The following is an 88,094-nucleotide window of genomic DNA, read 5'->3' on the forward strand; positions in this document are numbered from 1 at the left end:
GGACGGGTGGCGAGGAACCGCAGCCCGTCGAGGACCGAGGCCCGCTTGCTCCCCGTCCGGTCCGGCAGCATCGGCGGGAGCCGCCACATCGCGTACAGGCTCGCGGAGAAGGCGAGGGCGTCGATCAGATACGCGGTCTGGTAGCCGGCGAGTCCGACGATCAGGCCGCCGAGGCCGGGTCCGACGAGCATGCCGAAGGTCGTGACCATCGAGTTGAGCGCGTTCGCGGCGCGCAGCTGCTCGGGCGGCAGGAGCCGGGGGATCATCGAGGAGCGGGCGGGCGCGTTGAGCGCGGCGCACACGGCCTGGAGGGCGACGATCGCGTAGAGGAACCAGACCCGGTGGAAGCCGGCGAACGCGGCGGCCGCGAGCGCGGCCGACAGCACGGCTGAGCCGCAGGCGCTGACGAGACCGAGCTTGCGACGGTCGACGGTGTCGGCGATGGCGCCGCCGTACAGGCCGAAGACGACGAGCGGCACCAGGGAGAACAGGCCGACGAGCCCGACGGAGAAGGGCGAGCGGGTGATGTCGTACACCTGGAGGGAGACGGCGAGCGTCGTCATGCCCTGGCCGACCCAGGACACGGTGCTCCCGAACCAGAGGCGGCGGTAGTGCGGGGAGGTCCGCAGCGGGGTCAGGTCGGCGAAGAGCCTGCGACGGCCCTGGGCCTCTTCGGTGGCGGTCACGCGATCTCGTACCGCAGCTCGGGGCGGTCCCAGTGGACGTGCCCGGTGGACGGCACGGTCCCGGTGCGGACGGCGCCGGTCCGCAGGTAGAACTCCTCGGCGGGCGGATGCGAGACGACACGCACGGTCCGCAGTCCGGCGGCCCCGGCCTGCCCGGTCATGTGCGTCATGAGCAGCCGCCCGATGCCGAGGCCCTGGGCGCTGTCGGCGACGAAGGCGAGGTCGAGTTCGGCCTCGTCGACGAGGAGCGCGTAGAACCCGAGCACGCGGTCGGTCGTGTCGACGGCGACGAAGACGGGGTGGTGCTCGATGTACGACCCGCCGATCCGGTACCCGTCGACCATGGCGGCGTAGTCCCCCCGATAGGCCCGGGAGGTCCGGACGAGCCGGGTGAGCCGCTTGGCGTCGTCGGCGGTGGCGCGCCGGATGGTGATGTCGTCGGGCATGGGGAGAGTATAGGGGCGGGGTGGGATATTGATCCTTACGGTTCGGGGACGGTGCGGGCTCCTCCCGCTCGGTGCGGCGGCGGCGCGCGGGGTTCGCTCTAGCCGCAGGGCGCCAGGTCGTCCGGGTCGACACCGTCGAGCCGGAGGGCCAGGGCGTCGAGCCGTCCTCTCAGATCGCGGATCTCCTCCAGGTCCAGGCCCGTGGCGGCGGCGATCCGGCGCGGTACGGCAAGAGCCTTCGCCTTCAGCGCGGCCCCCTCGGCGGTGGGCCTCACGGTGACGGACCGCTCGTCCTCGGGACTGCGGCGCCGCTCGACGTATCCGGCCGCCTCCAGGCGCTTGAGCAGCGGCGACAGGGTGCCGGAGTCGAGCCGGAGGCGCTCGCCGATGCCCTTCACGGGCAGCTCGCCGTGCTCCCAGAGGACGAGCATGACGAGGTACTGGGGGTAGGTGAGTCCCAGCTCCTTGAGCGCGTCGCGGTAGACGCCGTTGAACGCGCGGGTCGCTGCGTGCAGCGAGAAGCAGATCTGGTGGTCGAGCCGGAGGAACTCCTCGTCCGGGACCGTGTCGAGCGTCTCCATGCGTCCAGGATACGCGAGGACACCTCACGCGCGATTGAGTTGTGCACAACTGAATAGTGCGCTATCAATAGAGGGCAGCCAGCACGGCACCGGCCCCGCCGACAGCACCGGGGCACCCCGAGGACAGGAACGGAAGAACCATGGACGCGATCTACACCGCAGTCGCCACCGCCAACGGCCGCGAGGGCCGCGCCGTCAGCTCCGACGGCCACATCGACCTCCCCCTCGCCCACCCCCAGGCCCTCGGCGGCAACGGCCAGGGCACCAACCCCGAGCAGCTCTTCGCCGCCGGGTACGCGGCCTGCTTCGCCAGCGCGATGGGCGTGGTGGCCCGCCAGGAGAAGATCGACATCTCCGACGCCTCGATCACCGCCGAGGTCTCCATCGGCAAGGACCCGGCGGACGGCGGCTTCGGCCTCTCGGTCGTCATGCGCGCCGAGTTCCCGGACCACCTCCAGGGCGAGGCGGGCGCCGCCCTTCTGAAGAAGACCCACGCGTTCTGCCCGTACTCGAAGGCGACCCGGGGCAACATCGAGGTCGACCTCGTCGTCGAGTGACCGTCCGACGGAGCAGCCCGCACGGCCGATCAGCCGGAGAGCCGGACAGCCGGACAGCCGGACGAGCGAGACAGCTGAACAGCTGAAGAGCGGAAGAGCTGAAGAGCGGCGAGTTCTCCTCTCATGTGAAAGCCCCGATGCGCCCGCGCGCACCGGGGCTTTCACACAGCGGCACGGGGGGTTCGCCCGCCGTACCGCGGGCAGTCATGGGACGGCCGCCGGGCGGTGACCCGCGGGCGCTGTCCTTGGGGCGCTCGCCGGGAAGGCACCCGGCCACCCGCGCGCACCCCGACCCGTGCCCGTACTCACCGGAGGAGAACTCCCCCATGGCCGACCTCGACCGTCGCCGGTTCCTTCAACTCGCGGGCGGCACCGCCGCCTTCGCGATGCTCTCCGAGAGCATCGCGCGGGCCGCGGCCATCCCGGCACAAGGCTCCACGGGCACGATCCAGGACATCGAGCACATCGTCGTCCTCATGCAGGAGAATCGTTCCTTCGATCACTACTTCGGGGCGATGAAGGGCGTACGGGGCTTCGGCGACCCGCGTCCCGTCACCCTCCCCAGCGGGAAGTCGGTCTGGAACCAGGCGAACGCCGGAAAGGTCACCCTGCCCTTCCGGCCACCGAGCGACGACCTCGGCATGGAGTTCCTCCAGGGCCTGAACCACGACTGGGCGGGCGGGCAGAAGGCCTTCAACAAGGGCAGGTACGACCAGTGGATCGCCGCCAAGACCCCGGCCACGATGGCGTACCTCACCCGTGAGGACATCCCCTTCCACTACGCGCTCGCCGACGCCTTCACGGTCTGCGACGCGTACCACTGCTCGTTCATCGGCTCGACCGACCCCAACCGCTACTACCTCTGGAGCGGGCACACCGGCAACGACGGCACGGGCGGCGGCCCCGTCCTCAACAACGCCGAGGCGGGATACGGCTGGAAGACGTACCCGGAGCGCCTCGAAGCGGCCGGCGTCTCGTGGAAGGTCTACCAGGACACGGGCGACGGCCTGAACGCCGCCGGGCACTGGGGCTGGATCAACGACGCCTACCGGGGCAACTACGGCGACAACTCCCTGCTCTACTTCAACACCTACCGGAACGCCCAGCCCGGCAACCCGCTGTATGACAAGGCCCGCACGGGCACGGACGTGTCGAAGGGCGACAACTACCTCGACGACCTCCGCGCCGACGTCCAGGCCGGGCGACTGCCGAAGATCTCCTGGATCGCGGCGCCCGAGGCTTTCTCCGAGCACTCCAACTGGCCGTCGAACTACGGCGCCTGGTACATCGCCCAGGTCCTGGACGCGCTCACCTCGAACCCGGACGTGTGGGCCCGTACCGCCCTGTTCATCACCTACGACGAGAACGACGGCTTCTTCGACCACGTCGTCCCGCCGTACGCCCCCGCCTCCGCCGCCCAGGGCCTCTCCACGACGCCCACCGCCCTCGACCACTTCCCGGGGAAGACCGGTTACGTCGCGGGCCCGTACGGCCTCGGCCCCCGCGTCCCGATGATCGTGGTCTCGCCCTGGTCCAAGGGCGGCTACAGCTGCTCCGAGACCTTCGACCACACCTCGGTCATCCGCTTCATGGAGCGGCGCTTCGGCATCCACGAGCCGCAGATCTCCCCGTGGCGCCGGGCCGTCTGCGGTGACCTGACCTCCGCCTTCGACTTCACGCGCACGGACACCCAGGCCGCCCCGCTGCCCCCGACCGACGGCTACTACCCGCCGGACCGGGCCCGCCACCCCGACTTCCTCGCCACCGCCCCTGCCGTCGGCACGATGCCCCGCCAGGAGCCGGGCGGCAAGCGCACCCGCCCGCTGAAGTACGCCCCCTACGTGGACGGGGCGGCGGACACCACGGCGGGCGTCTTCCGCCTCACCTTCAGCGGCGGCCCGTCGGCCGGCGCCCAGTTCTACGTGACGTCGGCGAACCGCACGGACGCGCCGTGGACGTACACGACCGAAGCGAACAAGTCCCTCTCGGACACCTGGAACACGACGTACTCGAAGGGCCTCACCGACCTCACGGTCCACGGCCCCAACGGCTTCCTGCGCCGCTTCCGCGCCCCTGGCAAGACGGTGACCCCGGAGGTCACGGCCCGCCACAACGCCACCACGGGCAACCTGGACCTCGCCTTCACCAACGCCACCCCGGCCGCCGTCACCCTGACGGTGAGGAACGCCTACGCCGGCACCCCCCAGACGGTGTCCGTCCCGAAGGGCGCGACGGTCACCCACACCGTCCCCCTGAGCGCCTCGGGCCGCTGGTACGACGTGACGATCACGACCCCGTCGAACGCGGACTACCTCCGCCGCCTGGCGGGCCACGTGGAGACGGGCACGCCGGGAGTGTCGGACCCGGGCATCCTGACGTACTGACCGCTCACGCCCCTGTCCGCCGCCGATGCCGGATCGGCCGCGGACAGGGGCGGTCGCACGGGCCGGGCGGTCCGGCCTCCAGGACGGCGTGGCGCCGGTGTCCGCCGGGCGGGTGATCCTGCGGCCGGTTCCCGGCCCGGAATGCGGAAGACCCGGCCGCGCCGCACGCTGGAGTCAGTTCGTCCCTCCGGGCCACGGCTTGCGTTCAGGTGGCCACGGCCCGTCACGACCGGCAGGAGATCGGCCATGAACGACTCGACGGTGCACCTGGCGGTGGACTACCCGCTGCTGAACATGTTCTGGACCATGCTCCTGATCTTCTGCTGGGTCCTCTGGTTCATGCTGCTCTTCCGCGTCATCGGTGACATCTTCCGCGACGACGCGCTGAGCGGCTGGGGCAAGGCGGGGTGGAGCGTCTTCGTGATCCTGCTGCCCTTCCTGGGCGTGTTCGTCTACCTGATCGCCCGCGGGCGCGGAATGGGCGAACGGGAGATGAGCAGGGTCCGCCGGAACGAGGAGGAGTTCCGCTCCTACGTGCGCGAGACCGCCGGGAGCGGCGGCGGCCACGCGGAGGAGCTGTCCCGGCTCGCCGACCTCAGGAGCAGCGGCGCGATCACGGAGGCCGAGTTCGCTCAGGCCAAGGCCAAGGTCCTCGCGAGCTGACCGGGTCCGGCGGGTGCGTCTCCGGCGCCCGGGCCCTCAGACCCGCACCCGCACGGGTGCCATCCACTGTTCCTACCGGATCGGAAACGGCACATGAAGGATCTCAAGTTCGAACAGAAGCGTTCGATGTCACGCCTTGAGGCGGCCGATCAGCTCGCGGCGCTCGCGGAAGCGCTGCGGAAGGGCGGCGAGGTCGACATGGAGTTCGGCCTCGGGACACTGAGCCTGCAGATTCCCGACGACCTTCGCGGCGAGGTGGAGGTCGAGATCGGCGACGGGGAGGTCGAGCTGGAGATCGAGTTCACCTGGCCGACCGCGGGCCGGAGAGCCCCGTCGCAGGGGGCGACGGCCCCGGAGAAGAAGACCGCGCGGAGGCGGAAGAGCACGCCCGCCAAGCCCGGGCGGAGCACCGCCGGCACCGCCCGGAGCGGTACCGGCACCAAGGCAAAGGCGGGGCGGCGCGCCGAGCCGTCCGCCCCCAAGAAGGCCTGAGCGAAGCCGGACGATGGCCGCGGGCCGTTCGGGCCGGCCGGGCCGAACGGACGTCCCGAGAGCCCTGCGCCGGATGTCCGAACGGCCCGGCGCCGAATGTCCCGAACGGTCGCCAGAGCCAGGCAGGAGACGTTGCGATGCCCCAGAACGCGACCCCGGCGATGCGCGCGGCACGCCACGCCACACCCGCGGAACGCGCCGCGCTCGGCAAGGAGGCCCGGCGCCGCTCACCGCGGTCCGGCCACGCCGTGTACCAGCCGTCCGCCGACAGGACCGACCCGCTGACGATCCTGGAGGCGCAGTCCGCGACACGGCTCCCCGAGCTCGTACCGATCCGCTACGGCCGTATGACCGAGTCCCCGTTCCGCTTCTACCGCGGCGCCGCCGCGATCATGGCCTCCGACCTGGCCGGCACCCCGCGCTCCGGTCTCACGGCCCAGCTGTGCGGAGACGCCCACCTGCTCAACTTCCGACTGCTCGCCTCGCCCGAGAGGCAGTTGATGTTCGACATCAACGACTTCGACGAGACGCATCCGGGGCCCTGGGAGTGGGACGTCAAGCGGCTGTCGGCCAGCTTCGTCATCGCGGGCCGGGCGAACGGCTTCGACGACGGCGAGCGTGCTCGCATCGTCCGCTCGACGGTCCGCTCGTACCGCGAGGCGATGATCCGCTTCGGGAGCATGCGTTCCATCGACGTCTGGTACGCGAAGATCGACGCGGCCGGCCTCGAAAGGCTGGGCGCGGACCGGCTCCACAAGAGCGGACGGAAGAGACTGGCCCGCGCCATGGAGAAGGCCCGCTCGCGCGACAGCCTGCAGGCCTTCGCGAAGGTCACCCACTCGGTCGACGGCAAGCCCATGATCGCGGCGGACCCTCCGTTGCTCGTCCCGATCGGCGACCTGCTGCCGGACGTCGAGCGCGGCGCGCTGGAGCGCCAGTTCCGCGGCCTGATCGAGCGGTACGGCCGCACCCTGTCCTCCGACCGGCGCACGCTCCTGGCGGACTACCGCCTGGTGGACGTCGCCCGCAAGGTGGTCGGCGTCGGCAGCGTCGGCACCCGCTGCTGGATCTTCCTGCTGCTCGGCAGGGACGACCGGGACCCGCTCTTCCTCCAGGCCAAGGAGGCCGACACCTCCGTACTCGCCCCGTACGTCGGCGCGAGCCGCTACCACAACCAGGGCGAGCGGGTCGTCTCGGGCCAGCGGCTGATGCAGGCCACGAGCGACATCCTCCTCGGCTGGGAACGGGTGGACGGGATCGACGGCAGGCAACGGGACTTCTACGTGCGACAGCTGCGCGACTGGAAGGGCATCGCCATGCCGGAGACGATGGACCCGAGGCGCATGGAGGCGTTCGGCGAACTGTGCGGCGCCACGCTTGCCCGTGCGCACGCGCGGTCCGGCGACCGGATCGCCATCGCCGCCTATCTGGGCGGCGGCGAATCGTTCGACCGCGCCCTCGCCGCCTTCGCGGAGGCGTACGCCGACCAGAACGAGCGTGACCACCGAGCCCTGGTGGACGCGGTACGCGCGGGCCGGCTCCCCGCGGAGGAACTGCCGGCAGCGTGACCCGGACGTGCCGGGCCGCCTCGGTCCGGGCCGCCGGGCCGCCGGACTCCGCCGACGGGGAGACGACCGCGTGCCGCCGCGCACGGCGGGTCGCGCGGAGCGACCCCGACGCGCGGCAACAATACGGTCATGGCATCACAAAAAGGCACGGCCGAAGACTCTGCGAAGGCCCGGCTCGTCCTGCTGACGCTGGCCGCGGGTCAGTTCCTGATGGCGCTCGACAGCTCCGTCATGAACGTCTCCATCGCGACGGTGGCCGAGGACGTCGGCACGACGGTGGCGGGGATCCAGGGGGCCATCACGGCCTACACCCTCGTGATGGCGATGTTCATGATCCCCGGCGGCAAGGTCGGGGCCCTGATCGGTCGCAAGCGCGCGTTCATGATCGGGTGCGTCGTCTACGGGTGCGGTTCCCTGACCACCGCCCTCGCCCCCAACCTTCCCGTCCTGCTCGTCGGCTGGGCGTTCCTGGAGGGCATCGGAGCCGCGTTGATCCTTCCGGCGATCGTGGCGCTCGTGGCGGGCAACTTCACCACGGAGCGCCGTCCCGCCGCCTACGGGCTGGTCGCCGCGGCCGGCGCGATCGCCATCGCGGTCGGCCCGCTCGTCGGCGGTGTCGCGACGACGTACTTCTCCTGGCGCTGGGTGTTCGCCGGCGAGGTCCTCGTGGTCCTGGGCATCCTCTTCCTCGCCCGCCCGATCGCCGACGCGGTGAGCGACGAACGGCCCCACATCGACCTCGTCGGCACGGTGCTCTCCGCCCTCGGGCTCGGAAGCTTCGTCTACGGGGTGCTCCGGTCGGGCGAGTGGGGCTGGTTCCAGCCCCAACCCGACGCGCCCGCACTGCTCGGGGTCTCCCTGACGGTGTGGCTGATGCTGCTGGGGACCGGGGTCACGTGGCTGTTCCTCCGCTGGGAGGCCCGTCTCGTCCACCGGCGCAAGGAACCGCTCCTCGACCCGGCCGTGCTGCAGAACAAGCAGCTGAACGGAGGGCTGACGATGTTCTTCTTCCAGTACCTCGTCCAGATGGGCGTGTTCTTCGTCGTCCCGCTCTACCTCTCCGTCGCCCTGGGCCTGTCCGCGCTCGCCACGGGTGTCCGGCTGCTGCCGCTCTCGGTGACCCTGCTCGCCGCCGCGGTCCTCATCCCGCGCTTCCTCCCGGACGTCTCACCCCGGCGGGTGGTGCGGAGCGGGGTCACCGCGCTGCTCCTCGGCGCGGTGACCCTGATGGCCGCACTCGACGCGGACGCCGGCGCGGAGGTGGTCACGGTCCCCATGCTCCTGATCGGGTTGGGGATGGGCGCACTCGCCTCCCAGCTGGGATCCGTCACCGTCTCCGCGTTGCCGGAGGAACAGAGCGCGGAGGTCGGAGGCGTCCAGAACGCCGTGACCAACCTCGGTGCCTCGATCGGCACCGCACTCGCCGGATCGATCCTGATCGCCTCGCTCACCTCGTCCTTCCTGGCGAGCGTGGAACAGAATCCGGCGGTTCCGGCCAGTGTGAAGAGCAGGACGGCCGTCGAGCTCCAGAGCGGTGTGCCGTTCCTCTCCGACGCCCAGCTGAAGAGCGCACTCGACGAGGCAGGCACCAGCGAGAGCCTGACGCGGGAGGCGCTGGACGCGAACGCCGCGGCGCGGCTCGACGGGCTGCGCGCCGCACTCGCCGTTCTCGCCTTCGCCGCACTCGTCGCCCTGTTCTTCACCCACCGCATCCCCACGACCCAGCCCCGCTCGACCGGGCGGTGAGCGCCGGGGCCAGGGTTCGGGGGCGGCGGAGCGGTGACGGGGTTCAGTCGGTGCCGCGGAAGATGTGCTGGTCGGGGGCGTCCAGGTCCTCACCGGCCAGGAGAGCGGGCCGCGGTGGGCGCTCCGGATTCCGGGGCGTGGGCGTCCGCGCCGGGCCCGTGGGCGCGGGCGGTGGCGGGACCGCGAGGACGGGCGGGCGCTGCAGCAGAGGGGTGCAGCGCAGGGGCAGGTCGTGGTCGAGGGTGAGGTACTGCATGGTGCCTCCCGTGTTCATACGGCGGCCCCCGCGGGACGGCGCCTCGGGAGAGCCGCGTCGCGTGCGAGGAGACACTCCTCAAGGAATCCGCAGACCCGCAGGTGGTACGTGCGGGCCGCCCAGCCGAGGCTGATGTTGTGGCCCGCGTCGGGCTGGTGGTCGACCCGCACCGGGGCCGACACGAACGGCCGGATCAGGTCGGCCACCGCCTCCTCGTCGTACCGCCACCACTGCTCCTGCTCGGCGAACGTGAACCGGACGGGCACCCGTACCCGTGCGGCCAGCTCCGGATACACCTCCGGCCACGCCGGACCCTGCGCCGCCTCGATCTCCGGGACGGGGGAGATGAGCGCCTGACCCAGCCGGAAGGCGTCCGGCGGGTAGAGGCGCAGGGCGCCCCAGTGCTTGCGCCACTCGCCGTGCCCGCCGGGGCCCGGCAGCTGGTGCGGGGCGACGGCGAGGCGGCTGCCGAGCCCGGAGATGTCCAGGCCGATCAGCGCGTCGCCGAGCGCGTCGGCGGCCGCCAGGGCGGACTTGCCCCCGTAGCTGTGGGCGACGAGGAAGAACCCGGCCCCGGTGTCGTACCGCGCCGAGAAGTCCGCCAGGGCGGCCCGCAGGACCGGTGCCGAGTCCTCCAGAGCCAGGCCCCGGGGCAGCCGCGCGGCCGAGAGGCCGTAACCGGGCCGGTCGACGGCGAGCACGGTGTAGCCGAGCCGGGCTCCCAGCGCGAGCAGCGACAGGCCGGGGAGGGCGCGGCTGTCGAAGTACCCGGCGCGCATGCCTCCCCCGTGCAGGGCGACCAGGACCGCACGCGGCGCCACGTCCACCGGCTCGGCGAGCAGGGCGGACAGGGGGAGACCGTCGGCGTGCAGGGTGATCGCGCGGATCCGGGGGGAGGCGGCGACGGTGGCCGTCGCGGTGGCGGCGGTGGCGGTCGCGGTGGCGACCGGTGACAGCTGGGGCATCGGAGCGGAACTCCTTTCGCACGAAGGGGTGGTACGGAGGTACGCCGGGGGTGGCCGACCTGCGGGCCGGGCGCCGGGCGGGGTGCGGGCGCGGCGTAAAGGCGCGGGCGCGCCGGGTGCCGGGGGCGGGCCGCGGCCTAGGTGCGCGCCGGGTGCCGGGCAGGGTGCGGGCGGGGCGTAAAGGTGCCGGCGCCGGACGCCAGGGGGCGGGCCCGAGACCCGGGTGCGGCGCCGGGGCCCCGGATGCGGGCTTGGACCCGGTGCGGGCTTGGACCCCGGTGCGGGCCGGACCCCGGGGCGCCGGCTCCCGGGTGGGGAGCCGGGCGTCCGGGTGTCGGGGTGCTGGCGTCAGCCCGTGCCGCTGCCGGAGGTGCGCCAGCCGCGGGGGTCCCGGTGCGGGGCCGCTCGTTCCGGGCGGCGCCAGCCGGCCGTGCGCGGGGGTCCGGCGGCGTCGGCGCCGTGCGGTTCCGCTGCCGCGAAGCGGCTCAGCAGGATCGCGGTCAGGGCCGCGAGGTCGGCCGCGGTGGGCTGACCCCGCACGATGCGGAAGGTGGTGGCGGTCCCCTCCTCGCCGGGCGTGCTCACTGCGGCGGGTTGCCGTGCTTGCGCGACGGCAGGTCGGCGTGTTTGTTCCGCAGCATCGCCAGCGACCGGATGATGATCCGCCGGGTCTCGCGCGGGTCGATCACGTCGTCCACGAGCCCGCGTTCGGCCGCGTAGTACGGGTGCATCAGCTCCACCTGGTACTCCTTGATCTTCTGCTGCCGTACCGCGTCCGGGTCGTCGGCGGCGTTGATCTCGCGGCGGAAGATGACGTTGGCCGCTCCCTCCGCGCCCATGACGGCGATCTCGTTCGAGGGCCAGGCGAGCGCGAGGTCGGTGCCGATGGAGCGGGAGTCCATCACGATGTACGCGCCGCCGTACGCCTTGCGCAGGACCAGGGAGATCCGGGGCACGGTGGCGTTGCAGTACGCGTAGAGCAGCTTCGCGCCCCGCCGGATGATGCCGTTGTGTTCCTGGTCCACGCCCGGCAGGAAGCCCGGTACGTCGATCAGGGTGACCAGGGGGATGTTGAACGCGTCGCAGAACTGGACGAACCGCGCCGCCTTCTCCGAGGCGTCGATGTCGAGCACGCCCGCGGTGCAGGCGGGCTGGTTGGCGACGATGCCCACGACCTCGCCGCCCATCCGGGACAGGGCGCAGACGATGTTGGCGGCCCAGGCCGGATGCACCTCGAAGTAGTCGCCGTCGTCGACGATCTCCTCGATCACGGTCCGGATGTCGTAGACCCGCTGCGGATCGCCGGGCACCAGCTCCAGCAGCCGGTCGGTCGTCCGGTCCACCGGATCGGAGGCCGGGGCGCCGGGCGGCAGGTCCCGGTTGTTGGCGGGCAGCAGCGACAGCAGATGGCGTACGTCCTCCATGCAGGCGCGCACGTCGTCGTACGCGAAGTGCGCCACGCCGGAGGTCGACGAGTGGACGTCGGCGCCGCCCAGACCGTCCTGGGTGATCTCCTCGCCCGTCACGGACCGCACGACGTCCGGGCCGGTGATGAACATCTGCGAGATCCCGCGGACCATGAAGACGAAGTCGGTCAGTGCCGGGGAGTAGGCGGCGCCGCCCGCGCACGGGCCGAGCATGACGGAGATCTGCGGGATCACCCCGGACGCCTTGGTGTTGCGGAGGAAGATGCCGCCGTACCCGGCGAGGGCGGAGACCCCCTCCTGGATACGGGCGCCCGCACCGTCGTTGAGCGAGACCAGCGGGGCGCCGGCCGCCAGGGCCATGTCCATGATCTTGTGGATCTTGGCCGCATGCGCCTCGCCGAGGGCCCCTCCGAAGATCCGGAAGTCGTGGGCGTACAGGAAGACGGTCCGCCCGTGGACCGTGCCCCAGCCGGTGACGACCCCGTCCGTGTAGGGACGCTTGTCCTCCAGGCCGAAGCCGGTGGCGCGGTGCCTGCGCAGCGGCTCGACCTCGGTGAACGTGCCCTCGTCGAGGAGCAGGTCGATCCGTTCGCGGCAGGTCAGCTTGCCCTTGGCGTGCTGGCGTTCGGTGGCCAGCGGATCGGGTCCCTTGCGGACCTCCTCCTTGATCAGGCCGAGTTCCTCCAGGCGCTCCATGGCCGTCCAGTGCCCGCGGGCGGTCGGACGGGTGACGGCCCGTGAGGTGACCGGCGCCGTGGCCTGGGGGGCGATGGGGGCGGGAGGGGTGTGTGTGGCGGTGGTGGTATTCTCGTCGGTCGACATGGGTGCACGCTCCTCAACGTGAGCTTCGGGTGATCGTGCTGCCGGGGTCCGTGGCCTGACCGGCGTCGCCGTACGGGGGTTCGGCGGTCAGCCGGCGGACGGTGACGTGCTCCGGCCGGTCGCCGGGCACCGCGATCGCCGCCGCGTGCCCCGGACCTGCGGGAAGGTCGAGGACCGCCCAGCGGGCGGGCCTGCGCCGGAGGTCGGAGCCCAGGTAGTCGATGCGCGGGTGGCGGGAGAGGCCCGTGCCCAGGGCCTTGAGGTACGCCTCCTTGCGGGTCCACAGCCGGGCGAAGTGCGCCCGGCGCCCGCCCGGCGGCGCGGCCTCCAGTTCCGCCCGCTCCCCGGGGTGCAGCGCCCGGGCGCACGCCTCGACGGTCTCCGCCGACGGCAGCCGTTCCACGTCCACGCCGATGACCCGCGGGGCGACCGCGACGGCGAGCAGACTCCGGGTGTGCGTCAGGGAGAAGTGCAGCGGCGGCGGCCCGTCGGCCTGGACCACGGCGGGCCGGCCGTGCGGTCCCCCGCAGCCGGGGCAGGGCTCCCGTACGAACGCGAGGGCGGCGGGCGGCCGGCCGAGGTAGCCGCCGAGCAGGTGCCGCAGTGCCGTGTGCGCGGTCGTGTAGGCGACCCGGTCGGCCGGGTGCGCGAAGGAGGCCGCGCGCCGGAGCTCGGCGGCGCTGAGCCCGGAGGGTCGTGGGGCGGGGCCCCCTGCACGCGGACCGGCGAGGGGCGGGCGTACGAGCCAGACGTGCACGTGTCCGGGGGCGGGGCGGGTGCGACGCGGGGTCGGCGGACAGGCGTGATCGGGGGCGGGGGCGTGCGTCGGGGCGGGGGTGGAGGCGTACTCGGGGGCGGGGGCGGTGTCCATGGGTGTCCCTCCGTGCGAGAGCCGGAGCGCGTACGTGGGACGGGTTCGCGCTCCACCCGTGCGGGCCCCCAGGCGGTCCGCTCGCCGGAGGCGTGAACCGGCCCCGGCCCGCCTGTACGTGCCCCTCCGGACCCGTCAGGACGGGCCCGTACGCCGGGGGCGTAGGCCGGTGAGTGCGGTGAGCAGGCCGAGGGCGCCGACCACGGCGACCAGGGTCAGTGCCGGGCGGCAGGCCGCCGCGATCTCCGCCGGCGTCGTCCCGGCGTCCGGGGCGGCTTCGGGGAGCAGCGCGGCCACCAGGGCCACCGAGAGTGCGGCGCCCACCTGGACGGCGGTCTGGTAGAGGCCGCTGCCCGCCCCCCGTTCGGCGGGCGGAAGGTGGGACGTCGCCTGCATGTTCAGCGCGGCGAAGGAGAGCACGAAACCGGCCCCGACGAGCAGCATCGTGGGCAGGATTCCGGTGGCGTACGCCGGTGGCCACGGCGCTCGCAGGAGGAGCAGGTACCCGGCGAGCGGCAGGACCGCCCCGGCGGCGATCAGGCGCGGTGCGCCGAAGCGGGCGACGATCCGCCCGGAGTACAGCGCGGTCACCATCAGGGGGACGGCGGCCGGCAGGAAAGCGGCGGCTGCCTGCGGCGGGGACCAGCCCGCCAGACTCTGGAGCTGGTGGGTGAGGACGAACAGCATCCCCAGATAGGAGCCGTTGAGGCAGGCCGCGCCGAGCGCCGAGCGGATCATCGCCCCGCTGCGGAGGGCCTCGAAGCGTAGGAGCGGCTGGGCCGAGGCGCGTTCGAGGGCGACGAACAGGAAGAGCGTGGCTCCGGCCAGGGCCAGCGGCCCGGTGGAGCGGAGGTCGGCCCACCCGTGGGCGGGTACGGACGTGATGCCCTGGATCAGGGCGAGCAGCCCGGCGAGGAACGCGCCCGCGCTCGCGAAGCCGTAGCGCCGACGGGCCGTGCCGGGTAGGTGCCGTGCGGTGTCGCCGTCCGGTCGTCCCGGGTGGCCGTCCGCCGTGCCCGGTGGCTGTCCCGCCCTGTCCACCGGCGTGCCGTCCGCCGTCGCCCCCGGGATCAGCCGCAGTCCCAGGGCGAACAGCACCAGGACCGCCGGGGCGGGGAAGGCGAAGGTGAGGCGCCAGCTGATGTCGGTCAGCCAGCCGGAGAGCAGGAGGCCCGCCGTGAATCCTCCGGCGCCGAAGAGGGTGTAGACGGAGAGGGCCCGGTTGCGGGGCGGGCCCTCGGGGAAGGCGGTCGCGATGATCGCGAGCCCGGTGGGCGCGGTCAGTGCCGCGCAGAAACCCTTCACCACCCGGGTGGCGGTGAGGAGCGAGGGGTCCTCGGCGAGGGCGCCGACCACCGAGGCGGCGGCGAAGCCGAGGAGAGCGGCGAGATAGACCCGGCGGCGCCCCAGCAGCGCCACGACCCGGGCGCCGAAGAGCATCAGGCCGCCGAAACCGGCGGCGAATCCGGTGATCGTCCACTGCGTGGTGGTCAGGGGCGCGCCGAGGTCCGTGCCGATCGCGGGCAGCGCCACGAGCGCCACGGACACTTCGAGCGCGTCGATGAGCATGTTGCCGGCGAGCACGACCAGCAGCCCCCACATCCGGGGGCTCCACGGGGTGTGCGCCGGGGCGGGTGCGGTGTGCGGGGGGACGAAGGAGCTGGTCATGGTCCGGTGCTCCAGCGGGTCGGAGGGGGCGGGTACGTGTGGTCAGCCGAGCAGGGTGCCGCCGCTCGCGTCGACGAACGAACCGGTGACCCAGCGGGCGTCGTCCGAGACGAGGAAGGCGATGACGTCGGCGACGTCCTCCGGTTCGCCCACCCGGTTGAAGGTCGACAGTCCGGCCATGGCCGTGACGGCTTCCGGGATGTCGAAGACCGGGTTGCTGTTGCGGGTGATGCCGGGCGCGACGGAGTTGATGGTGATGTTGCGGGGTCCGAGCAGCTTGGCGAAGTGCAGGGCGAGCATCTCGACGGCGCCCTTGCTCATCGCGTAGGCGATCTCGTCCGGGTTGGCGAACCGGGTCAGACCGGACGATATGTTGACGATCCGTCCGCCGTCCGGAATGTTGGTGAGGGCCCGCTGGATGATGAAGAACGGGGCCTTCGCGTTCACCGCGAAGATGCGGTCGAACTGCTCGGGGGTCGTGTCCTCGGCCGCGACCCCGCCCATCACCCCGGCGTTGTTGACCAGGATGTCGAGCTGCGTGGAGCCGGTGCGCTCCTTGAGGCCCTCTTCGAGCCCGAGGAAGAGTTCGTGGACGCCGCCGGGCACCCCCAGTTCCGCGCGGACGGCGAAGGCACGTCCGCCGTCCTTCTCGATGCGCTCCACGACCTCCGCCGCCGCGTCCGCGCCGGTCGCGTAGTGGACGGCGACGAGCGCCCCTTCCCGTGCGAGCCGTTCGGCCGTGGCCCGGCCCATGCCCCGGCTCGCGCCGGTGACCAGCGCCGTCTTTCCGGTGAGCTTTCCCATGTTCTCTCTCCTGACGATGTGTGAACCGATGTGCGGGCCGGGGTAGGGGCCCGTGGGTGAGGCGTGTCGTTCCGGGGGCCCGGTCTTCGACGTGGCCGTAGGGACCGGGGGGCTGTCCGTGAGTCGGGCGTCCCGTGCGAACCAGGTGGCGAGCGCGGCTTCGAGGGCCGCGGCGGAGGTGCCGGCCCAGGCGACGTAGCCGTCCGGCCGGACCAGTACGGCGTCCACCCCGTCCAGCGGCCCGCCTTCCGGATCGACCGGTCGGAACGCCGTCACGACGTCCACGCTCCGGCCGAACGGCCTCGCGGTCCCCGTGAGGAGGTCCCGCCGCTCCGACTCGGCCGCCGTCACCAGCAGGACCCCGCGGGCACCCCGCAGCAGCACCGCCGTGCTCACCGCCGTGCCCACCGGCGCACCGTCCCGCCGGGCGTCCTCCGCCCCGACCTCGTCCGCCGAAGTGCCCTCCGCCCGGAGCCTCAGCGACATCGGCGGCAGCCTCCGCCCCGCCTGCTCGTGCGGACCGCCGCCCGGCCGTCCCGCGTCCGTGAGCGCGCCGCCGTACCGGATGTCCAGGCCGCTGATCATCCCGGCCAGCCGGGCCCGCACGCCCTCGTACGGGAGCAGTTCGCCCATCACCGCGCGCAGGCCCGTCACCTCGGGCCCGCCGAGCAGCAGCCGGGCCTGGGCGCGGATGTTGGAGAGGACCTGGCGGCCCACCTCGTGCCGTTCCTCGTGGTAGGAGTCGAGGAGGTGGGCCGGCGCCCGGCCGCGGGCCGTCCGGGCCAGTTTCCAGCCCAGGTTGACCGCGTCCTGGAGGCCCAGGTTGAGGGCCTGGCCGCCGATCGGCATCTGGGCGTGGGCGGCGTCCCCGGCGAGGAGTACGCGGCCGTGCCGGTAGCGGTCGGCCTGCCGGGAGACGTCACCGAACGCGTTGACCCACAGGGGGGTTCCGGCCGACAGGTCCTCGCCGGTGACATGGCGCCAGGCGTCGACGATGTCGGCGAAGGACGCCTCGGCGGCGCGGGGCGCGCGGCCGAACTGGTGGACCATCACGCGGGTGACGCCGTCGGGCCTGCGGGCCGCGATGGCCAGCCCGTGCGGCAGGCGTTCGAAACGCCTGCCGCGGATGTCGATGCCGTCGATGTCGGCGCGGATCAGCTCCCGTCGGGCGTCGGTCCCGGGGAAGCCGACGCCGGTGAGCCGGCGCACGGTGGAGTCCTCGCCGTCGCACCCGACGACGTACGGGGCGGTGATCCGTACCGTGGCACCGCCCGGCCCGACCGCCTCGACCGTGACCCGGTCCGGGTGGCACTGGAGACCGGTGACCCGGTGGCCGCGCCGCACCTCGGCGCCGAGCCGTACGGCCCAGGCGCCGAGGACCGCTTCCATGCGGGTCTGCGGGACCTTCCACTGCCCGGGGTAGGGGCCGGGCAGCCGCAGGTCGAGCGGGAGGCCGCCGAAGTGGCCCATGGGCTCGTCCGGCGGGGTCCCGATGTCGTCGAGCAGCCCGCGCTGGTCGAGTATCTCCATGGTGCGGGCGTGCAGGGTGGACGCGCGGGACTCGGTCGTCGGGGCGTCGAGCCGGTCCAGCACGATCACCTCGGCGCCGCCGAGCCGCAGCTCCCCGGCGAGCATCAGCCCGACGGGCCCCGCGCCCACGACGACGACGTCCGCGTCCGTGACCGCTTCCACGACGACCTCCGTGTCCGTGGTGACGGGTGCCCGCACGGCGTCAGCGCCGCGCTTCGGCGTAGTCCTTGGCGTGGCCGAGGGTGGCGCGGCTGTTGGTGCTGAGCGCCGCCCTCACGTACTCCCGCGCCTGTGCGACGTCCGCCTCGGGGCCGAGGATCTTCTCGATGTTCTCGGCGCGGATGACCACGGTGTGCTGGGAGGTGGCGGCGACTCCCGTGTCCGTCTCCCGGAAGGTCCAGACACCGGTGTGCAGGTTCATCAGGGCGGGCAGGGTGGTCTGCTTGTAGGCGATCTTCTCGCCGTCGAGGCAGACCCGGTAGGACTTCGTGGTGTGCACGGAGCCGTCCTTGGCCCGGGTGTCCATCTCCAGGGTCTGGAGACCGGGGCTGTCCTCGGTGAGGCGGACGACGGCCACGTGCGGGAGCCGCTCCGCCCAGAGTCCGGCCTCGTTGATGAAGTCGTAGGCGTCCTTGGCGGAGCCGGCGATCTCGACGGTGTCCTCGAACGAGAACGTCAAGTCCTCCGAGGACGCGGCAAGTTCCACGTTGGTCTTCAACGCGGCCAGCTCGGAGCGCGAGTTGCGGTCGACGGCCTCCTCGATCCAGGCGAGCCCGGCCGGGTCGTCGTCGACGGCGGTGTAGTCGTGCTGGAGCCGGATCCGCGACTCGGTGGCGGAGAGCGGCTCGATGATCCAGGTGCCGCCCATCGTGGCGACGGGCGGGGTCGAGACCTGCTGGCGGAAGGTGATGCGCATCGCCGCGCGGTCCAGGACGCGGCGCGACGTCCAGTTCTTCGCCTCACCGTTGGCCGTCGCCCAGATGCGGATGAGCTCCTCGTCGTCGGAGCGCTCGATGTGGTCGACGTAGATGGTCGGGGGGAAGATCCGCGGCCAGTTCTCCACGTCGGCGATCAGCCGGTACACCTCCTCGGCCGGGGCCGAGACCGTGATCTCGTGCTCCACCTCGCGTGGCTGGGAGTCGGTCATGTCCTTCATCTCCTCGGGTCGTCGAACTCGGGAAGCGGGTACGGCTCAGAAGTTGCCGAGTCCGCCGCAGACGTTGAGGGCCTGCGCGGTGATGGAGGCCGCCGTGTCGGAGGCGAGGTAACCCACGAGGCCGGCGACCTCCTCCGGGGTGGAGTAGCGGCCGAGGGGGATCTTGGCGGTGAACTTCTGCATGATCGCGTCCTCGGACGTGTCGTACGCGGCCGCGTAGCCGGCCCGCACGCGCTGGGCCATCGGCGTCTCGACGTAGCCGGGGCAGACCGCGTTCACGGTGATGCCGGTGGGGGCGAGTTCGTTGCCGAGCGCCTTGGTGAAGCCGACGACGCCGTGCTTGGAGGCCGAGTAGGGCGCACCGAGCACCACGCCCTGCTTTCCGGCGGTGGAGGCGATGTTGATGATCCGGCCGCGGTCCTTGTGGCGCATGCCGCCGGTGTTGAGGACGGCTCGGGTGAGGCGGAAGACGCTGGTGAGGTTGGTCTCCATGACGTCGTTCCACAACTCGTCGTCGAGGTCGGCGGTGACGCCGCCGCCGCTGCGCCCGGCGTTGTTGACGAGGACGTCGACCGTGCCGAAACGTTCCACCGCCGTCTGGACGAAGGTCTCGACGGATTCAGGGGAGCGCACGTCGAGCGTCGTGCCGTCGGCCTCAAGGCCCTCCTCGCGCAGGGCCTTGACGGTCGCGGCGACGTTCTCGGCGTCACGGGCGCCGATGAAGACGCGGTGCCCCTGGGTGGCCAGCAGCCGGGCAACCGCCAGGCCGATGCCGCTGGTGGCGCCGGAGATGAGGGCGACGGGTCGGTCGTTTCCGGGCATGACTGCTCCTTCGGAGGTACGGCGGGAGATACGGGGGGGGGTGAAAGGCCGAACGGGTGCGGGTGCCGGGAGGGGTGCGGCGGTCAGGCGGAGGCCGGCTGACCCAGGTGCTCGTTCACGACCTCGACCATGCGGCGCGGCGTCCGCACGTCGCTGACCACCGAGTCGTCGAGCGTGATGCCGTACTCCCGCTCGATCCGGCCGCACGTCTCCAGGATCGCCAGGGACTCGTAGCCGAGGTCCTCGAAGTCCGCGTCGAGGATGTCGCCGTCGAAGTCGACGTTCTCGTCGGCACCGGCTCCCTCGCGCAGGATGCGCTTGAGGTTCTCCAGGGTGAAGGTCTGGGTGTCCATGTCTTCTTCCGTCCTTCTCTGTCGGCTGGGGGAGGATTCTGCGAAGCGCAGGGGTTACGCGCGGCCGGCCACGACCGCCGAGTTGAAGCCGCCGTGGCCCCGGGCGAGCACCAGGGCGTGGCGGACCTGGAGCGTCCGGGGCTGCCCGACGACCAGGTCGAGGCCGTAGGCGGGGTCCGGGTCGACGTTGACGGTGGCCGGGACGATCCCGTCGCGCATGGCGAGGAAGGCCGTCGCGACGTCCAGGGGCGCGGCGCCCGAGTAGAGGCGCCCGGTCATCGTCTTCGGGGCGGTGACGGGCACCCCGCGCGCTCCGAAGACGGCGTTCAGCGCGTCCGCCTCGGTCCGGTCCAGTTCGGGGACCGCCGCCGCGTCGGCGAACACCACGTCGATGTCGCCGGCCTCCAGGCCGGCGTCCGCCAGGGCGAGCTCGACGGCCTTGCGCAGCCCGGGCGGCCGGCCGCTGCCGGGGGCCGGGTCGAAGGTGGAGCCGTACCCGGCGATGTGTCCGTAGACCTCGGCGCCACGCTCCCGAGCCGACTCCTCGTCCTCCATGACGAGGATGGCACCGCCCTCACCGGGGACGTGCCCGGCGGCGGCCGCGTCGAAGGGGACGTACGCGGAGCCCGGGTCGTCCCCGGTGGCCAGTCGGCCGCCGGCGAGCTGGGCGACCCAGCCCCAGGGGCAGATCGAGGCGTCGACCGAGCCGGAGACGACCAGGCTGGTCCCCTTGCGGATCTGGCGCCGGGCCTGCGCCAGCGCGTCCAGGCCGCCCGCCTGGTCCGAGACGACGACGCCGCTGGGGCCCTTCATGCCGTTGCGGATCGAGATCTGGCCGCTGTTGACGGCGTAGAACCAGGCGAAGGACTGGTAGGCGGAGACGTACTGGCTGCCCTCGGCCCACAGCTTCTGCAGCTCGCCCTGGCCGAACTCGAAGCCCCCGGACGAGCTGGCGGTGACCACGCCCATGGAGTACGCGGGCAGTTCGGCGGGGACGACCCCGGCGTCCGCGAGCGCCCAGTCGGTGGCGACGAGGGCCAGGCGGGTCATGTGGTCGGTCTGGGCCATCAGCCGGCTCGGCAGGTGCTCGGACGCGGTGAACCCGGGCACCTCCCCGGCCAGCCGTGCCGGGTACTGCGCGGGGTCGAAGCGGGTGACCCGGCCGATGCCGCTCTTGCCGACCCGGGTGGCCGCCCAGTAGGCCTCGGTGCCCAGGCCGTTGGGGGCGGTGATGCCGAGCCCCGTCACCACCGCTCGCGGGGTGCCCGAACTCATGGCATTCTCCTCTCCGGCCGGGCGAGCACCATGGCGCTCTGGAAGCCGCCGAAGCCGCTTCCGACGGTCAGGACCGTGTCGGTGCGGTGCTCGCGCGCCGTCAGCGGCACGTAGTCGAGGTCGCACTCCGGGTCCGGGGTGTGCAGGTTGGCCGTGGGGGGCACCACGTGGTGCTCCATGGCCAGGACGGACGCGGCGATCTCGATCGAGCCGATCGCGCCCAGCGAGTGCCCGACCATCGACTTGATGGAGGAGACCGGGGTGCGGTACGCGTGGTCGCCGAGGCTCTTCTTCATGGCGGCCGTCTCGTGGCGGTCGTTCTGCTTGGTGCCGGAGCCGTGCGCGTTGATGTAGTCGATGGACTCGGCGTTCAGCCGGGCCTCGCGGAGGGCGACGGTGATCGCCTCGGCCATCTCCGCCCCGTCCGCGCGCAGCCCCGTCATGTGGAAGGCGTTGCAGCGCGAGGCGTACCCGGCGATCTCCGCGTAGATGTGCGCCCCGCGTGCCCGCGCGCTCTCCAGCTCCTCCAGGACGAAGACCGCCGACCCCTCCCCCAGGACGAACCCGTTGCGGGTCCCGTCGAACGGCCGGGAGGCGTGCTCGGCGTCGTCGTTGCGGGGGGTCGTCGCCTTGATGGCGTCGAAGCAGGCCAGGGTGATCGGGGAGATCGGGGCGTCCGTCGCCCCGGCCACCATCACGTCGGCGGAGCCCTCACGGATCAGTTCCACCGCGTGTCCCACGGCGTCGATGCCCGAGGTGCAGCCCGTCGAGACGACGGAGGCGGCGCCCTCCGCCCCGACCGCCCAGGCGACCTCGGCGGCGAACGAGCTGGGGACCAGGTAGTCGTAGAGGTGCGGGACCGCGTAGGTGTGGTCCACGTGGGTGAGCCGGCCGCCGTCGCTGACCACCCGGTACTCCTCGTCCAGGCCCATCGTCGCGCCGACCGCGCTGCCGATGGTGACGCCCGTGCGGTACGGGTCCAGCGCGGTCAGGTCCAGGCCGCTGTCGGCGACCGCCTCACGCGTCGAGACGACCGCCAGTTGCGCCGCCCGGTCCATCCGGCGGATCTCCTGCGGGCTGAGCCCGTGCGCCTCCGGGTCGAAGTCGATCTCGGCCGCGACCCGGGAGCGGAACGCGGAGGGGTCGAAGGAGGTGATGCCGCGGGTCGCGGTGCGCCCGTCGCTCAGCAGGCTCCAGAAGCTCTTGGCCCCGATGCCGCCGGGGGCGGTGACGCCGACCCCCGTGATGACCACACGTCTGGTGCTCACCCGCGTCCCTCCCAGTCGTAGAAGCGGGTGGCGAGGGCGTCGGCCGGGGACCTCCAGGTCGCCGGGTCGTACGCCTCGATGAACGGCTTGAGGTCGTCGCTGATCCGCTGGAAGCGCGGGTCGGACTTGGCCGCCTCGATCAGCTCGCCGCCGTTGTCGGTGTCGAAGTCCTGGAGGTGGAAGTAGAGGTTGCGGTAGGAGAAGAGCTGTCGGCGGCGGGTGCCCATCAGGTGCGGCATGTCGCTGCCGTCGAACGCGCGGAAGAGCCGGGCGACGTCCTCGCTGGAGCCGGGGTTCATCCGGGCCACGATCAACGTGCTGTGCATGGGGTCTCCGTAGGGTGTCGGGCGGCCCCGGAGGGCCGTGGACGGTTCAGCGCGCCGGGCCGAACCAGCGGTCCAGCGCCATCGGCAGATCGGCGAAGCTGCCCGGCGCGGCCCACGCCACATGGCCGTCGGGGCGCAGCAGCAGGGCGCTGGTGTCCCCGAGGCAGCCGGCGGTGGGGCCGGGCACGGTGGCGGTGACGAGGTCGACCCGGTCCAGCCAGGGGGTGGCCCGGCGGCGCAGTTCGGCGTTGTCGGCCAGGTCGAGGAGCACTCCCCGGCCCCGGCGCAGGGCTTCGGTGCTCGACGCCGGCTGCCCGGCCCCTTCGAGCGGGACGTGCGGCAGCCGCAGGCCGAGCAGGGGGTGGGAGCCGCCGTCGAGTGCGTAGTGGATGTCGAGTCCGCCGACCATGGCGGCGAAGTGCTTGCTGACCTCGGGGTAGCGGATCAGTTCGTGCAGGACGTCGCGCAGGGGCTGCACCTCCGCGCCGCTCAGGAACAGCAGCCCCTGGGCCTGGGTGTTCATGAGCAGCCGCTTGCCGACCGGGTGCCGTTCGGCGTGGTAGGTGTCGAGCAGCGACTCCGGGGCGCGGCCCCGGACCACCGCCGCCAGTTTCCAGCCGAGGTTCACCGAGTCCTGGATGCTGGTGTTCATGCCCTGGCCGCCGGCGGGGAGGTGGATGTGGGCGGAGTCCCCGGAGAGGAAGATCCGGCCGCGCCGGTACTCGGTGGCGTGCCGCGTGGCATCTCCGAACGAGGAGACCCACACCGGTTCGGCGTGCGAGATGTCGTCGCCGGTGAGCCGTTGCCAGGCGTCCGCGACCTCACGCCAGGTCGGCGGGGTCTCCCGGCGCCGCGGCGGGGTGCCGCGCTCGCAGACGATCAGCCGGGTCGTGCCGCCGGGCAGCGGGCCGACCATCACCATGCCGCCGGCCAGGGTCTCGCCGATCATGCGCGGGGCGAGGGTGATGCCCTTGACGTCGGCGAGGAACATCTCCATGGTCGCGGCGGTACCGGGGAAGTCGAACCCGGCGGCCTTGCGAACGGTGGAGCGGCCGCCGTCGCAGCCGACCAGGTAGTCGGCCCGCAGGGTGTGGACGCCTCCGGGTCCCCGCACCTCGACCTCGACGCAGTCCTCCTTGTCCGTGACGGAGAGGAGTTCGTGGCTGCGCCGGATGTCGGCGCCGAGTTGCGTCGCCCACTCCTCCAGTACGGTCTCGGTGGCGGACTGCGGGATGGTCTTGGCCGCCTGGTGCGCGCCCTTCAGGACCCCGAAGTCGACGGGGAGTCCGCCGAAGTGGCCCACGTTGCTGATCTCGATGTCCCCGAAGCGGGAGAGCAGGCCGCGCTGGTCGAAGATCTCCATGGTCCGGGCGGTGAAGCCCAGGCCGCGGGACTCCCCGGTGCGTGCCGCCAGCTTCTCCAGCACGATGACGTCGGCGCCCGCGAGGCGTAGCTCACCGGCGAGCATCATGCCGGCCGGCCCCGCTCCCGCGACGATCACTTGTGCGTCCATCGGTCCTCCTCGTGAAATCCCGCCGAGGGGCGGGGAACGGCTCCTGAGGTGCGCGTGAAGGGGTGCCCCGGTCAGCCGCGGAAGCGGGCGAGACCCTGGTTCGCCGCATGGGCGGCCGCCGCGTGGCGGGGGTCGGGGGCGAGTGCCTCGTGACGTACGGCGACCTCGGCGAGCTTGATGGCGTGCTCGTCGCCGATGGCGGCGGCGGTGGCGAAGACCTCGGCGAGGTCGGGGACGCCCGCGGTGCCGGTGCCGGGCCCCGGAGTCTTCGGAGCGGGTACGGAGAACCAGCCGAGCATCGAGGCGCTGACGTCCCGCGCGACCAGGTACGAGGCGTGGCGCTGGTCGGCCGGCAGGTGCTCGACGACCAGGCGGACCGCCGCCGGGCCGGTGACGGAGTGGATGAGCGGCACCGGGTGGCGCTGGGGTACGGAGGCGTAGACGCCGGAGTACTCGGCCACCAGGTCGTCGAGCGCGCCGGCCGCCCCTTCGGCGTCGCCGGTGCGCGGGTCCTCCTCGCCCGGCCGGACGCCGTGGGTGTGGCTCGCGTAGCGCGCGGCCCAGTACCCGAGCCCCTGGGCCAGTTCCTGCCGCTGCAGGAGGTTCTCGTCCCCCGCCCGGGACAGGGCCCGTACCGCGTGGGCGGTCCGGATGACCCCGTGGGTGAGGACGCCCGACATCCCGGGGAGCAGCCGCGGCCACCACCGGGCGAGCACGTCCGGCCAGGGGGCGAGGGCGAGTTCGCGGGCGAAGAGGGCGGTCCAGTCGGCCACCCGGCTGAACTGCCCGAGCGCGGACCGCCAGTCGTCCGCGTCCGCCGGGTCGATCGCCCACCGGGGCTCGGGGACGTCGTGGTAGGTGTGGGTACGGAGGTTCTGCTCGACCCAGCGGGGTACGTCGTCGGTGTACCCCATGTGCGCCAGCGCCTCGGCGGCCATCGGCGCGTGGTTGACGAAGCGGGGCCCGTGCTCGTACCCGACTCCGCGCAGCCGCTCCAGGGCCCCGCTCACGGCGTCGGTGTAGGTCGTGGGGGCCACGGGGTCATCCGTCCTTGATGTCGCAGATGGTGGCGCCCGTGCTCACGGTGGCTCCCGGGGCGAGCAGGCCCGTGACGACGCCGGAGCGGTGGGCGTTGAGGGGCTGCTCCATCTTCATGGCCTCCAGGACGACGATGAGGTCGCCGCCCTCGACCTGCTGGCCCTCCTCCACGGCCACCTTGACGACGGTGCCCTGCATGGGGGAGGTGAGGGTGTCGCCGGAGACCACCGCCGTACGTGTTCCTCCGCCGCGCGGGCGGGACCTGGCGGGTCCGGCCGGTGCGGGGGCGTTCCGAGCGGCGCCGTTCCCGGCCGGGGCGAGGAAGGACGGCAGGACCACGTCGAGCCGCTGCCCGCCGACCTCGACGACGACCCGTTCGCGGAGGGACTCCGATCCGGCCGCCTCGGGGGGCGGGACGAACGCCTCGATGGTGTTGGCGAACTCGGTCTCGATCCACCGGGTGTGGACGGTGAACGGGTCGGCGGTGAAGGCGGGGTCGGCGACCACGGCGCGGTGGAAGGGGAGGGCGGTCGCCATTCCCTCGACGGTGAACTCCGCGAGTGCTCGGGCGGCCCGCTGGAGGGCCTGTTCGCGGGTGGCGCCGGTGACGATGAGCTTCGCGAGCAGCGAGTCCCACGCCGGGCCGATCACGGAGCCGGACTCGACGCCAGCGTCGAGGCGGACGCCCGGCCCGGTCGGCGGGGCGAACAGCGTCACGGTGCCGGGGGCGGGGAGGAAGCCCCGGCCGGGGTCCTCGCCGTTGATCCGGAACTCGAAGGAGTGCCCGCGCGCGACGGGGTCGTCGTAGCCGAGCTCCTCGCCGTCGGCGATGCGGAACATCTCGCGGACCAGGTCGAGGCCGGTGACCTCCTCGGAGACCGGGTGCTCGACCTGGAGGCGGGTGTTGACCTCCAGGAAGGAGATCGTGCCGTCGGCCCCGACGAGGAACTCGACCGTACCGGCGCCGACGTAGCCGGCCTCCCTCAGGATCGCCTTGGACGCCGCGTACAGCTCGGCGTTCTGGGCGTCGGTGAGGAACGGCGCGGGGGCCTCCTCCACCAGCTTCTGGTGGCGGCGCTGGAGGGAGCAGTCACGGGTGGAGACGACGACGACGTTGCCGTGGGTGTCGGCCAGGCACTGCGTCTCCACGTGGCGGGGCTTGTCGAGGTAGCGCTCGACGAAGCACTCGCCCCGGCCGAAGGCCGAGACGGCCTCGCGGACGGCGGAGTCGTACAGCTCCGGGATCTCCCCCAGGGTCCTGGCGACCTTGAGCCCGCGGCCGCCGCCGCCGAAGGCGGCCTTGATCGCGATCGGGAGCCCGTTGCGCTCGGCGAAGGCCACTACCTCGTCGGCGTCGCCCACCGGGTCCGGCGTACCGGCCACGAGCGGGGCGCCGGCGCGCTGGGCTATGTGGCGGGCGGCGACCTTGTCACCCAGGTCGCGGATGGCCTGCGGGGGCGGGCCGATCCAGGTCAGGCCGGCGTCGAGGACCGCCTGGGCGAACTCGGCGTTCTCCGACAGGAAGCCGTATCCGGGGTGGATCGCGTCCGCCCCGGAGTCCGCTGCGGCCCGGAGGACCTTGCCCATGTCCAGATAGCTGGTGGCCGGGGTGTCGCCGCCGAGGGCGAACGCCTGGTCGGCGGCGCGGACGTGCGGCGCGTCCCGGTCCGGATCGGCGTAGACGGCCACGCTCGCGATCCCCGCGTCCCGGCAGGCGCGGGCGACGCGGACGGCGATCTCGCCACGGTTGGCGATGAGCACCTTGCGCATGTCAGCCGGCCCGGGCCGGGCTCACCGCGGGGCCCTTCGGTCCGGCCTGGGCGAAGCGTCCGTCCGCGGACTCCAGCGGCCCCAGGGTCCCGTCGAAGAAGATCAGCGGTTCCTGGGCGCCGCCCGGCGCGGCCAGCTCCAGGACCTCGCCGACCACGATGTCGTGGTCCCCGCCGGCGTGCACGGCCACCGTGGAGCAGGTCAGATAGGCCAGGGCCTCGGTGAGGACCGGAGGGCCGTCGGGGGCGAAGTGGTGCGGGACGCCGTGGAAGCCCTCCGGGCGGCGGGAGGCGAAGGCGCGGGCCAGTTCCTGCTGGCCGCCCGCGAGGAAGTTGACGGCGAAGGTGCCGTGCCGGCTGATCACGGCGTGCATCCGCGATTCCTTGTGCAGGCAGAAAAGGACGAGCGACGGGTCGAGCGAGACCGAGGTGAAGGAATTCACCGTCGTCCCTTCCGCCTCGCCTTCGGTGCCGGCGGTGATGACCGTCACCCCGGTCGCGAAAAGTCCGCAGACACGGCGGAATTCCTTCGGCGCTATCGGCTGTCTCATCTGGCTGTGGGTGAGTGAGCGCGCTGCGGGCATGTGCAATCCCTTTCCTGATCGAATGCCGGTGTCGGAGCGTGCGCGCACCTAGAGGAGTTTACGGACCTTGGACCCGGCCTTGACGATGCCGAGCAGGAATTCCCGGCCGACGCTGTTCATCTCCGGGGGCGCCTCGACCGAGGCCCAGTAGAGGAAACGGGCCATGGTGGCGACCGACGGATAGATGAACCGCTTGTTCTCGTCCTTCCATCCGAAGACGGGATTGACGATGGGCGACTCGTCGAGAAGCTTGAAGATGATGTCGGCCGCCTCGTCCCCGGACAGGGCGCCCGCCTCGTACTTCTCGCAGGCCTCCGCCGTCGTCTCGAGGAGGATCTTGAACTTGTCGCTCTGCGGCCACCACAGTCCGGGGTGGTCGTTCTGCTCCAGCTCCCGGAAGTGACGCTGGTCCTTGTCCTTGAAGTGCTTCAGGCGGGCCCGGGTCAGGCGCATCGTGCCGGGGGTGATGAACGAACCCCAGACCCGGAAGACGGCGTTCCAGAGGCGGAAGTGCGAGAAGGCGATGAAGGAGCTGTTGACGATCTCGTCGTTGTACTGGAGCAGCCCCTGCTCCAGGCGCTCCACGTACGCGAAGCGCTCGGCCGAGAAGTCGCCGTCCTTGAGGGCCTCGAGGAGTCGCGAGGTGAGGGCGTCGACCACTTCGAGGGTGTTGGACAGGCCCCGGGAGAACAGCGGGTCCAGGAAGCCGGCGGCGTGCGACATCAGGCACCAGCGGTCGCCGATGGTCTGCTTGGAGGAGTACTGGAGCCGGTCCGTCGAGACCCACTCGCGGACCTTGCTCGCCCCGTCGAACTGCCGCTTGACCGCCGGGTACTTGTCGAGGAAGAGCTCGAACTCCTGCTCGGGGCTGATGTCCTTGGGCTTGGGGTAGGTGCGCTCGTCCATGGTCAGGCCGACGCTGCACAGCGGGTTGCGGGAGTCCTTGTGGTTGTCGAACGGGATGATCCAGAACCAGCCGCGTTCGATCAGGTGGTGCATCGTGCCGGTGTGCCAGTCGGCCGGCGGCCGCAGCTCCTTGGGGTGGCCGCTGACGTCGTCGAACCGCTTCACGCCCACGTAGTGCGTGAACATGGAGCGGGAGTGGTGCTTGAAGCGGGCCGGCTTGTCGCGCAGGTCGAACTTCTCGGCGAGCGGCGAGCGGAACCCGGAGGCGTCCACCACGTACTTCGCGCGGAACGACTCGGGCTCCGCGCCCGGCGCGCCGCTGCGGCCCGTGACCGTGACGCCGTCGTCGTCGAAGTCGACGTCACTGGCACGCCAGCTCTGCTTCGCCACACAGCCGTACTTCACGGCGACGTGGAACATGAAGGAGTCGCTGTCCTGCCGGAACATGTGGCTGTTCTGGTGGAAGATCTTGGGCAGCGCCAGCTGGGTCGCCTCGCGCGGGTCGGGCTCCTTGCCGACCTCGTGCTTCATGAACCCGAAGTGGGCCTTGGTGCCGAAGGTGGGAGCGATGTCCCTGGTGCTCTGCCGCACACTGGCCAGGCTCTTGAGTTCGGGGAGCTCGTGGCGCTCGGCGAGAATGTGGATCCATTCGACGAGCTGCGGGGTCATCGACTCACCGACCGCGAATCGCGGATGGGTTGTTGCGTCGACGAGAAGAACCCTCGCTCCGTGTTTCGCGAGAATGGCTCCGGTCACCGATCCGGCGATACCGGAACCCAGGATGATGACGTCGTACGTCGCTTCCCTGGGTATGTCGTCCGTTCCTTTGGGCCTTTCGTTCGCCTGCGTGACCACGGGCCGTCTCCTTCGTCAGGTGGGGTGCGATCAGGTGCGAAAAGAGGGCATGAAAAACGGGCCCCTCCGGTGGCTTGGAATAGCCTTGGGGAGGAACCCGAAAAACGGCACGACTGAACCGCTGAGGAAAGCGTGACAGGAATTGCCCGGGCGGTCAACCCCTGCCGGGAAAAGGCGGGTCGACCAGAGCCGGCCTGGGCTCAGCCACGCCGCCCGGCCGCTTCGGCGACGCCGGGGTGGGCGGGTTCGAGGAGCTGGACGAGCAGGGAGCGCAGCTCGTCCTCGCCACCGGGCCCGAGCAGCGAGGCGATGTCCGCGGCGAGCTGGTCGACGGCATGGGCGACCGCCTTCAGCTGGGTGTGCCCGAACTCGGTGAGCTCCAGGGCGTGCCGGCGCCGGTCGTGCGGGTCGCGCCCGCGGTGGACCATGCCGCCGTCGACGAGCTCGTCGACCAGCTGCGAGGTCGCGGGCCCCGTGATGGCCAGTTCCTGGGCCAGCCGCTGCTGCGGACAGGGCCCGGAGATGGCGAGGATGGACAGCGGTCCGTAGTGGCGGACCCGGAGGCCCGTCCCGGTCAGCTTCTCGTCGCCGAGCCGGCGCAACCGGTGGTGGGCCTGCTCGACGAGGTGCTCGGTGCCCTGCACGAGGTCCTGGGTGCCCTGCGGGAGCAGCCGCGCCAACAGGGTGTTGAGGCGGGTGACCTGCTCGGGGCTGAGGGCGGCGGTGAGCCGCGCGTCCCGCTCGGCGACCGCGCGGCGTCCCGCCTCCACGGCGGATCGGCCCACGTCGGTCAGGGAGAGGATGTACTGGCGGCGGTTGTCCGGATTGCGTGTGCGGAGGACCTGGCCCCGGTCTTCCAGGCGGTCGATGACGCCGACCATGATGGTCCGGTTGATGCCGAGGCGCTCGGCCAGGTCGAGCTGGGAGACCCAGTCACCGCCGGTCAGCGCGTCCAGGACGAGGAAGTCCCGGGAGCCGTCCTCGGGGCCGTCCGCGAGGGACGTGAAGTGGGCGAAGACGCGGCGCAGGAGGTAGCCGATGAATCCGGTGAGCGCCTCCGGCAGGACGCCGGGGACCTCGGCCGTGGCCTCGGTCGCCGAGATGGGGTTTCGCGTTGCGTCGGGCTCGCCTCGCACGATCGTCATCTCCCCTTCGGAACCGGGTAACCGAGTATACGGCGGACGGCCGCGGCCGAACGGGGCCCGGACCACCGGCTTTCCCCTGCCGAGGGAACCGCGCCCTCCCGAGGCGCCGTCCCCTGCCGGGGGATCCCTCCCCTCCCGTACGTGCCGCCCCCGCCGTACGCGCCCGCCTCCTCCGGACACGCCTGACCCCGCCCGGAGGGAGAGAGGGTGGCCCGGGCGGGGTCAGGGTGGAGCGGGCGGAACGTGGCGGGCACGGCTCAGTGAGGCTGCGCCTGCGGTGCCGTGGCCTTGATGGTGCCGAGGGTCACGAGCAGGGCGAGCAGGTAGATGCCGCCGCCGATGAGGAGCCCGTAGGAGTAGCCGGTGGTGAGCGCTTCGGAGCGGTCGCCGGACAGCCTGCCCTCGGTGATGACCGAGGCGGTCGCGGCGAGGATGGCGAGACCGACCGCGCCGCCGATCTGCTGGCTGGTGTTGATCAGGCCCGCCGCGATCCCGGTGTCCTCGGGGGAGACCCCGCGGACGCTGATGACGGTGACGGTGACGAAGACCAGGCCGAGGCCGAACCCGCAGACCAGCTGGGCGGGCAGGAGAGCGACGAAGGCGTTCTGGCCGGGTGCCAGGAAGCTGAGCCAGACCATGCCGGCGATGCCGACGACGAGCCCGACGGCGATGACCGAGCGCTCGGGGACCTTGGCCAGCAGCTGCGGTCCGACGCCGCCGGCCGCGATGCCGATCCCGATGGCGAACGGGAGGTAGGCGAGGCCGGTGATCATCGGCTCGTACCCCTTGACGATCTGCATGTAGAGCGTCAGGAAGTAGAAGGTGGCGAACATGCCCGCGCCGACCAGGAACATGATCGCGTTGGCGCCGGCGCGGCTCTTGTCGGCCACGACGGCACCCGGCACCATCGGCGCCCGGCTGGAGCGCTGGATGGCGATGAAGGCGACGATCAGCACGACGGCGACGGCCAGGGCGATCAGGGTGGTGCTGTCGCCGAGGCCCTTCTCGCCCGCCCGGTTGATGCCGTAGACGAGGGACCCGAACCCGAAGGTGGCGGTGAGCGCACCGGGGATGTCGACCTTGCCGCGGTCGCGCTCGCTCTCCTTGAGAACGCTGGTGCCGATCAGCACCGCGACGGCGATCGGGATGTTGATGTACATGACCCAGCGCCAGCTGAGGAACTCGGTCAGCGCGCCGCCGAGGAGCAGGCCGACGACCGAGCCGAGCCCGCCCATGGCCCCGTACACGCCGAGCGCCTTGTTGCGCGCGGGGCCCGCCGGGAAGGTGGAGGCCAGCAGGGAGAGCGCCGTGGGCGCCGCGATGGCGGCGCCGACGCCCTGGAGGACTCGGGCGATGAGCAGGACGTCGCCGCTGCCCGCGAGACCGCCGAGCAGCGAGGCGAGGGTGAAGATGACGAGCCCGGTACGGAAGACCCGCCGGCGGCCGAAGAGGTCACCGGCCCGTCCGCCGGCCAGCAGCAGCCCGCCGAAGGCCAGGGCGTAGGCGGTGATGACCCAGCCGAGGTTGGCGTCGGAGAGGCCCAGGGCGCTCTGCATGCTCGGCAGGGCGACGGCCACGATCGTGTTGTCGAGGACCAGCATCAGCTGGGCGGCCGCGATGACCGCGAGCGCGAGGCCGAGCTTGTCCCCGGTCGGGGCCGGTGCGGCGGAGCCCGGAGGGGCCCCGGCGCCCGGTGGGACGGTTTCGGTTCTGTCCTGCATAGACATGAACGTCTCCAGAGGTGGTTCGGGGAGGTGGATCCGGCCCCTTCCCGACCCCCAGGAGCGGGACGGGCCGGCCCGGAGAGAGCGGGGTTCAGCGTCCTGCGGCGTCCTTGACGGCCCAGATGTCCAGGTCCTCGTAGGCGGCCCGCCATTCGGTCTCGTAGGCGGCGCGCAGGGGAGGCGGGAGCTTGTCGAGGATGGTGGCGACCCGGGCGGCGTCGATGTCGTCCAGGAGCCAGGGGAGGTAGCGGTTGGCGTCGCCGCCGATCCGGTTCTTCTGCTCGACGCTGAAGGCCGTCCACTCCTCCGCGCTCAAGGTCAGGTCCATGAGCGCGAGCGCCTCCCGCTCCTCGTGGTCGAGGTGGGCACGGAGGTCGGTGTACAGCGTGTCGACGAGGCCACCGAGGCGTTCGGTGCCCGCGTCGCGGTCGGCGAGGGCCGCGTCGATGTCCGTCAGCAGCGGGTCGATGACGGCGTGCTCGGCCTCCATCGCGTCGAGGAGGGCGATCTCGGCACGGGCGTCGCGCCCGTCCAGCGCCTTGTGCATCGCGGGCCAGACGGTGAGGTCCTCGGAGGTGTGGTGGGCGGTGAGGAACTTCTTGAACAGCTCCCAGCCGACCGCGGTGCTCAGTACGTGGCGCGGGTCCTCGTCCACCCGGGAGGTGATGCGCGCGATGCGCTCCAGTTCTCGGCGGAGCGCGTCGTGGATGGCGAACATCATCGTCATGTCGAGGTTCTTGAAGTCGCCCATCGTCTCTTCCCTCTCCCTGCATGCGTCCGGTCCCTGCATGCGTCCGGCTTGGGACGAGGCTATCGTCAACTCCCTTAACTATCAACTGGGGAACCATCACAGATCCAAGCACTCTGCGAAGCCGGGTCCCCTCCCCCGGCCCGGGTGCCCCCGGAGTCGGGGCTTCCGGCCGGTTACCGGGTGGTGTCCACCGACTGCCGGGAAGTGTCCACCGGCTCGTCCGCCGGCCTCTTCTCCACCTCCGGCTCCTCCTCCGGCATCCCCTTGCGGATCCGGTCCAGCGCGGGAGAGGTCGCGGCGGTGGTGATCAGCGCCATCAGCACGAGGATCGTGAACAGGTCCTGGCCGATCACCCCGAGGCCGAGCCCGACGTTCAGCACGATCAGCTCGGTCAGACCGCGGCAGTTCATCAGCGCCCCGATCGACATCGCGTCCCGCCAGGACTGGCCGGAGAGCCGGGCGGCCCCGGTCCCGCCGCCCCACTTCGCGAGCACGGCCACCGCCAGGACCGCCCCGGCCCAGAGCCACTGCACCGGGTCCGCGGCCAGCAGCGACACATCCGCCCGCAGACCGGTGGTGACGAAGAACAGCGGCAGCAGTACGGGAACGGCGAAGGCCCGCAGCCGGGCGGCCTGGTACTCGATGACCCGGCTGCCGCGCGGTGTGACCGCACCGAAGACGAAGGCCCCGAACAGGGCGTGCACCCCGATCAGGTCCGTGGCAAGGGCGCTCAGGCACAGGCCGCTGAAGAGCAGGACCAGGACCAGGCTGTCGGTGGACGTCCGCTCGGCGCGGGCGGAGAGCCGCAGCAGCACCGGCCGCAGGACACCGAACATGAAGAGGGCGAAGCCGACCGCGAACAGCGCCGTCGTGACCGCTTCCACGGGGGAGCCGGCCGCCGAGACGGCGACCACCGCCGCCAGCAGGCACCAGGCGGTCACGTCGTCGAACGCGGCGCAGGCCAGCGCCAGCACACCGACCCGCGTCCGGTACATCCCCCGGTCCGACAGGATCCGGGCCATCACCGGGAAGGCCGTGATGCTCATGGCCACCGCGATGAACAGGACGAACGGCAGCCTGTCCACTCCCTCGGGAGCGAAGGACTCGTACATCCCGAGGGCGAGCAGCGTGCCGAGCCCCAGGGGCAGGGCGATGCTCACCAGGGACACCAGCGCGGCGGTGCCGCTCTGGGCGCGGAGCGAGCCCAGCTGCAGTTCGTGTCCGATGAGGAACATGAAGATGAGCAGTCCCAGATTGCCGAGCAGCCCCAGATAGGGGAGGGACGACGGAGGGAAGAGCCACGCCTGGGCGCTGGGCCACAACCACCCCAGGAAGGAGGGACCGAGCAGCAGGCCGACGGCTATCTCGCCGACCACCGGCGGCTGGCCGGCCCCGCGCACGACGCGCGCGCCTATCTTGCAGAGCAGGATCACCACGGGGATGGCGATCAGGAGATCGGGCAGGGGATCAACCGTAGCGGCCATCAGTTCTCCAAAGGGAGGGGTGAGGGTTCTCAGGAGCCGTAGGGGTGTACGGACTTGGCGTCGCGCAGGGCTCGCGCCCACCAGAGCAGCTGGTCGAGCATGAGCTTGGCGGCGGCCTCCGCGCCCTCGGGCTCGGCCGGGAACCGGCCCTGGGCGTCGTAGTGTTCGAGGATGCGCGGGAAGAGCACCGCGTCCTTCATGCCGACCGCGTGGAACTCGGCGAAGATCTGCCGCAGGTGCTCCACCGCGCGCACGCCGCCGGCCAGGGAGAGCCCGTAGCTCACGAACCCGACGGGTTTGGCCTCCCATTCGGCCTGGAAGCTGTCGACGAGGGTCTTGAAGGGGCCGGGGACACTGCGGTTGTACTCCGGGACGATCAGGACGAACGCCTCGGCGGAGGCGAGCCGGGGCCGTAGCGCCACCGCCACCGGGTCCTGCGGGTCGAGGCTTCCGGGCAGCTCGTGGTCGGCCACGTCGACGACGTCGAGGACCAGGTCCTCCCGGAGCCCGGCCAGCGCGGTGAACCAGCCGGCCACATCCGGTGCCAGCCTGCCGCCGCGCACCGAGGCGACCACGACCACGACCTTGACGGGCGACGCGGGGGAAACCACCGGGCGCCCCTCAGCCCGTCGCCGCGGAACGCGCGGCGACAGGAGTGAGGGAGAGGAACTGGGTCGCGTCGACCCGCGACAGGATCCGTCGGGTCAGGGCGGGCATCTTCGTCGAACCGTCGTCCGTGAAGACCACCGGGTCGCACACCGCGATCCGCCGGCCCCGCGTGGTGATCTCGCAGCCCCCGGCGGCCAGGACGTTCTTGACCCAGTCGGAGCCGGGGCCGTACGGCAGGGTGATGACGATGTCCTCGCCCCGGCGGAACAGCTTGACCGGGGTGGTGAAGGCACGGCCGGACTTGCGGCCGCGGTGGTGCACCTTGCCGAAGCCGGGCATCCGGCTCAGGACGGGGCCCACGAAGTGGTTGGCGACCGCCTTGTTGAAGCGGGCCACGCGTCTGTTGATGGGCACGACTGCCTCCTCGTTCTCCGCTCAGGGGCGGACAGGGGTGGGACGGGGGTTCGGGCGGAGGGGAGGGCGGGTCCTTCCGGAGCCGCCCTCCCCAACCCCCCCCCGCGGTCAGGCCTGGGGGGGGGGGGGGGGGGGGGGGGGGGGGGGGGGGGGGGGGGGGGGCGCCCCTTCCGCCCCCCCCCCTCCCCTCCCCCGCCGCTCGGTCAGGCCTGCTGCGGAGCGGCGGCCTTGGGGGTCAGCGGGCCGGTCGGCTTTCCGCCGGACTTCAGGAAGCGCTCCAGGGTGAAGTTGTCCACGAGACCCCACCGCTCGGCGATCTTGTCGCCCTCGAAGCGGAACCAGATGATGGCCTGGTGCTGGACCTGGAGCCCGGTCGGCTGGATGCCGATGAAGGGACCCGTGTGCTTGCCGTGCATCACCCAGCGGATCGCGGCCCGGTCGTCCTGGGAGATGAAGTCGAGGATCTCGTACTTGATCTCACTGAACGCGGACTGCTGGATGCGGATCGTGTGCTTGAAGGCCTCAGGTCCCCGCATGGAGTCGTCGTGACTGCCGTGGTTGCGGAAGTCCGAGGTCAGATAGCGGTCCGCGGCGGTGAGGTCCCCGAGGTCCAGGCCCTCGTGGAAGACCTTCTCGACGAGTTCGCGCTGCTGCTCGGGCGTGAGTGTGGTGGGCATGACAGTTCCTCCTCGGAACGCAGGGGTGGGGAAAGGGGTGTCGCCGGGCCGGGAGGGCTCAACGAGGGGTGTCGACGACCTCGAGGGTCCGGGCGTCGACCTCGGTCACTCCGCCGGGCGGAGAGCCGGTGCTCCAGACGATCCGGAGCCGCAGCCGCGCGAACCGCCAGCCGTCCGCCGTCCGCCGCGCGACGCCGGTGAAGCGCCCGCCGATCTGGAAGTAGGCGGAGGGCTGCGGCGGTACGGGCGAGCCGAAGTGGACGTGCGACGCGATCAGGCTCCAGCTCACCGCGGCCCGGTCGCCGTCCGGCTCGACGGAGGCGAGGGAGCCGTGGTGATGCGTACGGCTCCAGCGCTCCATGATCTGCCGCAGGAAGCCGTCGGCCCCGGCCAGACCCTGGTGGCTGCCCACCGGGAAGACGAGCTCCACGTCCTCGGTGAACAGGGACGCGGCCCACATCTCGTCGAAACCGGAGCCGGAGCCGGAGCCCGAATCCGTGCCGGAACCCGCGCCGGGCGCGGCGTCGGAGCCGGACGGGGTGTCGGCGAGTCCTTCGTCCAGGCTCGCCAGATAGCGGTCGATCAGGTTGTTCAGGGCCGCGACGTCGGACAACCGCGCCACCTCGGCGGCGAGTTCGCCGAGCGTGGGCCCCACGGATCCCGTCACGGGCCCCGTCACGGGACGCGGTGCGCGTCGGTCTCGGCGTCCGTCGAGTAGATCACCGCGTCGTCGGGGCCGTGCACGACCGCCTTGCCCGTGCCGGTGAACTTGCCGTCACCGGCGAGCCGGGCCTCGATGTCTATCTTGATGTAGGCGGCCCGGAAGCCGGTGGGGCTGATCTGGGTGACGTCCGTGTTGAAGTCCTCCCGCAGGAAGAACGAGAACGTCTCGTCACCGGTGGCCGTCCAGGAGCCGGCGCCCGTGCTCTTCTTCGTGACGACGACGAGCGAGCCGTCCTCCTTGAAGGTGACGGTGTAGTCGTCCACCTCGCCGTCGTGCGTGACCGTACCCGCCCACTGTCCGGCGGGCGTACTGGGAGAAACGGACATCGACCACACTTCCTCTCGCTGCTGCGGACAAAAAAGAATCCGCGTCCGGCACGAGGCCGGACACGGATTCTGGTGAGAGCTCGGGCCGCTGCGACGCCCGATTCGCCCGATCGCAAACGATCATGGAATCAGCGCGTGGAGCCGCCGAAAGGAGTGTGACACTCAACCTTCCGAACCGTCAACCCACCTATATTGCGGGCGTCCACCTCCCTCTCCCTCGCCCGGAAAAGCATCGTCGCCGCAGGTCACAGGTGTGATCGCGGCCGGTCACCCGCACTGGCCCCCAGTAAGTCATAGGCGCTCTCCGCCGGACGCCCACCGGCGGGGAGGGGTCCTCCGCGCTCCCTCAAGGTGAGCAGTTCATCAAGGTCGTATTCGGCTCGCTGCTTCCTTCCGTAGCGGGTGATCTTGCCGCGGGAGGCCCATTTGCGGATGGTCGCCTCACTCACTCCCATGGCCAGCGCGGCCAGCTCGGTCGACACGGTCCTGCGTCTCGGTGTCGTCATTCCGAGCACCTCGCCAGCTGACCCGCCACCATCAGCCACTGACGCGGCGGCAGCGTGTGCCCGGCGTCGCAGGAGACCTCGTTGAGGGCCGCGGCCGAGCCGCCGGCTCCGCGCACGACGGCCAGGAGCGTGCCCGTGCACTCGGGCTCCACGCACGCCCCGAGGGGCATCCCCCGCACCGGGGCCGGCCCGAAGAGGGCGCCGAGGCGCTGGAGCAGCCGGCGCACCTCCTCGTCGAACGAGACAGCGGCGGGGTGCCCGGCGATCCACTCCACCTCGTCGCGGAGGAACGCCACCAGCGACTCGATGTCGCAACCCCGCAGCCCCTTCCCCCCGCGCTCCTCGACGACGAGCCGCGCCCACGAGGCCAGTACGTCCGCGGCCTCCGTGCGCATCTCCACGGTCCGCTCGTCGAGCACGGTGCCCATGGATCTGGTGCCGCTCACCCGTTCTCGCATCCGGGCGGGCCCCGGGGTCAGGGCGTGGTCGCTCTCGCGGTACAGGCCGAGCAGGGTGAGAAGTTCACCCCGCAGCCTCTCGACGCACATCGGGCAGATACGCCCGCAGAGGGTCGCGCACTCCCGGCCTGTATGGCCGACGGGAAGTTCAGGGTTCTTGTGCATCTGACTCTTCGAATCCTTCCTTCGGTGTCCGTACATGACGGCCCCGGGCACCTGCTGTGCCAAGCGGAGAAGGGGGCCGAGGAACGGGACTCGGAGCGGGCCGAGAAGGCGGGTCCGCAGGGTGTCGCTCCGGTCCGATGCGCTGATCCGTGACAGTGATGGCTGCAAACCGCCCGACGAGCGGGAACCCGGGGTCCGAACACAGAACACGCCGTGGAGACGGCGGACGAGCGGGCGTTCACCCCCAACGGCACCATGGCAGGCAGATTCGATCTCGCGCCTCCCCGGGACGGAGGTCCCGTCTGCTCCAGGACCGAGGACAGATGAGACACCCACCGGGGGACGACTGGCAACCGGACCGTAGTGGCCGAATGAGAACAGATGACTACAGGAGTATTTATGTTGGCGTCGAACCGATCCGCTCGCGTCCTCGGCGCAGACATCGCAGCACAGCGCCCGAACGGGAAACGGAATCTGACGTGCCATCAGCCCAGAGCCCGGAGTCGCGGCCCGGCGGCGCTGGCATGGCAGGTGGCTGGCACCCACCCCCCGGGGCCGAACGCCCGGACCGGACGTCGACGCACGGAAGTGGGGTGAATGCACCGCCAAGAAGATCGACACCACCCACTCGGCGCACCGAGTCACTACCGCACTCCGCACCCGTCATGCAACGAGATGAAGATCACAATGGAAACGGAACATTACCGGCCAGTCACGGAGACCTCGGGCAAGGAACCCCCACCCCTGGACACCGAAACCGGAACCGGATACGGGACGGCGGGAAGACGCGTCAGGAAGCCACGGGCGCACCGGACGCCGCGTCCGGGTGACGCCCGGCGTGTCGCTCGCGGGAAGCGCCGCGGGGGCGGTGCAGTGTGGTGCATGAAAAAGCTCGTGGTCCCAGGCAAAACCTTCCTGCGACCACGAGCGGTGGTGGGGCGGGTGGGACTCGAACCCACGGCCGACGGATTATGAGTCCGCTGCTCTAACCGGCTGAGCTACCGCCCCGATCGGTGAGGCGCGTACATGTGTGCGCGCCGTCTGCCGCAGCATAGCCGCTCATACGATCTCCTGCTCCGGAAGATCGGCTCTGCCGACCATGAAGACAACGGCGCGCTCCGCACGGTTCCCCGAGACGCGAAAAAGGACCCCGAAGGGTCCTCTTCCGTTCCGCTCCCCCGACTGGACTCGAACCAGTAACCCTCCGGTTAACAGCCGAATGCTCTGCCAATTGAGCTACAGGGGATCGCGCTCCCCCGACTGGACTCGAACCAGTAACCTGCCGGTTAACAGCCGGCTGCTCTGCCAATTGAGCTACAGGGGATTGCTGCGTCGCACCGAACGGACCCACTCCGGATGCTCCGGGCGGGCGGTTGCTCGCTGCGACACATACATTAGCGCAAGCAGGGGGGTGCTCCGCCAATCGGTTCGCCGTGGGCACCGCGATGCATCAGGGAAGCTCTCCAGGGAAGGTGATGGCCATGCGATACAAGCTGACGTTCGTCATGGGACTCGCCCTCGGTTACGTGGTCGGCACACGTGCGGGTCGCGAGCGCTACGAGCAGTTGAGGAAGTCCGCCAAGGAGTTCGCCCAGAACCCGGCCGTGCGCAACGCCGCCGAGTCCGCCGCCCAGACCGGGCGGCAGGTCGCGGGCAAGGCCATGCACGTCGTCGGTGACCGGGTGGGCGACCGGCTGCCGCCCTCCGTGGCCGACCGGGTCCACGCGCTGCGCGAGCGGAGCATGGGCAACGGGAGGGTCGAGGAGGACGAATGGGGCACCACCAACACCTGAACCGCCCCGCGTGCGGCAGAATCACCTGTCATGGGGATAGTCGCCGGACTCGACAGCTCAGCGGAGTTCACACGCATCGTCGTCTGTGACACGGACACGGGTGCCGTACTGCGGCAGGGGTACGCCCCTCATCCGGGCGAACCCAAGGCCGTCGACGTCGACCCGCAGACCTGGCTGCTCTCCCTCGGGGAGGCCGCGACCGGCGGCCTCCTCGAGGGCGTGCAGGCCATCGGCGTGTCCGCGCAGCAGCACGGGGTCGTACCGCTCGACGCGCAGGGCGGCCTCGTGCGGCCCGCGCTCGTCCGCAACGACAAGCGGGCCCAGGTGGCCGCCGCCGATCTCGTGGAGTCGCTGGGCGGACGCCGGGCCTGGGCCGAGGCCGTCGGCTCCGTGCCCGGCTCCGGGCAGCCGGTCGCCAAGCTGCGCTGGCTCGCCCGCACCGAGCCCGAGCACGCCCGCCGCATCGCGATGGTCCTCCAGCCGCACGACTGGCTGGTCTGGCAGCTCCTCGGCCGCCCCGCCCGGCGGACCACCGACCGCGGCGCCGCCTCCGCCACCGGCTACTGGTCGGCCCGCACCGGCGCGTACCGCCCCGACCTCGTCGAGCTGGCCCTCGGCCACCAGGCCGTGCTGCCCGAGGTCCTCGGGCCCGCAGAGGCGGCCGGCACCACGCCCGAGGGGCTCCTCATCTCCGCCGGTACGGGCGAGACGATGGCCGCCGCGCTCGGGCTCGGGCTCGGCCCCGGCGACGCGGTGGTCTCGCTCGGCGCCTCCGGCTCCGTGATGGCCGTCCACCACGAGACGCTCGCCGACCACAGCGGCATGATCACCTCCTTCGCCGACGCCACCGGCATGCACCTCCCCGTCGTCCACACCTCCAACGCGGTGCGGGCCCTGCGCGGTACCGCGGAGATGCTGGGCGCCGAGTCGCTCGACGAGCTGTCCGCGCTCGCCCTGAAGTCGACGCCGGGCGCCTCCGGGCTCGTCCTGCTGCCCTATCTGGAGGGCGAGCGGACCCCGAGCCTGCCGCACTCGGCGGGCACGCTCAGCGGGCTGCGGCGCGAGTCGATGAAGCCCGAGCACCTGGCGCGGGCCGCGTTCGAGGGGATGCTCTGCGCGCTCACCGACGCCATGGACGTGCTGCGCGGGCGGGGCGTCGAGGTGCGGCGGATCTTCCTGCTCGGCGCGGCGGCCGCGCTGCCGGCCGTGCAGGCGCTCGCACCCGCGCTGTTCGGCGCGCAGGTCGTCGTCCCCCAGCCGGCCGACTACGCCGCGCTCGGTGCGGCCCGGCAGGCCGCCTGGGCCCTCGGGGTGGCACACGGCACGCTGTCGCCGTCCACTCCCCCGGCCTGGCAGGGCGCCGCCGCGCAGATCCTGGAGCCGGGCGAGGACCGGTCGGCGGGGCAGGCGGTGCGGCAGCAGTACGTGGCGACGCGGGAGCAGATCCACCCGGGTGCGTTCGGTTCGTAAAGTCTTCGCCAGGGCTCGCCGCGCCCCCTAAACGAGTCGTCACGTCTCGGGGGCGCGGGCGATAGTAGGAGCCGTGCTCATAAGACTTCTCCGAACCCACCTCGGGCCCTATCGAAAACCCATCGCCCTGCTCGTGCTGCTGCAGTTCCTGCAGACCTGCGCGAGCCTCTACCTGCCGACCCTGAACGCGGACATCATCGACAACGGTGTCGTCGCGGGGGACACCGGCTACATCCTGCGCTTCGGCGCCCTGATGGTCGGCGTCTCCGTCGTCCAGGTGGTCTGCAACATCGGTGCCGTGTTCTACGGCGCCCGTACGGCGTCCGCCCTGGGCCGGGACGTGCGCGGTGCGGTCTTCGACCGGGTGCAGTCCTTCTCCGCGCGGGAGCTGGGGCACTTCGGCGCGCCCTCGCTGATCACCCGTACGACCAATGACGTGCAGCAGATCCAGATGCTGGTCCTGATGGCGTTCACCCTGATGGTCTCCGCGCCCATCATGTGTGTCGGCGGCATCGTGATGGCCCTCGGCCAGGACGTGCCGCTCTCGGGCGTGCTGCTCGCCGTGGTGCCGATCCTCGGGATCTCCGTCTCGCTGATCGTGCGGAGGATGCGGCCGCTCTTCCGGACGATGCAGGAGCGTCTCGACACGGTGAACCGGGTGCTGCGCGAGCAGATCACCGGCAACCGGGTGATCCGGGCGTTCGTGAAGGACTCCTACGAGGAGGAGCGGTTCCGCGCGGCCAACGCCGAGCTGACCGACGTGTCGATGGCGACCGGGCGGCTGATGGCGCTGATGTTCCCGACGGTGATGACGGTCGTGAACATCTCCAGCGTGGCCGTCGTCTGGTTCGGCGCGCACCGCATCGACAGCGGCGGGATGCAGATCGGCGCGCTGACCGCCTTCCTCGCCTATCTGATGCAGATCGTGATGGCGGTCATGATGGCCACCTTCATGTTCATGATGGTGCCGCGGGCCGAGGTCTGCGCGGAGCGCGTCCAGGAGGTCCTCGGGACCGAGTCGAGCGTGGTGCCGCCGGTGGATCCGGTGCGGACGCTGGACCGGCGGGGGCATCTGGAGGTCAGGGGGGCGGAGTTCCGCTACCCGGGCGCCGAGGAGTCCGTCCTGAAGGACGTGGGCCTGGTCGCACGGCCCGGCGAGACCACCGCGGTCATCGGCTCCACCGGCAGCGGCAAGTCCACCCTCCTCGGACTCGTCCCCCGGCTCTTCGACGCCACCGGCGGCGAGGTCCTCGTCGACGGCGTCGACGTCCGCAGACTCGACCCCGAACTGATGGCCAGGACCGTCGGACTCGTCCCCCAGAAGCCCTACCTCTTCTCCGGGACCATCGCCACCAACCTGCGGTACGGAAAGCCCGACGCCACCGACGAGGAACTCTGGCACGCCCTCGGCGTCGCCCAGGCCGCCGACTTCGTACGGAAGCTCGAGAAGGGTCTTGACGCCCCCATCGCCCAGGGCGGCACCAATGTCTCCGGCGGCCAGCGGCAGCGGCTCGCCATCGCCCGGACGCTGGTGCAGCGGCCGGAGATCTATCTGTTCGACGACTCGTTCTCCGCGCTCGACTACGAGACGGACGCCCTGCTGCGGGCCGCGCTCGCCCGGGAGACGGCCGACTCGACCGTCGTGATCGTCGCCCAGCGGGTCTCCACCATCCGGGACGCCGACCGCATCGTCGTCCTCGACGAGGGCCGGGTCGTCGGCACCGGACGGCACCGGGACCTGATGGCGGACAACGAGACGTACCGGGAGATCGTCCTCTCCCAGCTCACCGAGGCGGAGGCAGCCTGATGGCCGGTCCTGGCGGACGCATGATGGCCGGTGGCGGCCCCGACCAGCGGTCGATGGACTTCAAGGGCTCGGGAAAGCGGCTGGTCAAGCAGCTGGCGCCCGAGCGCGGCGCGCTCTGGGTGATGCTGATCGCCGGTGTGCTGTCGGTGGCGGCCTCCGTGGTCGGCCCGAAGATCCTCGGCAGGGCGACCGACCTCGTCTTCGCGGGCGTCATCGGGAACCAGATCAAGGACGGGACGAAGACGGAGGCGATCGCGAGGCTGCGCGCCGCCGGCGACTCCGGCATGGCGGACATGCTGACCGGCGTCGACTTCACGCCGGGGCGCGGGATCGACTTCTCCGCCGTCGGCGAGGTGCTGCTCGTGGTCCTCGGCGTGTACGTGGCGGCGGGCCTGCTCATGCTGGTCTCCACCCGCATGTCGATCAAGGTGATCAACCGGACCGTCTACCGGATGCGGGAGGACGTCCAGACGAAGCTGGCGCGGCTTCCCCTCTCGTACTTCGACAAGGCGAAGCGCGGCGAGGTGCTGTCGCGGGCGACCAACGACATCGACAACATCTCGCAGACGCTCCAGCAGTCGATGGGCCAGCTGATCAACTCGCTGCTCACGATCGTCGGCGTGCTCGCGATGATGTTCTGGATCTCGCCGCTGCTCGCGCTCGTGGCGCTGGTCACGGTGCCGGTCTCGGTCCTCGTCGCGGCGCGGATCGGCAAGCGCTCGCAGCCGCACTTCGTCCAGCAGTGGAAGTCCACGGGCGCGCTCAACGCGCACGTGGAGGAGATGTACAGCGGGCACAACCTGGTGAAGGTCTTCGGTCGGCAGGCGGAGTCCGCGGCGGACTTCCGCGAGCAGAACGACGCCCTCTACGAGGCCGGGTTCAAGGCGCAGTTCAACAGCGGTGTGATGCAGCCGGTGATGTTCTTCATCTCGAACATCAACTACGTCCTGGTGGCCGTCGTCGGCGGGCTGCGGGTGGCGAGCGGCACGCTGTCCATCGGTGACGTGCAGGCCTTCATCCAGTACTCGCGCCAGTTCTCCATGCCGCTGACGCAGGTCGCGTCGATGGCGAACCTGGTGCAGTCGGGCGTCGCGTCGGCCGAGCGGATCTTCGAGCTGCTCGACGCGGAGGAGCAGGAGCCGGACGCCCCGAAGAGCGAGAGCGAGACGCCCGCGGACCTCAAGGGCAAGGTGGCCCTCGAGGGCGTCTCCTTCCGTTACGAGGCGGACAAGCCGCTCATCGAGGACCTGTCGCTCACGGTGGAACCGGGGCAGACGGTCGCGATCGTCGGCCCGACGGGGGCGGGCAAGACGACCCTGGTGAACCTGCTCATGCGGTTCTACGAGGTGACGGGCGGCCGGATCACCCTGGACGGGGCGGACATCGCGAGGATGTCCCGGGAGGAGCTGCGGACCGGGATCGGCATGGTCCTCCAGGACACCTGGCTGTTCGGCGGCACCATCGCCGACAACATCGCGTACGGCGCCACGCGCGCGGTGACCCGGGCGGAGATCGAGGAGGCGGCGCGGGCCGCGCACGCCGACCGGTTCGTCCGCACCCTGCCCGAGGGGTACGACACGGTCATCGACGACGACGGGGCGGGGGTCAGCGCGGGTGAGAAGCAGCTGATCACCATCGCGCGGGCGTTCCTGTCCGACCCGGTGATCCTCGTCCTCGACGAGGCCACCAGCTCGGTCGACACCCGCACGGAGGTCCTGATCCAGAAGGCGATGGCGCGCCTGGCCCACGGGCGCACCTCGTTCGTGATCGCGCACCGGCTCTCCACGATCCGGGACGCGGACGTGATCCTGGTGATGGAGAACGGGTCGATCGTCGAGCAGGGCACGCACGAGCACCTGCTCGCGTCCGGCGGGGCGTACGCCCGGCTGTACGCGGCGCAGTTCGCCCAGGCGGTGGCCGAGGTCGACTGACCCGGGGCCGGTTCACGGCCGGCCCCTGCCGCGGTCGACGCGGCACGGGCCGGCCGGACGGGACTTCTGGGGGACGCCCTAGTCGAGGTAGCCGCGCAGTTGGTCGGCGTACGCGTGGTCGCGGAGTTTGTCGAGGGTCTTGGACTCGATCTGACGGATGCGTTCGCGGGTCACGCCGAAGAGGCGCCCTATCTCCTCCAGGGTCCGGGGCCTGCCGTCGTCGAGGCCGTAGCGGAGCTGGACGACCTTCCGTTCGCGTTCCCCGAGGGTGGAGAGCACGTCCTCCAGGTGGCGCCGGAGCAGCAGGAAGGCGGCGGACTCGACGGGTGAGGCGGCGTCGCCGTCCTCGATGAGGTCCCCGAGGGCGACGTCGTCCTCCTCGCCGACGGGGGCGTGCAGGGAGACCGGTTCCTGGGCGAGGCGGAGGACCTCGCCGACGCGCTCGGGGGCCACGTCCAGTTCGGCGGCGACCTCCTCCGCGGTGGGTTCGTACCCGCGTTCCTGGAGCATGCGGCGCTGGACGCGGATGACCCGGTTGATGAGTTCGACGACGTGCACGGGGACGCGGATGGTCCGGGCCTGGTCGGCGAGGGCCCGGGACATCGCCTGGCGGATCCACCAGGTGGCGTACGTGGAGAACTTGTAGCCGCGCGCGTAGTCGAACTTCTCGACGGCCCGGATGAGGCCGAGGTTCCCCTCCTGGACGAGGTCGAGCATGGTGAGGCCGCGGCCCACGTACCGCTTGGCGACGGAGACGACGAGGCGGAGGTTGGCCTCGATGAGCCTGCGCTTGGCGATCCGGCCGAGGACGACGAGCCGGTCCAGGTCGCCCGCGAGCCGGGAGTCGAGGTCGGGGGTGCCGGCGAGTTTCTCCTCGGCGAAGAGTCCGGCCTCGACGCGGCGGGCGAGCTCGACCTCCTCCTCCGCGCTGAGCAGCGGGATGCGGCCGATCTCGCGGAGGTACTGGCGGAAGAGGTCGGACGAGGGCGCGTTGCCTCCGGGGTCGGGGCGGGGGCGCTGCGGCGGGACCTCCGGAGGCTCGTCCGGTTCGCCGAGGGAAGGCTCCTGCGACTCGGTCCGGGTCTCGGTCTGCACGGCGGGCGACCTCCTGGAGGGGCGGAACGGCACCGTCGTCCAGTGTGGGGTACGACACATCACCGCCACGAGGGGCGTGCGGTGACTTTTTGAGACCGGGGCGTGACGGAACGTACGTCAGAGCGCGGCGGCGCCGTTGTTCCGCAGGGACTGCCCGTACTGGGTGAGGATCCACAGTTCGTTCTGGACGGCGGCGAGCTGCTCGGGGTCGCCGTGGGCGCCGAGTCGGGCGAGGGTGCCCTGGACGTCGCGGATGCGGCGGTCTACGGCGCGGAGCCGGACGGTGACGAGCTGGTCGCCCGCGTAGGCCTCGTCGACGGTCTTGGCGAAGATCGTCTCGACGGCGAGTTCGGTGACGAGGGCGCGGACGGTGTCGTTGGGGGCTGCCTCGCGTACGGCGGCGAGGTAGTCGGGCGGGGCTCCGGTGGCGCCGCCCGCGTCCTGGACGCACTGGCGGACGGCCGCGTAGGGCGGGGCGGTGAACTCGTCGGCCCCGTAGGCGTCGAAGGCCGGGGAGACCAGTTCGGGGCGCTGGAGGGCGAGCTTGAGGAGTTCGCGCTCGGTGCGGTGGGCGGGGCTGCGCAGGTTGAGCGCGGGGCCCGCGGCCGCCTGGGCGGGGGCGTGGATGTCGTAGCCGCGCTGGGGTGCCTGCTGCGCGGGGCCCTTCCCGCCGCGGTCGCGGGCCCAGCGGGCGAGCTGGGCGACCCGCTTGACGACGAACTGGGTGTCGAGGATGCCGAGCATGCCGGCTAGTTGCACGGCGACCTCGTGCTGGGCGCCGACGTTCTTGATGCGGGCGACGACGGGTGCGGCCTCGTCGAGGGCGGCGGCCCGGCCGGCGGGGGTCTCCAGGTCGTACCGCTTGACGATCTGGCGGAGGGCGAACTCGAAGAGCGGGGTGCGGGGCTTGACGAGGTCGGCGACGGCCTCGTCGCCCTTGGCGAGGCGCAGTTCGCAGGGGTCCATGCCGTCGGGGGCGATGGCGATGTACGTCTCGGCGGCGAACTTCTGGTCGTCCTCGAAGGCGCGCAGGGCGGCCTTCTGGCCGGCGGCGTCGCCGTCGAAGGTGAAGATGACCCGGGCCGAGCCGTTGTCCATGAGGAGCCGGCGGAGGATCTTGATGTGGTCGCCGCCGAAGGCGGTGCCGCAGGTGGCGATGGCGGTGGTGACCCCGGCGAGGTGGCAGGCCATGACGTCGGTGTAGCCCTCGACGACGACGGCCCGGCTGACCTTGGCGATGTCCTTCTTCGCCAGGTCGATGCCGTAGAGCACCTGGGACTTCTTGTAGATCGGGGTCTCGGGGGTGTTGAGGTACTTGGGCCCGTTGTCGTCGTCGCGGAGCTTGCGCGCGCCGAAGCCGACGATCTCGCCGCCGACGTCCCTGATCGGCCACATGAGGCGGCCGCGGAAGCGGTCGATGGGGCCGCGGCGGCCGTCCTGGGAGAGACCGGAGAGGATCAGTTCCTTGTCGGAGAAGCCCTTGCCGCGCAGGTAGCGGGTGAGGTGGTCCCAGCCGGCCGGGGAGTAGCCGACGCCGAAGTGGGCGGCGGCGGCCTGGTCGAAGCCGCGCTCGGCGAGGAACGTGCGGCCGATCTCGGCCTCGGGCGAGTCGAGTTGGTCGGCGTAGAACCGGGCGGCGGCCTGGTGCGCCTCGACCAGGCGGATGCGTTCTCCGCGCTGGTGGCCGGGGTTGTAGCCGCCTTCCTCGTACCGCAGGGTGATGCCCGCCTTGGCGGCGAGGCGCTCGACCGTCTCCGAGAAGGTGAGGTGGTCGATCTTCATCACGAAGGCGATGGTGTCACCGCCCTCCTGGCAGCCGAAGCAGTGGAAGAGTCCCTTGCTGGGGCTGACCTGGAAGGACGGCGACTTCTCGTCGTGGAAGGGGCAGAGGCCCTTGAGGTTTCCGCCGCCCGCGTTGCGGAGCTGGAGGTACTCGGACACGACGGCGTCGATCGGGACCGCGTCCCGGACCGCCTTCACGTCGTCATCGTTGATCCTGCCTGCCACGCGTGAAGTCTACGGGGGCGCGGACCCTACGGGATCAGGCTGTCCAGGGGGACGGACGGGTCGGCGAGGGCGTCGGGGTGCACGGCCGCCTTGGAACGGATGATCCGCTGGATGGGGTCTGTGACGTCCCACACGTTCACGTTCATCCCGGCGAGGACCCGGCCGTCCTTGAGCCAGAAGGCGATGAACTCGCGCTTGCCGGTGTCGCCGCGGACGACGACCTGGTCGTACGTGCCCGGGGGCGCCCAGCCGGAGTACTCCATGCCGAGGTCGTACTGGTCGGAGAAGAAGTAGGGGACGCGGTCGTAGGAGACGGGCTGCCCGAGCATGGCGCGGGCGGCGGCGGGCCCGGCGTTGAGGGCGTTGGCCCAGTGCTCGACGCGGAGCCGGGTGTGGAGCAGCGGGTGATGGGCGGCGGCGACGTCACCGGCGGCGTAGATGTCGGGGTCGGAGGTGCGCAGCGACTCGTCGACGGCGACGCCGCCGCCGTCGGCACGGTCGACGAGGGCGAGTCCGGAGTTCTCGGCGAGGGCGGTACGGGGGGCGGCGCCGATCGCGGCGAGCACGGCGTGCGCCGGGTGCTCCTCGCCGTCGTCGGTGCGGACGGCGAGGACCATGCCGTCCTGGCCGACGATCTCGGTGAGCCGGGCGCCGAAGTGGAAGCGGACGCCGTGGTCGGTGTGGAGGTCGGCGAAGAGCTGGCCGAGCTCGGGGCCGAGGACCCGGTGGAGCGGGGTGGGGTCGGATTCGACGACGGTGACCTCGGCGCCGTAGCCGCGGGCGGCGGCGGCGACTTCGAGGCCGATCCAGCCGGCGCCCGCGATCACCAGGTGGCCGTTGTCGCGGCCGAGGCCGGCGAGGACCTGGCGGAGGCGGTCGGCGTGGGCGAGCCGGCGCAGGTGGTGGACGCCGGCGAGTTCGGTGCCGGGGACGTCGAGGCGGCGGGGCTCGGAGCCGGTGGCGAGGAGCAGCTTGTCGTAGCGGATGACGGTGTTGTCGCCGAGGCGGACGGTGCGGGCCTCGCGGTCGACGGTGGTGACGGGCTGTCCGAGGTGCAGCTCGATGTCGTGCGCCGCGTACCAGGCGGCGTCGTGGACGAAGGCGCTGTCGCGTTCCTTGGCGCCGGTGAGGTAGCCCTTGGAGAGGGGTGGGCGCTCGTACGGGTGGTCGCGCTCGTCGCCGATGAGGATCACCCGGCCGTTGAACCCTTCGGAGCGGAGTGTCTCCGCCGCCCTGGCGCCGGCCAGGCCCCCTCCGACGATGACAAAGGTCTGATCCGCGTCGACCACGTCGTTACCTCCTCGTTGCGACCGTTTCCAACCTACGCCCCCGGGCGTCCGTCCGGCCGTACCGCCCCGGGGCGTGCATGCGAGCGTCCCGCACGCGGGAGGACGGCGGAAGGGGGCCCTCAGGCGTGGTGGGGGCGGAGGCGGGTGTGGAGGGCGCGGGCGGAGGCGTCGGTGAGGGAGGCGATCTGGTCGACGATGACGCGCTTGCGGGCCCGGTCGTCGGGTGCGGCCTCGAACGCGGAGCGGAACTGGGGTTCGAGTCCGTCGGGGGCGCGGGCGACGAGGGCCTCGGCGAGTTCGGCGACGACGACGCGCTGGTCGGCGCGGAGGGCCTCCTGCTCGGCGCGCTGCATCACGTACCGGTCGGCGACGGCCTTGAGGACGGCGCATTCGTTGCGGGCCTCGCGGGGGACGACGAGCTCGGCGCCGTAGCGGGTGAGGCGGCCGGAACCCCACGCACCTCGTGTGGCGCCCTCGGCTGCGAGGCAGAAGCGGCCGATGAGCTGGCTCGTGGCGTCCTTGAGGCGGGCCTGGGCGACGGCGGAGCCGTCGTAGCCGTGCGGCCACCATTCCTGGTCGGTGAGCCGGTCGAGGGCTTCGGCGAGCTCCTGCGGGTCGGTGTCCTCGGGTACGTAGCGGCCGACGGCGACCGCGAAGACGTCGGCGCGCTCGGGCTCGGAGAGCAGCAGGCCGGGGTCGATGTGCCCGGCGTGGAGGCCGTCCTCGAAGTCGTGCACCGAGTAGGCGACGTCGTCGGCCCAGTCCATGACCTGGGCCTCGAAGCACTTGCGGTCGGCGGGGGCGCCCCGGCGGATCCACGCGAAGACCGGCAGGTCGTCCTCGTACACGCCGAACTTGGGCGAGCCGGGGTCCTCGGGGTGGTCGCCGCGTGCCCAGGGGTACTTGGTGGCGGCGTCGAGGGTGGCCCTGGTGAGGTTCAGTCCGACGCTGACGAGCTCGCCCTGCTCGTTCTTGACGAAGCGCTTGGGCTCGATGCGGGTGAGGAGGCGGAGGGACTGGGCGTTCCCCTCGAAGCCGCCGCAGTCCTTGGCGACGTCGTTGAGCGCCTGCTCGCCGTTGTGCCCGAAGGGCGGGTGGCCCATGTCGTGGGAGAGACAGGCGGCCTCGACGAGGTCGGGGTCGCAGCCGAGGGCGGCGCCGAGTTCCCGCCCGACCTGGGCGCACTCCAGGGAGTGGGTGAGCCGGGTGCGGGGACTGGCGTCCCATGCGTGGCTGGGGGCGCCCCCGGCGTGAGCGAAGCCGAAGGCGTGGGGGAGGGTGCCGGGGGTGACGACCTGGGTCTTTCCGGCGAGCCTGCGGAGCGCGGCGGAGTGCAGCACCCGGGCGCGGTCGCGCTGGAACGCGGTGCGTCCGGGGCGTTTGTCGGGCTCGGCGGCCCAGCGCTCGGTCGCGGCGGGGTCGTAGCCGCGGGTGTCGGTGATGTCGCTGATGCCGGTGATGTCGGTGATGCCGTGGTTGTCGTCGCTGCCGTCGTTGCCTCGCATGCCTGCCATGATCCGAAGGTAACCGGAGGGACCGACAGAAGCGCTCAGACGGTGGCGAGTTCCCGCGTGCGGGTGGGTGTCACCCGGGCCCGGTCGTAGCGGTGGAGGACGAGGCGGGCGAGGGCCGGGTGGGCGCCGAGCGGGGCGGCGGCGATCCAGGGGGCGGCGGCCGTGGCGCGGGTGGCGAAGAGACCGGGGGCGGTGAAGCAGGAGGCGACGGCGACCCGGTGGCGGCCCCGGGCGGCGAGGGCGCGGACGGCCTCGGGGACGGTGGGCGCGGCGGCGGAGGCGTAGGCGCTGACGACGGGGGCGCCGCCGAGCCGCTCGCTGAGGAGCGCGGCGATACGGCGGATCTCGGCGCCCGACCGGGGGTCGCGGGAGCCGGCGGACGCGAGGACGACGCCGGTGTCGCGGGAGGCCCCGTCGCCGGGGGTCCAGCCCGCCCGCGCGAGCCGGTCGGCGAGGGCCTCGACGAGGAGCGGGTGCGCGCCGAGCGGCTCGGCGACACGGGCCCGGAGGGCGGGTGTGGCGGCGACGGCGGCGGGCAGGTCGTGGGTGACGTGGTACCCGGGGGCGAGCAGCAGGGGGACGAGCACGGCGTCCCGGCCTTCGGCGGCGAGCCCGGCGAGGGTGGCGTCGAGGAGCGGGGCGTTCAGCTCGATGTGGGCGAGCCGCACGTCGAGTCCGGGCCTCAGCTCACGGACCCGGTCGAGCAGCCGCTCCAGGGTGGCGCGGGCTCGGGGGTCCCGGCTGCCGTGACCGACGGCGACGAGGGTGGGGGCCGGGCCGCCGGGGGCGGCGGCGGGTGGTGCGGGGCGGGTGCTGTTCATGGGCGGGCTTACCTCCTCCTCGTGCTTCCGGGGCCGGGGGCCGTACGGACGCACGTGGCCGAGCTGGGTTCCGAGCTGCGCGGTGATCCTTCCGAGCAGTTCGGCGGCGCTGTCGAACGTGCTGTCCGGCTCGGTCATGGACCGATCCTGACGGCCGTACGTTGCCGGGCCGTTGCGCGGGGGTCACGACTGTTTGCCACGCCCTCACCGTGACTCCCGCGTCCGTGTCAGGCGTCCAGCCACACCCGCAGCGGGCCGGTCTCCTCGAAGCCCGCGGCGAGGGCGGGGGCGAGGTCGTCGCCGGACTCGTAGCCGACGACGGGACGTCCCCCGGGTGCGGCGGCGAGGGCGCCCGCCCAGGCGTAGGACGGGTCGGTGTCGCCTGCGGTGAAGAGGTTGGAGACGCCGGTGACCCCGGCGGCGTCGCTGAGGACGGCGCCGCCGAGGATCCGGCCGTCGGCCGCGTACCCGCCGACGACCGTCGTCGCCGGGTCGGCGAGGAGTCCGGGGCGGAAGAGCGCCGCCTCGTCGGCGTCGCCGTCGCTCCAGGCGAGGGCCCAGGCGGCGAGTGCCTCCGGGGTGCGGACGGGGTGCCAGCCGGCGGGCGCCGGGGGCCGGGGAAGGCCGGCCGGCCGGTGGATCCACCGGGCCTCGAAGAGGAGGCGGAAGCCCTCGGCCGCGAGGTCGAGGCGGGCGTAGCTGTCCTTGACGGAGGCGCCGGGGGTGGTGCGGTCGATGCCGGTCAGGACGTCCGTCGCGTCCGCGTCCTCGGTGAGCGTCACCGCGTCCGGGTAGTAGAGCGGGGTGCGGCGGGCGCTGGTCCAGGCACGGGGGCCGAAGGTGCCGGGGTGGCCGTGGGCGGCGCACACGGCCTGGCACCATGCGGCGTTGTTGCGGACCGCGTCCCCGGGGACGGCATCGATGATCATGCGCGGATCGTACGGGGACCCCCGGCTTCCCCTCCCCCCCTTTTTTCCTTCCGAATCACGGAATATGTTTTCCATTATGAGAATGTCCCCGCCCGCCCTCCCCCGGCGCGTCGCCGCCGAGTTCATCGGGACCGGCGCCCTCGTCGCCGTCATCGTCGGCTCCGGTATCCGCGCCGACTCCCTGAGCCAGGACATCGGCGTCCGGCTGCTCGCCAACGCCACCGCGTCCGCCCTCGGCCTCGGGCTGCTCATCGCCCTCATCGGGCCGCTCTCCGGGGCCCACTTCAACCCCGTCGTGACGCTGACCGAGTGGTGGTCCCGGAGCCCCGGGCACGGGGGTGGGCGCGAGGCGCTCGCCTACATCGGCGCCCAGCTCGCCGGGGCCGTCGCGGGGGCCCTGCTCGCCGAGGCGATGTTCGGGCGGGCCCCCGGCGCCTGGGCCACCGAGTCACGGGCGGCGCCGCACCTGCTGCTCGGCGAGGCCGTCGCCACCGCCGGCCTCGTCCTCGTCGTCCAGGGCCTGCGCCACACCGGCCGCCCCGCCCTCGCCCCGGTCGCCGTCGCCGGCTACATCGCCGCCGCGATCTGGTTCACCTCCTCCGGCTCCTTCGCCAACCCGGCCGCCACCGTCGGCCGGACCTTCTCCGACTCCTTCACCGGGATCGCCCCCGCCTCGGTGCCCGCCTTCACCGCCGCCCAGCTCCTCGGCATGGTGCTCGGCATGGTCCTGGCCGGTGTGTTGTACGGAACAGACCGGGGCGCCGGCGAACCGAATCCCGCCGACGCGCGTCGGACGGGGTGACACACCGACACCGACCCGCCACCCACGGAGGTTCCCGCATGCCGGCACGGCTCACCCGGCTGGTCCCCCGCACCACCAGGGCCCGGCGCCGAACCGTCCAGGCCGTGGTGGCGGGCGCCGTCCTCGCCCTCCTCCCCTCCACCTGGATGCACACCGCCGCCGCCGGGAAGCTCCGCACCACCGCCGACGTGCCCGCCCGGGACGTCGCCGTCGTCTTCGGCGCCGGACTGTGGAACGGGCGCCCCACCCCGTACCTCGCGCACCGGCTCGACACGGCCGCCGAGCTGTACCGGACGGGCAAGGTCCGGGTGCTCCTCGTCACCGGCGACAACAGCAGGACCGTGTACGACGAGCCCAGCGCCATGCGCGCCTACCTCACCGCGCGCGGGGTGCCCGACGACCGGATCGTCAGCGACTACGCGGGCTTCGACACCTGGGACTCCTGCGTCCGGGCCCGGAAGGTCTTCGGGGTCGACCGGGCCGTGCTCGTCACCCAGGACTTCCACATCAAGCGGGCCGTCGCGCTGTGCGGGCGCGCGGGTGTCGACGCGTACGGCGTCGGGGTCGCCGAGCCCCACGACCCCACCTGGTACTACGGCACCACCCGGGAGCTGTTCGCGGCGGGCAAGGCCGCGCTCGACGCCGGTCTGCGGCCCGACCCGCACTTCCTCGGGCCGGAGGAGGACGGCGTCACCGAGGCGCTGGCCTCCCCCGGGGACCAGGGATGACCGCCCGCCGGCCTCACCCGGGACCGGGGACGACCGCCCGCCGGCCTCCCCCCGGGACCAGGTGGCCGACCCGCCCGGCCTCACCTCGCGGCCGGCCGGGGGCTGAGCGGAGAGCACCGCGCCCGTAATACGGGGCGCCGCCCCGCGTAACACGTCTGACGCACGCTTGCCGCATGCCCGAGGTCACCGCCGTTCCCACCCACTGCCCCTACTGCGCCCTGCAGTGCGGCATGTCGCTCCGCCCCACCGGCAACCCGGAGCTGCCCGCCGAGGTGGTCGACCGGACCGACTTCCCCGTCAACCGGGGCGCGCTGTGCGGCAAGGGCCGCACCGCCCCCTCCGTACTCTCCTCCCGGGTCCGGCTCACCGAGCCCCTGGTCCGATGCCCTGACACGGGGGCACTGGCGCCCGCGACCTGGGAGGAGGCGCTCACGGCCGTCGCCGAGGGGCTGCGCCGCACCCGCGCCGACCACGGCCCCGACGCCGTGGGGGTCTTCGGCGGCGGCGGCCTCACCAACGAGAAGGCGTACACCCTCGGCAAGTTCGCCCGGCTGGTCCTCGCCACCTCACAGATCGACTACAACGGGCGCTTCTGCATGTCGTCGGCCGCCGCCGCGCACGGCAGGGCCTTCGGACTCGACCGGGGACTGCCCTTCCCCCTGGAGGACATCCCGAGGACGGGGTGCGTGATCCTCGTCGGCTCCAACCTCGCCGAGACCATGCCGCCCGCCCTCCGCTACCTCACCGAGCTGAAGGAGAACGGCGGCAGGCTGATCGTCATCGACCCCCGTCGCACCCGGACCGCCGAACAGGCCGATCTGCACCTCGCGCCGCGCCCCGGCACCGACCTCGCGCTCGCCCTCGGCATGCTGCACCTGGTCGTCGCCGAGGGCCGGGTCGACGAGGACTTCGTCCGTGAGCGCACCACCGGCTGGGAGGGCGCGCGCGCCGGGGCCATGTCCCACTGGCCCGAGCAGGTCGAGCGGATCACGGGCGTGCCGGTCCCGCAGCTGCGGGACGCCGTCGCGATGTTCTCCGACGCGCCCACCGGCATGGTGCTGACCGCGCGCGGCCCCGAGCAGCAGTCCAAGGGCACCGACACCGTCGGCGCCTGGATCAACCTCTGCCTGGCCACAGGCAAGGCGGGCCGGCCGCTCAGCGGCTACGGCTGCCTCACCGGCCAGGGCAACGGCCAGGGCGGCCGCGAGCACGGTCAGAAGGCCGACCAGCTGCCCGGCTACCGCAAGCTCGACGACCCGGCCGCACGCGCACACGTGGCCGGGGTGTGGGGCGTGCCCCCCGAGTCGCTGCCCGGACCCGGGCGGAGCGCGTACGAACTCCTCGACGCGCTCGGCGGCGACGTGAAGGCCCTGCTCCTCATGGGCTCCAACCCGGTGGTCTCCGCCCCGCGCGCCGCGCACGTCGAAGGCCGGCTGAGGTCGCTCGACTTCCTCGCCGTCGCGGACGTCGTGCTGTCCGAGACCGCCGCACTCGCCGACGTCGTCCTGCCCGTCACCCAGTGGGCGGAGGAGACCGGCACCATGACCAACCTGGAGGGCAGGGTGCTGCTCCGCCGCCGCGCCCTCACCCCGCCCGCCGGGGTACGCAGCGACCTGGAGGTGCTGCACGCGCTCGCCGGGCTCCTCGGCTGGGAGAAGGGCTTCTCCGCCGAGCCCGAGGAGGTCTTCGACGAGCTGCGGCGCGCCTCGGCCGGCGGTCCCGCCGACTACTCGGGCATCGACTACCGGCGGATCGAGGAGGAGCAGGGCGTCTTCTGGCCCTGCCCCGAGACCCCCGAGGGCTCCGCCGCCCACCCCGGGACGCCCCAGCTGTTCCTGGACCGGTTCGCGACCCCGGACGGGCGGGCCCGGTTCGTGCCGGTGGTGCACCGGGCGGCGGCCGAGGAGACGGACGCCGAGTACCCCGTCGTCCTCACCACCGGGCGGGTCGTGTCCCAGTACCAGTCGGGCGCGCAGACCCGGCGGGTCGCCGAGCTGAACGCGGCGGCGCCCGGCCCCTTCGTGGAGCTCCACCCCCGGGTCGCCGAACGGCTCGGGGTGAGCGAGGGCGAGCGGGTCGCCGTGGTGTCGCGACGCGGCCGGGCCGTGGCCCCTGCCCGGATCACCACGTCCATCCGGCCGGACACCGTCTTCATGCCGTTCCACTGGGCGGGCGAGGGCCGGGCCAACACCCTGGTGAACCCGGCGCTCGACCCGGTCTCCCGGATGCCCGAGTTCAAGGTGTGCGCGGTCCGGCTGGAGCGGGACGGGGACACCGCGAGCCCGGCCTGATCCGCGAGGCGGCCCCCGGACGCGACCTACGGCCGGCTGAACCAGTCGCCGCTCTCGATGACCGGGCCGAGGGGCGCGTCCGGCGCCGCGAGGAACACCCAGGCGGACACCCGCGCCCCGTCCCGTACCCGTACGACGTCCATCGCCACCCGCTCGTACCCGACGGGCAGCTCCAGGCGGTCGAGCAGGCCGAACAGCTCGCCGTACGAGCCGGGGGCGGGTGTGAGCAGCGTGCCGACCACCTTGCCCCCGTCCGCCGGGACGACGTACGGATAGCCGGGCCCGTCGTGCAGGACCGCCCCGTGGAGCACGCCGTCCGCCTCGGTTCCGATCCGGCCGGCGAGGAACCGGTCGTGGTTGTACGCGCCGGGGCGCAGCGTCCCGTACACGAAGAAGGGCCGCTCCTCGGCCGCGGGGCTCTCGATCATCGCGGCCGCCGCGGTCTCCCGCTCGACCCAGCGGGCGTAGTCCTCGCTCACCCGGGTCACGCGGGTGGCGAGGATCTCGGGCGTCCCGTAGTCGTGGGCGGCGAGGAGGTGCGCCTCCAGGGCCGGGTAGCGGGCCTCGGTGGTCTTGAACACCACCTGCCACTCCTGAGCGGTCTCGATCGCGCCCCGCCAGTGGTAGACGGAGGTGACGGGCGCGGAGATCTGCGCGCAGGCGGCCAGCCGGGCCTCGACGGCGCCGCGCGCCAGGTCGTCGGCCTTGGCGCGCGCGTCGGTGGTGGTGGTGACGGTGACGATCACGTCTCCACCGTACGGGCGAACTGGGCCGCGTGCAGCCGGGCGTACGCGCCGCCGGCGGCGAGGAGTTCCTCGTGGGTGCCCTGTTCGGCGATCGAGCCGCTCTCCATCACCAGGATGGTGTCGGCGTCCCGGATCGTGGAGAGCCGGTGGGCGACGACGAAGCTGGTCCGCCCGGCGCGCAAGGAGGTCATCGCCTGCCGCACGAGGAGTTCGGTGCGGGTGTCGACGGAGCTGGTGGCCTCGTCGAGGACCAGGATCACCGGGTCGGAGAGGAAGGCGCGGGCCAGGGTGACCAGCTGCTTCTCCCCGGCGCTGAGACCGCCGCCGTCCTCGTCGAGGACGGTGTCGTACCCGGCGGGCAGGGTGCGGACGAACCGGTCGGCGTGCGCGGCCCGCGCGGCCTCGACGATCCGCTCGCGCGATACCTCGCCGGGGGCCCCGTAGGCGATGTTGTCGGCGATGGTGCCGCCGAAGAGCCAGGTGTCCTGGAGGACCATGCCGGTGGCGGAGCGCAGGTCCTCCCGGGTCATCGCGGCCGTGTCGACGCCGTCGAGGGTGATCCGGCCGCCGGTGACCTCGTGGAACCGCAGGAGCAGGTTGACCAGGGTCGTCTTGCCCGCGCCGGTGGGGCCGACGACGGCGACGGTCCTGCCCGGTTCGACGGTGAGCGACAGGTCCTCGATGAGCGGCCCGCCGTCCTCGTAGCGGAAGGAGACCTTCTCGAAGGAGACCCTGCCGCGGAGCCGGGCGGGGTGCCGCGGTTCCTTCGGTTCCGGAGACTCCTCCTCGGCGTCGAGGAAGTCGAAGACCCGCTCGGCGGAGGCCACGCCGGACTGGAGGAGGTTGGCCATCGCGGCGACCTGGGTGATGGGGCCGTTGAACTCGTACGAGTACTGGATGAAGGCCTGTACGTCACCGACGGACAGGGTGCCGCTCGCCACCCGCAGTCCGCCGACGACGGCGATGGCGACGTAGTTCAGGTTGCCGACGAAGGCCAGCGCGGGCTGGATGAACCCGGACACGAACTGGGCGCGGAAGCTCGACCGGTACAGCTCCTCGCCGAGCTCGTCGAAGCGGCGCACGGCCTCGTCGCGGCGGCCGAAGGCGACGACCTCGGTGTGACCGGTGATCATCTCCTCGACATGGCTGCCGAGCCTGCCGGTGACCGCCCACTGCTTCACGAACTGCGGCTGGGCGCGCCGTCCGACGAAGGCGGCGACGGCGACCGAGAGGGGCACGGTGGCGAGGGCGACGAGGGCGAGCAGCGGCGAGATCCAGAACATCATCGCGAGGACGCCGAACAGGGTCAGCACGGCCCTGACCATCTGGCTGAAGGCCTGCTGGAGGGTCTGGGTGATGTTGTCGATGTCGTTGGTGGTGCGGGAGAGGACCTCGCCGCGCGGCTGCCGGTCCAGGTAGCCCAGGGGCAGCCTCGCCAGCTTGTGCTGCGCCCGCTCCCGCAGCCGGTGCCCGGCCCGCTGGACGACGGTGGTGGCGATCCGGAGCTGGATCCAGGTGAAGAGGGCCGAGCCGGCGACCACCAGGAGGGAGAGGGCGAGGACCCGGCCGACGGCGGCGAAGTCGACTCCGGCCGGGCCGGTGACGCCGGTGACGACGAGGTCGGTGGCGCGGCCGAGGAGGAGCGGGCCGAGGACGGAGAGGGAGACGGCGGCGGCGCCGGCGGCGAGGACGGCGAAGAGCCGGGCCCGGTCGGGGGCGAGGGTGCGCAGGAGGCGCAGGCCGGAGGTGCGGAAGGAGAGGGAGCGTTCGAGGACGGCCGCTGCGGGGAAGCCGGGACCGCGCTGCTGGGAGGAGGGGCCGGTGCGGGCGGGTGCGGTGGGCCGGTCCTGCGGTGCGCTCGGGGTCGTACGGCGTTCGCTCGCCGTGGACGTGCTCATGCGGCTTCCTCCTCGGTGAGCTGGGAGAGGACGATCTCCCGGTACGTGGCGTTGTCCGCCATCAGGGACGTGTGGGTGCCGGTGCCGACGCTCCGGCCCCGGTCGAGGACGACGATGCGGTCGGCGTCCCGGACGGTGGAGACCCGCTGGGCGACGATCACGACGGTCGAGTCGGCCGTCTCGGTCCGCAGGGCGGCCCGGAGGCGGGCGTCGGTCCCGGGGTCGAGGGCGGAGAAGGAGTCGTCGAAGAGGTAGAGGCGGGGCCGGGCGACGAGGACCCGGGCGATGGCGAGCCGCTGCCGCTGGCCGCCGGAGAAGTTGGTGCCGCCCTGGGAGACGGGCGCGTCAAGACCCTTCTCGAGCTTCCGTACGAAGTCGGCGGCCTGGGCGACGCCGAGGGCGTGCCAGAGTTCCTCGTCGGTGGCGTCGGGCTTTCCGTACCGCAGGTTGGTGGCGATGGTCCCGGAGAAGAGGTAGGGCTTCTGGGGGACGAGTCCGACGGTCTTCGCCATCAGTTCGGGGTCGAGTCTGCGGACGTCGACGCCGTCGACGAGGACCTCGCCGCCGGTGGCGTCGAAGAGCCGGGGGACGAGCCCGAGGAGGGTGGACTTGCCGCTGCCGGTCGAGCCGATGACCGCGGTGGTCTCACCGGGCCGTGCGACCAGGCCCACGTCCTTCAGGACGGACTCCTCGGCGCCCGGGTAGCGGAACTCCGCCCCCCTGACCTCCAGATGCCCCCGCCGGACCGGCGTCCGCACCGGATCCACCGGCGGCACCACGCTCGACTCGGTCGCCAGGACCTCGCCGACGCGCTCCGCGCCCGCCTCGGCCCGGGGCATGTGCATGAGCAGGAAGAGGACCATCATCACGGACATCGCGGTCTGGAGCAGATAACCGAGGAAGGCGACGAGCCCGCCCGGCTGGAGGGTGCCGGCGTCGATCCGGTGGGCGCCGACGTACACCAGGGCGACGGTCGTGAGCTCCCAGACGATGAGCACCGTCGGGTACATGAGGGCCTGGAGCCGGCCGGTCCTGAGGCCGACCGAGAGCAGTTCGTCGTTGGCGGCGGCGAACCGTTCCCGCTCGTGCCGGTCGCGGATGAAGGCGCGGACCACCCGGACGCCGGTGATCTGCTCGCGCAGGATCCGGTTGGCGCCGTCGACCCGCTCCTGCATGCCGCGGAACAGGGGCCTCATCCGCAGCACGACGGTGCCGACGGCCCCGGTCATCACGGGCACGAAGAGGAGCAGGACCAGGGCGAGCGGCACGTCCTGGCGCAGGGCCATGGCGATCCCGCCGACGCAGAGGAGCGGCGCGGCGACCAGCATGGTCAGGACGAGGACGGTGAACGTCTGGACCTGTTGGACGTCGTTGGTGGTGCGGGTGATGAGGGAGGCGGCGCCGAAGCGGCCCCGCTCCCGTGCGGAGAAGTCCTGGACCCGGCGGAAGACCTCGGAGCGCAGGTCGCGGGCGACGCCCATGGCGATCCTGGCACCGGTGTAGGTGGCGGCGGCCGCGGCCACCGCCTGGAGCAGGGTGACGCCGATCATCGTGGCGCCGCCGCGGAGGACCCGGCCGGTGTCCCCGCGCAGGACGCCCTGGTCGATGACGCCGGCGTTGAGGGCGGGCAGGGCGAGGGAGGCCAGGACCTGGACGAGCTGGAAGGCGACGAGGAGGACGAGGAGGGCCCGGTAGGGCCTGAGGCGGGGGACGAGGAGACGCGTCAGCATGACGGCGGGCCCTCACTTGCCGTACGGATGGGCCGACTTGGCGTCCTTGAGGGCGCGGCCCCACCAGCCGAGCTGGTCGAGGAGCGCCGTGGCGGCGATGTCGGCGCCTGCGGGGTCCCGGTGCTGCCCGTCCTCGTCGAACTGCGCGTGGGCGTGGTGGAAGGAGACGGTCTCGCGGACCGTGACGGCGTGCATCTCGGCGTAGACCTGGCGGAGCTGTTCGACTGCCCGCAGGCCTCCGGAGATCCCGCCGTAGGAGACGAAGCCGACGGGCTTGGCCTGCCATTCGGTGTAGTGCCGGTCGATCAGGTTCTTGAGGGAGGCGGGGAAGGAGTGGTTGTACTCGGGGGTGATGACGACGAAGGCGTCGGCGGCCTCCAGTACCGGTGTGACCTTGGCGAGTTCGGCGCGGACGGCCGGGGAGGGGTCGTAGGAGAGGGCGGTGGGGAGGTCGACCTCGGCGAGATCGACGACGGTGACGGTGAAGTCCTCGCGCCCGGCCAGGCGGGAGCGGAACCAGTCGGTGATGACGGGGGCGAAGCGGCCGTCGCGGTCGCTGGCGACGACGAGGGCGAGGGAGAGGGGACGGGTCTGCGTGGAGTTCGTGAGGTCCATGCGGATGATCGTGGTACCTCAACTTTACTTGAGGTCAAGCGGTGATCCGGGGCGGCCTCCAAGACCCTTTCCCCGGACGTACGGTGAGGGCATGACGACCCCGCCTCCGCACATCGAGATCGACGGCGTCCCCGCCGCCGACCCCGCGTTGCTCGCCGGCCTCATGACCGGCTTCGGCCACTTCACGGCGATGCAGGTGCGGGGCGGACGCGTGAAGGGCCTCGGTCTGCACCTCGCCCGCCTCGACCGCTCCACCCGCGAGCTGTTCGGCCGGGACCTGGACGGGAGACGGATCCGCGACCTCGTCACCGGAGCCCTGGCGGCGGCCGGGGTGCGGGACGCCTCGGTGCGGGTGTACGTGTACCCGGACGTCCGCGTCGCGGTGACCGTCGCCCCGCCGGCCCCGGACGGCCCCGCCGCCCCGCAGCGGCTGAGGACGGTCGCGTACTGGCGTACCGCGCCGCACATCAAGCACCTCGGCGGCTTCGGCCAGAGCTACCACCGCGAGGCGGCCGTCCGCGACGGCTACGACGAGGCCGCGCTGACCTCCCCGTGCGGCGAGATCGCCGAGGGCGCCGTCACCAACATCGCCTTCTGGGACGGCACTTCGCTGGTCTGGCCGTCGGCGCCCTGCCTGGAGGGGATCACCATGGCCCTCCTGGGGACCCGCCTGGAGTCGGTCCGGCGCCCGGTCACCCTGGCCGGCCTGTCCGGCTACCGGGCCGCCCTCGTCACCAACTCCCGTTCCATCGCGGCCGTGACGTCGATCGACGAGGTGACGTACGCGGTGGACGAGGAACTCATGGGACGGGTGTACTCGGCGTACGACTCGGTGGAGTCGGAGGAACTGTAGAGCGGTACGGGGCGGTCAGGGCTTCGGAGCAGGAGGAGGAGTCGGCGCGATGGTCGTGAGGTACGTCGTCTCGCCGCGCGGCGGTCGTCGCGCCCACTCCGACATCGCGTCGGCGCTGCGCGCCGCCGCCGCACGGGGCCGGGCGGCGGAGATCGAGATCGCGTCCGGCCGTTACGAGGAGTTCCTCGACGTCAGGGGTGACGTACGGCTCGTCGCGGCGGAGGGCCCCGGCTCCGTCGTCGTCGGCCTGCCCCGCGGTCCCGTCCTGCTCGCGGCCGGATCGGTCACGCTCCACGGACTCACCCTGGCCGGCCGCGAGTCCGTCGTCGCCGGCTGCCACGCGGGAACGCTCACACTCGAACACACGGAGGTCTGGGCGCACGGCGGCGTCGGCGTGCACGCCCCGCCGGGCACCTCCGTCACCCTGCGGGACAGCGTGGTCGCCCACGGCCGGACCCTCTTCACCGGGAGCGTGGGGCTCGTCGAGCGGTGCCGGTTCACCGACGCCGCCGACAACGCGGTCGCCGTCATCGAAGGCGCCCAGGTCTCGGTCCTGGGCAGCAGGATCGAGGGCAGCCGGATCCACGGGCTGCGGGTCAGCGACGCCCGGGCCGAGGTCGTCGGCTGCGAGCTGACCGACACCGGGCAGGCGGCCCTCATGGCGGACGCCCGGGCGCGGCTCACCGTGGCGGACTGCGCGATCACCTCCGTCCACGGGGAGGGGATCATGTTCATCGAGCAGTCCCGCGGCTCCGTCGACACCACGACGGTCACCGGCGCGCGGCACGGGATCGCCGCGGCGAGCGGCGCCGACCCGATGGTGCGCGGCTGCGTCCTCACGAACTGCCGCGACACCGGCATCAACGTCCAGACCGCCGCCAGGGGCCGGTTCGAGGACTGCCGCATCCTCGACGCGGGCAACGTGGCGGTGTTCGTGTCCGACGGCGGGACGCCGGAGGTCCACGACTGCCACATCTCGGGGGGCAACGTCGGCGTCGCCGTCACCGAGGGGTCCCGCGGCCGGTTCAGCGGCCTCGTGGTGGAGGGCCTGACGAACTCGGCGCTGCGGGTGTGGACCGGATCGGAGGGCCTGTTCGAGGACGTCCGGGTGGACCGCTGCACGCTGGGCCTGGACACCAAGGGGGACGGCGGCACCACGGCCGGCCTCACCGACGTGGTGTTCCATGACTTCGAGACCGCGGTGACCGCCCTCGGTCAGTCCAGGGTCACCCTGAAGGGCGTGACGGCGGAGCGGGGCGGGGTGGGCTTCTTCGCGGGCGAGGAGGCACAGCTCCTCGTGCACGGCTGCGAGGTCGCGTCCGTGAGCATCGGCGGGGCCGGCGTCTCCGGCAGGGCGAAGCTCTCCGCACGGAACCTCACCGTGAACGGGTCGGAGGGAACCGGTCTCGTCGCGAGCGAGTCCGGCTACCTGGACGTCGGGGACAGCGACTTCAACGGCTGCGCCGGCACGGGCGCCACCTTCGCCGACGAGAGCGGGGGCCGGCTGGTGGCCTGCTCGGTGGACGGTACGCGGGGGCCCGCCGTCCTGCACAACGGCCGCGTCGAGCTCGTCTCGTTGCGCACGACGCGTCCGGTCGTACGGAAGACCGTCCGCACGGTCGAGCAGGCACCGACGATCATCAACAACTACGCGGGCCCCGTGATCAACGGGCCCGTGCACAACAGCCAGTTCGCGTGGAACAACGACACCGCCACCCAGAACCAGACGACAGAGGACGGTCCGGCACATGAGTGATCCGCAGAACGCGCAGCACCCGAACGACGGTCCGGTCTTCCACGGCTCCGTGTCGCGATCCCAGTTCGCCTGGGGCAACGAGACGGTCACCCAGAACCAGCGGAGCGACACGACGGTCGCACCGGGGTACGAGGCGCTCGCCGAGCGGGTGCGCGAGCTCCTCCGGCAGCTGCCCCAGGCGGGCCTCCCCGACCAGGACCGCGAGGACGCCGCCGCCGCGGCCGAGGAGGTCCTCGCGGAGATCACCCGGCCGGAGCCCGTCGAGGAGGGCCGGGTGCGCCGGGCGCTCACCACCCTGAGGGGTGCCCTCGCCCCGGTGGCGACGGGCGTCGCGGCCGGCGCGACGATGGGCGCACAGGAATGGGCCCTGGCGGCGATGGGCGGCCTGACGGGGGCCGGATAGGGCCTGGGGCGGGGCACGGGTCGGGCAGTGCGGCGTTTCCGGTCACCCGTTCGGCACGGTGTGTCAGCTGACGCGACGAAACCCGCTCTGACCTGCATAAACCTGCGAAATCCAGGCGACACACCGTATCGGACGGCCCAATCCTGATGCCTCATCAGGAGGCGCGGGGCGCGCGTCGGCTCTTATCTCGGTCACAGAAGGTCCTTCCGGGAAGTCCCTCCCGGGAGACCCCACCGCTCGACCGCTCGCGCGCCCCGGAGGCCCCCCATGCGCACCACTGTCCGCCTGTTCACCGGTACCGCGCTGACGGTCGCCGCGATCGGAGCCCTGGCCGCCCCCGCGGCGTTCGCCGGGAACTCCGAGACGCTGGAGGTCTACCCTTCCGAGGCCTCCCCCGGCACCACCGTCACCGTGAACACCCTCGCCTGCGGCAAGCACGGCCGCGGCGTCGGCGACGCGAACTCGCTCGGCGCGGGCGAGTTCCACCTGAGTTCGAGCACGCACAAGGAAGTCGTCGTCGGACAGTTCACCGTGCCGGAGCACGCCAAGCCCGGCACCTACGGCATCAGCGTGGCCTGCGACAACGGCAAGACGGCCCGGGGTGACCTCACGGTCAAGCACCGGCGGCCCAGCGGCCACGTCCAGACCGGTGTCGGGGGCAGCATCGGCCCCGACACCGCCCAGGTCACGGCGGGCGCGGCGGTGCTGGCCGCGGCTGCCGTGGGCGGGGTCTGGCTCCTGCGCCGCCGGGCGAGCGGCGCGCAGGGGCACTGAGACCACCGCCTGTCCTGCCCCCGCCGCGCGCCCGTACACGGCCCGGCGGGGGCAGGGCCACACCCCGCCACGAACCGACCGAGGGATCCCAGTGAGCAACAGGAGCAAGGGCTGGGGCATAGCCGTGGCCGCCTGCGTCGGCATCTGGCTCGTCCAGAACGGCTCGGAGCACGTCACCCCGCCCGTACCGTCGGCCGCGCAGGCCTTCGCCGCCGGGCCGAGCGTGCACACCGACGCGGCCGCCGATCCGCTGCCGCCCTCCGCCCCGGTCCGGCTGCGCATCCCCGAGACCGATGTGGACACCCCGATGATGCGGCTCGGTCTGGCCGCGGACGGTTCGCTCGACGTGCCGCCGGCGGGGAACCGGAACATGGCCGGCTGGTACGAGGGCGGCACGTCGCCCGGCGCCAAGGGCACGGCGATCGTCGCGGGCCACGTCGACAACGCCGAGGGGCCCGCCGTCTTCTACACGCTCGGCGCGCTCAAGAAGGGCCACCGCATCGAGGTGGACCGGCAGGACGGCAGGACCGCCGTGTTCACGGTCGACGCGGTCGAGGTCTACGAGAACGAGGACTTCCCGGACCGCAAGGTGTACGACGAGGCGGACCGCGCGGAGATCCGGGTGATCACCTGCGGCGGCGGCTTCTCGAAGAAGAACGGCTACCAGGGGAACGTGGTGGCCTTCGGTCACCTCATCGGCGTGAAGTAGCCGGGGCGGATCAGGCCCACTGGTCGAAGGCGAGCTTCGCGACGAGCGAGAGCACCACGACGAGCAGCACCCCGCGCACGAACCCGGCGCCCTTGCTCAGCGCCATCCGCGCACCGACCATGCCGCCCGCGAGGTTGAAGACCGCCATCACGGCCGCCAGCTGCCAGTACACGCTGCCCTGGTGGGCGAACATGGCGAGCGCCCCCGCGTTGGTGCAGACGTTGACGATCTTGGCGGTGGCGGAGGCCGTCACCAGGTCGAGGTGGAGGACGGCGGTCAGGGCGAGGACCAGGAAGGTGCCGGTGCCCGGCCCGAACAGGCCGTCGTAGAAGCCCATCCCGCCGCCGACCACGACGATCGCGAAGACGATCCGGGCCCGGGTCAGCGGCGCCCGCTCCTCCCCCGCGGCCTTCGCTCCGAACGACGGCCGCAGCACCACGAAGGCCGCCACCGCGAGCAGCACCACCATGATGACCGGGCGCAGCACCTCGCTGCTGATGCCGGCCGCGAAGAAGGCTCCGCCCATGGAGCCCGCGAGGGCCGCGAGCCCGATGCGCACCGCCGTCCAGACCTGTACGGGCGCCTTGCGGACGTAGGTGACGGCGGCTCCGGTGGTGCCGACGATCGCGACGGCCTTGTTGGTGCCCAGGACGTGCGCGGCGGGGACGTGGGGCAGCCCGAGCAGCAGTGCGGGTATCAGGAGCAGTCCCCCGCCGCCGACCACGGCGTCGATCCAGCCCGCCACGAGCGCGGCGAGGCAGAGCAGGACAACGGTGGTCAGCGATATCTCGGGCATGGCCGTGAGCCTAAGGACGTGATCGTCGGGCCGTCCAACGATCACCTGATCGTTGAGCTACCTCTGAGCTTGCGGCGCCCGGGGCCCGCCCGTATACGGGAACCGCCGCCCCGGCCCCTCGCCCGGATCCCTCGGGCGGGCGTGAGCCGGGGCGCACGGCGGGTCGGTCCTCCCCGGGCCTCACAGTGCGCCGGACCGGAGGCGGAGATCAGCGTTCCGTACGGGAAACAGTCGGGATGCCGTCGGGTAACACCGGCCGCGCACGCTTCCCGGTATGAGTACACGGATCGTGGTGGTCGGGGGCGGAACGGCGGGCGCCCGACTCGCCCAGCGCCTGCCCGTCACCCTCCTCGGCGAGGAGCCGCACGCCCCCTACAACAGGGTGCTGCTCGCCGACGTCCTCGCCGGGCGGTACGCCCCCGAGGTGATCGCCCTGCCCGAGACCCGGGAGCCGGTACGGCTCGGGGTGCGGGCGGTGCGGATCGACCGGGAGGCGCGGACGGTGGAGTGCGCGGACGGCTCGCTCGTCGGCTACGACCGGCTGGTCCTGGCCACGGGCTCCAACCCGGTGCTGCCGCCGCTGCGCGGACTGCGCGGGGCGGAGCCGCCGGAGGGCGTCCACGCCTTCCGGACGCTCGACGACTGCCTGGCCCTGCGCGACCGGGTCCGTCCCGGGGTGCGGGCGGTGGTCATCGGCGGCGGGCTCCTCGGCGTATCGGCGGCGCGGGCCCTCGCGGCCCTCGGCGCGGAGGTGGTCCTGACCCAGCAGGGCGAGCGCCTGATGGAACGCCAACTCGACACGTACGCGTCGGCGCTGCTCCGCGAGCACATGGAGGCTCTCGGTGTCGAGGTGCACACCGAGTGCCGGGTGAGCGGGCTGCGGCAGCGGGACGGGGCGGTCACGGCGGTCGAGCTGGCCGACGGCTTCGTCCTCGACGCCCAGGTCGTGGTCCTGGCCTGCGGGGTGCGGCCGCGTACCGCCCTCGCCCGCGACGCGGGGCTCGACGTCGGCCGGGGCATCCTCGTCGACGACGAGCTGCGGACCTCCGACCCGTACATCCACGCGGTCGGCGACTGCGCCGAGCACGAAGGCCGCGTCTACGGCCTGGCCGGCCCGGCCCTGGAACAGGCCGACGCCCTGGCCGAGGTGCTCGGGCGCGAGGTTCCCTCGGCCGGGTCGACCCGCTACACCGGCACCCGCGCCCTCACCCGCCTCACCCTCGGCGGAGCCCAGCCCCTGGACCTCGCCGCCTTCGGCGAGGCCACCCCCCGGCCGGGCGACGACGTCGTCCAGCTCACCGACGCCACGCGCAGCGCGTACCGCAAGGTCGTCGTCCGCGGGGACCGGCTCGTCGGGGGCGTCCTCCTCGGTGACCTGGCCGCGGTCGGCACGCTCGCCAGGGCCTGGGAGGGCGACGAAGCCCTCCCGGAGGCCCCCCTGCTCCACCTGCTCACCCACGACGGAGGCTCCTGACATGAGCGCTGACATGACCGCGCACACCCCGACGATCGTCCTGGTCGGCCACGGAATGGTCGGCCAGCGGTTCCTGGAGTCGCTCGCCGACCGTGGGGTCACCCAGCGGGCCAGGATCGTGGTCCTCTGCGAGGAACCGCGCCCGGCCTACGACCGCGTGCAGCTGACCTCGTACTTCTCCGGGAAGACGCCCGACGACCTGTCGATGGTCGAGGCGGGCTTCATGGAGAAGCACGGCATCGAGCTGTACGTCGGTGACGCGGCGGAGTCGGTGGACCGGGAGGCCCGTACGGTCACCGCCCGCTCCGGGCGGGTCTTCGCGTACGACTCGCTCGTCCTGGCCACCGGCTCGTTCCCGTTCGTGCCGCCGGTGCCCGGCAAGGACGCCCGCGGCTGTTTCGTGTACCGCACGATCGAGGACCTGCTCGCGATCGAGGAGTACGCGAGGACGGCGACGACCGGCGCGGTCGTCGGCGGCGGTCTGCTCGGCCTGGAGGCGGCGGGCGCGCTGAAGGGCCTCGGGCTCGACACCCATGTCGTCGAGTTCGCGCCGCGTCTGATGCCGGTGCAGGTCGACGAGGGCGGCGGCGCCGCGCTGCTCCGCACGATCGAGCGGATGGGTCTGACCGTCCACACGGGGACGGGTACGCAGGAGGTCGTGACGGCGGACGGCACCGTGACGGGCATGAGGCTGTCGGACGGCTCCGAGCTGGCCACGGACATGGTGGTGTTCTCCGCCGGTGTACGGCCCCGGGACCAGCTGGCCCGCGACTGCGGCCTGACGGTCGGGGAGCGCGGCGGCATCGCGGTCGACGAGCTGTGCCGCACGTCCGACCCGGCGGTGTTCGCGATCGGCGAGTGCGCGCTGGCCTCCGACGGCCGGGTGTACGGCCTGGTGGCGCCGGGCTACGAGATGGCGCAGACGGCGGCGGCGGCGATCGCCGACGAGACGGACGCGACCGTCGACGGGTTCACCGGCGCCGACCTGTCGACGAAGCTGAAGCTGCTCGGTGTGGACGTCGCCTCCTTCGGTGACGCGCACGGCACGGCCGAGGGCTGCCTCGACGTCGTGTACTCGGACTCCCGCTCGGGTGTCTACAAGAAGCTGGTGATCTCCCAGGACGGGGTGCTGCTCGGCGGTGTCCTCGTCGGTGACGCCGAGCAGTACGGTCTCCTGCGGCCGCTGACCGGTACCGTGCCGCCCGTCTCCGCCGAGCAGCTGGTGCTTCCGGCGGGGGTCGGCGCGCCGGTGGCGCTCGGTCCCTCGGCGCTGCCGGACGACGCGGTGATCTGCTCCTGCCACAACGTGACGAAGCACGCGATCGGCCAGTGCTCCTCGCTGGCCGAGGTCAAGAAGTGCACCAAGGCCGGTACCGGCTGCGGCAGCTGTGTGAAGACCATCGAGAAGCTGCTGCCGGCGGCGAAGGACAAGGGGCTCTGCGGCTGCTTCTCGTACACCCGGAGCGAGCTGTACGAGATCGCCCGCACCCTGCGCATCGCCTCGTTCGCGGCGCTGCTCGACTCGCACGGGCGGCCGGAGGCGCGGGGCGGTGAGGGCTGTGAGGTCTGCAAGCCGACCGTCGGCTCGATCATCGCGTCGCTCGCCCCGACGCTCGGCGTCGGCGGGTACATCCTCGACGGCGAGCAGGCCTCCCTCCAGGACACCAACGACCACTTCCTCGCCAACATGCAGCGCAACGGCTCCTACTCGGTCGTGCCGCGCATCCCCGGCGGTGAGATCACCCCGGACAAGCTCATCGTGATCGGCGAGGTGGCCCGCGACTTCGGCCTCTACACGAAGATCACGGGTGGTCAGCGGATCGACCTCTTCGGCGCCCGGGTGGACCAGCTCCCGGCGATCTGGACCCGGCTGGTGGACGCGGGCTTCGAGTCGGGGCACGCGTACGGCAAGTCGCTGCGCACGGTGAAGTCCTGCGTCGGGCAGACCTGGTGCCGGTACGGCGTCCAGGACTCGGTGAGGATGGCGATCCAGCTGGAGCTGCGCTACCGGGGCCTGCGCGCCCCGCACAAGCTCAAGTCGGCGGTCTCCGGCTGCGCCCGCGAGTGCGCCGAGGCCCAGTCGAAGGACTTCGGGATCATCGCGACGGCCAACGGCTGGAACCTGTACGTGGGCGGGAACGGCGGCGCGACCCCGCGCCACGCGGACCTGCTCGCGCAGGACCTGTCGGACGCCGAACTGGTGCGCCTGATCGACCGGTTCCTGATGTTCTACATCCGGACGGCGGACCGCCTTGAGCGGACGTCGACGTGGCTGGAGCGCCTGGAGGGCGGCCTGGACCACCTCAAGGACGTGGTGGTGCACGACTCGCTCGGTCTCTGCGACGAACTGGAGGCGCTGATGGCGGCGCACGTCGCCGGCTACCAGGACGAGTGGGCGCAGACCCTGGACGACCCGGAGCGGCTGCGGCGCTTCGTCTCCTTCGTGAACGCGCCGGACGCGCCGGACCCCACCGTCCGGTTCGTGCCGGAGCGCGACCAGATCAAGCCGGACCTCACGATCCTGACGCTCGGCAGGACGAACAGCACGCTGGAAGGGGCTTCCTCCCGATGACGACGACTCTCCCGTCTCTCACGACGACACTCGAACTCTCCCCCGCCCCCGACTCCTGGGTGACGGTCTGCGAGGAGTCCCGGCTGACGCCGGGCCGGGGCGTGGCGGTGCTGCTGCCGGACGGCCGGCAGGCGGCGGTCTTCCGGGACCGGTCGGGACGGCTGTACGCGATCGACAACCGTGATCCGTTCTCGGGGGCGCAGGTGCTGTCCCGGGGGCTCGTCGGCTCGGCGGACGGACGGCCGTTCGTGGCCTCGCCGCTCCTGAAGCAGCGCTTCGACCTGGAGACGGGGCGGTGCCTGGACGACGACGAGGTGGCGGTGGCGGTGTATCCCGTCCGCACCATGTGACTTGACCGATCGTTCCAGATGATCGTACGGTCTCCTCATGGCCAGGACCAAGGAATTCGATCCGGACGCCGCGCTCCAGGCAGCCCTTGAGCTGTTCTGGGCGCGCGGCTACGAGGCGACGGCGATGTCGGACCTCGTGGAGCACCTCGGCATCGGCCGCGCCAGCCTCTACGCGACCTTCGGGAACAAGCACGAGCTGTACCTGAAGGCCATGGACCGCTACCTGGAGACCCGCGACCCGCGGCTCGTCGAGGAGTTGTCCGCGCCGGGCCCGGCCCTGCCGGCCGTCCGGACGCTCGTCCGCCGCTTCGCCACCGAGGCGACGACGGAGGGGGAGCGCCTGAACGGCTGTTTCGTCACCAACTCGGCGGCGGAACTCGGGCCGCACGACCCGGCGGTCGCGCGTCGGGTCGAGCTCAGCTGGGAGCAGGTGGAGACGCTCCTGTACGCGGCGCTCACCCGGGCCCGCGCCGGGGGCGAGCTCCCGACCGGGCGCGATCCGCGATCCCTGGCCCGGATGCTCCTGGTCCTGCTCCAGGGCATCCGCGTGGTGGGCAAGGCGTCGAGCGACCCGGCCAGGGTCAGGGACGCGGCGGAACAGGCACTGAGCCTGCTGGACTGAGGAACGGGCGCCCCCGGGGCGCCCTCTTTTCGGACCTCATATTGGAACGTACGGTCAAGTTAAGGGGGGTGGGGTGGAATGACGGCCACACAGGCTGACGCGACGACCGCGAAGGGGCGGGAGGAGCCCGACGGGACCCCGGTACGGACGACGGGAAGCCACCGGCGGCCCGTCCGGTACGGCTTCGCCCTGCTCGGCGGGATACAGATGACGCTGATCTTCACCCTCGCCTCCCTCGCCGTCCCCCTCCCCCGCATCGGCGCCGAACTCCGGCTCGACCGCGCCGACCTCATCCTGCTGAGCGCCGCCTACGGACTGACCTTCGCCGGACTGCTCCTCCTCGGCGGGCGGCTCGCCGACCGCTACGGCGGGCGCCGGATCCTCACCACCGGACTCCTGGTCTTCGGCGCCGCCTCCGCCCTCGCCCCGCTCACCCCCGGGTACGAGGCGCTGCTCGCCGCCCGGTTCGGCCAGGGCGTCGGCGCGGCGCTCGTCGCCCCCGCCGCGATGGCCCTGCTCCGGTCCCTGTTCCCCGAACCGGCCGCGTACGGCAGGGCGATGGCCACGTGGGGCGGTCTCTCCGTGCTCGGCGCGACCGCGGGGAACCTGCTCTCCGGGGCGATCGCGGCGGCCACCTCCTGGCGCGGCACCTTCGCCGTCCCCGTCGCGGCGGCCCTCGCCGCCCTCCTCCTCGCGCCCCGGCTGCTGCCCGCGACGCCGCCGGAACGGGGCCGGGCCCTTGACCTGCCGGGCGCCCTGCTCGCCACCGCCGGCATCACACTCGCCAGCCTCGGCCTCGTGCTCACCGACGCCCACCCGTGGCTCTCCGCCCCGGTCCTGCCCCCCCTCCTCGCCGGGATCGCCCTGCTCGCCGCCTTCGGCGTCCTGGAGCGGCGGACCGCCGACCCGCTGCTTCCCCCCGACTTCCTGCGCGACGGCCGCCGCGCCCTGGGTCTCGCCGCGATCGGCCTCACGGCGGCCGGCACGGCCACGGTCTTCGTCCTGCTCTCCCTCTCGTTCCAGCAGGGGCGCGGCTGGGACGAACTGCGCACCTCCGCCGCCTTCGTCCCCTTCGCGGCGGCCCTCCTCGCCTCGGGACGTCTCGCGGGCCCGCTGATCGGGCGGTACGGCCCCGGGCGGGTGACCGCGGCCGGACTCGGTACGGCGGCGGCGGGCCTCGGGCTCCTCGCCGCGACCGGCCTCGACGCCTCCGTCCCGTACGCGTACGGGCTGCTTCCCGGCCTGCTCCTGCTGCCGGCCGGCGGCGCCCTGTCCTTCGCGGGCGGCGCCGTCCTGGTGACCGACGGCGTCCCGGCGCACCGGGCGGGGCTCGCCGGCGGCGTCCTCAACACGGCGATGGAACTCGGGCCGACCGTGATCCTCGCCGCGCTGCTCACCCTGGGCGGCGACCCGGTGTCGCTGGCGGTCGCCGCCGCCCTCTTCGCCGCTCTCGCGGGCGTCACGATCCGCGCGAGGCAACCGGGCCGCGTCAACGCCTCGGGCGCGTAGCCCTCACAAGCAACCGCATCTCCTAGGGAGTCCCCTCATGTCCGCACGTTTCACCGACCGCGTCGTCCTCGTCACCGGGGCCGGTTCCGGTCTCGGCCGGGCCATCGCGCTCGCCTTCGCCTCCGAGGGCGCGAAGGTCGTCGTCGCCGGCCGGACCGCCGGTCCCCTCGACGCGACGGTCGCCCTGATCGAGGCCGCCGGGGGCACCGCCGCCGCCGTCACCGCCGACGTGGCCGACGCCGCGTCCACCCGGGACCTTGTCCGGCGTACCGTCGAGGTCTTCGGCGGTCTCGACGTGGCCGTCAACAACGCGGGGGTGTTCCGCGGCGGTCACAGCGCCGCCGACTTCCCCCTGGACGACTGGCGGACGCTGCTCGACATCAACGTCACGGGGGTGCTGCACGCCCTCCAGGCCGAGATCGCGCACATGCGGGCGCACGGCGGCGGGGCGATCGTGAACATCGCGTCCAACCTGGGCCCGCACGTCCGGATCCCCGGGGTCTTCGGCTACCAGGTCTCCAAGGCGGCCGTCTCGGCGATGACCCGGGCGGCGGCCCTGGACCACATCGCCGACGGGGTGCGCATCAACGCGGTCAGTCCGGGTGCCTCGGAGTCCGGCATGTCGCTGCTGCCCGGCGAGACCGAGGCCGAGCGGGAGGTCCGGATGAAGGAGCAGTCACCGCTGGGACGGATCTCGTCCGCCGCGGAGGTGGCGGCCGCGGTGCTCTACCTCGCGTCGGACGCGGCGGGCTCCGCCGTCGGCACCGACCTGGTGATCGACGGCGGCGTCTCCGCCTGACACCGGGGCTCAGCCCTGGGTGGCCGCCGGGTCCATCCAGAACAGCTCCCAGTGGTGGCCGTCCAGGTCGGTGAAGGAACGGCCGTACATGAAGCCGAGGTCCATCGGCTCCTTCGCCGGGGTGGCGCCGGCGGCGAGGGCGGCGTCCGCCAGCTCGTCGCACTTCTCGCGGCTCTCGGCGCTCAGGGTGAGCAGGACCTCGGTGGCCTTGGTCGCGTCGGAGATCTCCTTGCCGGGGGCCGTGAAGGAGGCGAACTTCTCCTCGGTGAGGAGCATCGCGAAGATCGTGTCGCTGATGACGACGCACGCGGCCGTGTCATCGCTCAACTGCGGGTTGGCGGAGTAGCCGAGCTTCTCGAAGAAGGCCTTGCTGGCGTCGAGGTCCTTCACGGGCAGGTTCACGAAGATCATCTGCGGGGCCATGATGTGTTCTCTCTTCCCTCGGTCCGGCCCGCTCGACGCGTTCCGGCGCTTGTCACAGGTAGGACGGGCGCCCCGCCCGGAACTCATCGCTCCCCCGGCGATTCCTCGGAGAACTCCTCCCGTCGACGATTCTCCCGCTCAGGCCACCGAGCGCATCCGCAGTGCCGCCAGGGGGACGAATCCCCCGCTGCCACCGCCGGTCCGCGCCCCCGGTCCGGCGAGCCGTCGCAGCAGGGCGAGGGCGATCCGCTCGCCCTGCTCCTTGGCCCGTTCGGCCCGCGGCCCGGTGTGGAGGCCGTCGACGGTGGCGTGCCAGAGCTGGACCCAGCGGCCGAAGTGTGCGGCGGTGAGGGGGCGCGCGGAGTGGAGGGCCGCGTGCGGGGCGAAGGCGTCACGCCCGTAGGCGGCGGTGCGGAGGAGGGCGCGCTCCCAGAAGTCGGTGATCCGGGGCAGGTGGGCCTCCAGGTCGGTGCCGGCGATCTCGGTGAAGAACGGTCCGATGAGCGGGTCGGCGAAGGCCGCCGTGTAGAAGCGGCGCAGCAGTACGTCGAGGTCGTCGCGGTCACTGATGTCCCGGGTGGCACGCATGCCCCCAGTGTCCCAGCGGGCGCCCTGCTCCCCCAGTGCCGAAGGTCCTCGCGTCGGGGGTGCGTGGCGGGATCCCGACGGGTGCTCCACCCGCCCCGTACCCGCCGCTTCCCCTTCACCGCTTGTTGATGCACAGTCAACTCCGTACTCCTAGGTTCCGGAAGCGCGACCCCGCCACCGACCGGCGTGGCGGGGCGGTTCACCACCCTTCTCAGGAGTGAGACGTGGAGCGACGCAGTTTCCTGCGCGGAGCGGTCATCGGCACGTCGGCCGCCGCCTTCGGCGGCAGCCTGTGGCACGGCGCGGCCTTCGCCGCCCCCGCCCAGCCCGGCGCCGGCCCCTACGGGGCGCTCGGTGCGGCGAACGCCAACGGCATCCAGCTGCCCGCCGGGTTCACCAGCCGGATCATCGCCCGGTCCGGCCAGACCGTGGCCGGCACCTCGTACACCTGGCACAACGCCCCCGACGGCGGCGCCTGTTTCGTCGACGGCACCGGCTGGATCTACGTGTCCAACTCGGAGATCAACCCGGGCGGCGGCGCGAGCGCCGTGAGGTTCAACTCGGCGGGCACCGTGACCGGCGCCTACCGCATCCTCTCCAACACCCGGCAGAACTGCGCGGGCGGCGCCACCCCGTGGAACACCTGGCTCTCCTGCGAGGAGGTCTCCCTCGGCTACGTCTACGAGTCGAACCCGTGGGGCGGCACCAGCTACCGCCGCGACGCGATGGGCCGGTTCAAGCACGAGGCCGCCGCGGCCGACCCGGTCCGCAAGGCGATCTACCTGACCGAGGACGAGACGGACGGCTGCTTCTACCGGTTCCTCCCGACCACCTGGGGCAACCTCTCCTCCGGCACCCTCCAGGTCTTCAAGGCCGGCACGGGCACCTCCGGCACGTTCACCTGGCAGAACGTGCCGGACCCGGACGGCTCCCCGACCACCACCCGCAACCAGGTCTCCGGCGCCAAGCGCTTCAGCGGCGGCGAGGGCTGCTACTACGCGAACGACACCGTCTGGTTCACCACCAAGGGCGACAACCGGGTCTGGCAGGTCAACCTCGCCGCCGGCACCTACGAGCTGGCCTACGACGACTCGCTCGTCTCCGGCGGCGCCCCGCTCACCGGTGTCGACAACGTCACCGGCACCTCCTCCGGCGACCTCTTCGTCGCCGAGGACGGCGGCAACATGGAGATCTGCGTCATCACCCCGGACGACGTCGTCGCGCCGTTCCTGCGGATCACCGGCCAGTCCTCCTCCGAGATCTGCGGGCCCGCCTTCTCCCCCGACGGCAAGCGGCTGTACTTCTCCAGCCAGCGGGGCACGAGCGGCAGCTCCTCCGGCGGCATCACCTACGAGGTGACGGGCCCGTTCCGCGCGTAGCACCGCATGTCCACCGTCCGGTGGGCGCCGCCGAGCAGGGCGGCGCCCAGCGGCGTGAGCGTGTGCAGGACCGCGTTGCCGTGGCGCAGGGTCGCGATCAGCCCGGCCTCGCGCAGGACGCCCGCGTGCTGACTGGCCGAGGCGAGCGACACCCCGGCCCTGCGGGCCAGCTCGCTGGTCGTACCGCCGTCGCCGATGGCGTGCAGGACGGTGGAGCGGGTCTGGCCGACGAGCTTGGCCAGCGAGGAGCCGCCCGGGGCCCGTACGGTCGGCGCCTCGCCGTGGGTGACGGGGTAGACGAGGACCGGCGGCAGCGCGGGGTCACGCAGCACGACCGGGGTCCCCCGGCAGAAGTACGAGGGCTGGAGCAGCAGCCCCCGCCCGTCGAGGTGGACGTCCCGGTCGACCGGGTAGTCGGCCTCCAGGACGGGCGCTCGCCAGCGCAGCATCGGCGGCAGCGAGGCGAGGAGTTCGTCCGCGCCGCCGTCCAGGAGCGCCCGGCCGCGACACGCGCGGTCGGCCTCGACCCGGGCCCTGATGTGCGGCCAGTACGGCTCGACGGCCGCCCGGTGATAACTCCGCAGGGCCCCCACGAGCCGGTCGAAGGGCTCCGCGCCACCGTCGGCGAGGGCACGGAGCGAGTGGGGTACGGTCCGGCCGCCCGACCGGTCCGCCTCGAGCAGCGAGAGCTCGGCGTGCAGCCGGCCGGCGTCGGTCGCGCGGATCGCCTGGAGGCCCTCGTCGAGTCCGTGGACGCCCTCGGCGGGCGTCAGGAAGTCGGGGAAATAGCCGCGGCTGGGGACGAGCGCGGCGAGCAGCCGGGTCTCACCGCTCAGCCGCATCCTGGTTTCGGAGCGCCATTCTCCGTAGACGACGGAGCCGCGCCGGTCCCTTAAACGGTGAAAGCTCAGAATCGTTTCCCACAGAACGTCCGGCCGGGCTGCCGTCCGCACTCCCGCCAGGTCGTTTCCGGTGAAATGAATCCGCAGCATGACGTCCCCACCTGTGCACTCGCAACCACCCCCGACGACGAGTATGCACAGCATCACTGCACGTTACCAGGGTGTTTCAGCCACAGTTGAAAAGCATCGCGGCAATCGGGGCCGAAACGAAAAGCTGTGCGGGTCGGGCAGGAAACCTCAGGACCGAGGTGACGTGGTGGAGACCGTGGGGGGCTTTGCCCGTCCGGCGGCGGTCGGCGAGGTTGCGGCTCACCTGCCCGGCATCGGAAAAGGGCGCGGCCTCCGGGTGGGGATCCGGGGGTCGCGCCCGCTCCGTTCTTTGCCGAAGAAACGGAAAGTTCAAAGGCCAATAATTCAATCGGGCCCAATGGAACAAGAACGCACGTCCGCCCAAAATCAAAACGACGGGACGGACACCTCCGCACAAAGGTGTCCGTCCCGTCTCTCTCGGTTCCGGAGCCGCCGCCCGCCGGTGAGGGTGGGAGATGACCGACGGCGGCCCCGGTGGTTCCGGTGAATCCCCTGCTGAACGGGGGTTCAGCAGGATCCGGCGGCCGTTCCTGAACCCCGGTTCAGGAGGGCCCGACCGCCACTCCCGAACCGGGGGCCTGCGGGGTCAGCGGCTGTCGCTGCCCTTGGACCCGGCCGCCGCGCGACCGGCCTCCAGGCGCGCCACCGGGATCCGGAAGGGCGAGCAGGAGACGTAGTCGAGGCCCACCTCGTGGAAGAAGTGCACCGACTCCGGGTCGCCGCCGTGCTCACCGCAGACACCGAGCTTGATGTCGGGGCGGGTGGCCCGGCCGGCCTCCACGGCGCTGCGCACGAGGGCGCCGACACCGTCCTTGTCGATGGTCTCGAACGGGCTGACGCCGAAGATGCCCTTCTCCAGGTACGCGGTGAAGAACGAGGCCTCCACGTCGTCGCGGGAGAAGCCCCACACCGTCTGGGTCAGGTCGTTGGTGCCGAAGGAGAAGAACTCGGCGGCCTCGGCGATCTGGCCCGCGGTGACGGCGGCGCGCGGCAGCTCGATCATGGTGCCGAGCGCCAGCTTCAGCTCCACACCGGTGCGGGCCTGGACCTCCGCGATGACCTGCTCGGCCTCCTCGCGGACGATCTCCAGCTCCTGGACGGTGCCCACGAGCGGGATCATGATCTCGACGCGCGGGTCGCCCTTGGCGTCGATGCGCTGCGCCGCGGCCTCCGCGATCGCCCGGACCTGCATGGTGAACAGGCCGGGGATGACCAGGCCGAGACGGACACCGCGCAGACCCAGCATCGGGTTCTGCTCGTGCAGACGGTGGACGGCCTGGAGCAGGCGCAGGTCGTTCTCGTGCGGCTCCTTGCGGGACTCCGCGAGGGCGACGCGTACCGAGAGCTCGGTGATGTCCGGCAGGAACTCGTGCAGCGGCGGGTCGAGCAGCCGGACCGTGACGGGCAGCCCGTCCATGGCCTCGAACAGCTCGACGAAGTCCGTCTGCTGGAGCGGCAGCAGGGCTTCCAGGGCCTGGTCGCGCTCGGCGTCGGTGTCCGCGAGGATCAGCCGCTCGACGAACTGGCGGCGCTCGCCGAGGAACATGTGCTCGGTGCGGCAGAGGCCGATGCCCTGGGCGCCGAAGCGGCGGGCGCGGTTGGCGTCCTCGGCGTTGTCGGCGTTGGCGCGGACCCGGAGGCGGCGGACGCGGTCCGCGTAGGCCATGATCCGGTGGACGGCGGCGACGAGCTCGTCGGCGTCGTCGGCGCCGGCGTGCATCCGGCCCTCGAAGTACTCGACGACCGGCGACGGTACGACCGGTACCTCACCGAGGTAGACCTTGCCGGTGGAGCCGTCGATGGAGACGACGTCACCCTCCTCGACGACCTGGCCGTCCGAGGTGGTCATCCGGCGGCGCTTGGTGTCGACCTCGAGTTCCTCGGCGCCGCAGACACAGGTCTTGCCCATGCCGCGGGCGACGACGGCGGCGTGCGAGGTCTTGCCGCCGCGGGAGGTGAGGATGCCCTCGGCGGCGATCATGCCGTCCAGGTCGTCCGGGTTGGTCTCGCGGCGGATCAGGATGACCTTCTCGCCCGACCGGGACCACTTGACGGCGGTGTACGAGTCGAAGACGGCCTTGCCGACGGCGGCACCCGGGGAGGCGGCGATACCGCGCCCGATCTGGTCGACCTTCGCGTTCTCGTCGAACTTGGGGAACATCAGCTGAGCCAGCTGCGCGCCGGTGACGCGCTGGAGCGCCTCGGCCTCGTCGATCAGACCCTGGTCCACGAGCTGCGTGGCGATGCGGAAGGCGGCACCGGCGGTGCGCTTGCCGACCCGGGTCTGGAGCATCCAGAGCTGGCCGCGCTCGATGGTGAACTCGATGTCGCAGAGATCCTTGTAGTGGGTCTCCAGCGTCTCCATGATGTGCATCAGCTGGTCGTACGACGTCTTGTCGATCGACTCGAGGTCGGCCAGCGGCACGGTGTTGCGGATACCGGCGACGACGTCCTCGCCCTGCGCGTTCTGCAGGTAGTCGCCGTAGACGCCCTGGTGGCCGGAGGCGGGGTCGCGGGTGAAGGCGACGCCGGTGCCGGAGTCCGGGCCGAGGTTGCCGAAGACCATCGAGCAGACGTTGACGGCGGTGCCGAGGTCGCCCGGGATGCGCTCCTGGCGGCGGTACAGCTTCGCGCGGTCGGTGTTCCAGGAGTTGAAGACGGCCTCGATGGCGAGGTCCATCTGCTCACGCGGGTCCTGGGGGAAGTCGCGGCCGGTGTCGGTCTTCACGATCTTCTTGAACTGCTTGACGACCTTCTTCAGGTCGGCGGCGTCGAGGTCGGTGTCGCTGGCGACCTTCTTCGCGGCCTTGACCTCGTCGAGGGCGTCCTCGAAGAGCTCGCCGTCGACGCCGAGGACGGTCTTGCCGAACATCTGGATGAGCCGGCGGTACGAGTCCCAGGCGAAGCGCTCGTTGTCGGCCTGGCGGGCGAGGCCGACGACGGACTCGTCGGAGAGACCGATGTTGAGGACCGTGTCCATCATGCCGGGCATGGAGAACTTGGCGCCCGAGCGGACGGAGACGAGCAGCGGGTCGTCGGCCTGGCCGAGCTTCTTGCCCATCTTCTGCTCGAGAGCGTCGAGGTGGGCGGACACCTCGTCGCGGAGCGCCACGGGCTCCGAGCCGCTCTCGAGGTAGACCTTGCACGCCTCGGTGGTGATCGTGAACCCGGGGGGGACCGGCAGACCGAGGTTGGTCATCTCGGCCAGGTTCGCGCCCTTGCCACCGAGCAGGTCCTTCAGGTCCCTGTTGCCCTCGGTGAAGTCGTACACGAACTTCTGATCATTGTTTTCCGACACGGGTCCCGACTCCTCGATGACTCGGTTGGCTGCCCTGACGGCGAGGAACATACCCAGATCGAAGGCTTCTGGGGAGGTACGCCTAGCGGTCACGTGGCCTTAACCACCCGTCCGCCAGCACTTCGAAAGTAACCGAGAAGTAGCTTCCGCTTTCACGCCCCGAAGGCGGCATGACCGAAAGTAGAGGCAAGCCGCTCACATGAGCGCACATTCGAGCACTTGCGTTCAAGTCTTGAACGCTGAAAGGGTGGCACCGGGTGCCACCCTTTCAGGCAGTACAGCCTTCCGTAACCTGCTCATCTGAGCAGCCACCCCCTCAAGGGTGGCGAGGATCACTCCCCCGGAAAGACCGAATCTCAGCCGCCGGACGTGTCCAGCTCGGCGTCCTCACTGACTCCCGCACAGTCGTAAGGGTCCTTCAACCAGCCGTCCGGCAGGACAACCCGGTTGTTTCCGGACGTACGGCCCCGAGGGCCGTCCGCGCCCACCGGCCACGACTGATCCAGGTCCAGCTCGCTCAACTGAGCGCGCAGTTCGTCCAGCGACGAGGTGATCGCCAGCTTCTTGCGCATCTCGGAACCCACCGCGAAGCCCTTCAGGTACCAGGCCACATGCTTGCGGAAGTCGATGACACCGCGTGCCTCGTCACCCAGCCACTCACCGAGCAGTCGCGCGTGCCGCACCATCGCGTCCGCGACCTCCCGCAGACCGGGCTGGGCGTAGGAGCCGGTGCCCTCGAAGCCCGCCACCAGGTCCGCGAACAGCCACGGACGGCCGAGGCAGCCGCGCCCGACGACCACGCCGTCGCAGCCCGTCTCCCGCATCATCCGCAGGGCGTCGTCGGCCGACCAGATGTCGCCGTTGCCGAGCACCGGGATCTCCGGCACGTGCTCCTTGAGGCGCGCGATCGCGTCCCAGTCGGCGGTGCCTCCGTAGTGCTGGGCGGCGGTCCTGCCGTGCAGGGCGATCGCCGTGACGCCCTCCTCGACCGCGATCCGGCCCGCGTCCAGATACGTGATGTGGTCGTCGTCGATGCCCTTGCGCATCTTCATCGTGACCGGCAGGTCGCCCGCGCCGGTCACGGCCTCGTTCAGGATCGCCCGCAGCAGCGGCCGCTTGTAGGGCAGGGCCGAGCCGCCGCCCTTCCGCGTCACCTTGGGGACCGGGCAGCCGAAGTTCAGGTCGATGTGGTCGGCCAGGTCCTCGTCGACGATCATCCGCACGGCCTTGCCGACCGTCACGGGGTCCACCCCGTACAGCTGGATCGAGCGCGGCTGCTCCGTCGCGTCGAAGCGGATGAGCTGCATCGTCTTCTCGTTGCGCTCGACCAGGGCGCGCGTCGTGATCATCTCGCTCACGAACAGCCCCTTGCCGCCGCTGAACTCGCGGCAGAGGGTACGGAAGGGGGCGTTGGTGATGCCGGCCATGGGGGCGAGCACCACCGGGGGCTGCACGATGTGCGGGCCGATGGCGAGAGGGGTGAACGCGGTCATGGGCCCCATTGTCCCGCACCCCGGGAGGCTTCCGTCAGCCGTACGGCCCACGCATGGCCGAGCTCACAGCCGGAGGGCCCGCCGGGTGGGGTGGCGGGGCCCGGACGGCGGAGGAACCGGCCGGACACGGACGGCGGGGAGGCCCCTCGCGTACGGGGAGTGACCGGCCGCGCACGCCGTGACCGGACGCCCACGCCGTGACCGGCCGGTGACGGCGAAGGGCCCGGGGCGGCGCGCGCCCCGGGCCCTCCGTCGTGCGGTGGTGACTACTTCTGACCGGCCTCGCCGGCCTCGGCGGTGTCGTTGCTCTCGGCTCCCTGGGCGCGCTCGCGCATCTTCTGCAGGAGCTCGTGCTTCTTCTCGTCGGCCGTGCGGCGGGCGGCGCCGCCGCCCTGGACGGCGCCGTGCTGGTCGGCGCGGGACAGCTTCTTGCGCTGTCCGCCGACGCCGAGGAGGTTGTTGCGCTTGGCCATGGGGTTCTCCCGTCAGTGAGGTGGGCGGTGGTGGAGCTCGATCAGCCGGGGCCGACGCTCACTCGTAGATCTGGAAGAACGAGGACATGCGGGGGACGCTACCCCGGCACGCCCTCCCCCGGCACGTCCTTTTGCGCCGCGGCGGTCGTCTCCCCCCGGGCGGCGCGCACCGCGGGCCCGGCCCGTACGGGGAAGCCCCCGGTTCCGAGTTCCGGAACCGGGGGCTTCGCCGGGTGCGTACGACCGGGGTCAGCAGCCCAGCAGACGGCTGCCCAGGTAACTCTGGATCTGGTCGAGGGAGACGCGCTCCTGCTTCATGGTGTCGCGCTCGCGGACGGTCACCGCGTTGTCGTCGAGGGTGTCGAAGTCGACGGTGACACAGAACGGGGTGCCGATCTCGTCCTGGCGGCGGTAGCGGCGGCCGATGGCGCCGGCGTCGTCGAACTCGATGTTCCAGTTCTGGCGCAGGTCCGCCGCGAGGCCCTTGGCCTTCGGGGAGAGCTGCGGGTTGCGCGAGAGCGGCAGGACCGCGACCTTGATCGGCGCCAGGCGCGGGTCGAGGCGCAGGACGGTGCGCTTCTCCATGACGCCCTTGGCGTTCGGGGCCTCGTCCTCGGTGTACGCGTCGAGGAGGAAGGCCAGCATCGCGCGGCCGACACCGGCGGCGGGCTCGATGACGAACGGCGTCCAGCGCTCGCCGGACTCCTGGTCCAGGTAGGTCAGGTTGGCGCCGGAGGCCTTGGAGTGCGCGGCCAGGTCGTAGTCGGTGCGGTTGGCGACGCCCTCCAGCTCGCCCCACTCGCTGCCGCCGAACGAGAAGCGGTACTCGATGTCGGCGGTGCGCTTCGAGTAGTGGGAGAGCTTCTCCTTCGGGTGCTCGAACCAGCGCATGTTCTCCTCACGGAGACCCAGGCCGGTGTACCAGTTCCAGCGCTGCTCCATCCAGTATTCCTGCCACTGCTCGTCCTCGCCCGGCTTGACGAAGAACTCCATCTCCATCTGCTCGAACTCGCGGGTGCGGAAGATGAAGTTGCCCGGAGTGATCTCGTTCCGGAAGGACTTGCCCATCTGCGCGATGCCGAACGGCGGCTTCTTGCGCGAGGTCTGCAGGACCTGGCCGAAGTTGGTGAAGATGCCCTGCGCGGTCTCGGGACGCAGGTAGGCGACGGAGCCGGTGTCCTGGGTCGGGCCGAGGTGCGTGGAGAGCAGGCCGGAGAACTGCTTGGGCTCGGTGAACGTGCCCTTGTTGCCGCAGTTGGGGCAGTTGAGGTCGGCGAAGCCGTTCTCGGGGAGACGGCCGTGCTTCTCCTCGTACGCCTCCTCCAGGTGGTCGGCGCGGAAGCGCTTGTGGCAGGAGGTGCACTCGGTCAGCGGGTCGGTGAAGGTGGCGACGTGACCCGAGGCCTCCCAGACCTCCGTGGCCAGGATGACCGACGAGTCGATGCCGACGACGTCCTCGCGCGCGGTGACCATGTAACGCCACCACTGGCGCTTGATGTTCTCCTTGAGTTCGACACCCAGCGGTCCGTAGTCCCAGGCGGCTCGCTGGCCGCCGTAGATCTCGCTGCACGGGTAGACGAAGCCACGGCGCTTGCTCAGGCTGACGATGGTGTCGATCTTGTCGGCGGCCACGGTGCTCTCTTCATTACGACGACGAAGTGCGAATGCCACAGGTTACCGGCGCCCGCACCCCCCGTATCAAATCGGTTCGGTGCGGGGATCACGCGAAGGCCTGGTCGGGGGTCGCGTGGGCGGTGCCACATGTACGACAATTGACAATCGTTTCCAGTTTTGTTGAAAATGAGTGTCATGAACGTACGTCGCCTCATACCCAGCACCGCCCTCGCCGGAGCCGTCGCGCTCGGCCTCGTCTCCCTCTCCGCCTGCGCCGGAAGCTCCGACGCCGCCGACGGGGGAAGCGGCGGCAAGCTGGACGTGGTGGCGTCCTTCTACCCCATGCAGTACCTGGCCGAGCAGATAGGCGGCGGCCACGTGGCCGTCAACACGCTCACCAAGCCCGGCGTCGAACCCCACGACCTGGAGCTCAAGCCGAAGCAGATCGGCGAGCTCGGCGAGGCCGACGTCGTCCTCTACCTCAAGGGCATCCAGCCCGCCGTCGACGAGGCCATCGCCCAGGCCGGCGTCGAGAACACCGTCGACGCCGCCACCCTCACGAAGCTGGAGGCGCACGGCACCGGCGCCGGCCACGAGGGCCACGCGCACGAGGAGCACGCCCACGAGGGCGAGGAGCACGCCGCCGGGGAGGAGGGCCACGACCACGCCTCCGAGGCCGGAGCCGACCCGCACGTCTGGCTCGACCCCGTGAAGTACGCCGAGGTCGCCAAGGGTGTCGGCAGCGCCCTGGAGAAGGCCGACCCGGACCACGCCGCCGACTACCGGAAGAACGCCGACGCGCTGGTGAAGAAGCTCGGCGACCTCGACACCGCCTTCGAGACCGGCCTGAAGAACACCGCGACGAAGACCTTCATCACCACCCACTCCGCCTTCGGCTACCTCGCCGAGCGGTACGGCCTGGACCAGGAGGGCATCTCCGGAGTCGACCCCGAGTCCGAGCCGAGCCCCGCCCGGATCAAGGAACTCCAGGACATCGCGAAGCAGGACAAGGTCACCACCGTCTTCTTCGAGACCCTCGCGAGCGACAGGACCGCCAGGACCCTCGCCTCCGACACCGGTCTGAAGACCGACGTGCTCGACCCGCTGGAGGGAATCACGGACACCTCCAAGGGCGATGACTACATCGAGGTCATGCGGTCCAACCTGGCCGCGCTGCAGAAGGCCCTCGGCGCCAAGTGATCACCGCACAGCAGGAGGTACGAGCCATGGCAGCCCAGACACCGGCGGCCCCGGAACCGGAATCCGTCATCTCCGTCCGCGGTGCCACCGCGGCCCTCGGCGCCCGGCCCGTCCTCCGCGGCGTCGACCTGACCGTCCGCCGCGGTGAGGTCGTCGCCCTGCTCGGCGCCAACGGCTCCGGCAAGTCCACCGCCGTCCGCGCCGTCATCGGCCAGGTGCCGCTGACCGGCGGCACGATCGAGCTGTTCGGCACGGAGCGGAAGCGGTTCCGCGACTGGGCCCGCGTCGGCTACGTACCGCAGCGCACCACCGCCGCCAGCGGCGTCCCCGCCACCGTCCGCGAGGTCGTCTCCTCCGGCCGGCTCTCCCGCCGCAGGTTCGGCTGGACGACGAAGCAGGACCGGGCAGCCGTCGAGCGGGCCATCGACCTCGTCGGCCTCGCCGACCGCGCCGGGGACTCCGTCTCCGCGCTCTCCGGCGGCCAGCACCAGCGGGTCCTGATCGCCCGCGCGCTCGCCTCCGAACCCGAACTCCTGATCATGGACGAGCCGATGGCCGGCGTCGACCTCGCGAGCCAGGAGATCCTGGCGTCGACCCTGCGCGAGCAGGTCGCGGGCGGCACCTCCGTCCTCCTCGTCCTGCACGAGCTGGGCCCCCTGGAGCCGCTGATCGACCGCGCGGTCGTCCTGCGCGACGGCTGTGTCGTCCACGACGGACCGCCGCCCGAGGCCCTCGGCCAGCACGCGCTGCCGGGCCACGACCACGTCCACCCCCACGCGGCCGACGAGCCGATCCGTACCGGATTGCTGACCTGATCATGGAAATCCTCCAGCTCCCCTTCATGCAGCGCGCGCTCCTCGCCGCCGTGCTCGTCGGCATCACCGCCCCCGCCGTCGGCATCTACCTCGTCCAGCGCCGCCAGGCGCTGATGGGCGACGGCATCGGCCATGTCGCCATGACCGGCGTCGGACTCGGCTTCCTCCTGAACTCCAGCCCGGTGTGGATGGCGACCGCCGTCGCCGTCGTCGGCTCGGTCGCGATGGAACTGATCAGGGCGTACGGGAAGACCCGCGGCGACCTCGCGCTCGCGCTGCTCTTCTACGGCGGGATGGCCGGCGGCGTCATGCTGACCAGCCTCTCGACGACCGGCTCCAACGCCAATCTGACCTCGTACCTCTTCGGCTCGCTCTCCACGGTCTCGTCCCAGGACATCACCGCGATCGGCGTCCTGGCCGCCTTCGTGGTCCTCGTCACGGTCGGCCTGCGCCGCCAGCTCTTCGCGGTCAGTCAGGACGAGGAGTTCGCCCGGGTCACCGGCCTCCCGGTGCGCGCACTGAACCTGTTGATCGCGGTCACGGCCGCGGTGACCGTCACGGTCGCCATGCGGGTCGTCGGCCTGCTGCTCGTCAGCGCGCTCATGGTGGTGCCGGTGGCGGCGGCCCAGCAGCTGTCGAAGTCCTTCAGGGCGACCTTCGTCCTCGCGGTGGCGACCGGCGTCACGGTCACCCTGGCGGGCACGGTCACCTCGTACTACCAGGACGTGCCGCCCGGCGCGACGATCGTGCTGTACGCGATCGGGGTCTTCGTCCTCCTCACCCTCCTGGCCACGCCGCTCGCGAGACGACGGGCGCGGGCCGCCGAGGCGGGCGCGGAGAGCTGTGACGCACCGGTTCCGGGAACCCGGCGGCCGACGGACGACGTGAAGGTCTGAGCCGCTCAGCTCGGAGTGACACGGGGGACTGGCAGAATGGCGGGGGCAGACAAGCATTCTAGGAGGCCCCCGTGGTGACGGCAGGACCCCCCGTACGAGGGCGCTCGACCAAGCAGCGGGCCGCCGTGTCGGCGGCGCTGAACGAGGTGGACGAGTTCCGCAGCGCTCAGGAGCTGCACGACATGCTGAAGCACCGCGGTGACTCGGTCGGCCTCACCACCGTCTACCGCACGCTCCAGTCCCTCGCGGACGCGGGCGAGGTCGACGCGCTGCGGACGAGCGACGGCGAGACGGTGTACCGGCGCTGCTCGACCGGCGACCACCACCATCACCTGGTCTGCCGCCTCTGCGGCAAGGCCGTCGAGGTGGAGGGCCCGATGGTCGAGCAGTGGGCCGAGACGATCGCCGCGGAGCACGGCTTCGTGAACGTGGCGCACACGGTCGAGATCTTCGGCACGTGCGCGGAGTGCGCGGAGAAGTGACCTGACCTGACATACGTGGGGGCCCGCACCGGAATCCTCCGGTG

The 88,094-nt window shown here is 72.1% G+C and carries 79 protein-coding genes, 3 tRNA genes and 1 pseudogene (1 of these 83 only partly in view); 29 read left to right on the forward strand and 54 right to left on the reverse strand.

The window, feature by feature from the left end:
• The 3 genes from ACFWV2_RS10235 to ACFWV2_RS10245 all read right to left on the reverse strand — a co-directional run.
• Positions 1-686 carry the 5' portion of an MFS transporter gene (locus ACFWV2_RS10235; protein ID WP_384404498.1) on the reverse strand. It extends 568 nt beyond the left edge of the window, so only the first 686 of its 1,254 coding nucleotides appear in the window; its start codon is at positions 684-686; its stop codon lies beyond the left edge, outside the window.
• Positions 683-1,132 carry a GNAT family N-acetyltransferase gene (locus ACFWV2_RS10240; RefSeq protein WP_384404501.1) on the reverse strand — a complete coding sequence of 150 codons (450 nt, stop codon included), beginning with the start codon at positions 1,130-1,132 and terminating at the stop codon, positions 683-685. The genes ACFWV2_RS10235 and ACFWV2_RS10240 overlap by 4 nt, the downstream gene beginning before the upstream one ends.
• Positions 1,133-1,230: 98 nt before the next feature.
• Positions 1,231-1,713 (reverse strand): MarR family winged helix-turn-helix transcriptional regulator, encoded by a 483-nt coding sequence (locus ACFWV2_RS10245; RefSeq protein WP_384404503.1) that lies wholly within the window; start codon positions 1,711-1,713, stop codon positions 1,231-1,233.
• Between the two features lie 140 nt (positions 1,714-1,853).
• On the opposite strand from ACFWV2_RS10245, the gene ACFWV2_RS10250 reads away from it, so the two are divergent.
• From ACFWV2_RS10250 to ACFWV2_RS10275, 6 genes are all read left to right on the forward strand, one after another.
• Positions 1,854-2,270, forward strand: coding sequence for an organic hydroperoxide resistance protein (locus tag ACFWV2_RS10250; protein ID WP_384404505.1), 417 nt, complete (start codon positions 1,854-1,856; stop codon positions 2,268-2,270).
• Positions 2,271-2,596: 326 nt separating this feature from the next.
• Positions 2,597-4,654, forward strand: a complete 2,058-nt coding sequence (locus tag ACFWV2_RS10255; protein WP_384404507.1) for a phosphocholine-specific phospholipase C — start codon at positions 2,597-2,599, stop codon at positions 4,652-4,654.
• A gap of 246 nt (positions 4,655-4,900) precedes the next feature.
• Positions 4,901-5,317 carry an SHOCT domain-containing protein gene (locus tag ACFWV2_RS10260; RefSeq protein ID WP_384404509.1) on the forward strand — a complete coding sequence of 139 codons (417 nt, stop codon included), beginning with the start codon at positions 4,901-4,903 and terminating at the stop codon, positions 5,315-5,317.
• 93 nt (positions 5,318-5,410) lie between these two features.
• Positions 5,411-5,809 carry an amphi-Trp domain-containing protein gene (locus ACFWV2_RS10265; RefSeq protein WP_384404511.1) on the forward strand — a complete coding sequence of 133 codons (399 nt, stop codon included), beginning with the start codon at positions 5,411-5,413 and terminating at the stop codon, positions 5,807-5,809.
• A gap of 137 nt (positions 5,810-5,946) precedes the next feature.
• A complete protein-coding gene (locus ACFWV2_RS10270; RefSeq protein ID WP_384404513.1) occupies positions 5,947-7,377 on the forward strand; it encodes a DUF2252 domain-containing protein in 1,431 nt (476 codons plus the stop codon).
• A 129-nt stretch (positions 7,378-7,506) separates the two neighbouring features.
• Positions 7,507-9,123, forward strand: a complete 1,617-nt coding sequence (locus ACFWV2_RS10275; RefSeq protein ID WP_384404515.1) for an MFS transporter — start codon at positions 7,507-7,509, stop codon at positions 9,121-9,123.
• 43 nt (positions 9,124-9,166) lie between these two features.
• Here the strand turns inward: ACFWV2_RS10275 and ACFWV2_RS10280 are convergent, their stop codons facing one another.
• The 32 genes from ACFWV2_RS10280 to ACFWV2_RS10435 all read right to left on the reverse strand — a co-directional run bounded on the left by ACFWV2_RS10280 (position 9,167) and on the right by ACFWV2_RS10435 (position 39,638).
• Entirely contained in the window at positions 9,167-9,379 is a 213-nt protein-coding gene (locus tag ACFWV2_RS10280; RefSeq protein ID WP_384404517.1) for a hypothetical protein, read from the reverse strand.
• 14 nt (positions 9,380-9,393) lie between these two features.
• Positions 9,394-10,344 carry an alpha/beta hydrolase gene (locus ACFWV2_RS10285; RefSeq protein WP_384404519.1) on the reverse strand — a complete coding sequence of 317 codons (951 nt, stop codon included), beginning with the start codon at positions 10,342-10,344 and terminating at the stop codon, positions 9,394-9,396.
• A 348-nt stretch (positions 10,345-10,692) separates the two neighbouring features.
• Positions 10,693-10,929: an acyl-CoA carboxylase epsilon subunit gene (locus ACFWV2_RS10290; protein WP_384404521.1), complete on the reverse strand. Its 237-nt coding sequence runs from the start codon at positions 10,927-10,929 to the stop codon at positions 10,693-10,695.
• The gene (locus ACFWV2_RS10295; protein ID WP_384404663.1) at positions 10,926-12,467 is read right to left on the reverse strand and encodes an acyl-CoA carboxylase subunit beta; all 1,542 of its coding nucleotides are present in this window, start codon (positions 12,465-12,467) and stop codon (positions 10,926-10,928) included. Before ACFWV2_RS10295 ends, ACFWV2_RS10290 begins: the two co-directional genes overlap by 4 nt.
• 139 nt (positions 12,468-12,606) lie before the next feature.
• On the reverse strand, positions 12,607-13,464 hold the full coding sequence (locus ACFWV2_RS10300; protein ID WP_384404523.1) for a 4'-phosphopantetheinyl transferase family protein: 858 nt from the start codon (positions 13,462-13,464) through the stop codon (positions 12,607-12,609).
• 135 nt (positions 13,465-13,599) lie between these two features.
• Entirely contained in the window at positions 13,600-15,132 is a 1,533-nt protein-coding gene (locus ACFWV2_RS10305; RefSeq protein ID WP_384404525.1) for an MFS transporter, read from the reverse strand.
• A gap of 42 nt (positions 15,133-15,174) precedes the next feature.
• Entirely contained in the window at positions 15,175-17,571 is a 2,397-nt protein-coding gene (locus ACFWV2_RS10310; protein WP_384404665.1) for an SDR family oxidoreductase, read from the reverse strand.
• A gap of 97 nt (positions 17,572-17,668) precedes the next feature.
• Positions 17,669-18,613 carry an aromatase/cyclase gene (locus tag ACFWV2_RS10315; protein WP_384404527.1) on the reverse strand — a complete coding sequence of 315 codons (945 nt, stop codon included), beginning with the start codon at positions 18,611-18,613 and terminating at the stop codon, positions 17,669-17,671.
• A 45-nt stretch (positions 18,614-18,658) separates the two neighbouring features.
• The gene (gene fabG / locus ACFWV2_RS10320) at positions 18,659-19,444 is read right to left on the reverse strand and encodes a 3-oxoacyl-ACP reductase FabG (protein WP_384404529.1); all 786 of its coding nucleotides are present in this window, start codon (positions 19,442-19,444) and stop codon (positions 18,659-18,661) included.
• Positions 19,445-19,527: 83 nt separating this feature from the next.
• On the reverse strand, positions 19,528-19,797 hold the full coding sequence (locus tag ACFWV2_RS10325; protein ID WP_360783940.1) for an acyl carrier protein: 270 nt from the start codon (positions 19,795-19,797) through the stop codon (positions 19,528-19,530).
• Positions 19,798-19,851: 54 nt separating this feature from the next.
• Positions 19,852-21,072, reverse strand: a complete 1,221-nt coding sequence (locus ACFWV2_RS10330; protein WP_384404532.1) for a ketosynthase chain-length factor — start codon at positions 21,070-21,072, stop codon at positions 19,852-19,854.
• Positions 21,069-22,340, reverse strand: coding sequence for a beta-ketoacyl-[acyl-carrier-protein] synthase family protein (locus ACFWV2_RS10335; protein WP_360783944.1), 1,272 nt, complete (start codon positions 22,338-22,340; stop codon positions 21,069-21,071). Before ACFWV2_RS10335 ends, ACFWV2_RS10330 begins: the two co-directional genes overlap by 4 nt.
• Positions 22,337-22,666 carry a TcmI family type II polyketide cyclase gene (locus tag ACFWV2_RS10340; protein ID WP_384404534.1) on the reverse strand — a complete coding sequence of 110 codons (330 nt, stop codon included), beginning with the start codon at positions 22,664-22,666 and terminating at the stop codon, positions 22,337-22,339. The genes ACFWV2_RS10335 and ACFWV2_RS10340 overlap by 4 nt, the downstream gene beginning before the upstream one ends.
• A gap of 46 nt (positions 22,667-22,712) precedes the next feature.
• Complete coding sequence (locus ACFWV2_RS10345) at positions 22,713-24,179, reverse strand: FAD-dependent monooxygenase (RefSeq protein ID WP_384404536.1); 1,467 nt, start codon at positions 24,177-24,179, stop codon at positions 22,713-22,715.
• Positions 24,180-24,250: 71 nt separating this feature from the next.
• Positions 24,251-25,216, reverse strand: a complete 966-nt coding sequence (locus tag ACFWV2_RS10350; RefSeq protein ID WP_384404538.1) for a hypothetical protein — start codon at positions 25,214-25,216, stop codon at positions 24,251-24,253.
• A 4-nt stretch (positions 25,217-25,220) separates the two neighbouring features.
• Positions 25,221-26,987: an acetyl/propionyl/methylcrotonyl-CoA carboxylase subunit alpha gene (locus ACFWV2_RS10355; RefSeq protein WP_384404540.1), complete on the reverse strand. Its 1,767-nt coding sequence runs from the start codon at positions 26,985-26,987 to the stop codon at positions 25,221-25,223.
• A gap of 1 nt (position 26,988) precedes the next feature.
• Positions 26,989-27,537, reverse strand: a complete 549-nt coding sequence (locus tag ACFWV2_RS10360; RefSeq protein ID WP_384404542.1) for a flavin reductase family protein — start codon at positions 27,535-27,537, stop codon at positions 26,989-26,991.
• Positions 27,538-27,618: 81 nt separating this feature from the next.
• Complete coding sequence (locus ACFWV2_RS10365) at positions 27,619-29,331, reverse strand: NAD(P)/FAD-dependent oxidoreductase (protein ID WP_384404544.1); 1,713 nt, start codon at positions 29,329-29,331, stop codon at positions 27,619-27,621.
• 200 nt (positions 29,332-29,531) lie between these two features.
• Complete coding sequence (locus ACFWV2_RS10370) at positions 29,532-30,476, reverse strand: MarR family winged helix-turn-helix transcriptional regulator (RefSeq protein WP_384404546.1); 945 nt, start codon at positions 30,474-30,476, stop codon at positions 29,532-29,534.
• A 257-nt stretch (positions 30,477-30,733) separates the two neighbouring features.
• Positions 30,734-32,203 carry an MFS transporter gene (locus tag ACFWV2_RS10375; protein ID WP_384404548.1) on the reverse strand — a complete coding sequence of 490 codons (1,470 nt, stop codon included), beginning with the start codon at positions 32,201-32,203 and terminating at the stop codon, positions 30,734-30,736.
• 88 nt (positions 32,204-32,291) lie between these two features.
• On the reverse strand, positions 32,292-32,951 hold the full coding sequence (locus ACFWV2_RS10380) for a hemerythrin domain-containing protein (protein WP_384404550.1): 660 nt from the start codon (positions 32,949-32,951) through the stop codon (positions 32,292-32,294).
• A 173-nt stretch (positions 32,952-33,124) separates the two neighbouring features.
• On the reverse strand, positions 33,125-34,435 hold the full coding sequence (locus tag ACFWV2_RS10385; RefSeq protein WP_384404552.1) for a cation:proton antiporter: 1,311 nt from the start codon (positions 34,433-34,435) through the stop codon (positions 33,125-33,127).
• Between the two features lie 29 nt (positions 34,436-34,464).
• A complete protein-coding gene (locus tag ACFWV2_RS10390) occupies positions 34,465-35,046 on the reverse strand; it encodes an NADPH-dependent FMN reductase (RefSeq protein WP_384404554.1) in 582 nt (193 codons plus the stop codon).
• 10 nt (positions 35,047-35,056) lie between these two features.
• Positions 35,057-35,458 (reverse strand): nitroreductase family deazaflavin-dependent oxidoreductase, encoded by a 402-nt coding sequence (locus ACFWV2_RS10395; protein WP_360783971.1) that lies wholly within the window; start codon positions 35,456-35,458, stop codon positions 35,057-35,059.
• A gap of 203 nt (positions 35,459-35,661) precedes the next feature.
• Positions 35,662-36,135 carry an ester cyclase gene (locus ACFWV2_RS10400; RefSeq protein WP_360783974.1) on the reverse strand — a complete coding sequence of 158 codons (474 nt, stop codon included), beginning with the start codon at positions 36,133-36,135 and terminating at the stop codon, positions 35,662-35,664.
• Positions 36,136-36,193: 58 nt separating this feature from the next.
• Entirely contained in the window at positions 36,194-36,802 is a 609-nt protein-coding gene (locus ACFWV2_RS10405; RefSeq protein WP_384404556.1) for a nuclear transport factor 2 family protein, read from the reverse strand.
• 8 nt (positions 36,803-36,810) lie between these two features.
• Positions 36,811-37,185, reverse strand: coding sequence for a dehydrogenase (locus ACFWV2_RS10410; protein ID WP_384404558.1), 375 nt, complete (start codon positions 37,183-37,185; stop codon positions 36,811-36,813).
• 245 nt (positions 37,186-37,430) lie between these two features.
• Entirely contained in the window at positions 37,431-37,691 is a 261-nt protein-coding gene (locus ACFWV2_RS10415; RefSeq protein WP_384404560.1) for a transcriptional regulator, read from the reverse strand.
• Positions 37,688-38,314 (reverse strand): OvmZ protein, encoded by a 627-nt coding sequence (locus ACFWV2_RS10420; RefSeq protein WP_384404561.1) that lies wholly within the window; start codon positions 38,312-38,314, stop codon positions 37,688-37,690. The genes ACFWV2_RS10415 and ACFWV2_RS10420 overlap by 4 nt, the downstream gene beginning before the upstream one ends.
• A gap of 931 nt (positions 38,315-39,245) precedes the next feature.
• Positions 39,246-39,322 (reverse strand) — tRNA-Ile (locus ACFWV2_RS10425).
• A gap of 165 nt (positions 39,323-39,487) precedes the next feature.
• Positions 39,488-39,560, reverse strand: a tRNA-Asn gene (locus ACFWV2_RS10430).
• A 5-nt stretch (positions 39,561-39,565) separates the two neighbouring features.
• A tRNA-Asn gene (locus ACFWV2_RS10435) sits at positions 39,566-39,638 on the reverse strand.
• Positions 39,639-39,795: 157 nt separating this feature from the next.
• Between ACFWV2_RS10435 and ACFWV2_RS10440 the strand changes: the two genes are divergently transcribed.
• The 4 genes from ACFWV2_RS10440 (at position 39,796) to ACFWV2_RS10455 (ending at position 45,315) form a co-directional block, all read left to right on the forward strand.
• Positions 39,796-40,107 (forward strand): YtxH domain-containing protein, encoded by a 312-nt coding sequence (locus tag ACFWV2_RS10440; protein WP_384404564.1) that lies wholly within the window; start codon positions 39,796-39,798, stop codon positions 40,105-40,107.
• Positions 40,108-40,137: 30 nt separating this feature from the next.
• Positions 40,138-41,577 (forward strand): FGGY family carbohydrate kinase, encoded by a 1,440-nt coding sequence (locus ACFWV2_RS10445; RefSeq protein ID WP_384404566.1) that lies wholly within the window; start codon positions 40,138-40,140, stop codon positions 41,575-41,577.
• A 73-nt stretch (positions 41,578-41,650) separates the two neighbouring features.
• Positions 41,651-43,384 (forward strand): ABC transporter ATP-binding protein, encoded by a 1,734-nt coding sequence (locus ACFWV2_RS10450; protein WP_384404568.1) that lies wholly within the window; start codon positions 41,651-41,653, stop codon positions 43,382-43,384.
• Positions 43,384-45,315: an ABC transporter ATP-binding protein gene (locus tag ACFWV2_RS10455; RefSeq protein WP_384404570.1), complete on the forward strand. Its 1,932-nt coding sequence runs from the start codon at positions 43,384-43,386 to the stop codon at positions 45,313-45,315. Before ACFWV2_RS10450 ends, ACFWV2_RS10455 begins: the two co-directional genes overlap by 1 nt.
• 78 nt (positions 45,316-45,393) lie before the next feature.
• On the opposite strand, the gene ACFWV2_RS10460 is transcribed toward ACFWV2_RS10455, so the two are convergent.
• The 6 genes from ACFWV2_RS10460 to ACFWV2_RS10485 all read right to left on the reverse strand — a co-directional run bounded on the left by ACFWV2_RS10460 (position 45,394) and on the right by ACFWV2_RS10485 (position 52,970).
• Positions 45,394-46,470, reverse strand: coding sequence for an RNA polymerase sigma factor (locus ACFWV2_RS10460; RefSeq protein WP_384404572.1), 1,077 nt, complete (start codon positions 46,468-46,470; stop codon positions 45,394-45,396).
• A gap of 57 nt (positions 46,471-46,527) precedes the next feature.
• Positions 46,528-48,417 (reverse strand): DNA primase, encoded by a 1,890-nt coding sequence (gene dnaG, locus ACFWV2_RS10465; protein WP_384404574.1) that lies wholly within the window; start codon positions 48,415-48,417, stop codon positions 46,528-46,530.
• A 26-nt stretch (positions 48,418-48,443) separates the two neighbouring features.
• Positions 48,444-49,706, reverse strand: coding sequence for an NAD(P)/FAD-dependent oxidoreductase (locus ACFWV2_RS10470; RefSeq protein WP_384404576.1), 1,263 nt, complete (start codon positions 49,704-49,706; stop codon positions 48,444-48,446).
• Between the two features lie 119 nt (positions 49,707-49,825).
• On the reverse strand, positions 49,826-51,211 hold the full coding sequence (locus ACFWV2_RS10475) for a deoxyguanosinetriphosphate triphosphohydrolase (RefSeq protein WP_384404666.1): 1,386 nt from the start codon (positions 51,209-51,211) through the stop codon (positions 49,826-49,828).
• 44 nt (positions 51,212-51,255) lie between these two features.
• Positions 51,256-52,179 (reverse strand): sirohydrochlorin chelatase, encoded by a 924-nt coding sequence (locus ACFWV2_RS10480; RefSeq protein ID WP_384404578.1) that lies wholly within the window; start codon positions 52,177-52,179, stop codon positions 51,256-51,258.
• Positions 52,180-52,268: 89 nt separating this feature from the next.
• Positions 52,269-52,970 (reverse strand): hypothetical protein, encoded by a 702-nt coding sequence (locus ACFWV2_RS10485; protein ID WP_384404580.1) that lies wholly within the window; start codon positions 52,968-52,970, stop codon positions 52,269-52,271.
• 76 nt (positions 52,971-53,046) lie between these two features.
• Here ACFWV2_RS10485 and ACFWV2_RS10490 point away from each other — a divergent pair, with 76 nt between their 5' ends.
• The 3 genes from ACFWV2_RS10490 to ACFWV2_RS10500 all read left to right on the forward strand — a co-directional run bounded on the left by ACFWV2_RS10490 (position 53,047) and on the right by ACFWV2_RS10500 (position 56,791).
• Positions 53,047-53,772, forward strand: coding sequence for an aquaporin (locus ACFWV2_RS10490; protein WP_384404582.1), 726 nt, complete (start codon positions 53,047-53,049; stop codon positions 53,770-53,772).
• A gap of 38 nt (positions 53,773-53,810) precedes the next feature.
• Positions 53,811-54,500: a vancomycin high temperature exclusion protein gene (locus tag ACFWV2_RS10495; protein ID WP_384404584.1), complete on the forward strand. Its 690-nt coding sequence runs from the start codon at positions 53,811-53,813 to the stop codon at positions 54,498-54,500.
• A gap of 173 nt (positions 54,501-54,673) precedes the next feature.
• Positions 54,674-56,791, forward strand: a complete 2,118-nt coding sequence (locus ACFWV2_RS10500) for a molybdopterin oxidoreductase family protein (protein ID WP_384404586.1) — start codon at positions 54,674-54,676, stop codon at positions 56,789-56,791.
• A 26-nt stretch (positions 56,792-56,817) separates the two neighbouring features.
• Here ACFWV2_RS10500 and ACFWV2_RS10505 read toward each other — a convergent pair whose 3' ends face one another.
• The 5 genes and pseudogenes from ACFWV2_RS10505 to ACFWV2_RS10525 form a co-directional block, all read right to left on the reverse strand.
• Complete coding sequence (locus ACFWV2_RS10505; protein ID WP_360785013.1) at positions 56,818-57,219, reverse strand: gamma-glutamylcyclotransferase family protein; 402 nt, start codon at positions 57,217-57,219, stop codon at positions 56,818-56,820.
• Positions 57,220-57,537: pseudogene (gene cutA / locus ACFWV2_RS10510) on the reverse strand (divalent-cation tolerance protein CutA); the annotation flags it as partial.
• A complete protein-coding gene (locus ACFWV2_RS10515; RefSeq protein WP_384404588.1) occupies positions 57,534-59,435 on the reverse strand; it encodes an ABC transporter ATP-binding protein in 1,902 nt (633 codons plus the stop codon). The pseudogene cutA and the gene ACFWV2_RS10515, both read right to left, overlap by 4 nt.
• Positions 59,432-61,165 carry an ABC transporter ATP-binding protein gene (locus tag ACFWV2_RS10520; protein ID WP_384404590.1) on the reverse strand — a complete coding sequence of 578 codons (1,734 nt, stop codon included), beginning with the start codon at positions 61,163-61,165 and terminating at the stop codon, positions 59,432-59,434. The genes ACFWV2_RS10515 and ACFWV2_RS10520 overlap by 4 nt, the downstream gene beginning before the upstream one ends.
• Positions 61,166-61,177: 12 nt before the next feature.
• Positions 61,178-61,780 carry an NADPH-dependent FMN reductase gene (locus ACFWV2_RS10525; protein ID WP_384404592.1) on the reverse strand — a complete coding sequence of 201 codons (603 nt, stop codon included), beginning with the start codon at positions 61,778-61,780 and terminating at the stop codon, positions 61,178-61,180.
• Between the two features lie 91 nt (positions 61,781-61,871).
• Between ACFWV2_RS10525 and ACFWV2_RS10530 the strand changes: the two genes are divergently transcribed.
• From ACFWV2_RS10530 to ACFWV2_RS10550, 5 genes are all read left to right on the forward strand, one after another.
• Entirely contained in the window at positions 61,872-62,633 is a 762-nt protein-coding gene (locus ACFWV2_RS10530) for an aminotransferase class IV (RefSeq protein ID WP_384404594.1), read from the forward strand.
• Between the two features lie 49 nt (positions 62,634-62,682).
• On the forward strand, positions 62,683-64,389 hold the full coding sequence (locus ACFWV2_RS10535; RefSeq protein WP_384404596.1) for a right-handed parallel beta-helix repeat-containing protein: 1,707 nt from the start codon (positions 62,683-62,685) through the stop codon (positions 64,387-64,389).
• Complete coding sequence (locus ACFWV2_RS10540) at positions 64,382-64,792, forward strand: hypothetical protein (RefSeq protein WP_384404597.1); 411 nt, start codon at positions 64,382-64,384, stop codon at positions 64,790-64,792. The genes ACFWV2_RS10535 and ACFWV2_RS10540 overlap by 8 nt, the downstream gene beginning before the upstream one ends.
• 267 nt (positions 64,793-65,059) lie before the next feature.
• Positions 65,060-65,566, forward strand: a complete 507-nt coding sequence (locus ACFWV2_RS10545) for a hypothetical protein (protein WP_384404599.1) — start codon at positions 65,060-65,062, stop codon at positions 65,564-65,566.
• Positions 65,567-65,657: 91 nt separating this feature from the next.
• Positions 65,658-66,275 carry a class F sortase gene (locus tag ACFWV2_RS10550; protein ID WP_384404601.1) on the forward strand — a complete coding sequence of 206 codons (618 nt, stop codon included), beginning with the start codon at positions 65,658-65,660 and terminating at the stop codon, positions 66,273-66,275.
• A gap of 10 nt (positions 66,276-66,285) precedes the next feature.
• Here the strand turns inward: ACFWV2_RS10550 and ACFWV2_RS10555 are convergent, their stop codons facing one another.
• Positions 66,286-67,071, reverse strand: a complete 786-nt coding sequence (locus ACFWV2_RS10555; protein WP_384404603.1) for a TSUP family transporter — start codon at positions 67,069-67,071, stop codon at positions 66,286-66,288.
• A 274-nt stretch (positions 67,072-67,345) separates the two neighbouring features.
• Between ACFWV2_RS10555 and ACFWV2_RS10560 the strand changes: the two genes are divergently transcribed.
• The 6 genes from ACFWV2_RS10560 (at position 67,346) to ACFWV2_RS10585 (ending at position 74,397) form a co-directional block, all read left to right on the forward strand.
• The gene (locus ACFWV2_RS10560; protein WP_384404605.1) at positions 67,346-68,545 is read left to right on the forward strand and encodes an NAD(P)/FAD-dependent oxidoreductase; all 1,200 of its coding nucleotides are present in this window, start codon (positions 67,346-67,348) and stop codon (positions 68,543-68,545) included.
• Between the two features lies 1 nt (position 68,546).
• Positions 68,547-71,117 carry a nitrite reductase large subunit NirB gene (gene nirB / locus ACFWV2_RS10565; RefSeq protein WP_384404607.1) on the forward strand — a complete coding sequence of 857 codons (2,571 nt, stop codon included), beginning with the start codon at positions 68,547-68,549 and terminating at the stop codon, positions 71,115-71,117.
• Positions 71,114-71,467: a nitrite reductase small subunit NirD gene (nirD, locus tag ACFWV2_RS10570; RefSeq protein WP_384404609.1), complete on the forward strand. Its 354-nt coding sequence runs from the start codon at positions 71,114-71,116 to the stop codon at positions 71,465-71,467. The genes nirB and nirD overlap by 4 nt, the downstream gene beginning before the upstream one ends.
• A gap of 37 nt (positions 71,468-71,504) precedes the next feature.
• Positions 71,505-72,089: a TetR/AcrR family transcriptional regulator gene (locus tag ACFWV2_RS10575; RefSeq protein ID WP_384404611.1), complete on the forward strand. Its 585-nt coding sequence runs from the start codon at positions 71,505-71,507 to the stop codon at positions 72,087-72,089.
• Between the two features lie 78 nt (positions 72,090-72,167).
• Positions 72,168-73,598, forward strand: coding sequence for an MFS transporter (locus ACFWV2_RS10580; protein WP_384404613.1), 1,431 nt, complete (start codon positions 72,168-72,170; stop codon positions 73,596-73,598).
• Positions 73,599-73,635: 37 nt separating this feature from the next.
• Positions 73,636-74,397, forward strand: a complete 762-nt coding sequence (locus tag ACFWV2_RS10585) for an SDR family NAD(P)-dependent oxidoreductase (RefSeq protein ID WP_384404615.1) — start codon at positions 73,636-73,638, stop codon at positions 74,395-74,397.
• A gap of 9 nt (positions 74,398-74,406) precedes the next feature.
• Here ACFWV2_RS10585 and ACFWV2_RS10590 read toward each other — a convergent pair whose 3' ends face one another.
• Both ACFWV2_RS10590 and ACFWV2_RS10595 read right to left on the reverse strand, forming a co-directional pair.
• The gene (locus ACFWV2_RS10590; protein ID WP_384404617.1) at positions 74,407-74,820 is read right to left on the reverse strand and encodes a VOC family protein; all 414 of its coding nucleotides are present in this window, start codon (positions 74,818-74,820) and stop codon (positions 74,407-74,409) included.
• Between the two features lie 138 nt (positions 74,821-74,958).
• A complete protein-coding gene (locus ACFWV2_RS10595; RefSeq protein ID WP_384404619.1) occupies positions 74,959-75,408 on the reverse strand; it encodes a group III truncated hemoglobin in 450 nt (149 codons plus the stop codon).
• A gap of 224 nt (positions 75,409-75,632) precedes the next feature.
• Between ACFWV2_RS10595 and ACFWV2_RS10600 the strand changes: the two genes are divergently transcribed.
• Positions 75,633-76,787 carry an alkaline phosphatase PhoX gene (locus ACFWV2_RS10600; RefSeq protein WP_384404621.1) on the forward strand — a complete coding sequence of 385 codons (1,155 nt, stop codon included), beginning with the start codon at positions 75,633-75,635 and terminating at the stop codon, positions 76,785-76,787.
• Here the strand turns inward: ACFWV2_RS10600 and ACFWV2_RS10605 are convergent.
• From ACFWV2_RS10605 to ACFWV2_RS10625, 5 genes are all read right to left on the reverse strand, one after another.
• Positions 76,757-77,779, reverse strand: a complete 1,023-nt coding sequence (locus tag ACFWV2_RS10605; RefSeq protein ID WP_384404623.1) for an ArsR/SmtB family transcription factor — start codon at positions 77,777-77,779, stop codon at positions 76,757-76,759. The genes ACFWV2_RS10600 and ACFWV2_RS10605 overlap by 31 nt on opposite strands.
• Before the next feature lie 586 nt (positions 77,780-78,365).
• Positions 78,366-81,077: a pyruvate, phosphate dikinase gene (gene ppdK / locus ACFWV2_RS10610; protein WP_384404625.1), complete on the reverse strand. Its 2,712-nt coding sequence runs from the start codon at positions 81,075-81,077 to the stop codon at positions 78,366-78,368.
• Positions 81,078-81,433: 356 nt separating this feature from the next.
• Positions 81,434-82,570, reverse strand: coding sequence for a tRNA dihydrouridine synthase DusB (dusB, locus tag ACFWV2_RS10615; RefSeq protein WP_384404627.1), 1,137 nt, complete (start codon positions 82,568-82,570; stop codon positions 81,434-81,436).
• A gap of 266 nt (positions 82,571-82,836) precedes the next feature.
• Entirely contained in the window at positions 82,837-83,043 is a 207-nt protein-coding gene (locus ACFWV2_RS10620; protein ID WP_384404629.1) for a DUF6243 family protein, read from the reverse strand.
• A gap of 249 nt (positions 83,044-83,292) precedes the next feature.
• Positions 83,293-84,675 (reverse strand): glycine--tRNA ligase, encoded by a 1,383-nt coding sequence (locus tag ACFWV2_RS10625; protein WP_384404631.1) that lies wholly within the window; start codon positions 84,673-84,675, stop codon positions 83,293-83,295.
• A gap of 177 nt (positions 84,676-84,852) precedes the next feature.
• Here ACFWV2_RS10625 and ACFWV2_RS10630 point away from each other — a divergent pair, with 177 nt between their 5' ends.
• From ACFWV2_RS10630 to ACFWV2_RS10645, 4 genes are all read left to right on the forward strand, one after another.
• Positions 84,853-85,857 (forward strand): metal ABC transporter substrate-binding protein, encoded by a 1,005-nt coding sequence (locus ACFWV2_RS10630; protein ID WP_384404633.1) that lies wholly within the window; start codon positions 84,853-84,855, stop codon positions 85,855-85,857.
• Between the two features lie 26 nt (positions 85,858-85,883).
• Positions 85,884-86,672 (forward strand): metal ABC transporter ATP-binding protein, encoded by a 789-nt coding sequence (locus tag ACFWV2_RS10635; protein WP_384404635.1) that lies wholly within the window; start codon positions 85,884-85,886, stop codon positions 86,670-86,672.
• Positions 86,673-86,674: 2 nt separating this feature from the next.
• A complete protein-coding gene (locus ACFWV2_RS10640; RefSeq protein WP_384404637.1) occupies positions 86,675-87,568 on the forward strand; it encodes a metal ABC transporter permease in 894 nt (297 codons plus the stop codon).
• Between the two features lie 71 nt (positions 87,569-87,639).
• Positions 87,640-88,050, forward strand: a complete 411-nt coding sequence (locus tag ACFWV2_RS10645; RefSeq protein WP_384404639.1) for a Fur family transcriptional regulator — start codon at positions 87,640-87,642, stop codon at positions 88,048-88,050.
• Positions 88,051-88,094 lie beyond the last annotated feature (44 nt).

Source organism: Streptomyces sp. NPDC058671, assembly GCF_042716475.1.
In the GTDB taxonomy this organism is placed as follows: domain Bacteria; phylum Actinomycetota; class Actinomycetes; order Streptomycetales; family Streptomycetaceae; genus Streptomyces.

What these genes read in the sequence shown, in the direction of transcription:
- ACFWV2_RS10240 (WP_384404501.1), bottom strand. Translation starts at nt 1,132, where the DNA reads ATGCCCGACGACATCACCATCCGGCGCGCCACCGCCGACGACGCCAAG.
- ACFWV2_RS10245 (WP_384404503.1), bottom strand. Translation starts at nt 1,713, where the DNA reads ATGGAGACGCTCGACACGGTCCCGGACGAGGAGTTCCTCCGGCTCGAC.
- ACFWV2_RS10250 (WP_384404505.1), top strand. Translation starts at nt 1,854, where the DNA reads ATGGACGCGATCTACACCGCAGTCGCCACCGCCAACGGCCGCGAGGGC.
- ACFWV2_RS10255 (WP_384404507.1), top strand. Translation starts at nt 2,597, where the DNA reads ATGGCCGACCTCGACCGTCGCCGGTTCCTTCAACTCGCGGGCGGCACC.
- ACFWV2_RS10260 (WP_384404509.1), top strand. Translation starts at nt 4,901, where the DNA reads ATGAACGACTCGACGGTGCACCTGGCGGTGGACTACCCGCTGCTGAAC.
- ACFWV2_RS10265 (WP_384404511.1), top strand. Translation starts at nt 5,411, where the DNA reads ATGAAGGATCTCAAGTTCGAACAGAAGCGTTCGATGTCACGCCTTGAG.
- ACFWV2_RS10270 (WP_384404513.1), top strand. Translation starts at nt 5,947, where the DNA reads ATGCCCCAGAACGCGACCCCGGCGATGCGCGCGGCACGCCACGCCACA.
- ACFWV2_RS10275 (WP_384404515.1), top strand. Translation starts at nt 7,507, where the DNA reads ATGGCATCACAAAAAGGCACGGCCGAAGACTCTGCGAAGGCCCGGCTC.
- ACFWV2_RS10280 (WP_384404517.1), bottom strand. Translation starts at nt 9,379, where the DNA reads ATGCAGTACCTCACCCTCGACCACGACCTGCCCCTGCGCTGCACCCCT.
- ACFWV2_RS10285 (WP_384404519.1), bottom strand. Translation starts at nt 10,344, where the DNA reads ATGCCCCAGCTGTCACCGGTCGCCACCGCGACCGCCACCGCCGCCACC.
- ACFWV2_RS10295 (WP_384404663.1), bottom strand. Translation starts at nt 12,467, where the DNA reads ATGGAGCGCCTGGAGGAACTCGGCCTGATCAAGGAGGAGGTCCGCAAG.
- ACFWV2_RS10300 (WP_384404523.1), bottom strand. Translation starts at nt 13,464, where the DNA reads ATGGACACCGCCCCCGCCCCCGAGTACGCCTCCACCCCCGCCCCGACG.
- ACFWV2_RS10305 (WP_384404525.1), bottom strand. Translation starts at nt 15,132, where the DNA reads ATGACCAGCTCCTTCGTCCCCCCGCACACCGCACCCGCCCCGGCGCAC.
- ACFWV2_RS10310 (WP_384404665.1), bottom strand. Translation starts at nt 17,571, where the DNA reads ATGCTCGCCGGGGAGCTGCGGCTCGGCGGCGCCGAGGTGATCGTGCTG.
- ACFWV2_RS10315 (WP_384404527.1), bottom strand. Translation starts at nt 18,613, where the DNA reads ATGACCGACTCCCAGCCACGCGAGGTGGAGCACGAGATCACGGTCTCG.
- fabG (WP_384404529.1), bottom strand. Translation starts at nt 19,444, where the DNA reads ATGCCCGGAAACGACCGACCCGTCGCCCTCATCTCCGGCGCCACCAGC.
- ACFWV2_RS10325 (WP_360783940.1), bottom strand. Translation starts at nt 19,797, where the DNA reads ATGGACACCCAGACCTTCACCCTGGAGAACCTCAAGCGCATCCTGCGC.
- ACFWV2_RS10330 (WP_384404532.1), bottom strand. Translation starts at nt 21,072, where the DNA reads ATGAGTTCGGGCACCCCGCGAGCGGTGGTGACGGGGCTCGGCATCACC.
- ACFWV2_RS10340 (WP_384404534.1), bottom strand. Translation starts at nt 22,666, where the DNA reads ATGCACAGCACGTTGATCGTGGCCCGGATGAACCCCGGCTCCAGCGAG.
- ACFWV2_RS10345 (WP_384404536.1), bottom strand. Translation starts at nt 24,179, where the DNA reads ATGGACGCACAAGTGATCGTCGCGGGAGCGGGGCCGGCCGGCATGATG.
- ACFWV2_RS10355 (WP_384404540.1), bottom strand. Translation starts at nt 26,987, where the DNA reads ATGCGCAAGGTGCTCATCGCCAACCGTGGCGAGATCGCCGTCCGCGTC.
- ACFWV2_RS10360 (WP_384404542.1), bottom strand. Translation starts at nt 27,537, where the DNA reads ATGAGACAGCCGATAGCGCCGAAGGAATTCCGCCGTGTCTGCGGACTT.
- ACFWV2_RS10370 (WP_384404546.1), bottom strand. Translation starts at nt 30,476, where the DNA reads ATGACGATCGTGCGAGGCGAGCCCGACGCAACGCGAAACCCCATCTCG.
- ACFWV2_RS10375 (WP_384404548.1), bottom strand. Translation starts at nt 32,203, where the DNA reads ATGTCTATGCAGGACAGAACCGAAACCGTCCCACCGGGCGCCGGGGCC.
- ACFWV2_RS10380 (WP_384404550.1), bottom strand. Translation starts at nt 32,951, where the DNA reads ATGGGCGACTTCAAGAACCTCGACATGACGATGATGTTCGCCATCCAC.
- ACFWV2_RS10385 (WP_384404552.1), bottom strand. Translation starts at nt 34,435, where the DNA reads ATGGCCGCTACGGTTGATCCCCTGCCCGATCTCCTGATCGCCATCCCC.
- ACFWV2_RS10400 (WP_360783974.1), bottom strand. Translation starts at nt 36,135, where the DNA reads ATGCCCACCACACTCACGCCCGAGCAGCAGCGCGAACTCGTCGAGAAG.
- ACFWV2_RS10410 (WP_384404558.1), bottom strand. Translation starts at nt 37,185, where the DNA reads ATGTCCGTTTCTCCCAGTACGCCCGCCGGACAGTGGGCGGGTACGGTC.
- ACFWV2_RS10415 (WP_384404560.1), bottom strand. Translation starts at nt 37,691, where the DNA reads ATGACGACACCGAGACGCAGGACCGTGTCGACCGAGCTGGCCGCGCTG.
- ACFWV2_RS10420 (WP_384404561.1), bottom strand. Translation starts at nt 38,314, where the DNA reads ATGCACAAGAACCCTGAACTTCCCGTCGGCCATACAGGCCGGGAGTGC.
- ACFWV2_RS10440 (WP_384404564.1), top strand. Translation starts at nt 39,796, where the DNA reads ATGCGATACAAGCTGACGTTCGTCATGGGACTCGCCCTCGGTTACGTG.
- ACFWV2_RS10445 (WP_384404566.1), top strand. Translation starts at nt 40,138, where the DNA reads ATGGGGATAGTCGCCGGACTCGACAGCTCAGCGGAGTTCACACGCATC.
- ACFWV2_RS10455 (WP_384404570.1), top strand. Translation starts at nt 43,384, where the DNA reads ATGGCCGGTCCTGGCGGACGCATGATGGCCGGTGGCGGCCCCGACCAG.
- ACFWV2_RS10460 (WP_384404572.1), bottom strand. Translation starts at nt 46,470, where the DNA reads ATGTGTCGTACCCCACACTGGACGACGGTGCCGTTCCGCCCCTCCAGG.
- ACFWV2_RS10475 (WP_384404666.1), bottom strand. Translation starts at nt 51,211, where the DNA reads ATGCGAGGCAACGACGGCAGCGACGACAACCACGGCATCACCGACATC.
- ACFWV2_RS10480 (WP_384404578.1), bottom strand. Translation starts at nt 52,179, where the DNA reads ATGACCGAGCCGGACAGCACGTTCGACAGCGCCGCCGAACTGCTCGGA.
- ACFWV2_RS10485 (WP_384404580.1), bottom strand. Translation starts at nt 52,970, where the DNA reads ATGATCATCGATGCCGTCCCCGGGGACGCGGTCCGCAACAACGCCGCA.
- ACFWV2_RS10490 (WP_384404582.1), top strand. Translation starts at nt 53,047, where the DNA reads ATGAGAATGTCCCCGCCCGCCCTCCCCCGGCGCGTCGCCGCCGAGTTC.
- ACFWV2_RS10495 (WP_384404584.1), top strand. Translation starts at nt 53,811, where the DNA reads ATGCCGGCACGGCTCACCCGGCTGGTCCCCCGCACCACCAGGGCCCGG.
- ACFWV2_RS10500 (WP_384404586.1), top strand. Translation starts at nt 54,674, where the DNA reads ATGCCCGAGGTCACCGCCGTTCCCACCCACTGCCCCTACTGCGCCCTG.
- ACFWV2_RS10505 (WP_360785013.1), bottom strand. Translation starts at nt 57,219, where the DNA reads ATGATCGAGAGCCCCGCGGCCGAGGAGCGGCCCTTCTTCGTGTACGGG.
- ACFWV2_RS10515 (WP_384404588.1), bottom strand. Translation starts at nt 59,435, where the DNA reads ATGAGCACGTCCACGGCGAGCGAACGCCGTACGACCCCGAGCGCACCG.
- ACFWV2_RS10520 (WP_384404590.1), bottom strand. Translation starts at nt 61,165, where the DNA reads ATGCTGACGCGTCTCCTCGTCCCCCGCCTCAGGCCCTACCGGGCCCTC.
- ACFWV2_RS10525 (WP_384404592.1), bottom strand. Translation starts at nt 61,780, where the DNA reads ATGGACCTCACGAACTCCACGCAGACCCGTCCCCTCTCCCTCGCCCTC.
- ACFWV2_RS10530 (WP_384404594.1), top strand. Translation starts at nt 61,872, where the DNA reads ATGACGACCCCGCCTCCGCACATCGAGATCGACGGCGTCCCCGCCGCC.
- ACFWV2_RS10535 (WP_384404596.1), top strand. Translation starts at nt 62,683, where the DNA reads ATGGTCGTGAGGTACGTCGTCTCGCCGCGCGGCGGTCGTCGCGCCCAC.
- ACFWV2_RS10540 (WP_384404597.1), top strand. Translation starts at nt 64,382, where the DNA reads ATGAGTGATCCGCAGAACGCGCAGCACCCGAACGACGGTCCGGTCTTC.
- ACFWV2_RS10545 (WP_384404599.1), top strand. Translation starts at nt 65,060, where the DNA reads ATGCGCACCACTGTCCGCCTGTTCACCGGTACCGCGCTGACGGTCGCC.
- ACFWV2_RS10555 (WP_384404603.1), bottom strand. Translation starts at nt 67,071, where the DNA reads ATGCCCGAGATATCGCTGACCACCGTTGTCCTGCTCTGCCTCGCCGCG.
- ACFWV2_RS10560 (WP_384404605.1), top strand. Translation starts at nt 67,346, where the DNA reads ATGAGTACACGGATCGTGGTGGTCGGGGGCGGAACGGCGGGCGCCCGA.
- nirB (WP_384404607.1), top strand. Translation starts at nt 68,547, where the DNA reads ATGAGCGCTGACATGACCGCGCACACCCCGACGATCGTCCTGGTCGGC.
- nirD (WP_384404609.1), top strand. Translation starts at nt 71,114, where the DNA reads ATGACGACGACTCTCCCGTCTCTCACGACGACACTCGAACTCTCCCCC.
- ACFWV2_RS10575 (WP_384404611.1), top strand. Translation starts at nt 71,505, where the DNA reads ATGGCCAGGACCAAGGAATTCGATCCGGACGCCGCGCTCCAGGCAGCC.
- ACFWV2_RS10580 (WP_384404613.1), top strand. Translation starts at nt 72,168, where the DNA reads ATGACGGCCACACAGGCTGACGCGACGACCGCGAAGGGGCGGGAGGAG.
- ACFWV2_RS10585 (WP_384404615.1), top strand. Translation starts at nt 73,636, where the DNA reads ATGTCCGCACGTTTCACCGACCGCGTCGTCCTCGTCACCGGGGCCGGT.
- ACFWV2_RS10590 (WP_384404617.1), bottom strand. Translation starts at nt 74,820, where the DNA reads ATGGCCCCGCAGATGATCTTCGTGAACCTGCCCGTGAAGGACCTCGAC.
- ACFWV2_RS10595 (WP_384404619.1), bottom strand. Translation starts at nt 75,408, where the DNA reads ATGCGTGCCACCCGGGACATCAGTGACCGCGACGACCTCGACGTACTG.
- ACFWV2_RS10605 (WP_384404623.1), bottom strand. Translation starts at nt 77,779, where the DNA reads ATGCTGCGGATTCATTTCACCGGAAACGACCTGGCGGGAGTGCGGACG.
- dusB (WP_384404627.1), bottom strand. Translation starts at nt 82,570, where the DNA reads ATGACCGCGTTCACCCCTCTCGCCATCGGCCCGCACATCGTGCAGCCC.
- ACFWV2_RS10620 (WP_384404629.1), bottom strand. Translation starts at nt 83,043, where the DNA reads ATGGCCAAGCGCAACAACCTCCTCGGCGTCGGCGGACAGCGCAAGAAG.
- ACFWV2_RS10630 (WP_384404633.1), top strand. Translation starts at nt 84,853, where the DNA reads ATGAACGTACGTCGCCTCATACCCAGCACCGCCCTCGCCGGAGCCGTC.
- ACFWV2_RS10635 (WP_384404635.1), top strand. Translation starts at nt 85,884, where the DNA reads ATGGCAGCCCAGACACCGGCGGCCCCGGAACCGGAATCCGTCATCTCC.
- ACFWV2_RS10640 (WP_384404637.1), top strand. Translation starts at nt 86,675, where the DNA reads ATGGAAATCCTCCAGCTCCCCTTCATGCAGCGCGCGCTCCTCGCCGCC.